The organism is Burkholderia vietnamiensis LMG 10929 (assembly GCF_000959445.1).
Taxonomy (GTDB): domain Bacteria; phylum Pseudomonadota; class Gammaproteobacteria; order Burkholderiales; family Burkholderiaceae; genus Burkholderia; species Burkholderia vietnamiensis.
The window spans coordinates 286,353-401,695 of the sequence record NZ_CP009632.1 but is presented as its reverse complement, the minus strand read 5'-3'; the positions used below and the strand labels follow the sequence as shown (position 1 = coordinate 401,695).

The window sequence follows — 115,343 nt, the reverse complement described above, 5'->3', positions numbered from 1 at the left end:
CGGACCCGGAAGCGACAATCAAGGCGCTCAGTTACGAAAAATAAGTATAATTTCAGGATCACGTCCTACCTCGGTTTAGCCCCCGATAAACATGCTGCGTGAAGGTCAATTTCATTATATTTCGTAAAATCTGCTATCGAACGCCAGCGTCTGGCTCCATTTGGCAATCCAAAATAGAGATCACTCGCCTTCGGTTCGCTATCCGTTGGCGCATCGAATGGAACATCTGTCGCTTTCCAGGCCTCTGCGACCAGAGTTTTTCTTCCGTCAGGCGTCACTCGCAATACGCGAATCCATGCGGGGTGCTCACCCAATACCGAGAGATCAGGAACCCGTTCTTCATCTTCCGTTGAATTTCGAGGTGCCCAGCCGATCAGAATAATTTTGACTACTTTCCCTGAAAAATCAAGTTGCTCCTGGCGCTCTACGCTCTTCCCTAGGAGCCTGAAACGGCAAATTGGAACATGAGAGTTTGCTTTGAAATATTCTGCGATGACCCAATCAAGACTTGAGGACACAATAGGAACATCCCGACGTCGGTCGAATCTGTAGATTCTCTCTAAATTCTTTACCACTGACAGTGGAGTGTCGGCATTCGGGAAATAATAACGAGCCTGTTTGAAATCATTCGCTTCAGATTTTATGGAGTTAACAGGATTCATATCAAGAATTAGCTCTCGCGGCGGAATTGTAAGTGATATTAGCCTGTCTCCATCCACCTTGCCGTAATACATTGGATGAGTCGATTCTACTACTTTCGCGGCAGGAAATGCCGCCTGAGATATTGAAAGCAATATGATTCCTGCAACCATCATTCTGACCGAAAAATAATCGAAAGATAGATTCATGTCATTTTTAATGTGAAGTGAGTTTGCTTTGCGATGTCAATTATTTGACAAAAAATCGCACCACTTCGTGCGCTCGAGCAGGTATTGCGTCCCGTCCGGGGGGGCTATGTGTTTCGCCAAGTGTTAGGGGCTGACTTGGGTTGGTAATTGGTACCGTCGCGCAGCATGGCGAACAGAACGTCGTGGCGGCGCCGTACGAGCGCGATGAGCGCTTGGTTGTGGCGCTTGCACATCGAAACTGCTGCGCCAGTTCAGCCAACGTCCACTCGCCCTTGACCGCTGCCAGCACTACCTTCGCTTTGAACACCGCTGAGTGCGTCCGTCGGGTTCTCTTCGTCATTTCCTCGGTTCCTTTGCCAGCATTATCGCTGGCTTAGGCCCCGGACAAACCACTTATCCGACTGCCCTAATTTGCGCGGCCACCACGTCGCATGGACGCTCCACTCGCTGACCGTCGGTTGCCTCGCAAATCGTTCGGCGCTCGGATTTCCGATTGTCGACGAAGTAGGCTGCCGCGTCGAATGTCTCAAGTTGGCCGAACCCCGACCTGCACGCGGTAAAACATGCAATCGTGAGGGCGTGGGTGTTGGTGAATTCGAACGTCCACGCAGGACTATTCGTCGTCGGGAAGCTCGCTGGCGCGATGCCCACGGAAGGTGGGCAAGCGCCAGCCAAACCGAAGCGAAGCAAGCCGAATGGCAACGCAGAGGATTGTCGCAAACCATGGCGTCCACCACTGCGTCCAGTGCGCGGACGAGAACAGAACTTGTGCGCCCGCACCGGCGAGCGCAGCCGTCGCATAGACCTCGCGGTCCAAAATGACCGGCAGGCGCGAAAGCACGACGTCGCGCATGACACCGCCGCCGACCGCAGTCACGATGCCGAGCAAAATGGCGAGCTCCGCATTGTGTCCGAAACTCAGCGCCTTTTGCGCACCCGCAACGGCGAACAGGCCGAGCCCAATCGCATCAAAGAACAGAACGGGCTGCCGTAGACGGCGTACCGGTGCATACGCGAAAATCGCGACTGCGGTCGCGAGCACGGAAGCCGCCAGATACCTCCAGTTTGAAAGCCCTGCCGGCGGAATCGCGCCAATGCAGACGTCACGCACGATTCCGCCGCCGCATGCCACCATGAACGCGATGGACAAGGTGCCGAACAGGTCCAGCCGCTTTTGGCGAGCGGCAATAGCGCCGCTCATGGCGAATACGAAAGTCCCGACCAGATCGAGGGCGAAGTAGGCCGCGTGCGAATTCACGCCGATGTATCTCGCTGGTCGAGCCACGCCCCGGCCGCGCATAGCATCGCTTCCAGCCCCGTACGCAGCGTCGGGTCGAGTACCGGCGCGAACTTCGGCGAATGGTTGCTGGGAATCTCGTTGAGCTTTTTCTCCGCCAACGCCTTTCTAAACGTATCCGGATCGGTCCCGCCGATGAACCAGAACCCATATGGCACGCCCCATTCGCGCCCGAATACGCTGAAGTCCTCGCTCGCCGCTGCCGGGGGCGTTTCGTAGGCGCGCTCGCCAAAGTGCGCTTCGAATGCCGCCCTCAGACGCTCGCTTGCCTGCGCGTCGTTGATCGTCAGCGGATAACTCGAGAGCGTCGTGAATTCGGGTTCGCGTGGTGCGTTGGAAGCCATGCATTCCGCGCAACAGATGCGACGGATCGCACCCAGCATGTATTCGCGCACGTCTTCGTCGAATGTGCGCATGTTGAGCTTGAGCGTCGCGTCGTCCGGGATGATGTTCTCTTTCGTTCCCGCCTGCAGCGCACCAATCGTCAGCACCGCGCTATCGCGCGGGGAGATTTCCCGCGATACGATCGTCTGCAGACGGAGCGTCGTCGAAGCCGCCATGATGACCGGATCGATCGAGGTTTGTGGCTGCGATCCGTGCGAACCGCGTCCAAACAACCTTACCTTCAAACTGTCGCCCGCCGAAAGGATCGTGCCGCTCCGATAGCCGACCGTGCCCGCCGCGCCAACCATGACGTGCTGACCAAGGATGACGTCCGGCTTCGGGAAGCGTTCGGCCATGCCGTCGTCAATCATGCTGCGGGCGCCGCGCGCCACCTCCTCGCCCGGCTGAAAGACCGCCATCAGCGTTCCGCGCCAGGCGTCCCGGTGCGCCGCCATCAGGTGTGCGACACCCATCAGCCAGGTCACGTGCATGTCGTGGCCGCACGAGTGCGCGACGCCCACTTCGAGGCCATCCTCGTCCTTCGCCCTCGCCGTGCTGGCATACGGCAATCCGGTCGCCTCTGCCATCGGAAGCGCATCCATGTCGGCGCGCAACATTACAGTCGGACCGTCGCCGTTGCGTAACACCGCCACGACGCCGGTCATGCCAATACCCCGCGTAACGTCATAACCGACATGTTCGAGATAATCGGCTGCAATACGTGCGGTGCGCACTTCCTGCATCGACAGTTCGGGATGCTCGTGCAGGTCCTTGTAGATCGCTTCGAGCTCAGGTAGGAGGCTTTCGATGGCGTCCTTGGTCGCTTCCACCAATGCAGGCATGATCGATCCTTTCAAATGGTTCGTTGCGGTTGCCGATGTCGCATCGCACGCGTCGGCCTTCGTTGAAGCGTGGCAGCGCTTGCGCCCCATCTGGCAACACGACGGCAGGAGCGCGGTACGCAATCCGCCAACTAGTCGGATGCATGCGATAGGGCGAAACACGGAACATCCGTGCGAGCCTGCTCTACTCTGGCACTTCGTATTACGTTGCCATCAAGTCGCCTACTGCCCGAAGCAGGACAGGACTAGAAGATAACCATAGTCTCGATAGCGGCAATCCGGAAGTTCCCGTCGATTCATAAGACAAAGCGGTCGCCCGCAGGTCCGGCTCGGCGAGACCGCGTACGACTCCTTCTGGCTGCGGATTCAACCGGTCGATGCAACAGATTGATGGAACCGCTGGGCGGGGGGAATATCCAAGACCGGCTGCCGGCTGACCAGACACATGCTGTTCGAGGCGGCGTCGGCTTTGCTCCTGCGTCATAAGCGCGACTGCGCGCACTCCGACGTTGGGCGCAGGCACTGATTCCCCGGATTGGCCTGCGCAAAGCACTGGTTGCAACCACTCGCAAACTCTCGACGCTGCCGCTTTCAATGTGGAGAAGCAGCAAGGAGTTCATCTCGGGATAGCCACACGCTCGCCGTCGCAAGTCGCTTTACCTGCAACAACTGCGGTACCGGTTCATCCAGGCTGATTACGTCGCCTCAACGATTCCTTGACGCGCTTTGCGGGAAAACCGCGGCAATCACATCGGAACGTTGTAGCGACTCTCTGACGGCATGTTGTGGCGTGAACACGACCACGAAGACGACAAGGAAACGGCTGGTCTGAACCCTTTCCCGGAGGATGATCAATTGACAGCAATTAGACGACAAGCGCATCTATCGCCTGTACCGTGAGGCAGGGCTGGCTGTGCGGCGCCGTCGCAAGCGCCAGGGCGTCATGATTGAGCGCGAGCAACTGGCATTGCCGGGCGCGCCCAACGAGGTGTGGTCAATCGATTTCTTGATGGATGCGCTTTCCAACGGCCCGCGCGTGAAGTGCCTGACCGTCGTCGACGACTTCACGAACGAGGCTGTCGACATCGTCGTCGATCATGGCATCTCAGGTTTGTATGTCGCTCGGGTATTGGACCGTGCAGCTCGCTTCCGTGGCTATCCCAAGGCGGTGCGAACCGACCAGGGGCCCGAATTTACGAGCCGCGCGCTTGACCAGCGGGCATATGCGAACGGCGTCACGCTGAAGTTGATTCAGGCGGGCAAGCCAACGCAGAATGCGTACATCGAATCGTTCAACGGCATGTTCCGCGACGAATGCCTTAACGAGCACTGGTTCACGACGCTCGCGCACGCTCGGGCTGTCATCGCGGCATGGCGTCAGGACTACAACGAGCAAAGGCCGCACAGTGCACTGAACTACCTTGCGCCGTCGGAGTTTGCGGCGAAACATCGGGCAACCGCGGATGCTCCTGCCGCTTTCCAGGAGTTGGTTTAAAGGGACTTTGCTAGAAGCCCATTGGCTCTATTAAAGGGGGCAGGTCAGCGTGCTTCCGCGAAGGTTCGCTTCATACAGTAAGCCTGATACGCTTAACCGACCTCGATACGATTACGGCCCGACTCTTTCGCCGCATAGAGCGCCCGGTCTGCCCGCCGCATCAACGCATCGACATCACGCTCGCCCGCTTCCCGTGTGACGACACCGATACTGACGGTAAATTGGATCGGCTTTACGCGCCACGCGTGCTCGAAATCCTGTTCCTCGAAGCGGCGACGCAGCGTCTCCGCGATCCGACGCACGTCTGCGGCGTCTGCGCCCGGCAATGCCGCGACGAATTCCTCCCCTCCCCAGCGCGCGAACAACCCAGACTCGTGCGGAATCGACATACCGACCTTCGCCAGCACCCGCAGCACTTCGTCGCCGATATCGTGGCCGTAGCCGTCGTTGATCTTCTTGAAGTAGTCGATGTCCAGAATAAACACAGACAGGAGGTCGTCGGTGCCGAGCACCTTTTCGACAAAATTCAGAAACTCGCGGCGGTTCGCCAGGCCGGTCAGCGCGTCGGTCACGGCCTGCTTCTTCAGCAGAGCGATGAGCTCAGCGCGTTCTCTGATATCGCGAACGACTGCCGTGAATTCGATGACGCCGTTCACTTCTATTTTTGAAATGGCGATTTCAACGGGGATGACCGTGCCATCCCGATGCCGTCCATACACGCTGTTGCTTTCGTCCATGCGGGGCGGTGTAATCGACCGCAGGCTCATCTGTACGGAGTCTGCGAACCGCCCGACGTTCCGGGAATGATTCGCGCGAAACTTTTCCGGCATCAGGACTTCGATCCGCTGTCCCAGCACCTCGGCGGACTTGTAGCCGAACAGGTTCTCTGCCGCGCGATTGAAGAACGTGATGTTGTGCTGTTCGTTGATCGTTACAATCGCGTCGTAAGCGGAGTCGACCACCGCCCGAAAACGGGAAGCACTCACTTCGAGTTCATGTGTCAGCCGCGTTTCCGAGGCAGTATCGAAACCTGTCACGAGGACTTCGTGCACGGCCGTTCCACTGCTCGTATGTCTGAGGGGTTTAAGCGAGAGGTGCCACGGGTGTACGCCGTCATGAAGCGCGAAAGACTGCCGCAGTTCCTGCGCCGCTCCGGACGTGAAGCATGCCCGAAGCTTTTCGCACAACTCGAGTCCCACTTGGTTCGGAATCAGAGCGTCGAATGAGATGGGGAACGTGTTCCAATCCGCAGCTATCCCACCCGCCATTTGGATGAACCGGGCGTTGCAGGCATTGATGACGAATTCGCCGTGAGCATCGCGCCCGACGACAGCGAAGCTGACCATCTCGCCGTCCACGTAATCTTGTGATCTGTTACTCAAATCCGACATAGCCTTACCTTGCGACACTTTGATTCGGCACTAACTCAGGTAGTGAATGATTTTGCTGAAACCGCCGCATCGACTATTGATATCGGCAAGGCGCCGGGAGTCTTGTGAACCGCCCCGAGTTTTGTGGAGGCTCCAACTCTTGAGAGAATGGAGCCATGAACAAGAAGCCAAGCAAGTTTTCCCCGGAAGTCCGAGAGCGCGCAGTGCGCCTCGTACGCGAGCAGCGTAGCGAGCACCCGTCGATGTGGGCGGCAGTCGAATCGATTGCGCCGATGATCGGCTGCACGCCGCAGACGTTGTTGGATTGGGTTAAGCGCGACGAGGTCGACCGTGGAGAGCGCGATGGCGTGAGTACGGCCGAGCGTGAACGCATCAAGGCCTTGGAGCGCGAGGTCAAGGAACTGCGCCGGACCAATGAGATTCTCAAACTGGCGAGCGCGTTTTTCGCCCAGGCGGAGCTCGACCGCCGTTTCAAGTCCTGAAGGCCTTCATTGATCAGCATCGCGACACCTTCGGGGTCGAGCCGATCTGCAAGGTCTTGCGGATTGCCCCGTCGGGCTACCGACGCCATGCAGCACAACTTCGCGATCCGTCGAAGCGCTGCGCCCGCGCGAAACGCGATGAGCTTTTGCAACCGGAGATCAAGCGTGTCTGGCAGGCCAACATGCAGGTCTACGGCGTGCCGAAGGTCTGGAAGCAGATGAACCGGGAAGGCATTGCAGTGGCACGCTGCACGGTCGGACGGTTGATGAAACTGCAGGGCTTGCGTGGCGCAGTTCGCGGTAAGCGTGTTCGCACGACGATTCCCGAGGTGACCGCGCCGCGCCCGCTGGACCGAGTCAACCGGCAGTTCAAGGCTGACCGACCGAATCAGCTCTGGGTGTCGGATTTTACGTATGTCTCGACATGGCAAGGCTGGCTGTACGTGGCATTCGTGATCGACGTGTTTGCCCGCCGTATTGTTGGCTGGCGCGTCAGCTCGTCGATGACCACGGACTTCGTTCTGGATGCACTTGAACAAGCGCTGTACGCCCGCCAACCGGGTGAGGACGGGACTTTGATTCATCATTCCGACAGAGGGTCTCAATACGTCAGCATCCGCTACAGCGAACGGCTGGCTGAGGCCGGCATCGAGCCGTCGGTCGGCAGCCGGGGCGACAGCTACGACAATGCGCTGGCCGAGACGATCAACGGCCTGTACAAGACGGAACTGATTCATCGGCGCGCCCCTTGGAAAACGAGGGAATCCGTCGAACTGGCAACGCTGGAATGGGTCGCCTGGTACAACCGTCATCGGCTGATGGAACCGCTCGGCTATATCCCGCCTGCTGAAGCTGAGGCAAACTACTACAGGCAACTCAGAAATGCCGCTGACGTGTCCGCATTAACTTAAACCAACCAGCCTCCACGATTCCCGGTGCGGTTCATTGAGGGTGAAAGGCGATAGGAAAGGATCAGGGTTCTTCCGGTTCAGCGACGAAGGCAATCCGTCCCGGTGCATAACGTGATCGATCTGATCGCTTGCCAGACATCAAGACATGGCTGAATGGACGCCACTCTCACCGCGAGATCGACTTCGTTTCAGATCCACTTTCAGGATTACCTCGTGGGCAAATTTCTCGCTGTGTGCGGCCAGCGCGGCATCATCCGTAGAGATTTCAAGCCCTCATTCAAATAACGAGTTCGCCCGAGTCATAGCGCAGAAAGTAGCGATCGTCGCGACGGAGCATTTCGATACCGAAGTCAAAAAAGATATGCTGCTCGCGCATGGCGCCCCGTTCAAACGTGCGCAGGTGCGTTGAGCGAGTTTGTTGTCGATTTGTGCATCGTTCTCGATGGGCCGAAAATGGCCAAGACTGTGTGAAAACGCACGCTGAACATGGTTTCCTCACAGATCGACCCTTCAGATCGCGCTGTATTGGCTTGGCAGCAACTCGGGAAGGGTAAAGCGACACTCGAAAACCGGGTTCTTTCGCGTTTTAACATAGCCTCGGCCGACTGCCGCCCAACGTAGTCGGCCGCACCCGCCCCCAAGGCGCCCTTCGAATTTTCAGAAACCGGACTTTTCCCACCACGCATCGGCGTGCTGATCAGATGCGCAGCCCCCGCCGGTGGGCAATCACATTCCCCAGCTCAACGCTCTCCACGACTTCAACGAAGGCTGAATCGACGTCGAAGGCGCCGCTAGCATCGAGCACCGAGCGGGCTCGACGACGCTCGCAATGGCACTGAACGAACTCCTCGCGACGCAAACGCGCGGGTCGCTCGTCAACGAGCCTTGCGGGCCGGCGCATGAGCGGCCGGCGCCGCAAGCGAGACGATGAAGTCGAGAAAAGCACGCACCTTCGCCGGCACGTAGCGCCGCGACGGATACAGCGCATACAGCGGGAAACGGTCATCGGGCCAGTCGGGAAACAGGTCGACGAGCCGGCCGTCCGCGAGTGGCGCTTCGACGCCCAGTTCCATCACCTGCGCGATCGCGTGGCCGGCGAGACAGACGCTGTGCATCGTCCCGACGTCGTTCACCGTCAACCGGCCCGCGACATCGACGACGAGCTTCTTGCGCCCGCGATGAAACTCCCAGTCGAACGGATGCCCGGTGGCCGGATCGCGATAGCGGATGCACGCATGCGTGTCGCGCTCCAGACCGGCGGGTTGCAGTGGCCGCCCATGCCGCTTCAGATACGACGGCGCGGCGACCGTGAGAATGCGCGTCTCCAGCAGCTTGCGCGCGACGAGCGTCGACGGCTGCGGATGCCCGAAACGCACCGCCAGCTCGAAGCCGTCCGCGATCATGTCGCCAAGCTGATCGCGCGTCACCAGTTCGACCCTGAGCTCCGGATATTCCTCGATGAACGAACCCAACTGCGGACCGAGCACGAACCGCGAGAAAAACGGATCGACGTTCACGCGCAGGCGGCCGCGCACCGCCGTCGCGCCCTGCGTCGCATGGGTCGTCGCTTCTTCGAGCGCCCCCAGCAGCGGCATCACCTGCTCGTAGAAACGGCGGCCTTCGTCGGTGAGCGTGACGGAGCGCGTCGTGCGCTCCAGCAGGCGCACGCCGAGCCGGCCTTCCAGCCGCGCGATCGCCCGGCTCACGCCCGACTGCGACATGTCGAGTATTTCGCCCGCGCCAGCAAAGCTGCCGGTATCGACGATCGCGGCCAACACGCCCATGCCGTTCAGCATACGTTCGTCAAAGCCGGCCATTGATGCCCTCCCGTCATGGATCAAATGACACCGATGTTATCGCGAAGCGAATTGCCGGCGCCCAGAATGGCACCTGTCGAAACGCAAGACACGTGAAACACATCGAACAGGGGAAACGTCATGTTTGCGATCACGGGAATTACAGGGCAGGTGGGCGGAGTCGTCGCGCGGGTGCTGCTTGCGGCGGAGCGGGACGTTCGGGCGGTGGTCCGCGATCCGGCGAAGGGCGCGCAGTGGGCGCAGCAGGGCTGCGACGTCGCGATTGCGCAGATGGACGACGCCGCCGCGCTGTCGCGCGCGTTCGCCGGTACGGAGGGCGTGTTCGTGCTGCTGCCGCCGAACTTCGATCCGTCGCCCGGCTATCCGGAGTCGCGCGCCGCGATTTCCGCGTTGCGCGATGCGCTGCTCGCGGCGCGGCCGGCGCGGGTCGTCTGTCTGTCGACGATCGGCGCGCAGGCCACGGAGGACAATCTGCTGCAGCAACTCGGCGCCATGGAGCGCGAGTTCGCCGCGCTGCCGATGCCGGTCGCATTCCTGCGCGCGGCCTGGTTCATCGAGAACGCGGCGTGGGACATCGCGCCCGCACGCGACACCGGCACGATCCCGTCGTTCCTGACGCCGCTCGACCGGCCGGTGCCGATGGTCGCGACCGCGGACGTCGGCCGCGTCGCCGCCGACCTGCTGCGCGATACCTGGACCGGCAGCCGCATCGTCGAGTTCGAAGGGCCGCGCCGCGTGTCGCCGAACGACATCGCCGCGACCCTGTCGCACCTGCTCGGCAAGGACGTGCGCGCGCAGGCGGTGCCGCGCGAGACCTGGGAAGACCTGTTCAGGTCGCAGGGAATGCGGCATCCGTTGCCGCGCATCCGGATGCTCGACGGCTTCAACGAAGGCTGGATCGATTTCGCGGCGCCGGAGCAGACGGTCAAGGGGACGGTCACGCTGGAAGCGGTGTTGCGCGGGTTGATCGAGCGCGCGGCGTGAACGAACTCAGGCACGATCGTGGCGACCGCAGAGCAACGCGCTCGCCGCGATCCATGCCGCGAATCACAGGAGAGAAAGGATGAGAGTGTTGATCACAGGATCCGCGGACGGTCTCGGCCAGATGGCGGCGCGGCTCCTCGTCGAGGATGGGCACGAGGTCGTGCTGCATGCCCGTGACGAAGCACGCGCGCAACAGGCGCTCGATGCGGTGCCGGGCGCGCGCGCTGCGCTGTCCGGCGATCTGGCATGCCTGCGCGAAATGGCCGACGTCGCCGCGCAGGCGAACCGGCTGGGACGTTTCGATTCGATCATCCACAACGCGGCGCTCGGGTATCGCGAGCCGCGGCGGATCGAAACGGTCGACGGCTTGCCGCACGTCTTAGCGATCAACACGCTCGCGCCGTACGTACTGACCGCATTGATAGATAAACCGCGGCGGCTGATCTATCTGAGTTCGGGTCTGCATCGCAGCGGCGACGCGAGCCTCGACGATCTCGAATGGCGCACACGCCGATGGGACGGCACGGCCGCGTATTCGGACTCGAAGCTGCATGACGTGCTGCTCGCGTTCGCGATTGCGCGGCGCTGGCCGGACGTGCTGTCGAATGCGCTCGAACCGGGCTGGGTCGCGACGAAGAAGGGCGGCCCCGGCGCGCCCGACGATCTCGATGCGGCGCCGCGCACCCAGGTCTGGCTCGCGGCCAGCGACGATCCCGCGGCGCGCGTCAGCGGGCAGTACTTCTATCATCTGATGCCGCGGCCGACGCATCCGGACGCGCACGATCCCGAAGTGCAGGACCGGCTGATCGACGAATGCCGCCGGCTGTCGGGCGTCGTGCTGCCGGACTAGCGGCCGGGTAGCCACGGTTACGCCGTGCTCACTGGCACCGTCGACCACGTGCCCGCCGGCTCTCGCCGCTGACGCGCCGGATCGTCAATGATCCGGCGCGATGCGGCGAACGTCTCCAACGTGCCGAACTGAGTCAGCCAATCTGACGCGGTCTGTTTGGTCGAGTCCAGCCTATACGCGTCACGACCACGCCGCCGCAACTTCGTCGCCGCCCACCGCTCGCACCGCTTCGGGCACACCCGTTGCTGCGTATGGTCATGGACCTCGCCCTCATCACCTACCCGCCTCGCATGACGCTCCCCGACCCGTCCGATTTTCCGGTGCGCGCGGTGCCGCTCGCACCGTTGACGAAGGAGCGCGCGACGATCGTCTGCCATCGCAACGGCCGCGTCCTGCTGGTCGCGCGCCGGCAAGCGCTGCGCTGGACGTTGCCGGGCGGCATGATCCGGCGCGGCGAGTCGGCGCTCGAGGCCGCGCATCGCGAACTGCAGGAGGAGACGGGCCTCGTCGGTCTCGACCTCGCGTATTTCTTCTACGTGGACGGCAGCGCGAAACGTCACCACGTATTCGTCGCGAAGCTGCCGCCGGCCAAGCACGCGCGCGCGGGTCGCGAGATCGCGCTGTGCCGCTGGGTTCGCCTCGACGCGGTGTCGCACTGGCCGACCAGCGCACCCACGCAACGCATCGCACGTCAGCTCGCGACGCTCTGCGAGCAGCATGTCGGCGCCTGCGTCGCGCTCAGCGCCCTTCGCGGGTCGCGCTGACGCCCGCCGCGGCCGAAGCCGGATCAGGCGGCTCGCGCTCGAGCCCCTGCGCGAACACCTTCAACCCTTCGAGCAGCGGCGTCAGCGCATCCCACAGCGCCTCGTCGTGCAGCAGCCGATACGCGCCGCGCACGCCCGGCGCGACGTGCTCGTGCTCGGCCGATTTCCACGCGCCGACGTGATGCAGCGCGTCGGCAGCCGCGAAGGCGACCTTGCCGAACTGCTCGGGCGGAATCCGCGACAGCGCCATCAGCAGCGTCATCAGGTTCTGTACGCCGGATTGCATGCCGGGCTTGTCGAACGCGTCGACGAGCCGCTGCGCCATCTGCGCGTTCGCGCTGACGACTTCGTTCGCGAAGTTCAGAAAACCGTGCCGGTGCAGGCTGCCCAGCAGGCTCTCCAGCGCGTTGTGCGCGCCGGGTTCGGGTGTCGCAGGCGTCGTGTCGGAGAACGGACGATCGGACATCGGCAAGGCTCCGGTGAAGCGCCGCGCAGCCGCCGTTACGCGCGCCGCGCGTGCGCGGGTTCGGGTCGGCCCGCGCCGGCCGCATGCGGCGACGCGAGCCATGCGGCGTCAGTGCATGGGGCCGGCGGGCGGCGCCTTGTATTCGCTGCGCGCGCCCATCGCGTCCTCGACGGTCTGCACGCCGCGCAGCCCGGCGATGCCGTCGACCAGCGCATGCCGCTCGGTTTCCTCGACCTGCCCGCTCAGGCGCACGTGCCCGTGCTCGACGCCCACGTCGACGTCGCGCGGATGTGCGACCAGATGGCCCAATGCGGCGCGTACGCGCTCGGCGATCTGCACGTCGTCGGCTTCGCCGGCGAACCAGTCGGCATGCAGCCCGGCGATCGCGCCACGCGCATGATCGGCCGCGCGCCGCGCCTGAGCGCTCGCATAGTCGGCGACGCCGTCCCGGCCCGCAGCGGCCTTGTCGCGCACGTACGCGCGCCGCCGCCGGCCCGACGCCGGATCGAGAAAGTACATCGCCGCCGCGCCGCATGCGACGGCCGCGACCAGATTCAACAATGGATGAGTGGAACGTGTTCTGGAGGTCATATCTGCACCGTAGGTCGATACCCGGAACCGCCGGGCTTCGTCGTCACGCGCAGCATCGGCCGTTCCTCGTGCGAGCGCACGGGCCGTCGCGGGCCTGGCGGGCAGCCGATCGGCAGCGCAGCAGCAGGTGCAGCCGCGGCGTACTGGCGCCGCGCGCGGTTGCGACGGGGCCGAGCCGCGGCGGACAACCGGGCAAGGCAGCGCTGCCGAGGCGCCGGCGGTACGCCCCAAATGACAAGCGCTTGAAAATTCCGCGATCACTGCACGGCTTGCGGCCGCGGCGAACGTGCGGGCGGCAGGCGTGGTGCGCTCACCCCGCCACGCGGCCCCGTCAACCGACTCCTCCGAGTGGCGCTTCCATGGGGCCTACTCCGACGGGCTCCTCCAGCGGCTCGTCCATGCCCGCTCCCCCTGGGTCGCTCTATGCGCCCGCCCGCCCCTCCGCCCCATCGATCGTCCCAGCCGGACGCCCCCACCCCAACGCCCAAAACGGCGCTAAGCAACGGGGAACGCCGCGAACCCCGCGCCCCCTGCACGCCCTCCTGCCCCGCGCGTCCCCCTCACCGCGGCGCATGCGTATCCTCATCGGCGGGAAAGAAGCGAATGTCCGTTAGTTGCGCGATGCCGTCGAGGTCCGGAAAGATCGTCCCGATGCTCACGCCCACGCCCGCCAGCTCGCGCCGGATCGCGGCGAAGCATTCGCCGGGCACGACGATCCGCGTGAGGCGCCCGGCAAGCGCCCGATCTTCGTCGAGCGGCGTGCAGCACCGCGCGTCGGCGTCGTAGCGATGGATCGTGAACCAGCCGTCCTGCGCGGTGATGCGCGGCATCACGTGACGCGGCCGGAATACCGTGGTGCGCGTCACCGCCAGCGGCGCGCGCCGCTCGGCGGCCGTCGCGATGTCGTCGGCGTCGTGCGACAGGCACCACACCGCGCCGTCGCCGCCCGTGCCGTTGGCGGTCCTGACCGCGAACCACAGCGCGGCCAGCGCGTTGCCCGACCAGTCGAGCAGTCGCGTGCGCATCCCGTGCTGCTGCGCGAGCGCGAGCCAGTCGCAGGCGTCGAGGTTCGGCGCAGGATCGAGATGCGGCAGCGCGCGCCGCGTGAACTCGTCGAGCATCCGCGCCTCGAGGTCGGGCGACGCGCACTGGCGCGCGATGCTCGGCACGAGCGGCCAGCCGGCGTTGCATTGCCCGCGAAACAGCCGCGACGGCGTCCCGTCCCGCGCCGCGCCGAGCGCGGTGATGTAGCTCGCGATGCTGTCGATCGTCGGCCCCGCCTTGCCCGCATCACGCCCCATCGCGCGCCCCCGGTTCATTACGGTCACATGTGCTCATAGCCGACGTCGCCGCGCACCTTGCCGCGAAACACCCAGTACGACCAGCACACGTACAGCAGCAGCACGGGCAGCATGAACGCGGTGCCGATCATCAGAAATTCCTGCGACACCTGCGCCGACGCGGCCGACCACAACGTCACCGACGGCGGCGCGACGTGCGGCCACAGGCTGATGGTCAGCCCCGAGAAGCCGAGAAAGAACAGCCCGATCGACGCGACGAACGGCAGCACGTCGCGGCCGCGCCGCAACGCGCGCGCGGCGAGCCACGCAAGCCACGCGGTCAGCACCGGCACCGGCGAGAACACCAGCAGGTTCGGCCACGCGAACCAGCGCGCGGCGATGCCGCGATCGGCGAGCGGCGTCCAGACGCTGACCACGACGATGAACACGATCACGCCGACGAGCGCATGGCGCGCGCTGCGCTGCGCGGCCGCCCGCAACGGCCCTTCGCCCTTCATCACGAGCCACGTGGAGCCGAGCAGCAGATAACCGGCCACGAGGCCGGCCGCGGTGAGCAGCGGGAACGGCGCGACCCAGTCCCAGCTGGTGCCGGCGAAGCGCCCGTCGACGACCTTGAAGCCCTGCACGAACATCCCGAGCACCGCGCCCTGCGCGGCGGTCGCCACCAGCGAGCCGTACGCGAACGCGCCGCTCCAGAGCCGCTTGCGCGCGCCCGTCACGCCGCGAAACTCGAACGCGACACCGCGAAACAGCAGCCCGAGCAGCATCAGCAGCACCGGAAAGTAGACGCCCGGCACGACCACCGAAAACGCGCCGGGGAACGCCGCGAGCAGCAGCGTGCCGCCGAGCACCAGCCACGTCTCGTTGAAGTCCCACACCGGCGACACCGACGCGATCATCACGTCGCGCTCGGCTTCGTCGGTGCGCCAGAAGAACAGCATCCCGACGCCGAGATCGAAGCCGTCGAGCAGCACGTACATCAGCACCGACAACGCGAGCACGCCGGCCCACAACGGTACGAGGTCAAGCCCTGTCATGGTTCGCCTCCTGTTGCGCGGCGCCGCCGCATGCGCGCGGACCGGCGCGCTCGGCCCGATGCGCACGAGCCTGCGCAGCAGCACGAAGCCCGAGCCGAAAATCACGATGTAGCTGACCACGTAGAGCGCGAGCGACAGCGCGACGTCAGCGGTCGTCAGCGACGGCGTGACCGAATCGGCGGTGCGCATCAGCCCGTACACCGTCCACGGCTGCCGGCCGGCTTCGGTCGTGGTCCATCCGGCCAGCACCGCGACGAAGCCGATCGGGATCGCCGCCCGGCATGCGCCCAGCCAGCCGCGCCGCTCGTACAGCCGGCCGCCGCGCAGCAGCGTGAGCCCGCGCACGATGATGGCAAGCATCACGACGCCGAGCCCGACCATCAGATGGAACGCGAAGAACACGACCGCCACCGGCGGGCGACGATCGCGCGGCCAGTCCTTGAGCCCGTGCACGAGGCCGTTCCAGTCGTGCGTCAGGTACAGGCTGCCGAGCTTCGGAATCGACACCTCGAAGCGATTGGTTTCGCTCGCTTCGTCCGGCAGCGCGAACAGCGTCGCGGGCACGCCGCGGCCGGTGTCCCACAGCCCTTCCATCGCCGCGAGCTTGGTCGGCTGATGCTCGAGCGTGTTCAAGCCGTGCGCGTCGCCGAGCACGATCTGCACCGGCACCATGATCGCGAGAAACAGCAGCGCCATCTTCACCATCACGCGGCTTTCGTCGGGCGCGCGCCGCTGCAGCAGGTAATGCGCGCCGACGCCGAGCACGACGAACGCGGTCGTCACGAGGAACGCGGTGACGGTATGCGCGAGACGATACGGAAACGACGGGCTCAGCAGCACCGACAACAGGCTGTCCGGATAAAAGCGGCCGTCGACGAGCCGGTAGCCGGTCGGCGTCTGCATCCAGCTGTTCACGGCGAGAATCCAGAACGACGACAGCAACGTGCCGAGCGCGACCATCACCGCGGACAGCGCATGCGCCCACTGCGGCACGCGCGAGCGGCCGAACAGCAGCACGCCGAGAAACGCCGATTCGAGAAAGAACGCGGTCAGCACCTCGTACGCCATGAAGCCGCCGACGACGTTCGACGTCGCCGCGACGAACCGGCTCCAGTTCGTGCCGAACTGGAACGGCATCACGATGCCGGACACGACGCCCATTCCGAACGACACCGCGAAGATCCGCAGCCAGAACGTCGACAGCCGCGCATAGACGTCGCGCCCGGTGGCCCAGCGCAGCACCTCGAGCGTCGCGATGAAGCACGACAGCCCGACGGTGAACGCGGGCAACAGGATATGCAGCGCGATCACCCAGGCGAACTGGAAGCGCGACAACAGCAATGCATCGATTTCCATGCGGTGCTTCCCCCGGTCTCGATGCGCGGCAGCGAGCCAGCGCGATGCCGCGGCGACGGGCGCGCGCGCCGCGCGAGTGCCGCCGCGCCGCCGCGGCGCGGTGGCGATCAGCGCGTCGCGCCGTGTTCCTTCTGCCAGCGTTCCATCAGCGCGATCTCGTCGCGCTGCGCGGCGATGATCCGGCTCGCGAGCTTGCGCAGCGTCGGGTCCTTGCCGTATTTCAGCTCGACCTGCGCCATGTCGATCGCGCCCTGGTGGTGCGGGGCCATGTGCGACACGAAATCGCGATCGGCGTCGCCGGTGTAGGGCGCGCCTTCCATCGCGTCCATCATCTTGCGGTCGGCGCGCTTGTAGGCGGCCGTCGACGAATCGGGCGTCGTCGCCGAAGCGGGCGGACGCAACTGGCCCCATGCCGGCGACGCGACGGCGGACACGGCCAGCAGCGCGCAGGCGGCGCGCTGCCAGATCGGGCGGGTGCTGCGGAGAATGGCTGCATGCATAAGTCGGCTCCTCGACGAAGGGTTGAACGAGCGGCGGCGGCGCTCATCGCCAGCGCGCACGCGCATGCGCGTCGCCGCGCGCCACCAGCGTGCGGATGCGATCGGCGGTGCGGCACGCGATCGCCTGGATCGTCAGCGACGGGTTCACGCCGCCGACGGTCGGAAACACCGAGCCGTCGCAGATCCACAGGTTCGGGATGTCCCAGCTGCGGCAGTCGGCATCGACGACGCTCGTGGCCGGATCGCGGCCCATCCGCGCGGTGCCCGCGAGATGGCAGGTGTCGTCGTCCTCGTGCCAGATGTCGCGCGCGCCGGCGGCTTCCAGCGAGCGGTCCATCTGCGCGAACGCGTGACGGATCATCCTGCGGTCGTTGTCGTCGTATGCATAGGTGACGCGCGCGACCGGCAGCCCGAACGCGTCGCGCTCGTCGGCGAGCGTCACGCGGTTGTCGGCGCGCGGCAGCGTCTCGCCGACGATCTTCAATCCAGCCTGGAAGTTGTAACGCGCCATCTCGCGCTTCAGCGCGTCGCCCCACAGCCCGCGCGCAGCGAGCTTTCTCGCCCATTCGATCGGCAGCGGCCCCTGGCTCATCCAGCAGTAGCCGCCGAAGAAGTCCTTGCCGTCGTCCGCGTAGTTCCAGTGTTCGGTGAGCGCGAGCGACGGCGGGCCCTTGTACCAGCGCACCTCGTCGTCCATCGTCCCCCACGACGCCTGGTTCAGCTGCGCCATCAGATAGCGGCCGACGAGGCCCGAGCTGTTCGCGAGCCCCTGCGGATGACGGCCGTTCGCGGACAGCAACAGCAGCCGCGGCGTCTCGATCGCATAGCCGGCGACGACCACGTTGCGCGCGCGCTGGAAGTGCGTACGGCCGTCGCGCTGGTAATGCACGCCGGTGACCCGATCGCCCGCGGCCTCGATCCGCAGCGCCATCGCGAGATCGCGCACTTCGGCGCCCGCCGCGACCGCGCGCGGTATCCACGTGACGAGCGCGCTCTGTTTCGCATTGGTCGCGCAGCCGGCGATGCAGAAGCCGCGATACACGCACGGATGCGCGCGGCCGCGCGGCGCGGACAGCGTCGCGAGCGGCGTCGGCGTCCAGTCGATGCCCATGGCCTCCGCGCCGCGCGCGAGCACCAGCGCGGCCGCGTTCAGCTCGTGCGCACGGTACGGATAGCGAGGCCGCGCCGGCCCCCACGGGTAGCGGACCGGCCCGCTGATCTTCAGCGCCTGCTCGACCTCGCGGTAGTAACGCCACATCTCGCGCCAGTCGAGCGGCCAGTCGACGCCGTAGCCGAGCGCGCTGCGCGAGCGGAACCACTCGGGCCGGAACCGCAGCGACACCATCGCGAAGTGCACGGTGCTGCCGCCGATCGCGCGGCCGCTGTTGTTGGTGCCGAGCGTCAGCGGGTTCGCGCCGTCGCAGATGCGCTCGTCGGTCCAGAACAGCTTGCGCTGGTGCGACTCGTCGGACGCGAATTCCTCCAGCGGCCGCCACCACGCGCCCGCATCGAGCGCGACGACCGAGTAGCCGTGCTCGGCGAGCCGGCACGCGAGCGTGCCGCCGCCCGCGCCGGTGCCGACGATCACGAAGTCGACCGGCTCGTCGTCGCGGAACATCCGCATCGGCGACCAGCCGCCCACCCGCAACGGGTCGGGCGCGCGGCCGTCGCGGCCGCGCGGTGCGTCGGCGGCGCCGCGCGCGTCAGTGCTCATCGCGTGCGCCCTCCGCGTCCACCTGCGCTTCCCACGGATCGCGCCGGTTGAAATCCATCCGCACGTAGCCGCGCGGGCTCGCGGGGCCGCCGAAGCCGATCTCGTTCCACGCGAACGGATGGCTGTAATACGCGCCGCAGATGTCGACCAGCACGCGCTTCGCGAAGAACGTGCGCGGATCCATGCCGGCCCACGCGGCCTCGCTCTGCGCGTCGATGCGGCCTTGCTGCACGGCGCGCAGCAGCGCATCGGCGGCGTGCGCGTCGAGCGCGTCGAGCGCCGCGAACGGGCGCGCGTGCGCGTGGCGCGCCATCGTGTCGAGCGCGGCGAGGCCGATGCGCCACGCGGCGCGCAACGACGGCAGCCGCGCGTCGCGGAAGCCGTCGCCTTCGTCGCTCGCGAGCCGCGCATCGATCAGCGCGGCGGTCGGCACGCCGCCGGCGTCGCCCTGGCGTTGCGGCACGATGCGCGCGCACACGGCGCCGAGCGTCGCGAACTGCGCGGCATCGAGATGACGCGGCGCCGTGGCGGCGACCTGCAGGCGCGCATCGATCGCGCGACGTGTCGCGTCGTTCCACGACGGCGTGTCGCGCTTCGCGAGCACGTCGTAGCCGCGATAGCTGGGCAGCGCCGCTGCGTCGGTATGTGCGGATGCATTCATCCGCTCGTCGGCCGGCTTCATCGCGCCTCCCGTTCGGCGAGCGCGGTCGCCGCAAGCCCGGCGATCGCCAGCGCCGTGAAGCTCGGCGGCGCCGGCAGCGGCGGCCCCGACAACACGTTCTGCGACCAGTTGCGCCAGCCGCCCATCTGGCGCGCGATGCCGCGCGCATGAAACGCGACGCCGACGCAGCCGAGCACGGCCGTCGCGCGCATCCACCATCGACAGAACGGCCGCTCGCCGCGCGGGCGCGACAGCGCGATCTGCGCGGCCGCGAGCGCGGCCACCGGCGGCACGACGAGCGGCACGAACATCGCGCGATGCTGGAACGCCCCGCGAAAATGCAGCAAGCCGACTTCGCCGAGCGTCCCGACGAGGCCGGCCGCGACCAGCCCGGCGAGCGCGCGCCCGCCCGGCAGGCCGGCCAGGCGCGGCGCGTCGGCCGGACACGCACGCAGCCGCTCGCCCGCGGCGCCGAGCATGCCCGACAGCAGCAGCGCGAACGGCGCACCGAGCGGCGCGCCGTAGAACAGGTTGTGCCAGCTGAAGCCGCCCGGCCGCTTCGTCACGTTGTAGACGTGGAACGCCGAGCCAGCCACGCCGACCGCGGCCGACGCGACATGCACCGCATCGCGCAGCCGGTGGCGCTCGGGCGTGTCGTCGGCATGGCCGTGCACGCTCGCGAGCACCGACAGCGTCGACGCGATCAGCGGCGCGACCATCGCGCGGTTGTGCAACGTGCCGCGATAGTGCTCGACGCCGCTGTCGGCGAGCACCGATCCGGCCAGCAGCAGCGCGCTGCGATTGAGCAGCCGCGCGGCATCGGTCAGCAACCGGTCGGGCTCGGCTTTGCGCTGTCGGCGATGTTGCATTCGTCCTCCTCGCTCGTGGCGGTGGTGGGTCGCGCGGGTTCGTCAGAGCGCGAAGCCGGCGACGTCGGCTTCGCGCAGTTCGAGGCCGAGCCCCGCGCGCGTCGCATCGATTTCGAGTGCGCCGTCGACCAGCTGCGGCGCACCGTCGAACATCATTCGCTCGATCCGCACGTGATCGTGAAACCACTCGACGTGACGCATCCGCGGCGCGACGCAACCGACGTGCCGGTGCAGCGCGGGCGCGCAGTGGGCCGACAGGTCGACGTGGTGCGCCGCGGCCAGCGCGCCGGCCGCCAGAAAACCGCTGACGCCGCCGCAGCGCGTCGCATCGGCTTGCAGCACGTCGACCGCGCGGCCTTCGAGCAGGCGCCGGAAGTCGTCGGGCGTGTACGCGTATTCGCCCGCCGCGACGTCGATCTGCGCGCCGACGTGCTCGCGCACGAAGCGCAGCCCGTCGACGTCGTCGCTGCTGACCGGCTCCTCGAACCAGCGGATCGCGCAGTCGGCCGCCGCGTCCGCGAACGCGAGCGCCGTGCGCGGCGCATACGCGCCGTTCGCGTCGACGAACAGGTCGACGTCGGGGCCGAGCGCGGCGCGCGCGAGCCGCACGCGCGACGGGTCGCGCGCATCGTCCGTGCCGATCTTGACCTTGCATGCATGCACGCCGTCGCTGCGCCAGCCGTCGAGCTGCGCCGCGAGCGTCGCGTCGTCGTAGGTGGTGAAGCCGCCGCTGCCGTACACCGGCACGCGCTCGCGCGCACGGCCGAGCAGCATCGCCAGCGGCACGCCCGCGAGCTTCGCCTTCGCGTCCCACAGCGCCGTGTCGAGCGCGGAAATCGCGGTGGCCGCGATGCCGGCCCGCCCGACGTTGCGCACCGCGCGCCACATCGCGTCGACGGCGGCCGGAATGTCGACGAGCGGCCGGTGGCGCAACACGCCTGCAATGAGTGACGTCGCGAGCGTCGCGGCGCTCGCGTCGCTGTACGTGTAGCCGAGGCCGGTGACGCCCGCGGCGTCGATCTCGACGACGACGATCGTCGTCGCCGTCCACGCATAGGTGCCGTCGGCCTCGGGCCGATCGGTCGGCACGCGGTATGCGCGGGCTCGCACGTCGTCGATCGTCGGTGCCGCGGAAAGTGCCATCGTTGCGCTCCGGAACGCTTGCGGTTTGCTTGCAGTTGATCTGCGGGTTGTCTGTAACGACGGCGTGCAACGCGCGTGCCCGGCGCAAGCGGCCGCGGGCCGCACGGCACGGCGCTTGCGCGCCGCCCTGCAGCGCGGCGTGCGGCGAGGTCGGTTCGCGCGACGCATCGGCTCATCCGGAACGAAGGAGAATCGGCATGGCGACAGTGGCGGATTTCATCGTCGAACGGCTGTACGACTGGGGCGTGCGGCGCGTGTACGGCTACCCCGGCGACGGCATCAACGGCTTTTTCGGCGCGCTCGCGCGAGCCGGCGGCAAGATCGAATTCATCCAGGCGCGTCACGAGGAGATGGCGGCCTTCATGGCATCGGCGCATGCAAAATTTACAGGCGAGCTCGGCGTATGCGTCGCGACCTCCGGCCCCGGCGCCGCGCATCTGGTGACCGGGCTGTACGATGCGCGGCTCGATCACATGCCGGTGCTCGCGATCGTCGGCCAGCAGGCGCGCACCGCGCTCGGCGGCCACTATCAGCAGGAGGTCGATCTGCCGGCGCTGTTCAAGGACGTCGCCGGTGCTTTCGTGCAGCTTGCAGTGGTGCCCGGCCAGGTGCGCCATCTCGTCGACCGCGCGGTGCGCACCGCGCTCGGCGCGCGCACGGTCACGGCGCTGGTGCTACCGAACGATCTGCAGGAGCTCGACTACGCGCCGCCGAAGCGCGCGCACGGCACCGTCCATTCGGGCGTCGGCTATACGCGGCCAAAGGTCGTGCCGTACGCGGACGACCTGCAGCGCGCGGCCGACGTGCTCAACGCCGGCAAGAAGGTCGCGATGCTGGTGGGCGCCGGCGCGCTGCACGCGACCGACGACGTGATCGCGGTGGCCGACCGGCTCGGCGCGGGCGCCGCGAAGGCGTTGCTCGGCAAGGCCGCGTTGCCGGACGACCTGCCGTGGGTGACCGGCTCGATCGGGCTGCTCGGCACCAAGCCGAGCTACGAGCTGATGAACGAATGCGACACGCTGCTGGTGGTCGGCTCCGGCTTCCCCTACTCGGAGTTTCTGCCCAAGGAGGGCCAGGCGCGCGGCGTGCAGATCGACCTGAAGGCCGACATGCTGAGCCTGCGCTATCCGATGGAAGTAAACCTCGTCGGCGACAGCGCCGAGACGCTGCGCGCACTGCTGCCGCTGCTGAAGGAGCGGCAGGACACCGCGTGGCGCGACCGGATCGCCAAATGGAATGCCGACTGGCACGACACGCTCGCCGCGCGCGCGGCCGCGAAGGCGAGCGCGGGCCGCGGCGTGAACCCGCAGCGCGCGTTCACCGAGCTGTCCCCGCGCCTGCCCGCCGACGTGATCCTGACGAGCGATTCGGGCTCCTGCGCGAACTGGTATGCGCGCGACCTGATGATCCGGCGCGGGATGATGGGCTCGCTGTCGGGCGGCCTGGCGTCGATGGGCGCGGCCGTGCCGTATGCGATCGCCGCGAAGTTCGCGTATCCGCTGCGCCCGGTGATCGCGATGGTCGGCGACGGCGCGATGCAGATGAACAACATGGCCGAGCTGATCACCGTCGCGAAATACTGGCGGCAATGGGCCGACCCGTGCTGGATCTGCATGGTGCTGAACAACGAGGACCTGAACCAGGTCACGTGGGAGCAGCGCGTGATGGAAGGCGATCCGAAGTTCGACACGTCGCAGCAGATTCCGAACGTGCCCTACTACCGCTTCGCGACGCTGGTGGGGCTCAAGGGCATCTACGTCGACGATCCGGAACAGCTCGGCGCCGCGTGGGAAGAGGCGCTCGCGTCCGACCGGCCGGTCGTGCTCGAAGTGAAGAGCGACCCGGAAGTGCCGCCGCTGCCGCCGCACGTCACGCTGCAGCAGGCGAAGCACTTCGCGCAGGCGCTCGTGAAGGGCGACCCGCGCGAAGCGAACGTGATCGTCGAAACCGCGCGGCAGGTGTTGTCGGCCGTGCTGCCGGGCAACGGCGAGCGCGGCGGCGACGGGCACAAGGGAGAGTCGTAGGCGTACGCGGCGGCCGACGGCGCGCGACGGCGGATCGACGCGGCAGCGTCAGCGACGATCGCCGCTGCCGCTGCCGTCGTCGCCTTCGTCGCGCTGCAACGCGAGCGCCGCGTTCACGAGCCCGACGTGCGCGAGCGTGAACGGAAAATTGCCGCACATGCGCCGTGCGTCGACGTCGTATTCCTCGGCAAGCAAGCCCACGTCGTTGCGCAGTGCGAGCAGGCGTTCGAACAAGGCGCGCGCGTCGGCGTCGCGGCGCTGCATCCCATACACCTGCGCGAGCCAGAAGCCGGCGGCAACGAACGCGCCCTCGTCGCCCTCGCAACCATCGGCGAAATGCGACGACCGGTAGCGCAGCGGCAGGCCGTCGACCAGCAGCTCGCGCTCGATCGCGGCGACGGTCGCCGCGACCCGCGGATCCGACGCGTCGAGCATGCCGGTTAGCGGAATGAGCAACAGGCTTGCGTCGAGGCCGTCGCCGTCGTAGCGATCGACGAAGCGGCCGAGCCGCGCATGGTAGCCGTGCGCGAGCACGTCGGCGCGTACTTCGTCGGCCCAGCGCCGCCATGCGTCGAGCGGCGCGCGATGGCCGAACGCGCACGCCGAGTTGGATGCGCTTTCGATGGCCGCCCACACCATCACCTTCGACGACGTGAAGCGGTGCCGGCCGCTGCGCACCTCCCAGATCCCTTCGTCGGGCTCGCGCCAGATCGTCGCGAGATGCTCGAGCAGCCGCCGTTCGAGCAGCCACGCGTCGTCGTCGGGCGGCAGTCCGTGCCGGCGCGCATGGTACAGCGCGCCGAGCACCTCGCCGTACACGTCGAGCTGCAACTGCCCGGCCGCCGCGTTGCCGAAGCGCACCGGCTGCGCGCCTTCGTAGCCGGCCAGATGCGCGGCCTGCCACTCGTCCGCGCGCCGGCTGCCGTCCGCCCCGTACAGCACGCGCAATTGCGCCGGGTGATCGGCGATCGCACGCACCAGCCAGTCGCGCCAGCGCGCGGCTTCGGCGCGATAGCCGCAGCGCGCGAACGCGCGCAACGTGAAGCTCGCGTCGCGCAGCCAGCAGAACCGGTAATCCCAGTTGCGCGCGCCGCCCAGGCGCTCGGGCAGCGAGCCGGTCGGCGCCGCGACGATGCCGCCGGTGCGCACGCTCGACAGCAGCTTCACCGTGATCAGCGCGCGCTCGATCGCGTCGCGATACGGGCCCTGCGCCGCGTTGCAGGCCGACCAGTCGCGCCAGAACGCATGCGTGTCGCCCAACGACGCGTACGCGTCGGGCACCGCCGGCGGCCCGTCGTACGAGCGCGCGTAGCTGATGCACAGCTGCGCGCGCTCGCCCGCCGCGATGCGCTGCGTGCCGACCAGCCGGTCGGCCCGCACGTCGAGCCGCACGTCGCTGTCGACCCACATCGCGTCGCCGCCCGTCATCATCCGCCAGCGCCGGCCGACGCGTTGGCACCACGGCAACGCACGGCCGTAGTCGAAGCGCACGCCGAGATCGACGTCGAGCGTTACGGTGCCGCGCTCGCCGCGCACGCTGCGGATCAGGCACGGGTCGCGCGCGGCCCAGCTCATCCAGTCGAGCACGCGCACGCAGCCGGTCGACGTGTCGAAGGTCGTCTCGAGTATCGCGGTGCCGGGCAGATAGCGACGCGTGACACTGGCGGGCGGCTCGTACGGCGCGATGCGCAAGCGGCCGTTCGCCGGCGTGCCGACGAGCGCGGCGAAGCACGGCGGCGAATCGAAGTCGGGCCAGCACAGCCAGTCGATGCTGCCGTCGCGCGCGACGAGCGCGGCGCTGCGGCCGTCGCCGATCAACGCGTAGTCCTCGATGCGCACCGCGCTCACCGTTTGAGCCGGCGCGCGGCGACGAAGCCCGCTGCCAGCAGCGCGCCCACCGCGCCGTACGCGAGCGCGCGCGACGTGCCGAGCCCGGCGTTGGCGCCGCTGCGGCGCGCTTCGGCGCCGAAGGCGCCGCGCGTCCCGTGACGGCCGGGCACCGTATGCCACAGGTTCGATTCGCGCGGGCCGGCCGGCGTATCGCGTTGCTGGCCGCGCACGGCCGTATGGGCCAGATAGCGGTCGAAGCAGCCGGGCGCGAGCGCGTTCGCGACGATCGCGGCCAGCGACGACCAGCCGACCCAGCGCTCGCGGCCCGGATGGCGCGCGGCGCGCACGATCGCGTCGGCCGCAACTTCGGGCGCATAGACGGGTGCCACCGGGCGCGGCTCGTGCGGCAGCGTGGAGGCGGCCCAGTCGAACTGCGGCGTGTCGATCGCCGGCAACTGCACCATCGTCACACGCACGCGGCTGCGCGCATTTAGCAGCTCGCAGCGCAATGCGTCGGTGAAGCCGCGGATCGCGTGTTTCGCGCCGCAGTACGGCGCCTGCAGCGGAATCGACCGGTAGGCAAGCGCGGAGCCGACCTGCACGATCGTGCCGCGGTTGCGCGGCGTCATCCGCGCGAGCGCCGCGCGCGTGCCGTACACGCAGCCGAGATAGGTGACCGCCGTCACGCGCGCATAGTCGTCGGGGGCGATCTCGTCGAATGGCGCGAACACCGTGACCATCGCGTTGTTGACCCACACGTCGAGCGGCCCGAGTTCGTTTTCGATGCGCTCGGCGGCGGCGTCGAGCGCGGCGGCGTCGCTGACGTCGACGGCGATCGGCAGCGCCTCGACGCCATACGCACGCACTTCGCACGCGGTGTCGTGCAGCGCGCGCGGATCGCGCGCCAGCAGCGCGACGTTGGCGCCGCGCCGCGCGAATGCGTGCGCGCACGCGCGGCCCACGCCGGCGCTCGCGCCGGTGATCGCAACCGTCTTCACGATGAGGTCCTCCCGTCGGTTCATGGTGTCCGGGCTGGCGCAGCAAGCGACGTGCCGCGCGCCGCGCCGAACGCGGCGCGCACGCGCGTGGCCGCGAGGTCGACGCCCGTTTTACAAGCGCGCTGTAACGCGGCGGACGTTGCGCACGCAACACGCGGCCCGTCGGCGTGCGCCGGGCGCGCGCACGGGAATTGCTTCGCCGCGACACGCGTGCGGCAAGGGCCGCCGCATCACACCAGGAGCCGCCATTGTTCGTGCCGCCGTTCATGAACGTATGCCGTATCGCCCGCATCGGCTCGACCGCGTGCGCGCTCGCGCCGTCGCTCGCGCATGCCGCCGGCGCGGCAGCCGCGCCGGCCGGCCCGTTGCCGCTCGCGTACGTCGCGCATGCGGCCGGGCCGGCCGCGCGGCCGGTGCTGGTGCTCGGCTGGGCGTTGCTGGCGCTGTGCACGTTGGTGTGCGTGACGATCGCCGTGCTGCTGGCGCTCGCGATCTTCCGACGCCGCCCGCGCGCGGCCGGCCCGCGCAGCGGGCTGACCATCGTGACGGTCGGCACGGCCGTTTCGATCGTGCTGCTGTTCGGCTCGCTCGTCTACATGCTGCGCGTGCTCGCGGTGGTGGCCGCGCCGCCGCGGCCGCCCGCGCTGACGATCGGCGTGACCGCGCACGACTGGTGGTGGGCCGTCCGCTATCTGGCCGACGCGGACGGCGCGGCGTTCGTCACCGCGAACGAGATACACATCCCGGTCGGCGAACCGGTGCTCGTCGAACTGACGAGCGCCGACGTGATCCACGCGTTCTGGGTACCGCAACTCGCCGGCAAGACGCAGACGATCCCCGGCCAGACCAATCGCCAGTGGCTGCAGGCCGACCGGCCGGGCGTCTATCGCGGGCAGTGCTCGCAGTACTGCGGCGCGCAGCATGCGCACATGGCGTTCGAGGTCGTGGCCGAGCCGCCCGCCGCGTTTCGCGCGTGGCTCGCCGCGCAGCGTCAGCCGGCGCCGGCTGACGCCGCCGGCCCAGAATTGCGCGGCCGGCGCCTGTTTACCGAACGCTGCGCCGGCTGCCACGCGGTGCGCGGCACCGATGCGACCGGCGATGCGGGCCCCGACCTGACGCACGTCGGCTCGCGCCGGCTGCTCGCGGCCGGCACGCTGGAGAACACGCCGGCCAACCTGCGCGACTGGATCGCCCATGCGCAGCAGCGCAAGCCGCAAACGCTGATGCCGTCGTTCGCGCTCGCGCCGCGCGACGCCGACGATCTCGCCGCCTATCTCGCAACCCTGCACTGAACGGAGGATGACGATGGCCGCTGCCCGCGACACGCGCTCCGCGCTCAGCCGCGTGCCCGACCTCGGCGACGCGCCGCCGGGCTCCGAGCACGAGCGGGCGCTCGCCGAGCTGTGGGAGTCGGCGCCCGGCTGGCGCGGCTGGCTCGGCACGGTGGACCACAAGCGCATCGGCATCCGCTACATCGTCACCGCGTTCGCGTTCCTGTTGCTCGGCGGCGTCGAGGCGCTCGTGATGCGCATCCAGCTCGCGCGGCCGAACGCGACGGTGCTCACCCCGGCGCAGTACGACTCGCTGTTCACGATGCACGGCGTCACGATGATCTTCCTGTACGCGCTGCCGGTGCTGTCCGGCTTCGCGAACTACCTGTGGCCGCTGATGCTCGGCTCGCGCGACATGGCGTTCCCGCGGCTCAACGCGTTCTCGTACTGGGTGTTCCTGTTCGCCGGGCTGTTCCTGTACGCGAGCTTTCCGCTCGGCGCGGTGCCCGACGGCGGCTGGTTCAACTACGTGCCGCTCACGTCGCTCGACTACAGCGCGGGCGCGAACATCGACATCTACGCGCTCGGGATGATCCTGCTCGGCATCTCGACGACGGGGGGCGCCGCGAACTTCGTCGTCACGCTGTTGCGCATGCGTGCGCACGGCATGTCGATCGACCGGCTGCCGATCATCGTCTGGGGCACGCTGACCGCGTCGGTCGCGAACCTCGTGGCGGTGCCCTCGGTGAGCCTCGCGTTCCTGCTGCTGTGGCTCGACCGCAATGCCGGCACGCATTTCTTCGACGTCGCGCACGGCGGCCGGCCGCTGCTGTGGCAGCACCTGTTCTGGATGTTCGCGCACCCGTGGGTGTACGTCGTCGTGCTGCCGGCGATGGGTATCGTGTCGGACGCGCTGCCGACGTTCTGCCGCCGCCCGCTCGTCGCGTACGAAGCCGTCGCGGTATCAACGGTCGCGACGATGCTGATCGCCTTCGAGGTCTGGGTGCATCACATGTTCGCGACCGGCATCGCGCCGCTCGCGCTCGCGTTCTTCGGCGCGGCCAGCATGCTGATCTCGATCCCGAGCGCGGTCGCCGTGTTCGCGTGGATCGCGACGATCTGGACCGGACGACCGGTGTTCCGCACGCCGTTCCTCTATCTCGCGAGCTTCGTGCTCATGTTCGTGATCGGCGGCGTGTCGGGCGTGATGACGGCCGCGGTGCCGCTCGACTGGCAGCTCACCGACACGTATTTCGTCGTCGCGCACCTGCATTACGTGCTGCTCGGGATCAACGTGTTTCCCGTGCTCGGCGGCGTGACGTACTGGTTCCCGAAGTTCACGGGCCGGATGATGAACGAGCGCTTCGGCCGGCTGACGTTCTGGGTCGTGCTGGTCGGCTTCAATCTCGGCTTCTTCCCGATGCACGTGTCGGGGCTGCTCGGCATGCCGCGGCGCGTCTACACGTACCCGTCCGGGATGGGCTGGGACACGTCGAACCTGCTGACCACGATCGGCTCGTTCGTGTTCGGCATCGGCATCGTGATGTTCGTCGTCAACGCGCTCGTCAGCGCGCGGCGCGGCCAGCGCGCCGGCGCGAACCCGTGGGGCGCGGCCGGGCTCGAATGGTCGGTCGCATCGCCCGCGCCGGCGTACAACTTCGCGGTGCTGCCGCTCGTCGCGTCGCGGCATCCGCTGTGGGAAACGCGCGACGCCGCGCAGCGCAGCAGCATGCGGGTCGGCTATCGGCTCGCGCACGGCCGCGAGGCGCTGGCGGTCACGCCGCTCGCGGCGAAGCCGAGCGCGATCCTCAAGATGCCCGATGACAGCTGCGTGCCGTTCGTGCTCGCGCTGCTGTCCAGCGCCGTCTTCGCGGCGATGCTCGCGCGCTCGCCCGCGCTCGTGTGCGCGGCGACGGCCGGCTGCGCGATCGCGACCGCCGCATGGCTGTGGCCGCGCGACACGCTCGGACAACGCGCACGCGCGGCGGCGCGCGACGCGACGCCGGTGCCGGCCGCAGCGGCCGGGGCGCATCCCGATGATCCGCCTTCGGTGCGGTTGCCGCCCGGCGCGCCCGCCGCCTGCGCCGCACCGCTGCCGGTCGGCAGTTGCGGCACGCGCGCGGGTGGCTGGTGGGGTGTGCTGACGCTGGTCGCGACCGAGGCCGCGCTGTTCGGCTACCTGCTGTTCTGCTACTTCTATCTACAATCGCAATGGGCCGCGCCCTGGCCGCCCGAAGGAATGCCGAAGCTCGGCCTCGCGGCCGGCAACACGGTCGTGCTGCTGTCGAGCAGCGCGTTCGTGTGGCTCGCCGAGCGCGACGTGCGCGCGGGCAAGCGGCCGCGCGCGGTGGCGGCGCTCGCGGTCGCGCTGGCGCTCGGCATCGCGTTCGCGCTCGTGCAGCTGCACGAGTGGCGCACCCATCCTTACGGGCCGACCGCGCATCTGTACGGCAGCCTGTACTTCACGATCACGGGCTTTCACCTCGCGCACGTGGCGGCCGGCCTCGTGATCCTGGCGCTGCTGACCGGCTGGACGGCCGCAGGCTTCTTCGGCCGCGAGCGACGCGTCGCGCTGACGGTCGGCGGCCTCTACTGGCACTTCGTCGACGTCGTGTGGCTGTTCATCTTCACTGCGCTGTACGTATCGCCGTACTGGCTGCGGAGGCCGGGATGAACGGCATGCGACGTGCATGGACACCGCTGCTCGCGATCGCGGCCGGCCTGGTCGGCGCGCCGGCGCTGTGGTTCGCGCAGATGCTCGTGTCCGAGACGCTCGCGTCGACGGCGTGCTATCCGCTCGGCGTCGCGCAGGCCGCGCCGCGCTGGGCGCACGTCGGCGTGTGGCTCGCGCTGATCGCGGCCGCTGCGTTCGCGCTCGCGGCGGCGTGCGCGGCGTGGGCAGCGCGCGCGTGGCGGCGCGCGCACGATCGCGCGGCTCAGCCCGAGACGCGCGACGACAGCACGCGCTTCCTCGCGCGCTGCGCGATGCTCGCCGCGCTCGGGTTCGTGGTGGGCCTCGTGTTCACCGGCATCGTCACCGCTTTCCTGGGGCCGTGCAGTCCATGGCGCTGATCTCGTACGCTTCGTTTCTGCTGCGGCGACGCCGTGCCGCGCTCGCCGCCGCACTGTGCGCGACGCTCGCCGCATGCGACATGCAACAGCACGACCGCGCGCTGTCCGGCGGTGAGGCGGCCGACGCGGCGTCGGCTGTCGAAGCGCCCGAGCCCGCGTCGGGCTGGCGCTTCGTGCGGATCGCGGCGGCGGCGGATGCCGGGGCGTCAATGTCGGCGCGGGTGGAAGAAGATTCGCGGCTTGCGCAGCGACAGCGGGCGGTGGTGGGGGCTTCGGGTGGGGTGGCGTTGTCTGCTGCTTCCTTTGCTTCTTCTGCTTCTTCTGCTTCTTCTGCTTCTTCTGCTTCTTCTGCTTCTTCTACGTCGCGCGCTTCGGCCTCTTTGTCCCCTTCGTCCGCGCCGTCTGCATCGTCCGCCTCAATCGCATCGGCTGCTTCCGCCGCATCCCCCACTTCCTCGTCGCGCCGCCCGATCGTCGCCGCGGCCGCCGCGAGCGCCGACGCCGCGACGATCGCGCGCGGCCGTTACCTCGCGCTCGCCGGCGATTGCTCCGCGTGCCACGACGCGGCCGACCACACGCCGTACGCGGGCGGGCAGCCGGTCAATTCGCCGTTCGGCCCGATCTACGCGCCGAACATCACACCCGACACGACGCACGGCATCGGCAACTACACGCTGCGACAGTTCGACGACGCGCTGCGGCGCGGCGTGCGCGCGGACGGCAGTCGGCTGTATCCGGCGATGCCGTACCCGTCGTTCGCGCACCTGAGCGACGCCGACGTGCGTGCGCTGTACGCGTATTTCATGCGCGGCGTCGCGCCGTCCGCGAATACGGCAAAGCGTACGGAGCTGCCGTTTCCGTTCAACCAGCGCTGGGCGCTGTCGCTATGGAGCCTGGTGTTCGCGAACCGCGACCGCTTCACGCCGCAGCCGTCGAAATCGGCGGAATGGAATCGCGGCGCGTATCTGGTGCAGGGGCTCGGCCACTGCGGCGCGTGCCATACGCCGCGCGGGCCGGCCTACAACGAGCGCGGCTACGACGAGCGCAGCCCGGCGTTCCTGACCGGCGGCATCAACGATCACTGGTTCGCGCCGAACCTGACCGGCGCGGCGCCGGACGGCCTCGGCCGCTGGTCGGCCGACGACGTCGCCGCGTTCCTGCGCAGCGGCCACGCCGCGCGCGGCGCGGTGTTCGGCGCGATGGCGCCGGTCGTCGGCGAGAGCACCACGCTGCTGACCGACGGCGATCGTCATGCGATCGCCGTGTACCTCAAGTCGTTGCCCGCGCAATCGACGGCCGCGACGAACCCGCTCGGCGTCGGCGTGCCGCGGCTGACCGCGGCCGGACCGCGCCCCGAAGGCGGCCAGTTGGCGCCGGGCGCGGGCGTGTACGCGGGCTTCTGCGCCCGGTGCCACGGCGCGGACGGCATGGGCGCCGCCGATCGCGGACCGGCGCTCGCAGGGAACTCCGTCGTGCTGGCGGCAGATCCGACCAGCACGATCCGCATCGTCGTCGAAGGCGCGCAGCCGGCGCCCGGCAAGAACGGCCCCGTCGAGCGGATGCCGACGATGCGCGACGCGCTGACGAGCAGCCAGATCGCCGCGGTCGTCAGCTACGTGCGCGGCGCGTGGGGGAATCGCGCGGCGCCGGTGTCCGAACAGGACGTCCGGCGATTGCGTGCGGCGATTCATCGCTAGGGGCGGCGCGGGGGGTGAATCGGGTGGCGCCAAGGTCGGTGTCGGTGTCGGTGTCGGTGTCGGTGTCGGTGTCGGTGTCGGTGTCGGTGTCGGTGTCGGTGTCGGTGTCGGTGTCGGTGTCGGTGTCGGTGTCGGTGTCGGTGTCGGTGTCGGTGTCGGTGTCGGCTTCGACTTCGGCTTCGCAACAGGACGTCAGGCGTTACGCGCGGCGATCCATCGTCCGCGATGCCGTGCGGGAGAGAAAGGGTCGACACAAGGCCGGCTCACCTTCACTCACGCCCATCTCCGATCGCCTTGCTCGCGGTGACGCAGTCGAACGGACTCATTGCGTCGTCGCGGCCCGACGTGCCAGCTACTTCGGTTCCATCGCGCGACTGGCCAGCGTCGCGTGCAGATTCAACCGGTCGATGCAACAGATTGATGGAACCGCTGGGCGGGTGTGTCAAAGTTTAGCGTCTTACGCGGACGCTCGTTGAGACGCCTCGCTACAGCGTCGAGTTGGGCTTGGGAATAGGCAGAGAGGTCGGTGCCTTTCGGGAAGTACTGCCTCAGCAGTCCGTTCATGTTTTCATTCGAGCCGCGTTGCCACGGATTCTGCGGATCGCAGAAATAGACCTGAATCTTGGTCGCCACGGTAAAGCGTTTGTGATCAGCCATTTCCGTGCCCCTGTCCCAGGTCAGCGATTTATATAGTTCTCGAGGTAACTTGCTGGCGTGTCGTATCAGCGCGTTGACCACAGCCTCGGAATCCTTACCGGCTACTTTTACCAGCATCACGTATCGACTCTGACGTTCGACAAGAGTCGCAATCTGGCTGGTCGCGTTGCCAAACAGCAAGTCACCTTCCCAGTGCCCGGGTATCGCGCGATCCTCCGCCGTCGCGGGGCGTTCACTGATCGATACAGCGTCGCGAATGTTCGTGCGGTCTTCGGTTTTCAATGTGTGATGGCGAGACCGGCGCATCGCTCGAGAGCGTCGCAAGTGTTCAAGCAATTCCTTTTTCAGGGCACCGCGGGCTTGAATATAGAGGCTCCGATAGATCGTCTCGTGTGACACCAGATGGTCCTTGTTGACGGCATACGCATGCTTGAGCCAACCAGAAATCTGCTCAGGGGACCACTGCAGCCTCAGCTTTGCAGCGACAACTCGCGCCAGCGTCTGGTTGCTCACTAATTTGCAAATCTTTGGGCGACGTGCCCGATCCCAGGCGAGCTCATCCGCACGGCTCGCTCGATAACCTTGGCTGCCTCCGTTGCGCTGCAGCTCGCGGCTGATCGTGGAAGGAGCACGTCCCAGCTTGACCGCAATAGACCGAATCGATAATCCGCTCACCAGGCAGCGAGAGATTTCCTCGCGTTCCGCGAGCGTCAATGTCTGCGGTGCGCGACGTCTTTGCGGAGGCTCGATGCCGCCGGCCTCTGACAGAATCCGCTGTATCGAAGAGTGGCCCCGATCGAACAGTTTGGCAATTTGATGAATCGTTTCACCTTTACGCCAGCGGTCCCACATGAGTGCTTTCTGACTCTCAGAATAGTAGATCCTCGGCCTCTGCTTCATTTGCAACACCTCCACTGCTTGCGCAGATTCTAGTGTGTTGCATCGACCGGTTGAATCTGCACGCGCAATCGTACATACAAGCAGCCGACGACCTCCCACGTCGCGACCCTCACGCTCACCGCTCCACCACCGCCACCGCCTTGATCTCCACGATGTAACCCGGCGCGCCGCCAAGCATGTGCGCGCCGACGGCCGTCCACGCCGGCCGCGGATGCGCATGGAAATAACGGTCGCGCACCTGCATGAACAGCGGCAGGTCGCGCATGTCGGTATGGAACGTCGTCAGGTCGACCACGTCGGCGAGCGTCGCGCCGCCCGCCTCGAGCACGCGCTTGAGGTTTTCGAACGCCTGCACGATCTGCGCTTCACGACCTTCGACCAGCTGCATCGCCGCGTCGCGTCCGATCTGCCCCGACACGTAAACGGTATCGCCGACCTTGATCGCCGGCGCGTAGCCGATCCTGTCGTACACGCTTTCCATCCCGGCCGGGATGATCGCTTCGCGGTTGCGCATCGGTGTCTCCGTGGCCGGGCGCACAGCGCCGGCCGCTCCTCCTGTTGAAGTGCAACACGGCGCGCCTGCACGCGCGCCGCGGCCTCGCCTAACCGGGCGCCGCTCAGCCCGTATCGCCGCCGGCGACCGGCAGCACGGTGCCGGTGATGTAACTCGCTTCGTCCGAAGCGAGGAACAGGATCGGCGCGATCTGCTCGTCGAGCGTGCCGTAGCGCTTGAAGAAAGTCGAATCGGTCACCTGCCGCACCGCCTCGGCCATCCACGCCTGTTCCTGCGCGCTGTCGCCGGCCGCATTGCGCGGCACGCGGCGCGGCGGCGCCGTGGTGCCGCCCGGCGCGGTCGCGACCACGCGGATCCCGTGTTCCGCGTATTCCATCGCGAGCGCCGCCGTCAGCGCGTTGACGCCGCCCTTCGCGGCCGAATACGGCACGCGGCGAATCCCGCGCGTCGCGTTCGACGACACGTTGACGATCGTGCCGCCGCCCGCCTCGACCATATGCGGCAGCACCGCATGGCAGCTGTACAGCGTCGGCATCAGCGAGCGGCGAATCTCCGCGTCGATCTGCGCCGGCTCGAACTCGGCGAACGGCCGCATCCGGATCGCGCCGCCGACGCCGTTGATCAACACGTCGATCCGGCCGAACGCCGCGATCGCACACGCGATCGCCGCGCGCGCGCCGTCGTAGGTTTCCAGATCGGCGACGCATGCGGCCGCGCTGCCCTCCGGCGCTTCGGCGGCCACCTCGGCGACGAATTCGGCACGATCGACCAGCAGCACGCTGCCGCCCTCGGCCGCCGCGCGCAATGCGACGCCGCGGCCGATGCCCTGTGCCGCGCCGGTAACGACGACGACCTTGCCCGAGAATCGTTGCATCATCATGCCGCCTTCGCCGTCACGTTCGGCGTGAACTTCTCGTAATGGAAACTGCGCGGCGTCACGCGCTGCTCGTCGAAATACCCGCGCACCGCGTCGACCATCGGCGGCGGCCCGCACAGATAGACGTCCACGTCGCCGTCGTTCAGCGCATCGGCCGGAATGTGCTGCGTGACCCAGCCCTTGCGCGCGTGGTTCGACGCCGCATCCGCAACCACCGTCGCGAACGTGAAGTTCGGCAGCCGCGCCGCGTACGCGTCGAGCGCCTCCACGCACACCAGATCGAGATCGCGCGTCACGCCGTAGACGAGATGCACCTGCTGCTGCGAGCCGCTGCGCGCGAGCACCTCGAGCATCGACAGGAACGGCGCGAGCCCCGTGCCGCCCGCGAGAAACAGCAGCGGGCGCGCGACCTCGCGCAGGTAGAAGCTGCCGAGCGGCCCGTCGAGTTCGAGTGTGTCGCCCGCGCGAGCCGTCTCGAGCCACGTGCTCATCACGCCGCCCGGAATCTTCTTGATCAGGAAGGCGAGCTTCGCGTCGCCCGGCGCGGACGAGAACGAATACGACCGGTGCTGGCCGCTTCCCGGCACGCCGATGTTCACGTACTGCCCCGGCAGAAAGACCGGCGCGGCGGCGCCGACGTCGAGTTCGAGCACGATCGCCGCGTCGTTGTGCGGCTCGACCTTCGCGACCGTCGCGGCGAACGCGCCGTGGCCAGTCTTGCACGCGAGCGACGACGCCGGCACCGCGATCACGCAATCGCTTTGCGGCACCATCTGGCAGGTCAGCACGACGCCGGCCGCCTTCTCGTCGTCGCTCAGTGCATCGTCGAGATAGTCGTCGCCGAGGTCGTAGCGGCCGCTTTCCGCGCGGCACTTGCAGGTGCCGCACACGCCGTCGGAGCAGTCCATCGGCAGGTTGATCTTCGCGCGGAATGCCGCATCGAGCACTTTCTCGCCGGCCTTGCAGTCGATGAAGCGGGTGACCCCGTCCTCGAAGTTCAGTGCGATCTGGTAGGTGGACATCGCTTCGTCTCCGTCTGGTTACTGTCGGTCGATCGGCGTCAGACGTGATACACGTCGAGCACCTGCCGGATGTAGTCGTTCTTCAGCACGATCTTCTTGTTCGAGATCAGCCACGCATCGCCCGCGCGACGCAGCGTGACGAACGCCGTGCCGAAGAAATGATCGGTCACGCGGTAGCGGTGGTTCAGCGTGTGGAAGTTGTAGCGCACGTCCACCTCGCCGTCGCGCTGCGCCAGCACCTCGACGTTCGTCACGTTGTGGCTGGTGCGCGGCTCGGGCGTCGATGCGCCGCTGCGCTCCGTCTTGATCCGGAACACGCGGTCCTCGAGGCCGCCGCGATCGGCGTAGTACATCAGCGAGATCTGGCGTTGCGGATCCTCGGTCGGCCGATCGTCGTCGTCCCACGCGGGCATCCAGTACGTGACGTCCTCGGCGTAGCACGTGAGCCACGCGTCCCACTCGCGATCGTCGAGCAGGCGCGCTTCGCGATACAGCGCCGCGCAAATGGTCTGGTAGTCGATGTTCATGCCTGTGCCTCCCCGCGTTCCTGCTGCAACGCATCGCGCATCACGCGCACCCAGTATTCGTGCTGACACACGAACAGCCCTTCGTCCTCGCTGCGCTCGCCCGACACGCGCGGGTTCAGCCCCATCTTCGCGGCGTTCTCGTCCGGCCCGTCGATCCACAGCGGCGCGCCGCGCGACAGGTCGTTCCACATCGCCGTGCTGCCCGCGTAGCCGGCCTGGCATGCGCGGAATTCCTCGAGATCGTCGGCGGTGCCCATCCCGGACACGTTGAAGAAGTCCTCGTACTGACGGATCCGCGTCGCGCGATCGGCGTCGCTCTCGCCCTTCGGCGCGAAGCAGAAGATGCTGACCTCGGTCTTGTCGACGGCGAGCGGACGCACCACGCGAATCTGCGTGCTGAACTGGTCCATCAGGAACACGTTCGGATACACGCACAGGTTGCGCGTCTGGTTCACGATGAAGTCGGCCTGTACCGCGCCGACGCGCGCGGCGATCTCGTCGCGATGCCGGTACACGGGCCGCACTTCCGGGTTCATCGTCTTGGTCCACAGCAGGATGTGGCCGTGATCGAAGCCGTAGACGCCCGCGACCGACTTGCTCCAGCCGTTCGCATCGACGGCCTTCGTGCCGTCTTCCTTGCGGCGGCCCATCGTCGCCGCGTAGTTCCAGTGCACGGTGCTCACGTGATAGCCGTCGCAGCCGTTCTCCATCTGCATCTTCCAGTTGCCTTCGTAGATGTAGGAGGAGTTGCCGCGCAGCACTTCGAGCCCGTTCGGTGCCTGGTCGACGATCTGGTCGATGATCACGCGCGCGTCACCGAGGTAGTCCTCGAGCGGCAGGACGTCGTCGCTGAGGCTGCCGAACAGGAAGCCGCGATAGCTCTGGAAGCGCGCGATCTTCTTCAGGTCGTGCGAGCCGTTCGTGTTGAACTGCACCGGATACTCGGTGGTCTTCTCGTCCTTCACCTTCAACAGCTTGCCGGTGTTCGAGAAGGTCCAGCCGTGGAACGGGCACGTGAAGCTGCCCTTGTTGCCGTGCCTGCGGCGGCACAGCATCGCGCCCTTGTGCGCGCAGGCGTTGAGCACCGCGTGCAGCTCGCCGGTCTTGTCGCGCGTGATGACGACCGGCTGGCGGCCGATCCACGTCGTGTAGTAATCATTGTTGTCGGGGATCTGGCTCTCGTGCGCGAGATACACCCAGTTGCGCTCGAAGATGTGCTTCATCTCGAGCGCGTACAGCGCCTCGTTAGTGAAGATGTCGCGGCGGCAGCGGAAGATGCCGGCGTCCTTGTCGTCCTGCACCGCGGTGGCGAGCAGGTGGTCCAGTTCGGTGGTGGGGTCGATCGTCGCGGACATGTTGGTTCCTCCTGTGCGCGTGCCGGGTCCTGCAAGCACGCTCGCATCGGTGTCGATTGAATCCTGGGGAGACGGCGGCCGCGTATTTGCGCGGCCGTGCGGTCGGGTGTTCAGGCGGCGACGCTCGCGCGCGGGCGTTCGACGATCTGGTTGTCGGCGCCGCCGACGCGCGGCGTCAGCACGAAGTCGAACGTGATGTCCTGGTACGCGTCGGCCTTCAGCCCTTGCGCCGCGCCGCCGGTCTTCGTCGTGACGGGCGGGATCAGTTCCTCGCGCGTCGCATACGCGAAGTCATCCCAGATCAGCGGATCGCCTTCGATGTTGAACTGCGTCGTCAGCTTGCGATGGCCGTCGCTCGTCACGAAGAAGTGCACGTGCGCCGGACGGTTGCCGTGGCGGCCGAGGCGGTCCAGCAGTTGCTGCGTCGCGCCCTGCGGCGGGCAGCCGTAGCCGACCGGCATCAGCGTGCGGAATGCGTAGGTGCCGTCGGCGCCGGTCCTGACTGCGCCGCGCAGGTTGAAGTCGCGCTGCGCGCCGGTCGGATCGAAATGCGAATAGAAGCCGTGCGAGTTCGCGTGCCAGCATTCGACCAGCGCGCCGGCCACCGGCTTGCCGTCGAGGTCCTTGACCGTGCCGTGGATCACGAGCGGGCCGGCGCCTGCGTCGGCGTCGAGGTCGATCTTCGCGACGCCGTCGCGCACCGGTGCGCCCGCGACGTACAGCGGGCCTTCGATCGTGCGCGGCGTGCCGCCGTCGAGGCCGAGCGCGGCGTCGGCGGCGTCCATGCGGATGTCGAGATACTTCTCGAGCCCGAGGCCGGCCGCGAGCAGCGCAGCTTCGCCGTCCTGACCGAGCTTGTTCAGGTAGTTCACGCCGGCCCAGACTTCATCGGGCGTGATGTCGAGGTCGTCGATCGCCTTGAAAAGGTCGCCGAGCAGCCGCAGCACGATCTGCTGCGTGCGCGCGTCGCCGGTGCTCGCGCCGTTGGCGTTCGCACTCGATGCGGCCTTCAGCAGATCCTGCACTTCCCTGGTTTCGAAAACCTTGATGCTCATGATGGTGTCTCCACGTGTAGTTTTGGAAAAAGCGATCGGCGGGTGCGGCACGCGCAACACGACGGCTGCTCGAATCAAACGTCGCCGTCGGATTGCAACGGCGGGCGGCGACGCGACGGTGTCGCCGAAAACTTCCAGTACGGCAACGCCGGTGGTGCGGTTGCGATGTCGTGCGGCTCGACGTTGCGCGGCAGGTCGCACGTTGCGTGTGGCGAGTTCATGGAACGGATTTATACGCGGCGGGGAAATGCTGCGTCCAATACTTTTGTCCTGGCTATTTAATACCCACCAGGTATCGAAATACATCGTACGAACGGACATTTCGCGGCGCACGATACCTTGAATGGGAAGTCGAGCGTGCCGGGACGCTTGCTGGAGCGCGGTCGGAGGAGGTTTGGGGGCAGCGCGGGTATAGGCGTGCGGCGGCGCAGGCTGCGGTCGTGAAAACTGGGCAGAAGGCAGCGGTCGGCTGGGGGCGGTCAGGGTTTTCCTGACGGCGGAATGGAAGGATTTACCGTGGCGCTAGTGGAAATGCGGCGGCTTATCCGTTCGCCGGGATGACGTCGGCGGGACTGGGGCGCGCGCCGATGGCATCGCGCCGGTATAGGGAGTCGGCGACCCGCGAAGATCTCGGGCCATCGCAGGCTGACCATCGCGCGAGGCGCGTAGGTGCAGCGGCGCACCGGTGCGTCGGTGCGTCGGTGCATAGACGATTGACGTATCGACAAACCGGCACGTCGGCGCATCAGCGTCTCGGCGGATGGGGATGCGGCGGATGGGCCGATTGATGCATTGGTACATCGGTGTGTCGACACACCGGGCGTCGGGCGTCGGCACACCAGCACATCACCAAATCGCCTACTGCGCCCTCACCGGCAGCCGGCACAGCGCCGCCCTACGCTGACGCGCGTCGCTCATGCAGCCGCAACGCGGCCCACGCGATCGCGGCCGACACGATACCGACCACGCCGCCGAACGTGCCGACCCACGCGAGGCCGAAATCCGCGGCGATATGGTTGCCGAGCAGCGCGCCGGCGCCGATGCCCACGTTGTACAGCCCCGAGAAGATCGACACCGCGAGATCGGTCGCGTGCGGCGCGAGCTTGAGCACCCACGCCTGCATCGCGAGCCCGAAGCAGACGATCGCGCCGCCCCACACCAGCGTGTGCACGGACAGCGTGACGATGTTCAGCGCGCTCGGAAACAGCACCAGCAGACACGCGGACAACGCCACGATCGACGCGAGCAGGAAGTCGGCCGGCCGCTCCGGGAACACGCGGTTGAAGCAGATGGCCGCGGGCATCCCCGCGACGCCGAACAGGATCAGCACGTAGGTGATCCGGCTGCTGCTCGCATGATTGACGGTCTGCACGAACGGCTCGACGTACGTGTACGACGTGAAGTGCGCGGACACGACCAGCACCGTGATCGCGTACAGCGACACCAGCGCCGGCTTGCGCAGGAACGTGCCGATGCTGGCGAGCGAGCCGGCGCCCTGGCTCGCGAGCGTCGGCAGCGTCGCGCGCAGCAGCAGCAAGGCGACGGCCGCCGCCGCGCCGATCACGAGGAACGTGACGCGCCAGCCGAGCGCTTCGCCGATCACGCGCCCGAGCGGAATGCCGGCGACCATCGCGATCGCGGTGCCCATCGCGAGCAGGCTCAGCGCGCGGCTCTTGCGGTCGCTCGGCGCGAGGCGCACCGCGAGCGGCACCGAGATCGACCAGAACACCGCATGCGCACACGCGACGCCGAGCCGCCCGATTATCAGCACCGTGAAATTCCACGCGACGCCGGTCACGACGTGACTGGCGACGAACACGAGCAGCGCGCAACTGAGCAGCTTGCGGCGCTCGACGTGACGCGTGACGAAGGTGAGCGGCAGCGACACGACGGCGACGGCCCACGCGTAGATCGTCAGCATCAGGCCGACGGCGGTGGGCTGCATCTGCAGGCTGTCGCCGATGGCGTTCAGCAGTGCGACGGGCACGAACTCGGTGGTGTTGAAGATGAAGGCAGTGAGCGCGAGGGCCAGGACGCCCCACCACGACTGCTCGGAACTGACGGCGTCCGGAGTTGCCATACGGGAATTCGACGAAGGTTGGGCGCGCGTGCGCGGGCCGTAACGGAGCGTGCCGGGCAGTGCCGCCCCGCGCATCGCGCCGATTGTACAGCGGCGCCCGCCATGCCGCCGCGGCGCGAGGGCGACATGGCGCGAGGGCGACATGGCGGCGACACGTCGGCGGGCCGATAATGTGCGCAACCCTTCGCGAACGATTCGCCCGAATGTCACCAGGCCAGGAGATTCACATGCGCATTGAAACGTCATTTCTGTTCGATCTCGACGGCACGCTCGTCGACAGCGTCTACCAGCACGTGCTCGCGTGGAAGGAAGCGCTCGATGCAGAAGGCATCGAGCTGTCGGTATGGCGCATCCACCGCAAGATCGGGATGAGCGGCGGGCTGTTCCTCAACCAGCTGCTGCGCGAAACGTCGGGCGACATCGACGCCGACCGCGTCGAACGGCTCGCCCGGCTGCATGCGGCCGCCTACCAGCGGCTGCGCGCGCAGGTGCGGCCGCTGCCCGGTGCGCGCGAGCTGCTGGCCGCGCTGTCGAACGCCGGCATCCGCTGGGCGATCGCGACCAGCGGACGCATGGAAACCGCGGCCATCAATCTGGAGGCGCTCGGCGTCGATCCGGCGAAGAACGTGGTCGTCACGCGCGATCAGGTCAAGTATGCGAAGCCGGACCCCGATCTGTTCCTGACGGCCGCGGCGAAGTTGAACGTGCAGATCGAGCATAGCGTCGTGGTCGGCGACAGCATCTGGGACATGCTCGCGGCGAGCCGCTGTCGCGCGCTGGGCGTCGGCCTGTTGTCGGGCGGCTACGGCAGCGACGAACTGGAGCGCGCCGGCGCGCTGCGCGTGTATGACGATCCGGCCGATTTGCTGCGGCATCTCGACGAGGTGGCCGCGCGGCCGTGAGGTCGATTCGGATGCGTGCGGGGGTCGTGGGACGGGGCGTCGTATTGCCGCGAACCCGAATCCCGTAACGAGACGGGACAATCCATCACCGGCTTCCCGGCGTTACACGAATCCACGGGCAAAAGCAGCCCGCATTCATCGCAACGAGGTGATGCAGACAAGACCCGGTTCCCCGCGCACGAACTCGGCGCCAAGTTTCAGCGTCTCGACGAAATCGCGACCGTAGTTTCCAGCAAAAATACGGTACGCGCGTCGCGTTCGCCCGGATCGCTGAGCCCCCCGCCCCCTAAACCGTCCTCCTGACCAACATCGTCCGAATCTCCGAAATCGCCTTCGTCGGATTCAACCCCTTCGGGCACACATCCGTGCAATTCATGATCGTCCGGCACCGGAACAGCCGATACGGATCCTCGAGATTATCGAGCCGCTCGGCCGTCGCCATATCGCGTGAATCGGCAATGAACCGATACGCCTGCAGCAACCCCGCCGGCCCGACGAACTTGTCCGGGTTCCACCAATAGCTCGGGCACGACGTCGAACAGCACGCACACAAAATGCACTCATACAGCCCGTCGAGCTGATCGCGCTCCTCCGGCGTCTGCAACCGCTCGCGTTCAGGCGGCGTCGTGTCATTGATCAGGTAAGGCCGTATCGAGTGATACTGGTTGAAGAAGTCCGTCATGTCGACGATCAGATCGCGCACCACCGGCAACCCCGGCAGCGGCCTGAGCACGATCTCGCGCGGCAGCGTCTTCATGTTGGTCAGGCACGCGAGCCCGTTCTTGCCGTTGATGTTCATCGCATCGGAGCCGCAGATCCCCTCGCGGCACGAGCGCCGGTACGACAGCGTCTCGTCGTCGTGCTTCAGGCGGCCGAGCACGTCGAGCAGCATGCGGTCGTCGGCGCTCACGTCGATTTCGTAGCGCTGCATGTACGGCGCGGCGTCGCGGTCGGGATCGTAACGGTAGATGTGTAGCGTACGCGGATCGTTCATGGTTCCTCCCGGCACGGCGCCGGCATCGGCATCGGGTGACAAGGCGCGCGGCCGGCCGGTACGCAAACGCCATACCGACCGACCGCGCATCGACGGGCATCAAGCGGCATCAACGCGACTCAATCGTCGTCGAGCCGCTTGTCGATCAGATAACGTCCACGCTCGACGCCCGCGCGCAGCGCCTCCTCTTCCGACGCCCACTCCGGATTCGCCGGCTCCGGCACGAACAGCTCGATGCGCGCGCCATCGACGTACACCTGCACCTCGTCCGCCCACGCGCCGCGTTCGTTGCGGCGCGCCCACACGCGTATCTCGTGGCCGCGATACGGATCGCGCACCTGTGCATCGGGTTGATGCTCCATGCTGGCCCCCTGTGCTTATCTGCGATGACATGAAAAAAATGCGCGCCGCATGATCGGCGCGCACGCCGCGCTGCCCGCGCGCATACGACATGCCCGCGCCTCCGCGCCCGGCACGCCCCTTGCGTCCCCATTGCACATCGCACCGCTCCGGTACGCCAGATAAAAAGTGAGGCCACGATGATCGGCCATATCGAACTTCTCGGACGCCTGCTGCTCGCCGCGCTGCTCGGCAGCGTGGTCGGGCTCGAGCGCGAGCGACTCAACTGGGCCGCGGGCCTGCGCACGCACATGCTGGTGTGCGTCGGCTCCGCGCTCGTGATGCTCGTCTCGATCTTCGGCTTCGCCGACGTGCACGGGCAGGCAGGCGTCGTGCTCGATCCGTCGCGGGTCGCCGCGCAGGTGGTGTCGGGCATCGGCTTTCTCGGCGCCGGCTCGATCCTGCTGCGCGGCGAAGTGGTGCGCGGGCTGACGACGGCCGCGAGCCTGTGGGCCGTGGCCGGCATCGGCCTCGCGGCCGGCGGCGGCATGTACGTCGCGGCGCTGGGCGCAACCGCGATCGTGCTCGTGATCCTCGCCGGCGTGAAGCCGCTCGAGCGCCGCTTCATCGCGCAACGGCAGCAGCGCACGCTGCGCCTCGTCGTCGAGCGCGGCGGCCTCACGCTCGCGACGCTGCACGACGCGCTCGGCAACGGCCGCGTGCGCGTGAAGCGCTTCATCGTCCAGCAATCCGACGACGACCCCGATACCGACGACATCTCGGTGTCGTTCTCGCGCACGAGCGGAGCGGAATTTGCGGCGATCTGCCGGACGCTGAAAGGCATCACCGGCGTGCGCACCTGTTGCCCCGACAACGACAACTCGTCAAGGAGTTTCGCGTGACCCAGACGGACCTGCTCTCCTACCTCGTGACGAGCCAGCTCGCGGCGCGCATGCGCGGCGGCGAGTGGCTCACCGTCAGCCAGGTCGTCGGCGCGCTGCGCGCGTGGCTCGCGTGCCATCACGCCGAATGCGACTGGCTCGACCGGATCAGGATCGCGCACGCGTCGCTGCTGATTGCGCAGGGCATCTACGAGATCGCATGCGCGTACGGCGACCCGGAAGGCGTCGAGCGGATTCGCATCGACCTCGCGTCGCCCGAGCTGAAGGCGTTGCGCGCACGCTGCGACGTGCTGCTGCAACGTATCGACGGCAACCGCGACGCCGGCGCCCGATGAGCACGCCCGACCAGACGACGCACCGGCCGTTCGCGGTCAACGCGCGCGACGACGCCGTACCGGCCTGGTCGCCCGCGGACGAGCCCACGCGCCACGGCCTGCTCGAACGCGGCCGCAACTGCGACGCGATCCGTCATGCGGACCGCTTCACGACGCTGGTGGACGGCGCCGCGTATTTCCCGACGCTGCGCGCCGCGTTGCGCCGCGCGCGCCACACGGTGTTCATCCTCGGCTGGGACGTCGACAGCCGGATGCAGCTCGCGCCCGACGGCGCGGACGACGGGCTGCCCGACACGCTCGCCCCGTTCCTGCACGCGCTCGCGACCGCCCGGCACAACCTGCGCATCTACGTGCTCGCATGGGACTTCGCGATGATCTACGCGCTCGAGCGCGACTGGCCGCCGGTCTATCGCGCGGCGTGGCGCGCGCATCGCGGCATCCGCTTCCGTCTCGACGATTCGCATCCGCGCGGCGCGTCGCATCATCAGAAGCTGGTCGTGATCGACGACCGGCTCGCCTTCGTCGGCGGCCTCGACCTGACGGTCGCGCGCTGGGACACGTCGGCCCACGCAGCCGACGATCCGCGCCGGCGCGACGCGCGCGGAATGCCGTACGGGCCGTTCCACGACGTGCAGGCGATGTTCGACGGCGACGCGGCCGCCGCGATCGGCGAGCAGGCGCGCACGCGCTGGTTCAATGCGTGCGGGCGCCGCATCGCGATCCGCGCGCATCGCCATCTCGATCACGAGGACGACGTCGATCCCTGGCCGCCCGGCGTACCGGTCGACGTGCGCGACGTGCAACTCGGCATCGCCTATACGGCGCCGCGGCATCGCGACCGCGAACCGGTGTCGCAGGTGCGCGCGCTGGTGGAGGACACGATCCGCGCCGCCCGTCGCCATCTGTACATCGAGAACCAGTACTTCACCGCGGCGGTGGTGCGCGATGCGCTGAGCGCGCGCCTCGCCGACCCGCACGGGCCGGACGTCACGGTGGTCGCGCCGCGCGTGCAGAGCGGCTGGCTGCAGGAAGCGACGATGGGCGTGCTGCGTGCGCGGCTGCACGGCACGCTGAAGGCGGCCGACCGCTTCGACCGCTACCGCTTGCTCTATCCGCACGTCGACGGCCTCGGCGACGGCTGCGTGAACGTCCACAGCAAGCTCGCGATCGTCGACGACGAATGCGTGGTGATCGGCAGCGCGAACCTGAACAACCGCTCGATGGCGCTCGACACCGAATGCTGCGTCGCGCTCGTCGCGGCCGGCGAGCCGCGCATCCGCGCGGCGATCGCCGCGCTGCGCGACCGGCTGCTCGCCGAACATCTCGGCACGACGCCCGCGGTCGTCGCCGACGCGTTCGCGCAGCCGGAACGGCCGAATGTCGCGCTCGACCGGCTGCGCGCGAAGGACGGACGCACGCTGCGCACGCTGGAGCCGGCCGTGACGCCGCAGCTCGATGCGCTGGTGCCGGTCAGCGCGCGCCTCGACCCCGAGCAGCCGATCGAGCCGGACCGCTTCGTACGCGAGTTCGTCCCGCAGGAGCAGCATCGATCGCTGACCGCGCGTTTCTTCGTGCTGGGGGCGGCCGTGCTGCTGATCGCGGCGCTCGCGCTCGCGTGGCGCTTCTCGCCGCTCGGCCACGAGCTGAACGTCGCGTCGCTCGCGCGCGCGGCAATGCGCGCCGCGCAACTGCCGGGCGCGCCCGCGCTGCTGCTCGCCGGCTACGTGCTCGCGGCGACGCTGTCGGTGCCGATCACGCTGCTGATCACCGTAACGGGCCTCGTGTTCGGCGCGTGGCCGGGCCTCGCCTATGCGTCGGTCGGCACGATGGCGGCCGCGGCGGCGACCTACGGGATCGGCCGCTGGCTCGGGCGCGACGCAGTGCGACGGCTGGCCGGCTCGCGCGCGAACCGGCTCAGCGAACGCATCGGCCGGCGCGGCGTGGTCGCGATGGCCGTGCTGCGGCTGCTGCCGATCGCGCCGTTCACGATCGTGAACCTGGTGGCCGGCGCGTCGCACATCGGGCTGCGCGACTACCTGATCGGCACCGCGATCGGGATGCTGCCGGGCATCGTGCTGACGGTCACCTTCGCGCACCAGCTGACCGCCGCGTTGAGCCATCCGGATCCCGGCGCGTTCGCGTGGCTCACGGCGATCGGCATCGCGCTGGTCGGCCTGTCGGTGCTGCTCGTCCGGGCGCTGCGACGATGGCGCTGAGCACGCAAGCGGCGCCGCCGCCGGACATCGTCACGTCGGACGCCGCGCCGGCCGGCGCGCCGCGCGGGCACGACCTGCGGATCGCGACGTACAACATCCACGGCGGCTACGGCGCATGGCCCGCGCGCGCGGTCGAGCGCATCGTCGCGGTGATCCGCGAGCTCGATGCGGACGTGATCGCGTTGCAGGAAGTGCCGCTCGGCGGCACGCGCGCGCCGGACGTGCTCGCGCATCTGCGCGACGCGACCGGCATGCACGCGGCAGCCGGCCCGACCATCGACACGCCGGAGCGCCGCTACGGCAACGCGGTGCTGTCGCGCTGCCCGATCCGCGCGGCGCGCACGCTCGACCTGTCGTTTCATCAGCGCGAGCCGCGCGGCGCGCTCGACGCGGACATCGACTGCAGCGCCGGCCCGATCCGCGTCGTCGCGACCCACCTCGGGCTGTCGGCGAACGAGCGCAGCGCGCAGGTGCAGCGGCTGCTCGCCGCGTTCGACACCGGCGCGATGCCGGTGATCCTGATGGGCGACATCAACGAATGGTTCGTGCGCGGCCGCGCGCTGCAGGCACTGACCACGCGGTTCCGCCGCGCGCCCGCGCCGCGCACGTTCCCGACCGCGTGGCCGGTGTTCTCGCTCGACCGCATCTGGATCCACCCGGGCGAGCTGCTGGTCGACGTGGCCGTGCATCGCAGCATGCTCGCGCGCCACGCATCCGATCACTATCCGCTGGTCGCGCAGATGCGCGTGGAACCGGGCGCGGGCACACCGCTTGCGGGCTGAGCGCATTCCCTTCATGGAGCCTCACGGAGCCTTGCCCATGCGAACCGACGAACTCACCGGAACGGCCCTCGATTACTGGTGCGCACGCGCATTGTGCGCGGACGACGAAGACACGCTGAGCTTCACGGCCGTCGAGCCGCAGGTGATCGTGACCGCCGCATGCGACGCGCTGCGGCGGCTCGACGCGCAGTTCGCGCCGTCGGCGTCGTGGGCCGATGCGGGCGCGGTGCTCGAGCACGCGGTCGAACTGCGCGTGGTGCGGCGCGCGGACGGCGTCGAATGCGATGCGCGCTTCGACGACGGCCCGTCGACCTGCGCGGCCCGCGCGCCGAACCTGCGCGTCGCACTGCTGCGCGCGTTCGTGCGCGCGCGCTTCGGCGACGAAGTCGACACGCCGCCGGCGTTCGCGCACCGGATGGAGCGCGGCATGCCGGTGCGGCACGACGTCGGCGTGCCGATTCCTTCCACCGACCACGATCCGGCCACGGGCGAAAGCTCGGATATCCGCTCGATCCCGCGCATGTGACGCAGCGCGACGCCGGCCCGTCGTCGCCGCTCACGCGATGCAGATGTCGTGCCACCCGCATGTAAAAACGACAGCGTGACGGCCGCAGCGCCGCGAGCGCCCGTTGCGGCGCGCGGCCCCAAGCGCAAAACGGAGCAGGCACGCCGGTTGCGACGCAAACCGCCGTCCGCCCTTCGTCACGATCCTCATCCGCACCTCATGAACGTCACATCGCCCTTCGCCCCGCATGTCTACTTCTGCGACGCGCGCCTCGTCGGCCCGCTCGACGCATGGCCCGCCACGTTCGCGCACATCGCGGGAATGGGCTTCGACCACGTGCTGATCGGCAGCTTCTGGGCCGCCAGCGCCGCGGGCTTTCCGCGTCACGTCGCCGACTTCCACCGGCCGGCCGCGGCGTTCGCGACGCGCGCCGGCGCGCTCGAAACCTTCTCGCGGCTCGCGCAGCTCGCGCACGGTCACGGCTTGCGCGTGATGCTCGAAGTCGTGCCGGACCGCATCGCGCGCGTCAACCCGCTGCGCAGCGAGCATCCTGACTGGTACGTCGAGCGCGCGCACGACGACGCCCTGATCGACCCGCGCAGCGCCGCGCACGAGATGGACGTCGCGCACGCGCAGCTCGGCGACGATGCGCCGCACGACGCGCACGACGGGCTCGGCGCGTGGTGGTGCAAACATCTCGTCACGTACGCGGATGCCGGCGCGGCCGGCTTCCTGATCGACGCGCCGCAGCGTCTGCCGGCCGCATGGTGGCCCGCGTGGCGCGCGGCGCTGCGCCGCGCGCGCCCCGACGTCGCGGTGCTCGCGGGCGTGCCCGGCCATGCGCGCGACGCGCTCGTGCAGTTGGAGGCGGCCGGCTTCGACGGCGTGTTCTCGTCGGCGCGCTGGTGGGATCTGCGCGCGCCGTGGTTCGTCGACGAGCACCGGCTGCTGCGCCGCATCGCGTCGCCGATCGCGTGCCCCGATGCGTTCGACGGCCCGCGCATCGCGGAAGACTGGCATGGCGCGCCGGACGAGGTGCTGGTGCGCGCGTACCACCGCGCCATGTGGACCGCGGCGGCGCTCGGCACCGGCTGGCTCGTGCCGATGGGCTTCGAGCGCGGCGTCGCGTTGCCGCTGATGACGCGCGACGCGGACGCCGCGCGCTATCGCGCCGCGTTCGACGGCGCGCGCTTCGATCTGTCGGGCGCGCTGGCCGATGCGAACGCGTGGCGCCGCGCGACGCCGCTGGCGGCGCAACGCGGCGAGATCGCGCAACTGAGCGCGCCCGGCGCGACCGCGACCGTACTGCTGCGCGGCAGCGGCCCGTCGCTCGAACACGACGACACGGCGCTCGTCGTCGCGCTGAATCCCGATCTGGACGCGCCCGCACGCGTCGACCCGGCGGCGATCCTGCCCGGCGTGCCGGGCGGCTTCACGCATGTCGCCGCGCCCGGCGGCACGCGCAAGCGCGGCTCGGCCGCGCTCGAGGCGTTCACGCTGGAGCCGGGCGGCTATGCGGTGCTCGACGCCCGGCGCGCCCCGCCCGCGACGACGCGCGCCGACGCGGCCCGCGAGCGCACCGCGCTATCGGCGGCGCTCGCGGCCGACCGGATCGCGATCGAGCGCGTCGAGCCGGCCGTCGACGGCGGGCGCTTCGCGATCAAGCGCGTGATCGGCGACACGCTGGTTGTACACGCATCGATCTTCACGGACGGCCATGCGCATCTGTCGGCCGTGCTGCAATGGCGCGCCGACGACGAGGACGACTGGCGCGAGGTGCCGTTCGTCGCCGAGCCGAACGATCGCTGGCACGCGAGCGTCGTGCTCGACCGGCTCGGCCGTCACGCGTTCCGCGTGGTCGCATGGCGCGACGACTGGGCGTCGCTCGTCACCGACGTCGCGAAGAAGCGCGCGGCCGGCCAGGACGTGATGCTGGAGCTGCGCGAAGCGCAACTGCTGCTCGCGACCGCCCTGAAACAGGCCGCGCCGGCCGACCGCCGCGCGATCGCGCAGATGCAGCGGCTCGCCGACGAATTCGGCGACGCGTCGCACGAAGCACGGCTCGCGATGCTCGGCGCGCCGGCGCTCGCCGACGCATACGCGGCACTGCGCTACCGGCCGTTCGTCACGCACGACGAGACGGTGTACGCGGTCGAGGTCGAGCGCCGCGCCGCGCGCTTCTCGAGCTGGTACGAAATGTTTCCGCGCTCGGCGAGCAACGACGCGCATCGGCACGGCACCTTCGACGACGTGATCGCGCAGCTGCCGCGCATCCGCGACATGGGCTTCGACGTGCTGTATTTCCCGCCGATCCATCCGATCGGCACGACCGCGCGCAAGGGCCGCAACAACACGCTGAGCGCCGGCCCCGACGACGTCGGCAGCCCGTATGCGATCGGCTCGCCCGACGGCGACCACACGGCCGTGCATCCGCAGCTCGGCACGCTCGAGTCGTTCCGCACGCTGGTCGACGCGGCGCGCGCGCAGGGGCTCGAGATCGCGCTCGATTTCGCGATCCAGTGCTCGCCCGATCATCCGTGGCTCGCCGCGCATCCCGGCTGGTTCGCGTGGCGCCCGGACGGCACGCTGCGCTATGCGGAGAATCCGCCGAAGCGCTATCAGGACATCGTGAACCCCGACTTCTACGCGCCCGATGCGCTGCCCGGCCTGTGGGTCGCGCTGCGCGACGCCGTGCTGTTCTGGGTCGAAGCCGGCGTGCGGATCTTCCGCGTCGACAACCCGCACACCAAGCCGTTGCCGTTCTGGGCGTGGATGATCGCGGACGTGCGCGGCAGGCATCCGGACGTCGTGTTCCTGTCGGAGGCGTTCACGCGCCCCGGGATGATGTACCGGCTCGCGAAGGTCGGCTTCTCGCAGTCGTACACGTACTTCACGTGGCGCGAGACGAAGCACGAGTTCATCGAGTATCTGACCGAGCTGACGGCCGGCCCGCCGCGCGAATTCTTCCGGCCGAACTTCTTCGTCAATACGCCCGACATCAATCCGCGCCACCTGCAGAACGCGCCGCGCTCCCAGTTCGTGATCCGCGCGGCGCTCGCGGCGACGCTCGCCGGCTCGTGGGGCATGTATTCGGGCTTCGAGATCGGCGAGTCCGCGCCGCTGCCCGACAGCGAGGAATATGCGGACGCCGAGAAATACGAGCTGCGCGCGCGCGACTGGAGCAAGGCCGCGCATATCGGCGGCGAAGTCGCGCGGCTGAACCGCGCGCGGCGCGACCATCCGGCGCTGCAGACCCATCTCGGCCTCACGTTCGTCCCGGCGGACAACGATCAGGTGCTCGTGTTCGTGAAGGCGACGCCCGCCCACGACAGCGTCGTGGTGGTGGCGATCAGCCTCGACCCGTGGCATCCGCAGGCCACCGACTTCACGCTGGACGCGTCGCTGTGGCGCGGCTTCGGGCTGGTCGACGGCGAGCCGCTCGACGCGCTCGAACAGGACGCCGCCCATGCCGAGACCTGGCGCGGCCATCGTCAATACGTATCGCTCGACCCGCACGTGCGGCCGTACGCGATCTGGCGGCTCGCGCCGTCGCCCGGCGCCGCGCGAGCGGCGGCGCCCGAGCCGGGCGAGGCCCGGCGCCTTTCGGGAGCACACGGATGATGAAACGCGAAGATTCCCTCGACGACGTGCGCCGCGCGCAGTTCGCGTCCGTCGCACCGGCCGGCACCGCGCGCGCGCGCCGCGCGCGGCGCCGCGAGCCCGCGCTGAGCACGGACGATCCGCTGTGGTACAAGGACGCGATCATCTATCAGGTGCACGTGAAGTCGTTCTACGACTCGAACAACGACGGGATCGGCGACTTCCCCGGCCTGATCATGAAGCTCGACTACATCGCCGAGCTGGGCGTCGACACGATCTGGCTGCTGCCGTTCTATCCGTCGCCGCGCCGCGACGACGGCTACGACATCGCCGACTATCGCGGCGTGCATCCGGACTACGGCACGCTCGCCGACGTGCGCCGCTTCATCCGCGAGGCGCATGCGCGCGGCATCCGCGTGATCGCCGAGCTGGTGATCAATCACACGTCCGACCAGCACCCGTGGTTCCAGCGCGCGCGGCGCGCCAAGCCCGGCTCGACGCATCGCGACTACTACGTGTGGTCCGACACCGACACGAAGTATGCGGGCACGCGCATCATCTTCCTCGATACGGAAACCTCGAACTGGACCCACGATCCGGTCGCCGGCCAGTACTACTGGCACCGCTTCTACTCGCACCAGCCGGACCTGAACTTCGACAACCCGGCCGTCGTGCGCGAGGTGATCCAGGTGATGCGCTTCTGGCTCGACCTCGGCATCGACGGGCTGCGGCTCGACGCGGTGCCGTATCTGGTCGAGCGCGAAGGCACCAACAACGAGAACCTGCCCGAGACGCACGCGATCCTGAAGCGGATCCGCGCGACGATCGACGCCGAGTATCCGAACCGCATGCTGCTCGCGGAAGCGAACCAGTGGCCGGAAGACGTGCAGGAGTATTTCGGCAACGAGGACGAATGCCACATGGCGTTCCACTTCCCGCTGATGCCGCGCATCTACATGTCGATCGCGAGCGAGGACCGCTTCCCGATCCTCGACATCATGCGGCAGACGCCGGCGCTCGCGCCGAGCAACCAGTGGGCCGTGTTCCTGCGCAATCACGACGAGCTGACGCTCGAGATGGTGACCGACTCCGAGCGCGACCTGCTGTGGCAGACCTACGCGAGCGACCGGCGCGCGCGGCTGAATCTCGGCATTCGCCGCCGCCTCGCGCCGCTGATGGAGCGCGACCGGCGCCGCATCGAGCTGATCAACTCGCTGCTGCTGTCGATGCCCGGCACGCCGGTGATCTACTACGGCGACGAGCTCGGGATGGGCGACAACATCCACCTCGGCGACCGCGACGGCGTGCGCACGCCGATGCAATGGTCGTCGGACCGCAACGGCGGCTTCTCGCGCGCCGATCCGGAATTGCTGGTGCTGCCGCCCGTGATGGGCTCGCTGTACGGCTATGACGCGATCAACGTCGAGGCGCAGACGCGCGACCCGCACTCGCTGCTGAACTGGACCCGCCGCATTCTCGCGACGCGCCGCGCGACCCAGGTGTTCGGCCGCGGCACGATCCGCTTCCTGCGCCCCGAGAACCGCAAGGTGCTCGCCTACCTGCGCGAGCTGGACGGCCACGAGCCGGTGCTGTGCGTCGCGAACCTATCGCGCGCGTCGCAGGCGGTCGAGCTCGATCTGTCCGAATTCGCGGGCCGCGTGCCGATCGAGATGACGTCGGACTCGCCGTTCCCGCCGATCGGGCAGCTCACCTACCTGCTGACGTTTCCGCCGTACGGCTTCCTGTGGTTCGTGCTGTCCGAGCACGGCCGCGAGCCGTCGTGGCGGCAGCCGCAGGCCGAGCCGCTGCCCGAATACGTGACGATCGTGATGCGGCGCGGCGAGCAGCGGCCCGACGTCGGCCAGCTGCATACGCTCGCGCACGACGCGCTGTCGTCGTGGCTCACGCGGCGCCGCTGGTTCGCGTCGAAGGACCGCAAGATCGGCGACGCGCGGCTGAACGTCGTCACGCCGATGCCTGACGAGCCGTTCCAGTACGCGGAGGCATGGGTGACGACCCACGGCGGCGACGTCGAACGCTACGTGGTGCCGCTCGCGGCCGCATGGGGCGGCGAAACGTCGAACCCGCTGTTCGCGCAGCTCGCGCTCGCCCGCGTGCGGCGCGGCCACACGGTCGGCCATCTGACCGACGCGTTCGCGCTGCCGGCCTTCGGGCGCGGGATGTTGCGGATGCTGCGCGACGGCGCGACCGTGCCGACTTCCGACGGCGGCCGCCTCGAGTTCCTGCCCGAGCAGGCGCTCGCCGCGCTCGATCCCGGCGACGATGCCGAAGTGCGCTGGCTCGCCGCCGAGCAGAGCAACAGCTCGCTCGTGATCGGCGATGCGATCGTGCTGAAGCTGGTGCGCAAGGTCGCGCACGGCGTGCATCCGGAAGCGGAGATGAGCCGTTACCTGACGCGGATCGGCTATGCGAACACCGCGACGCTCGCCGGCGAGGTCGTGCACGTCGATCCCGACGGCACGCCGCACACGGTCGCGATCCTGCAACGCTACGTCGACAACCAGGGCGACGCGTGGACGCGCTCGTTCGACTTCCTCAAGCGCGCGATCGACGAGCTGGCGCTGCCGGCCGTCGGCGACGGCGAGCCCGCGGAGCGCGACGGCGAGCCCGATGCGCTGCTCGGCTACGCGGCGTTCGCGGGCGTCGTCGGCACGCGGCTCGGCGAGTTGCACGTCGCGCTCGCGCAGCCGTCGGACGACGCCGCGTTCGCGCCGGAGCGCGCGACGCCCGAGCACGTCGACGGCTGGTGCGTCGACGCGATTGCCTCGTTCGGCCATGCGCTCGACGTGCTCGCCACACGGCTCGACGCGCTCGACCCGAGCGCCCGCGACGCGGCCGAGACGCTGCTCGCGTCGCGCGACGCGGCCGTGCAGGCACTCGGCGCGCTGGTGCCGCGCACGCTCGACGCGGTCTGCACGCGCATCCACGGCGACTTCCATCTCGGCCAGGTGCTCGACGTGCAGGGCGACGCGCTGCTGATCGACTTCGAGGGCGAGCCGGCGCGCGCGCTCGAGCGCCGCCGCGCGAAGTCGCATCCGCTGCGCGACGTCGCCGGCTTGCTGCGTTCGCTGTCGTACGTGAGCGCGACCGCGCAGTTCGCGATCGAGAAGGTGCCGCCGCAGGCGGCCGGCCGCAAGCGCGCGTTGTTCGACCGCTTCGGGCAGGCAGCCGCGGACCGCTTCGTCGAGTGCTATCGCGCGGCGGCCGAGCATGCGCCGGAACGCTTCGTCGATCCGCGCTACGCCGATCGCCTGCTCGCGCTGTTCCTGATCGACAAGGCGTCGTACGAGCTCTGCTATGAAGCCGCGAACCGCCCCGACTGGCTCGGCGTGCCGGTCGGCGGGCTCGCCGCGCTCGTCGAACGCCTGCTGGACGCGCACGCCGCGTCCGACCACGGAGGCACCCGATGACCGACACGCTGTTCGACCGCCGCGATATCGACGCCCTGCTCGGCGGCCACCATCCCGATCCGTTCGCGTGCCTCGGCCCGCACGGCGAGGCCGGGCGCACGGTGGTGCGCGCGCTGCTGCCCGGCGCGCTGCGCGTGCGCGCCGTGACGCCCGGCGGCGACGAGCTCGGCGCGCTCGCGTGCGTCGACGAGGCCGGCTGCTTCGCCGGCACCATCACGCACGACGGCCGCTACCGGCTCGCGATCGACTGGCCCGACGCGCAGCAGGTGACCGACGACGCCTACGCATTCGGCACGCTGCTCGACGACGCCGCGCTCGCCCGCTTCGCGGCCGGCGACCCGGCCGCCGTGCTCGACTGCCTCGGCGCGACGCCCCTCCGCGTGGACGGCGTCGACGGCGTGCGCTTCGCGGTATGGGCGCCGAACGCGCAGCGCGTGTCGGTGGTCGGCAACTTCAACAGCTGGGACGGTCGCCGCCATCCGATGCGGCTGCGGCGTCCGTGGGGCGTATGGGAGCTGTTCGTGCCCGGCATCGGCCCCGGCGAGCACTACAAGTACGAGCTGTGCGCGGCCGATGGCAGCCTGCTGCCGCACAAGGCCGACCCGTGCGCGCGCGCGACCGAGGCGCCGCCGCGCACCGCGTCGGTGGTCGCCGATACGGCCGCGCTCGACGGCTTCGGATGGCACGACGCGGGCTGGATCGACGCGCGGCCCGACGCCGGGCGGCGGTTCCGGGTGCCGTGGTCGATCTACGAGGTGCATGCCGAGTCGTGGCAGCGCGTGCCCGAGGAGATGGACCGCAGCGCGACGTGGGACGAGCTCGCGGAGCGGCTGATTCCGTACGTGAAGGGCATGGGCTTCACGCACGTCGAATTCATGCCGATCTCCGAATACCCGTTCGGCGGCTCGTGGGGCTATCAGCCGCTCGCGCAGTTCGCGCCTTCCGCGCGCTTCGGGCCGGTCGACGGCTTCGCGCGCTTCGTCGACCGCGCGCATGCGGCCGGCATCGGCGTGATCGTCGACTGGGTGCCCGCGCATTTTCCGAACGACGCGCACGGGCTCGCGCAGTTCGACGGCAGCGCGCTGTACGAGCACGCCGATCCGCGCGAAGGCATGCATCCGGACTGGAACACCTGCGTGTTCAACCTCGGGCGCAACGAGGTCAGCGCGTTCCTGATCGCGTCGGCGCTCGCGTGGGCGCGCCGCTATCACGTCGACGGGATCCGCGTCGACGCGGTCGCGTCGATGCTGTACCGCGACTATTCGCGCAAGGAAGGCGAATGGGTGCCGAACGTGTACGGCGGGCGCGAGAACCTCGAATCGGTCGCGTTCCTGCGCACGCTCAACGACGCGCTGCACGGCGCGGCCGCGCCGGCGGGCGTCGTCACGATCGCCGAGGAGTCGACCGCGTGGCCGGGCGTGACCGCGCCGACCGGCGACGGCGGGCTCGGCTTCGACTTCAAATGGAACATGGGCTGGATGCACGACACGCTCGCGTATCTGCACGAAGACCCGATCCATCGCCGCTATCACCACGACCGGATGACGTTCGGGCTCGTCTATGCCTTCTCCGAGCGCTTCGTGCTGCCGCTGTCGCACGACGAGGTCGTGCACGGCAAGGGCTCGCTCGCCGCGAAAATGCCCGGCGACGCGTGGCAGCGGCTCGCGACGCTGCGCGCGTACTTCGGCTTCATGTGGGCGCATCCGGGCAAGAAGCTGCTGTTCATGGGCAGCGAGTTCGCGCAGTGGTCGGAGTTCGCGCACGACGGGACGCCGCACTGGGATCTGCTCGACGCGCCCGCGCACCGCGGCGTGCAGCGGCTCGTGCGCGACCTGAACCGCGCGTACGCGTCCGAGCCGGCGCTGCATGCGCTCGACTGCGATGCGGCCGGCTTCACGTGGCTGATCGGCGACGATCGCGACAACAGCGTGCTCGCGTTCGCGCGCCGCGACGACAGCGGCCGCGTAGTGGTTGCGATCTGCAACTTCACGCCGGTGCCGCGCAGCGGCTATCGCGTCGGCTTGCCCGCGCCCGGACAGTGGCGCGAACTGATGAACACCGACGCGGCCGTGTACGGCGGCACCAACGCCGGCAACGACGGCGCTGCGTGGGCGCAGGACGTGCCCGCGCACGGCCAGCCGTGGTCAGCGACGTTGCGCCTGCCGCCGCTCGCGACGCTGTGGCTGACCCCCGCATGACCCATCACGCTTTCAACACGGAGACGCTCCCCATGCCGTCTGCACTGCCTGCCCGCCTCGAACCCGGCCGCTGCTATCCGCTCGGCGCGACCTGGGACGGGCTCGGCACCAACTTCGCGGTGTTTTCCGCGCATGCGCATCGCATCCAGCTGTGCGTGTTCGATCCGACCGGCCGCAAGGAACTCGCGCGGCTCGACCTGCCCGAATGCACCGACGAGGTGTGGCACGGCTATCTGCCGAACGCGCATCCGGGCACCGTGTACGGCTTTCGCGCGGACGGGCCGTATCAGCCGCAGCAGGGCCATCGCTTCAATCCGACCAAGCTGCTGCTGGACCCGTACGCGCGCAAGCTGGTCGGTCATTTCCGCTGGTCCGACGCGCTGTTCGGCTACCGCGTGCATTCGAACCGCTCCGACCTGTCGATGGACCGCCGCGACTCGGCGCCCGCGATGCCGAAGGCGGTGGTCGTCGACGAGGCGTTCGACTGGAGCACCGACCGGCGCCCGGACGTGCCGTGGCGCAATACCGTGATCTACGAAACCCACGTGCGCGGCGCGTCGATGCGGCGCGCCGGCCTGCGCGCGCCGGAGCGCGGCACGTTCGCCTCGCTCGCGCATCCGGCGTTCATCGATCATCTGCTGTCGATCGGCGTGACGACCGTCGAGCTGCTGCCCGTGCATGCGTTCCTCCAGCAGCGCGCGCTCGTGAACCGCGGGCTGCGCAACTACTGGGGCTACGACACGGCCGCGTTCTTCGCGCCGGAGCCGTCGTACCTGTCGACGCGGCGGCTCGACGAAATGCGCATCGCGATCCGCCAGCTGCATGCGGCCGGCATCGAGGTCGTGCTCGACGTCGTCTACAACCACACCTGCGAAGGCAACGAGCTCGGCCCGACGCTGTCGTGGCGCGGCCTCGACAACGCGAGCTACTACCGGCTGCGGCAGGACGATCCGCGTTATCACGTCGACGAGACCGGCTGCGGCAATACGCTGAACATGTCGCATCCGCGCGTCGTGCAGATGGTGATGGATTCGCTGCGCTACTGGGCGACCGCGTTCAACGTCGACGGCTTCCGCTTCGATCTCGGCGTGACGCTCGGCCGCGAGGATCACGGCTTCGAGCCCGGCTCGGGATTTTTCGACGCGTTGCGGCAGGACCCGATCCTCGCGCAGCGCAAGCTGATCACCGAGCCGTGGGATCTCGGCCCCGGCGGCTATCAGCTCGGCCGCCATCCGCCCGGCTTCGCCGAATGGAACGACCGCTTTCGCGACACGGTGCGGCGCTTCTGGCGCGGCGACGCCGGCCAGCGCCCGGAGCTGGCGGCGCGGCTCGCCGGGTCGGCCGATCTGTTCAATCATCAGCGCCGCCGGACCTGGGCGTCGGTCAACTTCGTCACCGCGCACGACGGCTTCACGCTCGCCGATCTCGTGTCGTACGAGCACAAGCACAACGACGCGAACGGCGAGGACAACCACGACGGCCGCGACGACAACTGCAGCGCGAACTGGGGCGCCGAAGGGCCGACGGACGATCCGGCGATCCGCGACCTGCGCGCGCGCGTCGCGCGCTCGATGCTCGCGACGCTATTCACCGCGCTCGGCACGCCGATGCTCGTGGCCGGCGACGAATTCGGCCGCACCCAGCACGGCAACAACAACGCGTATTGCCAGGACAACGAGCTGTCGTGGCTCGACTGGGAGCTCGCGCACGGCGACGAAGGCACGCAGATGATCCGCTTCGTGTCGCGGCTCGCGGCGATGCGGCGCATGTATCCGGTGATGTCCGCGCCGCACTATCCGTCGGGCGACCGCGACGGCGCGCCCGGCATGCGCGAGATCGAATGGTTCGACGAGCGCGGCGAGGTGCTGAGCGTGCCCGCGTGGGAAGACGGCGAGCGCCGCGCGCTGACGATGCGGCGCGTCGGCACCGGCCGCACCGGCCGCACCGAGGCGCTGCTCGTGATGCTCAATGCGTCGGCCGACACGATCACGTTCCAGCAGCCCGCGCCCGCGCTCGAGTACCGCGTGCTGCTCGATACCGCGACGCCCGACGCCGGCCCGCGCTCGTGGCCCGACAGCGGCGTCGAGGTCGCCGCGCACGCCGCCGTGATCGCGGTGGCGGCCGTGCCGCCCGACCTGTCCACCAAGGAGCCGTCATGACGTCACGTTCCGACCTTCCGCCCGGCACGCACGCGTATGCGTCGTCGTTCGGCGCGACCTGCGTCGACGCCGGACACACGCGCTTCCGGCTATGGGCGCCGGCAAGCCGCAGCGCCGCGCTCGAGCTGCAGGGCGATTTCGAGGGCAAGCGCCCGGGCGAACAACGCATCGACATGCAGCCCGCCGGCGACGGCTGGTTCGAGGTGGTCGCCGCGTGCGGCGCCGGTGCGCTGTACCGCTACGTGCTCGACGACGGCTTCGCGGTGCCGGACCCGGCGTCGCGCTTCCAGCCGTACGACGTGCACGGCCCGAGCCAGGTCGTCGATCCGGCCGCGTACCGCTGGCGCAACGACGCATGGCGCGGCCGGCCGTGGCACGAAACGGTGCTGTACGAGCTGCACGTCGGCGCGTGCGGCGGCTACGCGAGCGTCGAACGGCGGCTGCCGGCGCTGGCCGCACTTGGCGTGACGGCGATCGAGCTGATGCCCATCAACGCGTTCCCCGGCGCGCGCAACTGGGGCTACGACGGCGTGCTGCCGTTCGCGCCCGATGCGTCGTACGGCCGGCCCGAGGAACTGAAGGCGCTGATCGATGCCGCGCACGGGCTCGGCCTGCAGGTATTGCTCGACGTCGTCTACAACCACTTCGGCCCGGACGGGAATTTCCTGCCGCGCTACGCACCGGACTTCTTCCGCGCGGACCGCAAGACCGCGTGGGGGCCGGCCATCGACTTCTCGCGGGCGCAGCCGAGCACGTTCTTCATCGACAACGCGCTGTACTGGCTCGACGAGTATCGCTTCGACGGGCTGCGGATCGACGCCGCGCATGCGATCGACGACGACGCGTGGCTGCGCGAGCTGGCGCGCCGCGTGCGCGCCCATGTCGGCGACGCGCGCCACGTGCATCTGGTGCTGGAGAACGAGCGCAATACCGCGAGCCTGCTCGGGCCGGACGGCTTCGACGCGCAGTGGAACGACGATTTCCACAACAGCGCGCACGTGCTGCTGACCGGCGAGCGCGACGGCTACTACCGCGCGTACGCCGACGCGCCGCTGCGCCGGCTCGCGCGCACGCTCGGCGAAGGCTTTGCGTATCAGGGCGAGCCGTCGCCGCTGCACGACGGCGCGCCGCGCGGCGAATCGAGCGCGCATCTCGCGCCGACGAGCTTCGTCGCGTTTTTGCAGAACCACGATCAGGTGGGCAACCGCGCGTTCGGCGAACGGCTGCGCGCGCTCGCGAACGACGACGCGGTGCGCGCGGCGACCGCGCTGCTGCTGCTCGCGCCGCAGGTGCCGCTGCTGTTCATGGGCGAGGAAGACGGCAGCACGCAGCCGTTCCAGTTCTTCACCGACTATCGCGGCGAGCTCGCCGATGCGGTGCGCGACGGCCGCCGCCGCGAGTTCGCCGCGTTCCCGGCTTTTGCAGACCCCGCGCATCGCGACGCGATTCCCGATCCGAACGACCTCGGGACGTTCGTGCGGTCGTCGCCGGCGCACGCGCACGAGAACGCGCATCAGGATGCCGATACGTGGCGGCGGTTCTACCGCAGCGCGCTGACGGTGCGGGCAGCGCTGGTGACGCCGCATTTGCCGGGAGCGCGGGCGTTGGGGGTCGAGTTGTTGGGGGCGCATGTGGAGGGCGTGGGTAACGGCGGTGCTGGTGGTGCTGGTGCTGGTGCCGGTGCTGGTGCTGCTGGTGCTGCTGGTGCTGCTGGTGCTGCTGGTGCTGCTGCCGGTGCTGCTGGGAGCGGCGCTGGTGAAGCTGGCGGTACCGGCGACGCCGGCGCTGACGGCGCTAGTGCTGCTAGAGACGACAGTGGCGACGCCGGTGACAGCCACGGCAACGGCAACCCCAACGACACCCCCATCGCCCTCGCCGCCCGCTGGCGGCTCGGCGACGGCAGCACGCTGACGATCGCCTTCAATCCCGGCTCGCACGATGCGGTGCTCGACACGCTGCCGGTCGGCAAGGTCGTGTTCGAGACGCCACCGCGCGCGCGCGACCGGCTCGCTGACCGGCGCCTGCCGGCGCGCAGCTGCATCGTCTGGCGCGATGGCGCGGTCAACCACGACGCGCTGATGCATCGCGCGAACGCACCGACGGCTAACACATGACGGCTAACACATGACGACCGACGTATCGATCGCCGAGCTCGCGCGCGCCGCGGGGCTCGAACCGGACTGGACCGACGCGGGCGGTGTCGCGCGTCGGGTGGACGACGACGCGCTCGTCGCGCTGGTCGACGCACTCGGCTGGCCCTGCGGCACGCCGATCGAGCGCGTCGACAGCGCGGCCGCGCTTGCCGATGCGCGCAACGCGCCGCCGCAGCTCGTCACCGGCGACGCCGGTGCGCCGCTCGCGCTGCCACACGCCGTCGCGCCGGCCGGCACGCGCTACCGGATCACGCTCGAATCGGGCGCGCACGTCGACGGGCGCGTCACCGCCGGCGGCGAATCCGGCACGCTGGCGCCGATCGACGAGCCCGGTTATCACACGCTCGACCTCGGCGCACGACGCGTTGCGCTCGCGATCGCGCCGCCGCGCGCGCGCCCGTTCGCCGGCGAGCGCATGCCGCAGATTGACGGCCGCTGGGGAATCGCGGCGCAACTGTACGGGCTGCGCCGCACCAACGACGACGGCGCCGGCGACTACTCGGCGCTCGCCGAACTCGCCGCGCACGCGGCAAGGCATGGCGCGCACGCGGTCGCGATCAGCCCGACGCACGCCGGCTATCCGGCGCTGCCCGAGCACGACAGCCCGTATTCGCCGTCGTCGCGGCGCTGGCACAACGTCGCCTATCTCGACTGCGAGGCGGTGCCGGGCGCGGACTTCGTGCGATGCACGCGCGAGCCGGCCCACGACGACGGCCGCGCGCCCGACACGCCGCTGATCGACTGGCCGCACGTGCTGCCGCTGCGACTGCGGCGCCTGCGTGCGTGCTTCGACGCCTGGCGCGAAAACGGCGAGCCGGCGCGCGACGCATTCGAACGATTCCGCGCGGCCGGCGGCGCGGCGCTCGACGCGCATGCGCGCTTCGACGCGCTGCAGGCGTTCTGCATCGAGAACGGGATCGGCGCGGACTGGCGGCAATGGCCCGCGCAGTGGCGAGACCCGACGTCGCCCGAGGTCGACGCGTTCGCGCAGGCCCACGCGGACACGATCGCCTTCCACACGTTCCTGCAATGGTGCGCGTCCGACGCGCTCGGCCGCGCGCAGGCGACGGCGCGCGATGCAGGGATGGCGCTCGGGTTGATCGCCGATCTGGCGGTCGGCTCCGATTGCGCGGGCAGCGATGCATGGGCGCACGGCACGACGCTGTTGCGCGGCGTGTCGGTCGGCGCGCCGCCGGACCTGTTCAACACCGACGGCCAGGCGTGGGGCGTGACGACCTGGACGCCGGACGCGCTGCGCGCGACCGGCTTCGCGCCGTTCATCGAGCTGCTGCGCGCGGCGTTCGCGCATGCGGGCGGCATCCGCATCGATCACGTGCTCGGCCTGGCGCGGCTGTGGATCGTGCCGCACGGCCGCTCGCCGCGCGACGGCGCGTACCTGCGCTATCCGCTCGACGATCTGCTGCGCATCGTCGCGCTGGAGGCGGCCCGGCATCGCGCGATTGCGATCGGCGAGGATCTCGGCACGGTGCCGGCCGGCTTTCGCGAGCGGATCGCCGCGCAGGGCATCGCCGGCATGCGCGTGCTGTGGTTCGAGCGCGACGCCGACGGCGCATTCCGGCCGCCGTCGGACTGGGATCGCGACACGGTCGCGATGACGTCGACGCACGATCTGCCGACCGTCGCCGGCTGGTGGCGCGGCGTCGATCTCGAATGGCGGCGCGGCGCGCACGCGCAGCGGGACGACGGGCCCGCACACGGCGCGGGCGACGACGTCGGGCTGGCCGCGGCCGCACATGGGGCGGATGGCGCGGATGGCGATGAACGCAACGCGCCGTGCTTGCGCGACGACGCCGATGACGCCGGCCGCGATCCATCGCCGCCCGATCCCGACCTCGCGGCGGCTGCCGCCAGCGCGGAAACCGAGCGCGCGGCCGAACGCACGGCGCTGTGGCGTGCGCTGCAGCGCGCCGGCTGTGCGCCGGCCGATCAGGCCATGCCGCCGCCCGATGCGCCGCCGGTCGACGCAGTCGTCGCCTACGTCGCGCGCAGCCCGTCGCCGCTCGCGATCGTGCCGCTCGAAGACCTGCTCGGCCTCGACGCACAGCCGAACCTTCCCGGCCCGCCGTGCGGCCATCCGAACTGGCTGCGGCGGCTGCCGCGCGCGATCGACGCGCTGTTCGACGCACCGGTGCGCGAGCGCATCGCCGCGATCGAACGCGCACGCACTGCGCGCCGGGAGGACGCATGACGCCGCGCGCGACCCTGCGCGTGCAACTGCACGCGGGCTTCACGTTCGACGATGCGGCCGCGCACGCGGACTATTTCGCGCGGCTCGGCGTGAGCCATCTGTACCTGTCGCCGATCACGACGGCCGAGCCCGGCTCGCTGCACGGCTACGACACCGTCGACCATCGCGCGATCAGCGCGGAGCTCGGCGGCGAAGCCGGCTTCAAGCGACTGGTCGAGGCGCTGCGCGCGCGCGGCCTCGGCGTCATCGTCGACATCGTGCCGAACCACATGGGCGTCGGCGGCGCATCGAACCACTGGTGGCGCGACGTGCTCGAATGGGGGCCGGCAAGCCCCTACGCGCACTACTTCGACATCGACTGGCATCCGCCCGATGCGGCGCTCGACGGCAAGGTGCTGCTGCCCTGCCTCGGCGCGCCGTACGGCGACGCGCTCGCGGCCGGCGACATCACGCTCGACGTCGATCCGCAGACGGGGCGCTTCTTCTTCGCATGCCCGGGCCGCACGCTGCCGGTCGCGGCCGCGACCTATGCGGAGATCCTGCGCATCGCGAACCGCGCGGACCTGAACGCGCTGGCCGAACGCTTCGCCGCCGCGCCGCTGCGCGGCAGCGCGCGGCTCGCGCAGGCGCACGCGGCATTGCGCGACTACGCGGCCGAGCACGGCGCGCACGCGTTCGACGCGGTGCTGCGCGGCGTCGATCCGCGGCGCGCGCGCTCGCGCGCCTGCCTGCACCATCTGCTCGAAGGCCAGCACTATCGGCTCGCGTGGTGGCGCACCGCCGCCGACGAACTGAACTGGCGGCGCTTCTTCGACATCGCGACGCTCGCGGCGGTGCGCGTCGAGGACGAAGCGGTGTTCGATGCAGTGCATGCGCTGCCGCTGGCGCTCCATGCGGCGGGCCTCGTCGACGGCCTGCGCGTCGATCACGTCGACGGCCTCGCCGATCCGCGCGCGTATTGCCGGCGTCTGCATGCGCGGCTCGCCGCGCAGCGCGACGAGCGGCCGTTCCTCGTCGTCGAGAAGATTCTCGCGCCGGGCGAGACGCTGCCCGACGACTGGCACGCCGACGGCACGACCGGCTACGACTTCATGAACGACGTCGCCGCGTTGCTGCACGACCCGGCCGGCGCCGCGCCGCTCGCCGCGCACTGGGCCGCCGTGTCGGGCTCGACGCGCACCTTCGCCGACGAGGCGACCGCCGGCAAGCGGCGCGTGCTCGCGCGCCAGCTCGCGGGCGAGCATGCGCGGCTCGCGCGGGCGCTGCACCGCATCGCGCGCGCCGCGCCGGCGACCCGCGACATCAGCCGCAACGCGCTGCACCGCGTGCTGGGCGAACTCGCCGTGCACCTGCCCGTGTACCGCATGTATCCGGCGCTCGGCGACGAACCGGGCGACGCCGATCGCCGCGTGCTCGAACGCGCGTACGACGCGGCCCGCGCGGCGATCGATCCGTCCGACCGCTATGCGCTCGAGCGCGCCGCCGCCTGGCTCGGGCTGCCCGGCATCCGCGTGCCGCGCGCCGATCCGGCCGCGCTGCTCGCGGTGCGCGTCGCGTTCGCACAGCTGAGCGCGCCGCTTGCCGCGAAGGGCGTCGAGGATACGGCGAACTACCGCTACGGCCGGCTGCTGTCGCGCAACGAGGTCGGCGCCGACGCGGGCGACTTCAGCCTGTCGCGCGGCGCGTTCCACGCGCGCAACCGGCGTCGCGCGCGCAGCGTGCCGCGCACGCTCGTCGCCACCGCGACGCACGATCACAAGCGCGGCGAAGACGCGCGTGCGCGGCTCGCCGTGCTGAGCGAAGTGCCGGACGCGTGGCGCGCGGTGTCGCTCGACTGGTCGGCGCTGAACCAGCCGCATCGCGGCGCCGCGCATCGCGATCTGGCGTGGACGCCGGGGCCGGCGGCCGAGGCCATGCTGTATCAGACGCTGGTGGGCTGCTGGCCGCCGACGCTCGCGCCCGACGACGCGGCGGGCGTCGCCGCGCTGGCCGAGCGTGTGGTGGGCTGGCAGACCAAGGCGTTGCGCGAAGCGAAGCAGCACACCGACTGGCTCGCGCCCGATGCGGACTACGAACGCGCGAGCGAGCAGTTCGTGCGCGCGATCCTCACGCCGCGCGGTGCGGGCGATTTTCTGCATCGGCTGCATGCGTTCGTCGCGCGGATCGCCCCGGCCGGCGTCGTCAACAGTCTCGCGCAGGTGGCGCTGCGCATCGCGTCGCCAGGCGTGCCCGATCTGTATCAAGGTACCGAGTTATGGGATCACTCGCTCGTCGATCCCGACAACCGGCGCGAGGTGCCGTTCGCGCAGCTCGCGGCCGAGCCGGTCGATCGGCCGGTCGCCGCGTATCTACGCGACTGGCCGGACGCGCGCGTGAAACGCGCACTGATCGAGCGGATGCTCGCGCTGCGCGCGCACCGGCGGACGACGTTCGCGGACGGCGCGTACGTGCCGCTGCGCGTGCGCGGTCCGCTCGGGCGGCATGCGGTGGCGTTCGCCCGCCGCGACGACACGGCGACCGTCGTGGTCGTCGTGATGCGGCTCGCGTGCCGCCTGCTCGGCGACATGCCGGGCTTGCCGCGCATCGAGCCTCGGGAATGGGGCGATACGGCGGTCGTGCTGCCGCCGGTGGCGGGCGGGCCGTGGCTCGACTGCCTGAACGGCGGCGGCGCGGTCGAGACGCATGACGGCATGCTGCGGCTCGACCGGTGTTTGTCGGCGCTGCCGGTGGCCGTGGTCGTCGCGACGCGCGGTCGGGGCTGAAGCGGGGGGCGGCCCGCACTCCCCCGGCGACGGCAACCGCCGACCGGTCGACTACCCTCGCGCCCGACCCACCGCTCGCGATCGAACCGCCCCCGCCGTGCGCGATCCCGGGCGCCCGGGGAGCCGCTCGCTCCCGCGCCAGCCCGCGGATCATCCCGTTTCCCGGCATTGACGTGATATCGTGCGCATCGACAGAAGCGTCCACCATTCATTCCGTCATGAGGGGCGACATGCGTCTAGCCGAATTCATCACGCGCAACATGGAACCGATCCTCGTGCAGTGGGAGGCGTTCGCTGCAACGCTGCTCCCGGCCGCGAGAACCATCGACTCCCACGGGCTGCGCGATCATGCTCGCCAGATCCTGGAGGCGATTGCCAAGGACATCGCAACCCCACAAACGCGGGAAGAACAGCGGGAAAAATCGCTCGGCCGCGCACCCAAGCCGACGAATGCCTCGGAAACGGCCGCCCAGACGCATGCCGTGCTGCGCGCGCGGCGCGGCTTCGACATCAACCAGCTGGCGGCCGAGTATCGCGCGCTGCGCGCCAGCGTGCTGGGGATGTGGATCGACGAGTGTCGGCCGAGCCCGCCCGATCTCGACGACATGATCCGCTTCAACGAAGCGATCGATCAGGCGCTCGCCGAATCGGTCGCGTTCTTTACCGAGCAGGTCGAGCAGGCGCGCAACCTGTTGCTCGGCATGCTCGGGCACGACATGCGCACGCCGTTGCAAACGATACGCCTGACGGCAAGCTATCTGTCGGCGCTCAATGCGGGCGAAAAGGTGTCGGAAGCCGCCGCCAGGCTGATCAGAAGCGGCGGTCGCATGCAGTCGCTGCTCGACGACCTGTGTGATTTCAGCCGGACGCAGCTCGGGCTCGGCATCAACGTGATTCGCCGCGACGCGGATCTCGCCCATGTCGTGGCCAATGTGGTCGATGAGTTGCGGGCCGCGCATCCGGACCGCGAAATCAATGTCGACGTGCGCGGCGACCTCCGCGGCAACTGGGACGATCAGCGGATGCAGCAGTTGCTCAGCAATCTGTTGACCAACGCGCTGAAGTACGGAACGGCCAATACGCCGGTTCGCGCCAGCGCGATCGCGAGCGACGACGAAGTGACGATCGAGATCGGCAACAGCGGTCCGCCCGTCGCGCCGGATCTGCTGGAGCGCATCTTCGATCCGCTGCAACGCGGCACCAGTCCATCAGAGAAAAGCGGCGAGGACGTCGGACTGGGCCTCGGCCTGTACATCGCTAGCGAAATCGCCCACGCGCATCGCGGGCGGATCGACGCGCGCTCCGACGCGTCGGAAACGGTATTCGCGGTGCGGCTGCCGCGACGCGCGTGACATGCCGCGGCGTGGCGGTGCCGCACATCGCACCGCGCGCCGCACGTGAATCGTCCTGAAAAACGATTTCAGACCTTCGGCCAAGCCCGCTGACAACGCGTTGCCGTTGTAGCCTGCGCGCGCCATACCACCTAGGCCAACGTCGGATGCCTGCCGCCGCTCACGCGTCGTGACCAGGCTTTCGTGCTGCGAGTCGAGCCCAGTTCCGCGTGTCGCCCCTAACGGGGATCAATCCCTGGCATAGCAGTCAACCCGCTCATCCGCCAGCCTTTCAGCCTCGACCCTGTCCGGTCAACTCGAGGCACGTGCTGCACGTGGCACCCAGGTTCCCGCCCTCGACCCGCGACAGTAGCCGATAGCGCGCGGGCATCAAGGGGCGAGGGACCGTGTTACCCGCCCCCCTCCCTCGCCTTTTTCCTTGACGCCCGCGCGCTATCGGCTCCATCAGTCGCACGGGCGGAAACCCGGGCGCCTCGCGGCAGCGAGGCCGACCCCGAGTTCCACCGGAAGGTGTCCAGCCTCAACGGTACAGCGCATTCCTCCGCCCCATCTCAGCCCTCAACCTTGACTGTGGAGACTGCCATGCAACTCGCTTCCTCATTCCGTTACGGCTCGCCGATACTGCGCGCCGACTCGCCCCTCTCGGACGACCAGATCCGTAGCGTCGCGCCGTCAATCTTCGCGGACGGCAAGCACGCAAGCCGCTCCGCACGCTACACCTACATTCCCACCATCGATGTGCTGCGCGGTCTGCGCAATGAAGGCTTCCAGCCGTTCATGGTCTGCCAGAGCCGCGTGCGTGATCCAGGCAAGCGCGAGTACACGAAACACATGCTCCGGCTTCGTCACGCCACCCAGATCGTCGGGGAAGAAGCCAACGAGGTCGTGCTGCTGAACTCGCACGACGGCACGAGCAGCTACCAGATGCTGGCTGGTGTGCTGCGTTTCGTCTGCCAGAACGGCATGGTCGCTGGCGACAGCGTGCGCGATATCCGCATACCACACAAAGGCAACATCGCACGGAACGTCATCGATGGCGCGTTCGACGTGCTCGACACCTTCGACCTGATCCGCGAGCAGACCGACAGCATGCGCGGCGTCGAACTGGACCGCGCTGAACAGCACGCGTTCGCCCGTTCCGCCCTTGCACTGCGCTACGACCCGACTGACACGGAGGCCCCCTCCCCTGTCACCGAGAGCCAATTGCTTGCCCCGCGCCGTTTCGAGGATCGCCGCGACGATCTCTGGACGGTGTTCAACCGGGTGCAGGAAAACCTCACCAAAGGCGGGCTGCACGGGCGCTCGCGAACCGGCCGGGCAATGTCCACCCGCCCCGTCACAGGCATCGATCAGAACGTGAAGCTCAATCGCGCCCTCTGGATGCTGGCCGACGCCATGCGCCAAATGAAGGCGTAAGCGCTTGGGGCGACGCCATGTCGCCTCAAGCGTCCCAATCTGTCAGACGTCCTATCCGGGCCATGTCCTAACAGGTTCAGGAAGAAGCGCGACCCGGAACGTTTCCTTCCATTTTCTAGAGTCAGCCGCATAAACCGAAACCGAAACCTCCGATCCTGGCGCTGCCCAATCGACCGCCATGCTCGAAACCTACTTCGGCAACGAACAAGCCATCGTGACCGTACCGTATTCCAGCCTCCGACGCTCACCACTCAATACGCGCACGCAGCCGCTGCCGCCTACCAGACTGTGGACGGCCTTGTCCGGCGGGACCTGTTCAGCGACGCTGAAAACACCGGATTCATCGTTGACACAGCACTTGCAACGTCTTCGGGGCGAAAAACTCGAAACGGTAGCAGGGGACATTCGTGCCGAGCGTGGAACTGGACCGAAATGCGCATCGAGCGTGACGTACTCGAACTGAACCACTACGACAGGCTCGCTCCGACTGCGCCCCCGTGTACCGGAGACGAGCAATGCGAAATGAATGTCCTGACCGCCCCGCAGGACAAGCTTGCGGGACCAGTACGACGCGCTGTCGGAGGACGACGAAATGCCCGGGAGGAATGCGAACGGATCGAAACCGAACTGGACATCGTCACCGCTGCGATTCGGGTGGCCGAAATGCACACACCAGCATGGAGCACGCAGCAAATGGGCGAAGCCGGTGCGTTCATCATCGTCGACTCGCAAGCCGACCTCGCTATCGAGTGCGGGCTGGCGCGCCATGACAGGAAGGCCGCGCGCGACACGGGTGCCGCGACGATCGGGCAAACTCCCACCCAAGAGCCGAACCCGATACTGTTCATCGGACATGCTCACCTAGCCAGAATGCGACAGCGAGAAACGTCACAAAAAGGCTGGCCGCGGCGAACAGCAGGCGAGCCAGCGCGCGGGTCAAACGCCGTTCAGTCAACTCGATACCCGTCTGTATCCGTTTCAGGGCATCGGCCATCGCGCTCCCCAACACGCCCACCGCCTCATCCATTCGCGCCCGCTGATCCCGCGCCGCCACAGCGACTGCGCCGACCATTCGGTTGCCTGCGATCTTCGCAGCCCGGTTGGCCAGCCGGTCGGCGAACGCGACTATTGATGCCTCATTGAGCGAGGCGAGCGCAGCCCGATACCCCGCTTCGTGCTCACGCGTCATGTCCTCCGCCAGCTGGATCGTCGCCTTGCAGCGCGCGAGCGCGTCGCGGTGCTGGCGCATCAAGGCCCCGGTCGCCTCATCGACTTCTCGACGCACAGCGTCGAAACCTCCTTCCCCGGCCCTGCGGATACGATCAGGCATCGCCTCGTACAGCCGTGCGTAGTATTCAAGCGCCACGATCATTGACCACAGAGCATCGTTGTCCCGCAGGTTCAACGCACCGGAAACCCGGCGCATCCGCAGCAGACTACCGTCATCGGGCAATTCGCCCGTGGCCTCGAGAAACAGGCGGGCAAGCGCGTCAGGCGACCCAGCCCGCCTCTTACGCATGAGTCGTCACCCTGGCGAACATCGTGCTGCACACTGCGCGCCAGCGCAGCAGTTCCGCCCGCTCGCCAATATGCATCGTTTCCGCCGCCTTGTGTACCGACAGACGCTGGCTGCGCAGTTCGTCCGCGACGCGATCGGCAAGATCGGGAAAATCCAGTGACTGGCCCTGAGCCTCGACCGCCTTTCTCAATTGCGAATCCCGGTACAGAGTGAATTTCTCGGGCGGCCCAAAATAGCCGTTGCGTACGACGTGCGTGAGCGCATTCGGAAACGTCGCACCGAACCTGAGAAGCAATTCAAGGCTGTCGCGCTGCCGGTTGATGACCCACAACACAACGAGACGCCGGGCCAGTTCATCAAGTGTGCTGGCGAGCGTCCCGCCGTACTGCGCAACGCCCGCCTGGCTCCGAGCCGCCGTGTTGACGACAACCGTCGCATCCCGGTGCGCATCGCAAAAATTGACGAAGTCAATCCAGCCGCTAACGTCGTCCAGATCACACGACCCGCATACGATCTCGTCGTGGACCGCCTTCATGACATCGGGGTTGGACGTGTCCGTTTCTACCAGCACGACATTGACCTCCGTGCGTCGAAGATAATCGACCAGCGCCAGCGTCACGAAACTCTTACCAACACCGCCCTTGCTGCCGCCGACCATATAGATAGGGGGATTTTCCGTCGCCATGCGTAACCTCTACAAGTTCTCGGTATCGGAGCTGATCGGGAACCCGAGAAAGCCCTGTACCTGTTGCTCCGGTTTGGTCACCTCCTTGTCTCCCTTTGGGTGTATTCCGGCGCGTAGCGGCTCCTCAAGTGGCGCTTCGGCTTGGGCGGACTTCCTGCCCCTCGGTGGCGGTGTCACCGGCTCCCGCGACGCGTCCCGACTACCCCGCCGCATTCGCCCCCTTCCGTCAGCGCAACGCATCGCATATCTCAAGGAATTGAGACTCACGTCAATGCCCTCCTGCGCGGCCTGCTCGATCAGCTCAGGCATCGTGTATCCCTTCTCCCGCGCCGCAACGATCTGTGTCCATATGGATTTCACGCCATCGCCCACCTTGACCGGCTGGTCGTGTTTCGCCTTTTCCGGCAGCGCATTCAGTCTGCGTCCAAACGCTTCCCACTGCCCTCGCGTGAAGTTCCTGACGTCTGACATGACTCACTCCGATACACAAGCTTCGCTCCATATTGCGCACACACTCACTCGCCGTCAACACCTGCTTCGTGCGTGCTTCGACGACGACGGAATACATCGGAATGCAGATGACATTGACGGAACGAGAAATATTTTTTGCCGATTGCCAAAGCGGTCCTCGATTTTCACGGGCCTTTCACCTGCTCTCCCACTCGTGCACACCAGCGTAATCGCGGTGAACATAATGCGCTCGCGGATTCGCACCGAAGATACGCCACGACGCAACTCATGTCTCAGGTACACGAACGCGACGCTCACCCGTCTCGACCCGCCATTGCCACGCATATGCCATACACGCGAGTGCGCTTCGCGATAATTTTCATCGCGGTGGGACTGCGGATCAAACAAAAGTATCACCCGCACGACATGCGCGATACGCCGAGCGCACCATCCACTCACTGGGCACTGCAGGACGTCCTCGGCACCTCTGCGTCTATCTCGACAGGGATTGATCGGGCGCTCGTGTGCCGATTGCTTCTTCGCATCACTACGTCAAACGCGGCGCGCACTGCAATTACATGGATGCGAATTCGCGTTGTACATGGCTTACACATTGAGCGCCAGAAAGTCACACGCGGTATAGAAAACAACACGGGAATCGAGGCATGGCAGGATAGGCTTGCGCCGGTTTTTGACGCCATTGCGACGCTCCTCGAAAACCAAGGCTGGTCCGATGTTGCGCGTGCCATCTAGATCAACGCCTGCAGCGCGCGCTACCAAGAGCTCCAATGTTCTTCGCATTCGTCCACAGTTTCGCTCATAGCAAGACCTGTTCTCTTCCACATACGGAGATTCGCAGAAATATGACTCGCTGATATTTCAGATGTCCAAACTTTCTGCTCTCGGTCTGTCCGTCTATATTGGAAGGCAGGGCAACCGACTCGTCACATTTCGCTGAGGAGCCGTTCATGTCGCCAAAGGAGGCGCCCCGATCAGGCGCCACACTCTGGAGGAACGTTCCGTGGAATATCTCAAACTCGCGATCATCCTTGGTACCGTCATCGCGATTGCAAAAAGCATTCAGCTTTTTGATCGTCACTCGCGACACCGGTACGGTTACAGTTTCTTCACGGCGCGTGGGTTTTGGCTTGCCGCAGTCGGTATCAATCTCATATGGTGGGGATATGTCGGATGGGGATTCGCACTACTGCATCACGAACCAACAAGGGCGGGTCTCGTGCTCATAGCAATGGGGCTTGCGGCAGTCATCCGATTGATGTACGAAAACATCAGAAACACAGCGCTGATGTACGGTGTTCCCGGATCGGTCCTGCAGCTCGTGCTGTTTTTCCCGGTGGCGATCTACGGCATCCCGCTTCTCGCGATCACATTCCTGTTTCTGCTCGTCGCGACATTCAAGGCCGGGCCAGCATGGCTTTCCGATCGGGAATGAGCCTAGCGGCTCGAAACTGTGGGCTCAAGTCGCAACACAACGGGCAAGACTGGGCACTGTTCGAGATTACCGGCAACCAAGGGCCGACGGATCATCCGCAGGCCAGCGTAGAAGACCGCTTCGCATGTGGGGACAACGGGCCGCGTACCCAACCAGGCACCAAGTTTCCAAACATCCGGGACTCGGCTTGTAAATATGATTGCTGCCGAGTCGCACCATGATAACGACAGCCATCATGCGCTCTGGCCATTAGCGTTCCACATCGTGCCTGGCGCCACCGGAACGCTCGACAGTATCTGGCATCTGTCGATCCGGCATCTCGCGCCTCGCACGCCCTGCCATTGTTCGATCTCGTTGCACCGGCATGGACCCGACGAAGTACGCCATCTCAACGGCCATTGCCCGATCCTCACGGACACCCGACCTCGCCATTGCATAGGCCATTGATCGCCAGGCGGTAAATGCGCCACCTTGCGCGACCCATACTGCATCGCGCTGAGCATCGGTCGGCATCGATCTCCAGTACCTCGGCATTTCTCCACGCTCGACCATATGGACGACGGGCTGCTTCGGGTAGCGCTGCGTCACGCCGCGCACACGTCGAGGCGTCGCATTCGCCTCGACACCGTGCTGACGCAGTTTCTCCGCAAAACGCTCCCGCCATCGCTGAAGATCCTTATGGCGTGGATTCAGACGATGCCCATTCGGACCACGTACCTGTACGCTCAGATGCACGTGCGGATGAGCTTCGTCATTGTGCGCAGCGAAAACGTACGCCCGGCCATCACCGAACTCAAGCGCCGCGAAATCCCGAGCCGCATCGCGAACTGCCTTCCGATCCGTTCCGGGTGGCATCGACAGCAGGATGTTGAAAGTCTCGCGGCGCGTGCTGGCCTCGGGGATACCCCAACCGCCGAATTGCCAGGTCTTCGCGAGATCGCTTAGCGCATCCTTGCCTTCAATACAGGCACCGTTTTGATCCTCCAGTTCGATCCGGCCGTTGCGAGAGATATAGCGCAGATGTCGACGTACAGCTCCCATGCCCTGTGCACTCGCCGCCTGGTTGGTAATCTTGACCATGACTTCCGGAGCGCGTCTGAGCGTGCGGGCGATCTGCGCACGCATGCGAGCGGCAGCGTCGCGAATGCCCACATGTGAGAGTCGCGATGCCTGCGCATGTCGCAGCGGATCATGAAACAGGCGGTCGCCCCAGTTCACGAGCATCGCATCGATGTAGATTTTCGGATATGACATGTCAGCGGCTCCATCGATCGAGGTTCGCGCGCATGATCGCAGCTGCCGTACGCAGGTGTTCGTCAATACGCTTTTGCAATTCTGCCGATTCGGACACCAGATCTCGACGCACAAGTTCGTTTTCGTCGGCACGTGCAAGTTCGCCCAACAAACGGCTGATCTCAGCAAGTCGTTGGTTCGATATGGAGAGCGCATTCAATTCGGACACGCCCAATTGCGGTTCCCGGGTCAATTGCGCCCGAACCAACGACACGATCCAGCGATTACTGCGCAGACCTATTGCTGCGGCGCACCGCTCGACCGCATTCAGCTCCGCATTGGTCAGTCGGATTTCGATGCGATGACGCGGCTCTCCAACCACCGGTCGAGGCAAGCGCCATATGGTCGTGCCGGATCCGTCTGCCGCATTGTCACGTACAGCCGTTGCGATCAACTGACGCACGCCCTCGCCCGCCGTCACACCTCGGCGAGCACACCAGTATTCCCAGCGCACCCTGATTTCCCCGAGTTCGACGCACAAGCGCTCGCGCACGACCACGACTAGCCTCAGCGAGACGGTGCTGATTGCGGCGGCTCGGCTGGTGTGCGCTCGAGCTCGCTGGCAGGCATGCGCTCCGGCACCTGATGCTTACGCCGATCCCGGCCCGACGGCGCGTTCGGATCGAATACTTTCGGCGTAGGCACCGGAATGCCCTCGCGCCGCAATGCCTCGAGCATGCGTTCAGCGTGCTGCCGAACTCGGGTAACGGAGCGCTCGCTAAAACCCTGTTCTCGCATGGCCGCCGTGAGCACGGCTACATGCAATGCCCGTTGCCTGGACCAATAGCGCGCATCGCGGATATTGTGCGGTGCTGTCTCGTCGACTGGAACACCGAGTGAATCTGTAGATCCAGCTTGCTCAACCTGCGGATAGTCCGGCTTGTTCGAGACTGCAACGTCATGGTCCCGCTGCACGCTCTCTACCTGCCAAGTATTTCGATGAACGAGCTTCTCCTCTTCACCTATCACGCTCCCTTCGTCATTCAAAATCGGCAATCGCACGGTGACGAGGCGTTTGCCGAGATTTTCGAGTGTCACCTGCTGCCCGATCTGGGCATTCGCCTCCCGCACCGCACGCTCGAGATCGACACCCCACACGACCTGATCGACGGCCGCCTCGTCGCGAAATACCACGTAGTACGAGCCGCTGCGCGCGGGATTGTGCTGATATGGGGCCGCGCCATGCTCGAGCAGCTCTCCGACGTATTTCCGAGGGATATCGGCCTCGTCGTTTTCAGCGGTACGGCCGCCATCGCGAATAGGCAGTTCAGACATCGACGCAAGGACCGATGTGGATGGAGATTTTCGGTCGCTATTCGTGCCTACGCCGGCTCGGGGTACAGTTGAAATCACAGGCGGATTATCTGTACGAGCCGCCGCGCTCGCGGCCGTCGGCGCGTCGATTTGCTCGACCACCTCGATGCGGTTGTCCAACCGCGCTTGCCGCGCCTCCGTCAGGCGCGCCAGATCTGCCGCTTTGGGCGCGTAGCCGTTCACGTCAATGCCGAGCAGCGTGCCCTGGAACCACGCCTCGCTACGAAACATTTCGTGGCCCGACACACGAATGCGCCGCCACGATTTTGCATGCGCCATGTCAATCATCGACTCGACCACATCCGGCCGGTTGTGCTCAGTTACGAGGTATGACCCTAAATCTTCAAATGCAAGCTGATACGGCGCCTCCTTTAGGAAATACTGGTTGCCCGCGCGCAGGTAACGCTTGCGCACACGTTCGGGCAACTGGTCAAGCGGCGCACTCGTCAAACTCATGTCGGCCTGAGTCCCGCTCGGCGGGCGAGTCTGAGCCCTCGACCGTGTGGTCGCATCGTCGCGGATCGCTTGCTCCCGCAATCTCGCCCGGGCGGCATCAAACTCACGTCTGCGCCGGGCCGATACGGCTGCTAGCGCAGCTGATTCCAGCCTGCCCTGGCGTTCGTCCAACGCAGCCGGTCCTCCACCGCTGGCCGTCAAATCCTGTTCGATCACGTTGATAACTGGATCGGCGTCGTTCGCGAAAGTCCTCAGAGCCATGTGGCACCTCGCATTCTAAAGATCGACGTTGAATGTCGGCTCGATGCTGGTATGCCTTATCGGTCAGGCATTGAACCGGCTTTGCGAGACACATCATGTTCCCGCGACTTCTCGAGTGCGGCCGCACGCGCTTCACGGATGCGCGTCCAGGATCTCGCCTGCAACTGATCGAGCATCGCCTCAAGATTGGGGCTGTAGTTCAACTCACGGACCGACTTCTTCAGTGAACCGACCATACGTTCCAGCAGATCGCGCGCCCGGTCCCACGGATAAACCTTCGCCTGATCGCCGTCATAGCCCACTTGCAACTCGGATCCATTCAAACGGGAGTTTTCATCCATCCATTTCAGACGGTCAGACACAAATGTCATTCGATCTTTGCGGTGGAACACGACACTGCGTGTCGCGACCTGCTGGATTAGATAGCGCTCCGTGTTGAAGACCTCACCCCGATAGGGGCCACCGTTTTCGCGCGGCGTGCCCAGCCTCAGCGGTGAGCCAAACCGATGCTCCGCGAGCGCCTTGACCTCGTTCGGAACGTCAGCAAGGCCAAACAGCGCCTCGCCGATTGGTGGACGCGTCGACGCAAGTCGAGTCGGATCGGTAGCCGATGGCGCCGCAACAGGCAGAGTGTCAGATGGAGCATCCACCGAGGGTGACGCGGAGCCGGATGCACGCTCCGTTGCCGGCACATCCGGCGTAGCCTGCTTCGGTGCACCGCGCTTTGAGGACCGGAGACGCGACGTACCGTCATCTCCTGTCAACAGCGTTTCCTTGACGTTGCTCACTTTTCCGTCCTCCTCATGCTCATTGACATCAACCACGGTCACACCGGATTCGGCGAAGATTTCCGATTGGCCATCTGCCCTGACAACAGTACGGACCACAGCGCGCAGGTATTCGCCGACCGCTTCATATCCGCTCAGCACCACCATGTCACTGAAGTCATTCGGTACCATGTCGCGGATACGCGCATCTGCGGCGAATCGTGGCCAAACCAGATGCGCACTCGCATCTTCCGCCGCACGCCGCGCCCGTGCCTGCGGCTCGCCACGACCCAGTTCACCTAGCACGATCAGCTCCGCGGCGGGATACTGTTCACGCAAACTCTTCGCTACCAGCCCCAGGTTCCCGCTGGACAGCGCCGCCGTCGCGAACCAACCTGTGGCTCTGGAGGCCGCCAGGGCAGTCGCCATACCCTCTGCGACCAAAACCCGCGACGGAGCACTGGCCGGAATCCATCTCGGCTCCGTCGTCCAGTAGCCGCCTCTTTTCGCGCCGCCAGCCAGAGATGATTTGCGCCCGTGTTCGTCGATCAGTTCGAGCGTCGAGATCAACCCATTCCCAACAGGCACGATCAAAACACGTCCATGCAGCGGTACTTCCTCGCTGGCCGGCAGGTAGCCAAGCAGCGCACGCAGTTCAAGTGCATCGAGCTCGCGCAGCGTGTATGGCGGCTCAAGGTGTTTACGTACAAGATAGGGATGCGCTGGGCCGACTGGCCTCGCCCACTGCCAGATCGATGCGGCCTCTTGAGCAACAGCTGCGTGACGTGCTTGAAGTTGCACCTCCTCCCGTGCGCGCTGAGCCAATACCTCGGGTGACGCCGCCAATACGGTGGTCATGCGATTCGGATAATTCGCCCGCTTCAGATCGAAGCCGTGCTGACGCGCCTGCCAGAAAAGCGTAGCGAGCGTCTTGCCACCGGATGCGCTGGCCGAGCGCCATGTAGTCCGAGCTGCACGCTCGTTATAGTTGGGTGCCGTCCGACTCCACGCGTCCCAGATTTCAAAACCTTCGTCGCCGAAGCCCTGCTTGAGCGCGAACGCCATATCGACCCAGGTCCCATAGTCGTCGGCCGGAATGACGGCAAGCGCTGCACGTGCACGATCCACATCGTGTACATAGGGCGTCGTCATTGCCGGACTTCCCCGACTGGCGCACCGCTCACGGCTGCCTGGCGCGCCGGTTCAACAAAATCGAGCTCAGCCACATCAAGATCGCTTGCGCTCAGGCAACGTCTCACCTGCTCAACCTTACCGGCCGGCATACCCAGCAGCACGAAATGCCGCTCGACATAAGCCACAGCCTCCTCCTCGCTGAGGTCTGCGAGGTTCGGCGGCAGATCGCGCGGATTCCATGCCTGCAGTACTTCAAGGTACTCGTGCGGCACATGAACGAGCCCCGCGTCCTGCGGGTCGAGCTCATCGGGATGCAAGTCGCGCAAGCGACGCTGGACCACCGCGGAGAAATGCTCCATGTTCAGGGTGGGCACGGACGGTGCCGGCATGACGCGGGCCGCAAACTCGGGATCGCGCCAATAGCAGATCTTGTCGGCCAAAATCGGCTTGGTGTTTTCGAGCAAGATGATTTCCTTGTCGCGCTCCAGTTCCTTCAATTCCTGCGGCAACAGCAACGGCCGGCGCTGTTCAGATACGCTTTCGCTTGAACCACCCCGGCCGCCAAAAAATGCGTTGGGGCGGCTCACACTGCGCGATTGGTCGGTAAACGTACCGAGCATTTCCGAGTATTCGTTCGCGTCCTTCTGCTCGCGCGGTGCATAGAGGATCTGCATCGCGTGGTTCGTGATGATGGTACGGGCATCGGATCGCCCGTAAACGGATTCGAATTGCGCGATCGACTGCACGATCGACAGCACACGCAGGTTGAAACCCGGCATATAGGCAATCGCGCGCGGAAGAATGTGGATCTTTCCGATTGCCGTCATCTCATCGAACACAAGCAGGCATTGGAACTTGAGTGTAGGATCGGCTTCGGGCAGTTGCTTCGTGTTCAAGTTGATAATCTGCGAAAAGAGCAGGTTCACGATCAAGGCTGCTTCCGCCAGATGATCTGGCGTGACACCGATATAGATGGAAATACGTCGGCGCCGCAGATCGCGCAGATCGAAATCGTCCGCGCTCGTTGCTGCGTCGACAATCGGGTTGGCCCAGATCGTCAGCGGCGCATTGAAGGTCGCCAACACGCTCGCCAGCACCTTGTCGTCATTAGACAGGAAGCGATTCAGTGCATCCACGCATTGTTGCGAGAGCAAGCCACGATGCCGGACCAGCGCTCGCTGCAAATAGGTTTTGACTGGCATGCCATTGCCCGACGACTGCCGCAGCACTTCGCCCATCGTGACGGGAAAATCGGGACTCGACGCGTCCTTGCCAGCCCGGTGCGCATCGCGCCATTCGCACAGCAGGAGCACGATGCCGAGGAACAGATTTCGCGCCTGATCTTTCCAGAAATCGTCGTGACCTCCGGGTGGATACAGTGCATAGCCGATCGTGAGAATGTCGCCCACCCGGAACAAGCCATCTGAGATCGCCGACAGTGGGTTGTAGCGGTGTGTCCGGCCATCTTCGGCAAACGGATTGAACAGATACACATCTTGTCCATGTGCGCGGCGAAAGCCGGATGTGGTCGCATAGTTTTCCTGCTTGATGTCGAGCACCACGACCGAATCGGGAAAGGTGAGCAGATTCGGGATCACTACGCCAACTCCCTTGCCGGAGCGGGCAGGTGCGGCAAGTAGCACGAACTGCTGACCTCCAAATCGCAGGTAGCGGCCGCGCCATATTCCAACGACAATCGCAGGTGGCGTATCAAGGCGGCCATGCGTCGTCATAGCAACCCCGCCTGCCGGATTTCCGATTCATTCGCAAAGCGCGCACTGCCATAGAGACGACGCCGATGCGAGCTCGCCCATAGCGCATGAAAGCCCACTACCGGACCACCCGCGGACACGAGTACAGCAAACAACGCCGCCCCCACGAGCTTACGCCCGACGTTCGGCATCATTCCGTCTCGCCACATCAGTACTGCGTCGAACCAGCCCCACACTCCCGCATGCAGCGGATTCATGCGCAGGCTGGCATAGAAGATGAACGATGCGAGCCAGAGCGATACGGCTAGTCCAGCCATCAGGCAAGCTAGTGCGGCCAACGTCACGACAGCCGTCCGAATATGTTGGCGCAAAGGCAAAGACGGATGATCCACGCGCGCCCCCTATACAAACGCGGTGCGCGCCTTGCGCACCGGATCGAACCAAACTTCGGTCATGCCCCAACGCCTGCCGGTCTGTTTGTCCTCTGCGTCGAACACCGCGCGTGACTCCATGTGCGCGACGAGATCGACTGTCAGGAACAGCAACCGCTTGAGTGCGGCATCATCCCAAGCTGCGGCCTCCGGATGTTCCTTTGCCATCAGCGCGAATCGCTCAATCGCGACGGTCACATTGGGCGCGTGATAGCTCGTGATCGACCCCGCGTGTCCGGTCGTCAGCAGCTTCAGGAAGTCGTAGGCTTCGGCACCACGCAGTTCGGCCAACAGCACGCGATCCGGTCGCATGCGCATCGCGCTTGCAATCAGGTCTGCTGGCGTCACCTGCGCGTGACCATGCCCGCCCTTGCTGTAGAGAAGATGCACGCAGTTCTCGACGTGCCGAATGACTAGCTCCCGCACGTCCTCGATCGTCACGATCCGCTCGGTCGCAGGAATCGAGCGGCACAAGGTCTTCATGAAACTGGTCTTGCCGGACCCCGTATTACCGACCACCGCGATGTTGCGTCGTCCCCTGACAGCATGCTCGAATAAGGTAACCCAATCATGCTCTTCCAGGCATTGGACGAGATCGCGGTCTTCTGCGGACAAGTCCGCCCAAGCTGAGTCGAGCCCGTCTGGCCTGCGCCATACCGTCGCGTCGAACAATCCCTCGTCCCGACACGCGTTGAGCGTCTTCTCGTCCGGGGACGGACGGCGAATCGTGACCGACACCGTGCGCGCCGGTACGACCGGCGGAACCACAATCTGGATCCGTGCGTCGTCCGGCAACAGCGCCGACAGAATCGGATACCGCGACGATACTTCCTGGTTAGTCAGGGTGGCGACCGACACCGCGAATGACATCAGCCGGTCGAAATCGAGATCGGCGTAGTCGTGGCCGTGCCAACCGACCGAGTTCTCGGTCAACACACGCTGCGGCCGATTGATCACCAATTCAGTCACCTCGGGATCGTCGAGCAGCCGCGCAAACGGTCGCATCAGTTCGCGCACGGAGGCGTCGTCGGGTAACCGAGCCAGCACGGCGTTGCGTGTTGCATCCAACGGGGGCGAGTGAGTCATCATCGCGTGCCCTCTGGCTGCAGGGCATACACCGATCCGAAATCCAAATCGCGCGCAATCACGATTGTGAACTCCGCGCCCTGGTTCTGGGTGAGCGTTGGCGGGATACCGATCGTGCTGTCGAGCACGCGCGTGGCCATGTCGTTGCCCTGCTGTTGTGTGCTTTGAAACATCACCGATCCGTTGGCGCTGCCGCCGCGCGTCGACAGATAGCCGATCGCGTCCTGGGTAACGCCAAGCAGCATTGCGGCACCGATGCGTTGACTCCAATGGTTGTCCACGTAGCCGTCAATGCCCATGCGGCCGAGTGCGTCGGCCGCCGGCGAGTCGACCTCGACCGTGACACCGTTGGGTGTCTTGATACGGGCCGACAGCACGAATACCCGCTTCTGTCCCGGCGACATGTTCGCGCGATACTGGCTGTTAATCTGCGAACCCCGTTCAATCAGCACGACGTTGCCATCGTCGGAATACACGTTCTTGGTCACCGTGCAGGTCGACAAGCCGGCCTCGGTCGAATCAAATGCCGTATCGCCGGCACAGTCGATCTTGGCGCCCTGCGCAAGCACCAGGCTCCGATTGCCGAGCATCCCGGCCTGAACACGCGGTGTCACGGTCGGTATCAGCGCCTGGCCGAGCCCGCCCCCCATCTGCCCTGGATCTCGAGCTGACACGCCTGCACCGCCGCTAACGCCCGCGGTAAGCGGGAAAGGTACACTACCCGCCCGCCCAACGCGGGGCGCTACGCCCGCGAGTTCCTGCCCACCGCCCGTTTCCAGCAGCGGCGCATCGTAGTAGCTGCGGGGTGTCGCAGCATGTGCAATACGAGCAGGCGTGGCCACGCCCGCACTCGATGCCAGGCGCACGGCGACTGCGCTTGCTGGTACCGGTTCGGAGGCTGCGCTACCAACCGACGACGCGGGCAGATCGTTGAACATGCGCCCCTGGGAAGACGTACCTGTCATCGAATCGCGCCGCGCCTTCGCCGCGGCATCGTGCCGCGCGAGAAATCCGTGCACGGTCCAAACGGCGCCGACACCGACGATCAGTACGATTGCGACAGGTGTGAGCCACCAGGCGCGTGGACGCGCGCCTCGGTATTGCCCCAACGCTGGCATACCTCGATCAGCGGAAACATTTGATGCTCCCGCGTTCAGGCTGCCTTCATGCCTATGCTCCGAACTATCGTCGGGTCCGATCACGTTGCGCGGGCTATCGTCATTCATCGCGATGGCTCCGCAGAATGCGCTTCACCCCGTTGACCGTCGTGCCGTCATGCGCCGGCACGCCGTCGATGTCGTAAGCGTCATTCCAAATTCCAACGACCTCTCGTGCGAGCCGCAACACAAATCGCTTCGCCACCTCGTGCACGACGATCGTGTCACCGTGGATGTGCTTGTCGACCACGCTTTCCGTACCGTCGTCGGCCACGCGGAAAATCGCCGGCATGCGCCGGTTGTTCGGAACACGCAGATACGTAAAACGTCCGTCGTCCCATGCCGCAGTCGGCGCGATGTCGTCGGAGTTCGGCATCACCTGCATCGAATAGTGTGCATTACGCACGGCCGCCGGCCGCGCCAGGCGCTTCGCAACCAACTCGCCGTCCGATTCCCCCGACGCCCGCTTCGCCAACTCGTCCGGATAAACGAAAGTCACGCGATACATCACGCGGTCATTGCCGAACTTCGACTTCAGCGGAAGCACCACGAGATCAAAACTGTAGCTATGCCGGTCGGTGCGAATTTCAAGATTCGAATCGTGGGCGGCAAGCTGCGGCTTCAGGTACACATCGTGATCGCCCTTGTTCGCTACCACCTGCCAGCCGTCTCGATCTCCTGGCGCGACTACCTGAATGTGCTCGTGGGAACCCAGCGCGATGTGCGTCGCGAAGCCGCGTTGCGCCTGCACGCGCACCACCTCGTCGGCTCGATAGATTACCTGGCGAACGCGCGAGTCGCCGTTCCAGCCGGGCAGGTCAACCGCTCGCGCCCCCCCTGCGAATAGCAGGCTTGCCAGCGCGATGCCGATCGGAAGCACTCTCATGGTGTGCCTCCGGCTGCCGACGCCGACGGCGTATATTCCGTATCCCGGCTATAGGCGGTGACCTTGAAGCCGAATGGATTGGCGATCGCCACGCTCTCACGTGTGAATACGGGCGGCCGGTAGGTATAAGCCAGCGTGATCACGAAGCGCTGGGTTGGCTCGGCATGCGCTTCGCCATTCTTGAACGACGTCCGTTCGACGTGCACAACCGCATGGCCGGGTTCGTCAGGCGGCAGCGTGACCGAGAGAATCCGGATCCGCCGCTCAACACCCGCACCCAGCTGCCGATCCAGTGGCTCGGGACCGCTGTAGAGGCCACGGTAATCGCGAGCGACCACGTCGTCACTCATCGAAAGTACGCTGTCGTAGTCCATCTGCAGCAGTCCCCAGTCGTAGCGCTCGCGTGCGCGCACATATGTCTCGACCCAGTGCTTGTCCTGGATTTCCTTCGTGTGCACGTGGCGGGCGTCGAGCACGTCGATCACCTGGGATTCCCCTGTCAGGCGATCGACCTCGATGGGCAGAGGCACGACGCGATAGAACGGCACCATCACAGCGAGCGCTCCCGTGCTCAGCACGGCAATGCCAACTGCCGCGTAAGCAACGTGCCACGCGCGCCGTTCCGAGCGCTCCTGCAGGTGAGTCAACGACGCCTCGATGTCAAGTACGCGGCCATAACCGTGCGAGCTCATGAGTGGTCTCCAGCATCCTGCAACGCGGGCTGGTCGGGAGCAGCCGGCACTGTCGTTGGCACGTCAGGCACTGGCGGGACACGATTGACCGGCACGCGGTGCAGGCCGTCCGGCAGTACGGGCTTGGGTGGTCCACTGCTGCAGGCAGCAAGACTCCACGCGAGGCACCCGGCGAACGTCAACGAACTCAGGATGGACATGGTGTCGCCTCAGTTGCCGAATGACGCGGGCACCATCTGGTCCTGGAGCCGGTTGGTCTTAGCCGCTCGGCTCAGCACCAGTTCACTTTGCTGCTCGGCGACGAGCTTGTCCTCCGTCTCGGCCAGCATGCGAAAGAGCTGCAGTTTGGTCATCTCGTTGCCGACCGCGGTAGATTCGGTCTGAATACGCGCTTGCAACTCCGCGACGCCCTTCGGGTCCTGCGTCGCGTTGATTTGTTGTCCGAGACTTTGTATCTGGTCCAATTCCTGCAGCTCGGTCTGATATGCCTGCAGCCCGAACGCCTTATCCTGGTACGGCTTGTTGAGCGTGCGCCTGCACACCTGCTGGTCCACCCCAGTCTGGTCCTCGCAGTCGTAGATGCGGCTGGCCAGGCGCAATGCCTGCGCACTGCCCGTCAGGCCCGCGTAGCCGCCATTCTGAATCGCGGTATAGACGCTCTGCCAGTTCGACGGCAACGAGTTGGCGACGACCCGATTGTTCAGAAGCGCGCCGAAACCGCGTGTGCCGATCGTCGACTGATAGATCTGCATTTCTTGCTGCACTTGCTGCTTGAGCTGGCCCACGGTGGCAATGGCCTGCGCAACGCTCTGCGCGTCGTAAACCGGGATCCCTTGCGCGTGAGTGCCGGTGGAATGCGCCGCACACACGAACGCGACAGTGATCCATTTGCTTCGTCCGATCATGGTCATTGCCTCCTGGTCAGCCGTCGTGCTGGCCCAAATTCGCGCGTGCAGCGCGCTGGTAAGCGGGGGGCCCGCCACCGCCCGACCGAGATCGCCCGGCCGAACCCGTCCGGTCACGAATTTCGCCACCGGAGGTCGGGCCTCGCCCGTTACGGTTGAATGCCCGCCCGATCGCCGCGACGAGGCTTCGCGACGCGATGCCGGCCACAAACGCGCCGAACCCTGACAGCGTGGCGCCGCCAGACAGGCCCGCTGCAACCGCAGGCAGTTGCCAACCGATCATCGCGAGGAACACCCCGGTCGCAAAGAGCCCAAGCGCGGCAGCCGCTGCGGCGGCGTCGTCGAGTGCGGCGGAAACGGCTTGCATCAGGGCTGACGAATCGGCACCGGGGGCGCGGCCCGTCGCGTGGAACGCAGTGAGATCGGTCGAGAACGCCGTGAGCGCCATGCCAAGGAAGGCAGCCACCAGCACCTGTAGCAACGCGTAATTGGCAACCTTCGCGGTCCACGCTTCGAAAAATCGCGCCGTCGGCGCAAACGCGGCGCACGCGATGAAGATCGGGCCCAGTCCGAGCACGAGATCGAGCAGCGTCCTCGCCATCACGACCTCGAAGACCAGCACGATCAAAAAGATGGACCCGCCGAGCGCCGCGACGAGGCCGCAGAGGAAATCTCCAATCGCGGCGGCCAGACCGCTCGGACTGATTCCCTCATGCGTCGCCTTGTTGAAGTAGGCGTCCATCACGAGGTCGACCTGCTGGTCGTAGCAGTCGAGCGTCTGATAAATGCTGCTCGCAGCGCTCTGTCCCGTCACGCTGCCACCGTTGGCAGAGCCGCATCCCGGATTGCCCCCGCCCGTCGTGTTCGCCGCGTTCTGGATGGTCTGGGCCAGCCCGGCCGTCGCGCCGTTGACGGCGGTGACGACCTGCTGCTGGTAGATCCCGGCGCTCAGCGCAAACGCCAGCGTGATCGACACTTTCAGCCCGCGCCAGGCAAACGCCGGCACCGCCTCGTGGGCTTCGCCGCGTACCACCGCGAGACCAAAGGCCAGCACCCAGATCGTGATGCCCGTAGTCACGACCGGCACGAGTGCTCCGGAAAGCGCCGACGATACGGTCGTCACGTAGGTCGACATGCCGTCGTCGAGGGTGCCCCCCAAGGCAGCAAAGAGACCGCTCATCGAGCACCTCCCGACGCGGGAGCTGGCGACAAGCGCGAGCTCGCCTGAGCCGCTCGGCGCTTCGCTAGTCGCTCATGAAAAACAGGCAACCAGTCTTTAGGCATATCCCCGACTTCGGCACGAATCGCATCGAGCAACTCGACGTTATCGGTCGTACCGGACAGGACATCGAGCACATCGCCAAGCCCGGCGAGATCGAGTCGGCCGATCGCGGAGCGATGGCCCTGCTTGACGAGGAACAAGCGGCTGCTCTCGCCCAGGTTGCGCACGATATTGAATTCGGCTTCGGTCAGCTTGAAACCATGCACGTAATCGTCGTAGTCGGCACGCGGATTCGGCAGGAAGAAAAACGTCGCACACTGCTCGATCAGCGCACTGGCTATTTCGCTTCGCAATACATCGGCCGGTGACTGGGTATCAAAAATCCCCAGCCCGTTCTGCTTGCGGATTGTTTTCTGCTTGTTCCTCGCAAAATCCGTGAAGACCTGGTCCCCGAGCCGCTTCCAGAACTCGGTCATCACATAGATGAAGCGTCGCCCATCGATCAGGTTTTCGGTCCGATGCAGCAGGTACATCGTCACGGGCGTCGACACCTCGGGATCGTCCAGCAGTTCTGTGTCATCGAAGCCGAACAGTTTCGCGTGCGCCAGGTCGATCCGATCTGTCGGATTATCGAGTACCCACCCCAGACGTCCACCCACACACCATTTGGCCAGTCGCGCATGCAAGCTGTTTTCGCCAACGTTCGGGAGAAGTTGCCACACCATCGACAAACGCCGCAGGGGCTTATCCATACGTGCCACCTCTCGCACGGCACGTGAAAGGTCAAGTTCGTCCTTTGCGGACAACGGCTCGCCGACGTTGACGAGCTTGCGCACGAGGCGCTCCCAAAAATCGATCATCGGCTCATCCGGCGCCATCTGGAACGGGTTCAGGCCGGTGGGCTCTCCGTGGCGGAACACGGTATAGGTGCCGCCCATCGCACGAATCGCGATTTCCGTGCCGCGATCCTTGTCGAACAGCACCGCCGTCAGGTCATACTTGGTCGCCATCGCGAGCAAGAACAGCTCGAGCACCGTCTTGCCCGCTCCCGCCCGGCCGATGATCTGCGTATTGGCCAGTGCCTTCTCGTCGAGTGAGTCGTGCTTATCCGGTGTCGCGTGGAAGTTCAGATAAAGCGGCTGACCACTGGGTGTCTTGACGATCGTGATCGCCTCGCCCCACGGATTGCCGTCGCGCTTGCCGGCCGCGAAGTTGTGCAGGCTTGCCAGACCGCAAAAATTGCGCGATGTGAGCTTCGCTTCGCGGGGTCGGTAGCGCCAGTTGGCCGGTAGTTGCGCAAACCAGGCTGCATCAGCCACGAGATCGATCAATGCCGTCTGGAATCCGGCATCGGCCAGCTGCGTTCGTGCCTTCGCGACGCTGGACGACACTTCATTGAGTGAATCGCCGAGCACCGCCAGCGAGTAGTGATACTCACCAAGAACGAAATTCCCGTTGATCAGGTCGTCGAGCGCATGGTCGATTGCGTCGACCTGGGACAGGGAGACGTCCTCTCCGGCGATAAGCTGATTGCGCTGCCGCTCCAATGTCTCCTTCGCCGTGGGTTTATCCAGAATCGTGAAGCTTTGCGTCTCGATATATTCACAGTCGCCGTACAGCAGACCATTGAGCATGCCCGGTTCGGTGTCTTCCGGATAATCCTTGATGTCGAGCATCGCCGCGAACCGCGTTGCCGTCGGCATGCGAATCTCGATTTTCTCGGCACCCACAAAGAGTCTCGAAACTGGCAGCGCCTCGCGGATCGCGCCAGCTGGCACGGGCACAGGTTCCCAGACGCCATTGACCAGATAGCCGAGCAGTTCCAACGCTGACGAATAGCGGAACGAAGCGGCCACGGCGGGACTCGGCCGGCGATAGACACCGAGCGCGACCGGCTCATAGGGTTTCAGGCTCGATTCGAGCTGGGCAGCAAGCTCCGACATCATCTTCAGTGCGTCAAGCTGATCGCGCCGGATATCGTCGCGCGTACGGCGCGCCGCACGGCTGAAGACACCGCCGAGGCGGGTGCGGTTTGGCCGGTAGACCACCGTCAGATACAACTCGTTGGCCATCATCCGGTAGCCCGAGAAACTCGCGTAGTAGCGCGTCGCCAGTTCCTCGCAGAAGCGGTCGTCGTACTGCGTCGAGAATCGGTCCGATACCCGTCGGCGCAGACGATGCGACCACAGCGCCACATGGCCTCCCGCCAGTCCGCGCACAAATTGGCTGAATCCCTCGTGTCGCACGAGGATGTCGGTGGGATCGGCTGCCTCAAACGCGATGCCGGCGATCTTCCAGATTTGCAGGTAGTCGCCTTCGCGGGTCTTGATGACGTGGTCGGTCACATGCGTCGAGTACGGGATACAGCTGGCAAGCGGCACTTCCCGGCTCGCGACGGCTCCGACGTACGATAGGCGCGCCATCTCATGCCCTCCTCTTCAGGCGCACCGGCACATAGGCGTGTGCGCCCCAGAAGCGGCGGTTGCCCTGACGCAACGCCATGCGAGCGCGCCGCGCATGCTGCGCAAGCCGTTGATCGTCGTGGCGCGTCGTCATCCGCATCGCGACGAACACCGGAATCATCAAAAGGAGGATCCCGACACCCAGCGCAGGGCTGGCCAGCAATGCCCAGATCGCGGGAATCAGCATGCTGCCGCCGATCATCAGCAAGGGCACCAGCGGCACACCCCAGAGCATCGCGGGCCGCGTGCAGCCTTTGAAGACAGGATCCTTGAGCGAATGCATGGTTCGGCGCCCCGGATCAGCTCGAAGGAATCAGCATGCCAGCGATAACGGTCGCGCAACCGACGAACAAGCCGCCGATAAACACGTTCGCGATATCACCGAACCGGGCATGCTGGAACATCATCCGAAAACCCGCCCAAATGATGGAAATTGAACAAATCACGCCCCCGACGCTCAACAACGTCGCCTGGATCGTATCGAGCAGCGTATTGACCTGCGATAGCTGCGCGCGCGCCGGTGCAGTGAACATCAAGGACGAAGCGCCAAGAATGATTTCCAGCGCCGTCTTTCGATCGGATAGAAATCGCATCATCCGCTTGGCGCGCATCGACGATTTATATCGCATTCCTAAATGCATGATCGACTCCTTTCCGATATATCTATATCTGATTCGTCAATGTGGACTTAGAACACCACTGCACTACCGTCCGGTTTGAAACGCTGCTCGGTAACAGGTGAAGCCGTGTTCATCCCATCGCGATCGCTGCGCGATAGCTGCCGAACCGCAGGTTCAGAGCGGGCGGCACGAACCGGCACTGCAGAACCAATCGGTACCACCGCAATGGGCGCAATGGCCGGAACGTGCGAATCTGAGGAAGCTTGTGCCGCTGCGCTCTCCTCGACTCGCTGGACGTAGCCCGTTCGGTAGCCGGTCGAGAAATTGCCGCTCGCATAGCAAGACAGACTCGCGCGTAGTGCGGCCTGTACATCCGCCTGATAATCGGTCCTCGCTTGGGACTTTTGGATCGTCACCGCCGCTGTATAACAGCGATGGAGAATGGCAGCACCGACAGCTAGGTTGCGACAAGGCTCAAGCGCGTTCTCGGCGGACAGGCCATAGGCCAGCCAGTTCGCTCGATTCACCTGCGCGAGCCCGACACTGAAATTCCAGCCGCCGGCCTCCAGCGCGCGTACCGTCGCGACCGCTTCGGCCATATTCGACGGCTGTCGACGCAGCCGCCCGCGAACGACGCCGATCGCGTAGGGATTGAATCCTGATTCGGTACGCACGATCGCCGCCATCGTGGCCGGGGCGATCTGCGGCGCGCAGTCGTGCACGAGCGACAAGAAATCGAGCGGCATTAGCGATTCCCCTCTCCTAGGCGAACGATCTGCTGCAGGGGGTACCCTACCGACGTCGCGGGATATTGGGCGGACCGTGCATTGTTGTGCGCTGCTCGGTTCAGCGTGCCAACCGTAGCGAGATCACAGGTTGGAAAGGGATCGCCGTCTCGCAGCGCGGCCCATAGCCTTTCGATGGGCGACACGCATTCGGCATACTGCTCCGGGCCACCGAGGTTAGACAGACACAACATCACCTGACAGCCCCAATCGTCCGCTCGTGCAACATCGGGCCACGCCATCGACGTTCCAAACACGACCGCAAGCGACACCACACCGCGCCACACGTTTTGCCGCACATCAGGAGTAGACGCTGAATTATGCATGGCATGCCTCGACCGTTTCAGAAGGCAAAGCCACCTCTTTTGCAGAGTCGAGTCGCCGCGCGAGCACGTCGAAACACGCGCTCATGGCCTGCCATTCGCGATTGGCCGCCCGATCGGCTGGAGTGAGATCCATGACCGAGGTCCCAATCGCCTGCGCCTGCGAGATGGCGTCAATCCGGGGAAGCAATAAATAGCCGCTTGGGCTTTGATCATCCGGAACCAGCCAGGTGGCCATGCACACCTCGAACGGCTTGAATCGGGCCTGCTGCCGCGGAGTCATCTCGACGCAGTTGGGGACGATACCGATAAAGCACAGCGACGGATTGAGCCGAGCTCGGACATTGCGCACCCCATTGCCGCCATTGACGAAATCGGCGACCTGCTCAAGCATGTCCGGCGACAACAGAACGGGGCTGATCAGCGCGTCGGCGAGCGCCGCCGCACAAATCGCACGCGAGTCAGGCCACGGCGGGCTATCGATCAAACAAACGTCAAACAAGGGAGCGACCTGGGTCAACAGGTGTCGCACGTTGGCGTAGCAACGCACGCCAGCCGGATCGGATCGATATGCACTGCCGGCAGTGGTGTTCGCCGCAAGCACGCAAATGCATGGTCCAGTCACATCAGGTCGCTGGTCGCACCGAATATCGAGCGTCGTGTGCGTCACCGAGCGTGCACGGACACCACGTGTAAGCGAAATGGCACTACACGCCGGCTCGGCCAGATCAAGCACCAACACCCGATATCCACGTACGCGACGAAGATAATGGGCGAACTGACACACCAATGTCGTTCTGCCTGTTCCACCACGGGCCGAAGCCATCAGCAGCGATTTCATGGTCGTCATTCCTCGGCTGGGGCTCCGAGCAGTGACGTCTTTTCATGGAAGTGAGACAGTCTCGGTGCGAGGGAAAGGCGCGACGAGTTCAACGTGCATTCTCGAGAGCACGTCACAAAACAGAAAAGCCTGCGATTGCAGGCTTTCTCACGCGCGTTAAGGCCCACTACGCCATCACACAGACGTCAATGCTGCGGGGCCGCTAACGCGTACTCGGTCGTGCTACGCACGTTGACCGGATCAGATTGTTGGCTTCACTGTAGGTCAGCCGCCACGCCGATTCAAGAGCCGACATGCGTCGACGAAATGAGACGAGCGCCTTATCGCGCCGTGAAGCTCCTCGTTATTCCTATATTTATTTTGTGCTCGGAGTGAACGGGATACTTCCACAACACACCAACGCCAAGCAACTGCGATTGCCGCCGCGCGAGCAGCGCATTATTGACGTCGTCCAACATTCATCCCGCGAATGTCACTGCTGGTTCTCGCCTTCTACAAGCGCGCGGACAAGGGCGGATCGTGCCGCATGGAGTTCCAGATCGAAATGTTGACGTGGATGGCGAGCAATCTTCAGCCGTCGACACACGACTTCTCGACTCGCATGCCAAAGATAGACCATGCGCAGAAGCTCCCGATTTCGGGGCGGTAGTGTTCGCCATGCTCGGGTCACATATTCGGCATCCACGGGATCGTGGGCACCACGATTCGACTGCCCCCAGTTGCGAAGACGCTCCTCGAGCGAGGGCAGCGACTTATCGTTTTTCACCGCGACCACCCTGCTCTTCTCGCGCGCGCGCCAGCGACGCTCGATATCGCGCGGGATCTGCCAAGAACTGTTCGATATCGGCCGCCCGCCACCCTACCATTCGGCCACCAAGCGCAATGGCGGGGGGAAACGTCCCCTCTTGCATGCGCTTGTAGATCGTCGACCTCGATAGACCGGTGCACTGCTCGACCTGTCGTCGGCGCAAGATTGTCCGCGCTCCGTCATCATTCCAAGACATGATTCGCCCTCCGCACCCGGCACGAACGTGGCCGGAACTGAAAGGCATTCAAGCAGCGAACACGACGAACAGCCAAACCCGTCTGATCGACGGGACATTCCGTCAGTTCAAAACGGCACCTCCTCGGAAGTCACATATGGCGTGGCCGCAGCCCGGCTGCACGAGGCGCGGTAGCAGGCCATCCCGCGTTGATGCAACGTTCCCGCAGCAGCTGACGTCGCACCTTCCCCGACAAACCCGGACGATGGTCGCACGGTGCTTTTATGGGAGCCTTGCCGGTTTCACGACACCACGCTCAGCCTCTCAATGGGTGACGCGAGCCGTCCGGTCATCAATTGTTGGAGGTTTTCCCAGGCTGCGCAGTACCGGTGCATCGGCACGACCGCCAACTGATCGTCATGAACGACCAGTATCTGCTCGATCATGCACGGCTCGCAATTGAGCAACAGCCCCGCCGCGCCCTGCTCCGCGCATGCAACGCACGCGTCCAGCGCAGCTTCGGCTTGCCGATACATACTCAAATCCGCACCTGCGCCGGTCTCGTTGCGCATATAAGACGTGAGGCAGACCACTCGTAGCAGAGCACTGATTTGCTCTTCTCGCCCATGACCAGCCCGCACAGTGCCCAGCGCCATATAATGTTCAACGGACAGCGCACGGACCTTCGCGCTCGGCAATGTCACGAACTCGCCTTTCGTAAGCGGCTTGCGACCCGAGCGTCGGACTTTGGGCGAAACTATGAGACATGAAGTCGTGATGATGTTGGGACATAATACCGCGCGCCGCATATCCAGCCGAATGCATCCTGGTCTCGAGCCCAAGCAAGCGCGGCACTAAAGGCCGGACACCCGATCCGGCCGTGTTCTAGCCTACCGAGGTCTGGCTGCTCAGAATCTGACCCGCATCCCGGCACCCACGCTATTGCCCGTCGACACACCTGTGATCGTGTCATAACGCCAAGCTGCATACACATCGGTTCGCTTCGACAACGGGTAGTCGTAACCCAATGCGACCGTCGACCAACGGATATGATCGCCCACCGACGGTCGCCGCCGCGTTCCCGCCCACGACATCAGTACGTTTCCTAACCCTATCCGAACGCTTGCTCCGAGTTGCACCGTGTCGTCCGTGACATGATTGTTGTTGTCCACGCGTTCGTATTGTGCGAACAGCTTCGCCCCACGCAACCGATACGCGCCACCTGCCATCCAGGCGGTCTGTACGGTTGCGCCGTTAAGAAACAGCGATGCCGTGTGCAGACTCTGCACCGCGGCCGTTGCGGAAAACGGGCCGGCGAAGTACAACACGTTCGCGCTATAGTTAGCTTGCCCGGCATGGCCGGCAACGCCTGCGTTGCTGTAAAGAACGCTTCCCGACAGACCGGCCACCTCGGGCGTCTGATAAAGGAGCGAATTGTCGATCGCCGTATCGCTCTGGAGTGACGCAGCCCCCATTGCCGAGCCAAGGAAACTGTGCACGACGATCGGCGAGAAGACGAACGAATTGCCGAACGGATTGAACAGCAGCGTCGACACGAACAGCGGCGCCGTATTGCGCCCCAGCGTCAACTCCCCGAAATGGCCGCTCAGGCCAACGAAGGCGTTTCGCCCGAAAAATGACTGTCCAGGAAACGAGCCGACCTGGCCGCCGTTGATGCGATAAAAACTCTCCAGCGTGAAGACAGCTTTCATACCCCCGCCCAGCTCCTCTGTACCGGACATCCCCCAGTACGAAGTCGTCATCCCGCCAGAACCGACTTGCCACGCATTGCCGGCAGCACCGGCGGGATGCACTTCGCCAACGAACGCGTCCGCTAGCCCATACAACGAGACCGATGACTGCGCATGCGCGATCCCGGTACAGGTGCACACGCCCAACACGACAGCCAACTTACCCACGCTTCCCCGAAATCTTCTTGTCTGCATGACGTCTCCTTCCTCTTTGTGATTGTTTGTTCGTGTCGTGCCGTCTTGGCATCGGCACGGTTCAGTCCGGTCGCACACGCGCGAGCGGTCTACCGCTATCGGCCAGCGCGACCGCCACCACGATCTCGTTCGGCGCCGGCGCATCGGCGAGCGTCAGCGAGACCGTGTCGAAGTGGTCGAAGCTCCACATGTCGGTGCTGCCGTGCAATGGAATGTCCATGCACGTCCCCGGCGCGCCGCGCTTGGTCACTGACGGGATCAGCGACGTGGCGCCGGGCAAGCTCTCGCGCATGGCCTTGCCCATGCGGGGATGCAAGATCGCCGCCGCGCATTCGAGCGGTACCTCGCTGCCCACGAGCGCGGCCTTGCCGTAGGCCTGAATTGCCGACGGCGGAAGATCCAGCGCCCATCGCGCACGGCCTGTGAGCAACGTGCCAAGCTCAGCGCCCAGTTCATAGAGCGGCTCAAGCGCCGCAAGCGACTCATCCGCTCGCCAGCCCTCTAGTCGCAGCACCGCCGCCACGATGACTTGTCGATGAGGCGGGTCAACCGGTACATCTAGTTCTGCCAGTCGCTCGACCAGTTGAACCAGGATCTTCGCGATAGGCGGACTCATCTGCACACCTCCGAGTCCTCAGTCCGATCCCGGAGCGCCTCAGGTGGAGCCGGAAACGGACCACGTGCGCACTCGTACGCCCGTGCCGCGCGCAGCACCAGCGCATCGCTGCCTGACGGGCCGATGATCTGTAGGCCCGTCGGCAACCCACCCGGCAATCCACAGGGCACACTCGCCGCCGGCAAGCCAGTCTGGTTGCACCACGACGTCAACGGCGGCGCCATGCGCGAGTGCTCGGGCCGCCCCTGCGCGAGCGGCGGCGCACAATGGAATGTCGGTGTGAGCAGTAGGTCGTAGTCTTCAAAGAACGCGGCCATCGCCACCGTAAGCGTGTGGCGCGCCTGAAGCGCGTCGACGAAGGTCGAAGTGGGGACGCTATCGCCCGCCTCGGCCAGCGCACACACATCCGGATCGAGCTGGCGCCGCGCGGAAGGAGAAAGCTGCCGTGCTCGTTGCGCAAAGAAGACGGCCCACTGGATGGCGTGCATGCCGCTCTCCAGATAGCCGTCGAGCGGCTTCACGGCGGTTTCCTCGACCTGTGCCCCAAGCGCCTCGAACAGGCTCACCGCCTGACGGACGCTCAAGGTGATGTCGGGCTCGACCTGTACCCCCGCAGGTGCCGGGCAATAGGCAATGCGCAACCCGGCGATGCCATCATCCAGACCGATACGCAGATCGGGACAAACAAAGGCCTGACTTCGCGCATCGCTCTGGCGAGCCATCACGGTAAGCATCAGCGCCGCGTCGCTAACGCAGCGAGCGATCGGACCAAGCGTCGACAGGTGGGTCCAACTCACCGCCGCGCCGGCAGGCACTCGGTTGAACGACGGTTTCATTCCGACCACCCCGCTCCAGCAAGCTGGAACGCGGATCGAACCGCCGCCGTCGGTGGCCAGTGACAACGGTCCCATGCCGAGCGCAACCGCTACGGCTGATCCACCGCTGCTCCCGCCGGACGTCAGACGCCGATCCCATGGGTTACGGGTAATGCCGGTGAGCAGGCTGTCCGTGACGATCTTGTTGCCAAACTCCGAGGTCGTAGTCTTGCCGAACAGCAGCGCGCCGGCCTGTCGCAGTCGCGCGACCGCGGGTGCGTCATCGGCCTCCGGCGCGCTAGGTGACGTAAGCGATCCGTATCGTGTCGGCAGCCCACGCACGGCGACGAGGTCTTTGACCGAGACCGGCACGCCATCCAGTAATCCACATGGCTCCCCGCGCATCCAGCGCCGCTCGGACTCGCGAGCGGCGGCCAGCGCGCTGTCCTCGTCGAGACTGCACACGCCGTTGACAAGGGGATTGAAGAGCGCGACCCGGTCCAACACAGCGCAAATAACCTCCACCGGCGAGAACGAGCGGCGTCGGTAGCCAGCCATGAGCTGCTCGGCATTCACTCCCAATACATCATTCATATGCACACCTTAATAATTTAAAGAAATTTGGACGTGTTTGAAGACCTCAGGCCTATCCCTCGCACTGCGGCGCAATCGGTCCGGCCGAGTCCAACACGGCGAAGCTGTTGTCCGACAGTGCGCGGCCGATACGGGTTTGACACAACACATGGTCGCCATCCGAGCTCACGCCCGCCTTGCCACGCGGTAGATTCAATGAAACACGCGGCAGCGCGGCTTTCACGCGGGCGACGTCGACGCTGCCGACCGCCCGGACAGCCGCTGCAAACAGGCGAAGCCCGGCATACGTGCACTCGCCGTGCGGGAGCACCACGGCCGTCTGCCCTAAGCGAGGGTCGTGCGAACCTGCTTCATGCGCCGTATAGCGGGCGAGAAAATCTCGGTTCTCCGGGTTGTCGACGCTCATGAAATACGAGGACACGCCGATGACCCCGGTCGACGCGCCGGTGGTCGCGATCGACAGCGACTCATGTGCGATGTCGGTCACGAGCTGCGGCTTCATGCCGAACGAGCGGTACTGCTTGACGAAGGTCACCGGATCGTCGCCGATGCTGTGCCAGACGATCTGAGGGTGCGCGCTGGCGATCTGCTGCAACACCGCCCCATAGTCGCGCGTGCCGAACGGCAGCCAATACACGTTGAGAAACTGTCCACCGTGGCGCTTCACCGCCGCCTGCAGTGCAGGCACCAGCACCTTGCGGTTGCTGCCGATGTCCGAGATCACCGCACACATGGTGCGCCCCCCCTTGCGCATCAGCCAATCGATCAGCGGGTCGACGCGCTGGTTGACAGTCAGACCCGTAGTGAACAGATTCGGATCGCAGCGCCCTTCGTCGAAGTTCGGGTAGATCACGAGCCGCCCAGCGGACTTGGCGGCCTGCAACGCGGCTTCGCGCTCGGACGGTAGCACCATGCCGGTCAGGACCGAGACTTCATCGCGCATCAGCAGTTGCCGGGCCTTCTGCAGCGTCACGGCGGTGGACATCTGGGTATCCTCGACGCTCAGTTGCAACGGGCGTCCCAGCAATCCGCCGGCGGCGTTGATTTCGTCGACGACCAACTGCGCGCAGTTGCGATTGGTCTCGCCCACGCGGGTGAGCGGACCACTCAGCGGTGCAAGCAAGCCAATCTTGAGCGGCGTGGTGGCCCGTACCAACGATGGCATAGCGGACGTGGTGAGTGCGCCGAGGGCACTGAATAAGGTGGTTCGGGTAAAGGCACGGCGGTTCATCATGTTCTTCATTGGGTGGAAGTCCGGTTGGAATGCGTTGAATGTGGTGACGAGACTGAAGACGTGGCAGACTCGGCGGCCGGCGACAGGTATTGCGCCAACGGATGAGCCCCCGCGGCACCGCTTCGCGGCTCGACGTGGCCGGTATGGGCAAGTCGCCCGTTCTTGAGCACGATGCAGCGCTGTGCGCTGCGCAGCACGAGATCGAGGTTCTGCTCGACCAGGAGCACGGCGAGCTGCGAGCGGCGGCACAGGGTGGGAATAACCTCGCCGATCAGTTCGACCATATTCGGCTGCACACCGTCGGACGGTTCGTCCAGCAACAGCAGCTTCGGCCGGCCGCACAGCGCACGGGCGATCGCCAACACCTGCTGTTCGCCACCCGAAAGCGTGCCGCCGTTCTGCGAGAGTCTGGACTTGAGAATAGGGAAATACTCGAACACCTCATCAAGGATCGCCCCCCCGCCCGCGGCCTGCGTGCCCATGATGAGGTTCTCGCGCACAGTCAGTTTCGGAAAAATCCAGCGCCCCTGCGGTACCAGTCCAATGCCGCGCCGGGCAATCGCATGGGTACGCAGGCCGGTGATGGACTGCCCCTGAAACACGACGTTGCCACTTACGCACGGCAGCAGTCCCATGATCGCCTTGACCAGCGTCGTCTTGCCCGCGCCATTGCAGCCAAGCACGCCGACCACTTCGTTGGGTCCAACCTCGAGGTCGATCCGGTGCAGCACCGCGGAGTCGCCGTAGCCCGCAGATAGCTTTTCAATGTGCAACATGCCCCGCCCCCTGACCGAGATAGATGCGTCGGATTTCGTCATCACGTGCGATGTCGGCATAGCTGCCCTGGCGGACGATCTGCCCGCGATGCATGACCCATGTCTCACACCGCAGCGCCTCGACAAAGCTCAAATCGTGCTCGATCGCGAGCACCGCGCAGCGCTCGCGCAAACGGTGGATCAGGCGTACGAGCCGCTGCGCATCTGGAGCTGACAGGCCGGCGGCGGGTTCGTCGAGCAGCAGCAGTGCTGGTTGGCACATCATCGCCATACCGATCTCCAACCACTGGCGTTCCCCATGCGGCAGGATCATCGCCCGCAAGTTGGCCTGCTCCGACAGCCCTATCTCGTCCAGAACAGCGTCTGGGTCCGGCATCGGCGTGTTCCGGTACGCCGCAACGCCGAGGCCCGCGACGACGAGGTTCTCGCGCACGCTCATCGAGAGAAACGTGTTGGTACCCTGAAACTTGCGCACCACGCCCCGTCGGCAAAACTGGTGCATCGGCCGGCCCGTCACGCGCTCGCCAGCGAGATACAACTCTCCGGCGCCGGGGGGGATTGCTCCGGACAACAGCCCGACCAGCGTGCTCTTGCCCGCACCATTCGGGCCAATTACGCACAGAAGATCGCGTGGGCCAATCGTCACGTTGACGTTCTCGACGGCGTGAATGCCACCGAATGCCCGCTGCAGCCCCTCGCCCTTCATCAACGGAGCGCTCATCACCGCCCTCCTTCGACGCGTTCGGTGCCGCGCACGGCGGTTCTCCAAAGGCGGATCCGGCCGATTCGACGCACCCCGGTGATCAAACCGCTCGGCTGGACCCCGTTCGGCAGGAACAGCACGCAACCGAGGAACAACCCCCCGAGCAGCAGCGGCCATCCGTCGGTACTGACGCTCGACACGGCCTGTTTGAGCAGCGTGAGCGCGACCGCCGCGAGCACCGGACCGCCGAGCGTGCCGCGGCCACCAATCGCGACCCAGAGAATGACTTCGGTGGCCAGCACCGGTGAGAACACGTCCGGCGCCACGACACCCGAGCAGGCGGCCATCAGCACACCAGCGACCGCGGCAAGCCCCGCGGACGCGGTAAACACGAGCAGCAGATGCGCCGACGTGTGATAACCGCACGCTTTCGCGCGCCATTCGTTGGTCGCAATCGCCGACAGAACCTTGCCGTATCGGCTGCGGCACACGAGCCAGGTCGTCAGGAGCAACATGGCAAGCACGGCCGCTACCATGTACCAGGCCCCACTCGCTCCGCTCAAATCGACCGTGTGCCCGATCAGTGAAAAGGACAGTCCCGGTATGCCCAGAAGGCCCGTGTCGCCACCCGTGACCGATTGCCAACTCGTCGCCAGTTGCTGAACGACGATCAGCACGGCCATGCTGATAATGGCGAAGAAGTGCAGCCGGACCCCTGCGAACAGCAAGAAGTAACCCAGTACGACCGCCACCGCCATCGCACCGAACAGTCCAACGATGAATCCGATGACAGGCGTCTGCCCGAACTGCACGGTGGCGACCGCAAAGCCGTACGCGCCCAGTCCGAAAAACGTGGTGTGCCCAAGCGTGAGCACACCCGCTCTGCCCCACAGCAGGTCATAACTCAGTGCGAGCAATCCCATGATCAGCGCGTCGCGCACGGTCGAGAGCAGGTATGGTCCCAGGCAAAACGGCAGGATCAACGCAGCAGCAACGATAGCGACGCCGACTGCCATCGGGGAAATGTCTTCGATGTTCATTGCCGGCTGCCACAACCAGCGGCGCACGTGTGCAATAGGTGGTTGGAGCATGACTTAACCTTTACCGTGAAGCTGATGCGCGGCGCTAAAGCCGGGCAACAGACCTTGTGGGCGGAAACGAATCAGAACGATGGAAAGGACCAGCACAATCGCCGAGGCGAGCGACGGATCCACCCGATAGCTGAGCAGCGTCTCGGCAGTGCCGACAAAGGCGCTACCGAACAGGCTCCCGGCGATCGAGCCAATCCCGCCCAGCACGATCACAAAAAACGCCTTGGCGAGATAGGCGACACCGAGATGGGACTCCACCGAGACCATCGGTGCCACGAGCACACCGGCGAGCGATGCGAGCGCAGCGCCGCCGCAGAAAGCGAGCCGGTTCAGGCGCCGCGTATCGATACCCACCGCCTCGGCCATCGCCGGATGCTGGATCACCGCGCGCAGCTGTGTGCCAAAGCGCGTGCGAGCAAACACCAGCCAGCATCCTCCCGTCACTGCGAGCGCTACGCCGATCACCACGAGCCGGTACGCTGGATAACTACCGCCCGGCACGGGAATCGCGCCGTCTACAGGCGCATACACCAGCATCGGATGTGTGCCGAAAACGAGTTCGAGGGCTTTCTGGACGATCAGGCTGACCGCGTAGGTCGCGAGCAGCGTATCAAGCGGCCGTTCATACAGGAGCCGGATCACAAGTCGCTCTAGGCACCAACCGAGCACCGCTCCCACTGCAGGCGCCGCGAACAATGCGAACCAGAACGCATGCGCCCCGCCCAATGATTGCGCTACGGCCAGCGTGTAGGCGCCGATCGTGACCCACTCGGCATGCGCGAGGTTCACGATGTCCATCAGCCCGAAGATGATCGCGAGGCCTAACGCGACTAGCGTCAGAATGCTGACGTAACTCACGATATTGAGGAATACCATCATTATTCGCAGTCCTGCCTTATTGAGAAGTTGAAAATACCCGCCTATTTTTCCGGCGAAGCTAGCCTTTCTTCGTCGATTTCAAACCCATCGCGTCGCGCCCAATGCCTACTGCTTCGTGCCTTTAAAGGCACGCCCTAAGACAACGATTGAAGTCTTCTCCGTCGCCTGAGCGCTCAAGCGACGCGCGCAGTGATAAGGGTCAGCGCGCGTGCGCTAACCTCTGTCGGGGTGCCGCCTACGGATCTGGCCCGAATGAGCATCCGTGATAATATGACGTATTACACATATTATAAGGTATAAAGTCCTTCTGCAAGTATTCGTGAAAAAGCACACTCGCGTCTCTACTTCGTGTGGGGATGTCGGTGGCAGCTGACGATTTTGAAGACGGGGAACTCGCCAGGACCGTCGGAAAAGCAATTGCAAACAGACGCAAGCGCATGGAGCTCACGCAAGAGCAGCTGTCTGAAGCAGCCGGAATTGCTCAGGCGTCGCTGTCCCATATCGAACGCGGACAGGTTCTACCGAGCCTTGATCGGCTCGCTCAACTCGCGGCGCTACTACACTGCCGACTCGCTGATCTGCTCGCCGAAGCAGGCACTACGCCTGGGGACCGGGCGACGCGCATTCACGAAAAACTGTCTGCACTCGCGCCGGCCCAGCAGGAAGCGCTTGAGCGCCTGCTGGACGAAGCGATCAAGTTGGCGACCAATTCACGCACTGAACCCCGCCGCAAAGCAAGATAATGTAAGCACGCGTCGGTTCGACGCCTTCCATCTTCCTCGGATAACGCTCGCGTGCGCGGCATAAAACAGTCGTGTGGCGCTGACCTTCACACGCCGCCTCTCCCGAGAAAAGAGATCGACTCCGCGGCATGCTTGGCAACGCCGCCACGCTTACGCACAAACCCGCTCCCGTCGGACTTGCCACTGACAACACGGTCGCCACGGATATGATCTACGCGCACAGAGCTCCCCACGCTTTCGTGGGACCGATGCGTCGCCCATCACGCTGCAAGCACCGTGACAGCGTGAAATGCACAACGCACGGCGAATACTGCGCTTCGGCCCGGGATCAGCCTCGGCGCGCCCAGCACCTATTTATCATCATTAAATGTACGCTGACCGAGGTACGGCGTCAATGTGTCGCTATCGAGTGTTAACCCGCAATCTTCTTTTTACGCCAGTGCCACGCTAAGCTTGACAGGCACATCGATCGCGTCTACCGCTAATTAATAATGATTAATGGGGAGGCACCATGAGCAGCGATCTTTTGATCTGACGGCGCGCGAACTGAACGCAATCTATGCGACTGGGCATGCGTCGCCAGTAGACTTGATGCATGCGAGCCTCGCGCGTCCAGTCGCTCGGTCCGTCGGTGAATGCGTTCTGCCGGATCGCCGATGACGCACTCGACTTCGCGGGCGCGTCCGAATTACGATGGCGGCGCGATGCGCCGCTTGTCACGTCGGTCCGATGACGCGTCGCGTGGAAGATGCCGCGCAGACGCTGACAATCATCAGCCAGCCAGACAGCCGCGACTGGTACACGTTGCGATTCGATGGCGCCGACTACGTGCGCGGACTGCCGTGCCCACCCGTACCGGGTGGCGTCCGTTTTGCCAGCAGTCCTACGCTCGGATTGTCGGTCACCGTCGACGCAGCGATCCACGATCGCCGACACCCGGGCTGCCGCGATGTTTCGCGAATGGGGGGGCGCTCGTTCAGGTCACCGATCCCCCGGGCGTCGCGCAATGCAATGCGGTCTACACAATCCTCTGGCATGCCTGCTGCCATCAACTTTCGGACGGCATGACCGACCGTTGGGCCGAGCTCGATCCGTCGCTGCAGGCATATGCACAAGCCGGTAACGGCATCTCGCGGGAAGCATTGCTCGGCGCACTAATCGAACGAGGCGAGCTGGGGGCTGCCGTGAACGCGTTCTTCGAACAACACGACCTCCTCATCTGTCCCGTGTATCCGCACGTGGCACCGTCACTTGCCGAGGTGAATTCGAGCAACGCGCTGTTTCCGCATTTCACCGCATGGTGCCATCAGTTGAGCCTGCCGGCGGCGAGCCTCTATGCCGGGCTGACTGCCTCACGCCTGCCCATCGGGATTCAAATTGCAGGCGGCCGTCATGCCGATGCACTGGTACTGTGGGCGAGCCATATGCTTGAACGCGCGTTTGGGTCCGCCCCGTTTGCCGAACTCGCACGTGTGCTCTCTATGCCCACCACGGCCGCCGACATGACATCTGCCCGATGTGCGTCCTGATCGTGCCCACGCGCAAGCGAGCCGCCATCGAGTCATTCTGAGCGTACGCGGTACGCGCGCAGGTCCAGTTCAGAATCGAGCACCAGCTTCTGCTGCAGCGCTGCGTGAACCTTACGCAGTTGCGCCTCGGCTTCGTCCATGTGCGCCGTCATCAGTTGCGCGACCGCCTCGGCATCCCGGCGCCTCGCGGCGTCCACTATCGCGCGGTGCGCGTCAACCGTGTGCTGCCCGAATGCCTGATAGTCCTTCTGCGTCACGTTCCCCGCCACGATCACCAACGTGTGCAACATCTGATTGATAATCTGGCACAGGCTGCGCAGGAACGCATTCGGGTGCGCGGCAGCGAGCACGTCATGGAAATGAATGTCTTCGTGGCGCTGATCGAGCACCTCGTCGTGACACGCTTCGAACGGCTCGCAAACCGATACGCTGCGCTCGAGCGCCTCGAAGTCCGCGTCGCTGAGATAGGGAACCGCACCGGCCGCTACCATGGGTTCCAGCGTCCGGCGCACCGCATAGATATCCTCGAGCGTGATGCTTTCGAAGAACAGATAGTTCTGCAGTGACTGGAACGCGCGGGCAAGCGGCACACGTGTGATCGTCGCTCCGCCGTCCGGACCGGTGCTCAAGCTTACGAGCCCTTGCACTTCCAAGGCCTTGAGCGCCTCGCGAATTGAGCCTCGGCTGACATTGAACTGCTGCTGAAGCTCCGCTTCCTTGTCAAGTCGTTTCCCCGGTCGTGCCTGCCCATCATTGATCCGGCGCTTGATCTGCTCGGCCACCTGGTCGCCGCGCTTGATTGCGCGCGAACCTCGGTTATCCCGCAGCATCCGCGGCAACTTCTTTTCGGTTGTCGGTTTTCGCCCTGCCATATCGGTCACGTCCGTCGTTGGCCATTCACTGCTGTATCCCGGCGCCATTATCAGGCATCCGCAACCGACACGGTCAGATTTCCGACTCGATGCAGGCGTCCCTCCCAACGTTAGGAGTAGCCGGGATCGCGACCAGGACCTACGCTGCAATCCGAACGCCATGCGCCACGTAACCGTCACTTGCTTGCATGTCGGTCACTCGATGTCGATTGCCATCAGGAGGGAATCCCTCATGTCACAGTGGGTGAAGTCGTCTCAGGCGCAATCCACGCTTGCGACCATCCGGGCCAACCTCTTGGCCGACGGGCTGGAACTGGATCAGCTTGCTGCACGCATGCGGTTGCACGGCCCCGAAGCCGACCGGACACGGCAGATTCCAGAGGCAGTTTGTGCCCCCTCTGACGTAACTGCGCTGAACTTGAATCTCGTTCCGGCCGCATACGGCGGTAGCACGGACGTGCAATCACTGATGTCGCGCACCACACTGATGGAATATCTCGGGTACGCCGACGCGGCGCTCGCGCTCGCGCTGCCCGGCCCTGGCCTTGCCATGCCACCCGTCCTCGCACTCGCCAGCGGCGAGCAACAGACCCGCTTTTTCCAACGATTTCGCAGTGACACACCACGCTGGGGCGCGTTTGCAATTACCGAACCCGACTGCGGCTCGGATGCGACCGCGATGCGGACCACCGCTCGCAAGACAGCACGCGGCTGGGTGCTGAACGGTACCAAGTGCTTCATCACCAACGGCGCACGCGCGGATGACGTGATCACGTTCGCCACCATCAATCGGCACGCTGGTCGTTTCGGCGTTCGAGCGTTCCACGTCGATCGCAATATCCCGGGGTTCTCTGTCGTTCGCATCGAAAACATGGTCGGCCTGCGCGCCAGTCAGCTTGCGGTTCTCTCTTACACCGATTGCGAAGTACCTGACGACGCGCTTCTCAGACGCGGTGACGAAAAATCCCTCAACGACGCGTTTTCGGGCGCACAACACGCATGGAACTACTTCCGCCCCCTGCTTTCCGCAGTCATGGTCGGCGCATGTCGACGAGTACGCGACGATCTCGCGACCTACTTCGAAGCAGGCAGACATCCGGTGAATCAACGCCAGTGCACTGCCGATGTGAACGCAGCTCTGCTCGATATCGATCGGCAAATCACTACGGCCCAGCTGCTCTGCAGACACGCGGCGTGGAAAACCGATCAAGGCATTGCGACGCCGATGGATTCGTCAATGGCCAAGGCATATGCATCACAAATAGCCGCCCGCGTCACCCGAACTGCAATCGATTTCGCCGGCCTTGATGGCGTCACTGCCTTTCCATCGCTTGAGCAAAGCTATCGCGATGCAAAGGCCTTCGACATCATGGAAGGCACCGGGGACCTGCAGCGGCTCATGATTGCTCGCTTCGCACTCCGCTCGGTATCACTCCCCTGGGAGGCCACCTCTTCCGGGTCGCACCGCTCCTGAGAAGCCCACCCATCCTGAATCCATTCGACATTCGCACTGGAGATCGTTCATGGCAACCCATCCCGTTTCCCCCAACTCCGCCAGCGTGTCCGAGACAGTAAAAACCTGTTTGCTATCGGTACTCGGCAGCACCCTGAGCGCCGATCTCATCGTAGACGACACCAACCTCTTCGACATCGGTGTGGATTCGATGAATATGACGGACTTGCTGCTGCAACTCGAACAGCGCTTCGGCTTCACCCTGGCCCCCGAGGATCTATCCGCCAATCTGTTCCTGCGTTTCGGCAATCTCGTCTCGTTCGTCGAATCCCATGCGTCCTTCGGCTAACTTCACGGTCGTCGAGCCGCACATTGTCGCCACGGCAAGATATATCCCACAGCGCGATGTCCCGGCCGATGCACATCTCGAACCATTCATGGATTCGGGTGGGTCCGCACGAGAGGCTGTAATGCAAGCCGTGTATGCCGACACGCTGCGGTGGCGCGACAGCGGAGCCCCATTCGGCGTGGCCGGTATTCCATTGCCGCACACATCACGAGCGACGAATCACCGGGTCGCTGTGGAGTCTGACCTGACATTATCCGACATGGCACTTGCCACGGCGCGAATGCTACTCGATTCATCGCATCAGAACGCTGCGTACCCGCTCGATCAGTTCATCGTATGCACAACGAGCTTCGAGCATGATCTAGCATTATCGTGTGCCTGCCGTCTCCACAGCGAACTCGGATCAAGCCGAGCCCCGCTCGCGGTCGGTCAGCTTCAGGGCGTATCGTTCCTGATGGCATTGGACATTGCCGTGGCAATGATGGCAACTGATATCCGACTGAATACCGTCGTGATTGTCGCTGCTGAACGCTGGCGTCAGCCGTTCTCACGTCGGATCGGTGCATTGGTCGACATGGGTGACGGGGCAGCTGCCGTACTGATCGCGCGACACCCCGGCCCGGGATGGCGCGTGAGGGGGCTCACCGTCCGGACGCCCGGAATCCCACCTCTCGCAAGTGAACGCGAACCCGTCTACATATCGACGCTCACGGAGGTCATCGGCGAGACGTGCGCAAGCGCAGGTGTGCAACCTGCCAATGTCGACTGGATCCTTCCGGCGCCAATCGACGCTCATGTGGCTCGCGCAATCCACAGGCGATGTGGATTGCGGCACGAACGTGCCTGCCACCTACGCATGGACGCGCCCGGCCAATTTTGCGCCGCCGACACGCCGGCACGGCTCGACGCGCTGCTGCGGTCGATCCACCCTAACGAGGGACAACATGCCCTTGCTTGGTCCGCCGGCTTCCAAGGGCAGGCCGGTTGCGCTCTCCTTGAATTTCGTGGAGGTCGATCATGATTGCGTCGCAACAGGCTAGCTCGCTTGCACTCGCTGGCATCGCATTCAGTCTGCCAGATCGAACTGTGGACGCACATCGCTGGGCGCAGCGCTGTGGTCAGCCGTCGACTCGCGCGCGCGCACTGATCGAAAACGGCGTAACGCAGTTCCACGACGCGGCTGGTGAATCACCCGTGGCGCTCGCCGTTGACGCTATCTTGTCCCTGCTACGCGACACCGGAACAGCGCCTGAAACGATCGATGCATTGGTGTACACGCACACAATTCAGACCAGCGTGATCGCACCGCCCGCGAGTACTGCGCAACAGATCCAGTCCCAACTGAATCTGAACCGCGCGCTCGCATTTTCAGTCACGCAGCAGCACTGCGTCTCGCCCATAGCCGCGATCCGCGTGTTGCAGGCGCTCGCTTTGCGACGGCCCGCATTCCGGCGTGCAATTGTGGTCTGCGCCGATGTGATCGGCTCCCACTGCGACCGACTGCGAGCCATCCAGGATCTTGCGCTCCATAGCGACGGTGCCTGTGCGCTATTGCTCGAACGAGACGGTCATCGAAACGCCATTGCGGGCCTGCACATGTATACAGACGGACGATCTTACCGTGGCACCGACGAGGATCTGCAGCCGGTTCCAGACGATCGGTACTACTGGTCTGCATTCACGACCATGCGGGCCGCCATTCAACAAGCAGGCATCACGACACGCGAGATTACACACGTACTGCCTCATCACGCCAATCTGCCGGGCTGGTTCAGACTGATGACAATGCTTGCCATTCCTCACGAGCGACTTTTCACGGCGAACTTCGCACCAATCGGTCACGTCTTTGGCGCGGATCCCTTCATTAACTTCCAGACATGTTCGACCCGGGAACCGGGCGGCTGGTCGCTGCTGTTCTCCTGCGGCCTCGCTGGCTGCTTCGGTGCCATGGTGGTCCGTCACTGATCGCCTGAACGACCTCCTTTCAACGCTCGACATTCGATCCGGATACTGCCATGAGAAACGTCCTCGACCTCGTACAAGCTGCAGCAAACCGCACGCCCGACGCGGAAGCGCTCATCTGCGGCGCCGCCCGCGTAACCTATCAGAACTTGGTTCACCGCGCGCGCGGCATGGGCAATGCACTCGACGCACTTGGATTCACGGCCGGCGCGCGCATTGCGATCTATTTGGACAAACGTGTCGAAACCGTCGTGTCGATACTGGGTGCCGCTGCCGCGCAATACGTGTTCGTTCCCATCAATCCGCTCCTCAAACCCAAGCAGGTCGCTCACATCCTGCTCGACTGCGGGGCCGACTGCCTGATTACCAGCGCGCTGCGCGCGCGGGTCCTTGACGAACACGGCCTTACCAGTGTTTCCAACACCATCATCGTGGACGATGCCGGCTCCGCAAGCCGCCAACTCCGAACAACAGCGCGCGTCCAAAGCTGGCCCGAGTCCGCAAACGGAAATCGCTCGGAACGCGATAGTGAGAATCCACCACAATCGCCGGGGTCGGCCAATGTCGACACCGATCTGGCCGCCATCCTCTATACATCAGGCTCGACCGGATTGCCGAAAGGCGTGATGCTGAGCCACCGCAACCTGCTCGAAGGTGCCTGGAGCGTTGCTCACTATCTGAACTACGTCTCATCCGATCGAATCCTCGCTGCCCTGCCGCTCAGCTTCGATGCCGGCCTGAGTCAGCTTACATCGGCCTGGGCGGCGGGAGCCACCGCCATGCTCATCAACTATCTGGTACCGCGAGACATCATTGATGCCTGCGCGAGCGAACGCATTACGGCGATCACGGGCGTCCCCCCCTTGTGGATGCAACTGGCCCGTGCGAATTGGCCCGAAACGGCACGCTCGACGCTGCGCTACTTCGCCAACACCGGCGGCAAGCTGCCGGCGCCGGTCTTGCAGCAACTCCGGGCATTATTTCCGCAGGCCAAACCCTATCTCATGTATGGCCTGACCGAGGCATTTCGCTCCACGTTTCTCGACCCTTCAGAGGTCGATCGTCGCCCCGACTCCATCGGGAAAGCCGTACCTAACGCCCGAATTCTGGTCGTTCGCGATGATGGCTCGCCGTGTGGAGCTGACGAAACCGGTGAACTGGTCCATGTTGGAGCTTGCGTCACGCTCGGTTATTGGAATGACGCGACGCGCACGGCCCAGCGCTATCGACCTTCGCCCGAGCCGAAGCCCGGCGGCGCGCCGCGAGAGCGCGCTGTGTGGTCAGGCGATCTGGTACGGCGCGATCCAGAAGGATTCCTGTACTTCGTCGCACGCAACGACGCGCAGATCAAGAGCTCCGGTTATCGCATCAGCCCTGAAGAGGTCGAAGAAGTCGTTCATTGCAGTGGCCTTGTCACAGAAGCGGTTGCCTTCGGCGTGGCTGACGATGAACTCGGCGAAGCGATCGCCCTGGTGGTCGTGCCGATCGCCAATGGCTTCGATGCTCAAGTGCTTCAAGGCTGGTGCGTCGAGCATTTGCCGCGCTACATGGTGCCGCATCGCATCGTGGTCCGTGAGACCGTTCCGCGCAACCCCAACGGGAAATTCGATCGAGCCGGATTGCGCGCTGCCTTCGCCGCTCCTGACGCCGGCCACGAAGTGAGACCATCATGAACGCGCAGTTTAGCGAGCGTGAAGGCATCCTCACCGTCGGGGGCGTCGCGATCAATCGCCTGGCCGATCGCGCCGGGCGCACACCCTTCTTCGTCTACGATCGGGCAACGCTCGATGCGCGTGTATGCATGTTGCGCGAGACGCTGCCAACCGGTATCGACCTGCATTACTCGGTCAAGGCCAACCCATTGCCTGCGGTCGTCCATCACCTCGCGCCTCAGATGGACGGGTTCGACGTCGCATCGGCCAACGAGATGGCAGTTGCGCTGAATGCGGGCATGCCCGCAGAACTGATTGGCTTTGCCGGCCCAGGCAAGAGCCGCGACGACTTGCGTCGCGCCGTCGCAAGCGGTGTCAACATTCACCTCGAATCGGTCACCCAGCTGCGCCTCGTCACAGCACTCGGCTGGGAGCTCGGTGTGCAGCCGAAGGTCGCCATTCGAGTCAACCCGGACTTTCACGTCGATCACAGCGGCATGCGCATGGGTGGCGGAGCCAGCCCTTTTGGGCTCGATGCGGAGCAGGTGCCTGAGCTACTGCGCGAGCTCGATGCTAGAGACGTGACGTTGGCCGGTTTCCACATTTTTTGGGGATCCCAGTGTCTGCACGCCCCGACCGTCATCCACGCGCAACGGAAAAGCGCGGATCTCGTCGTGCGATTGGCCGGCGGCCTGCCAGTCGCGCCGCAATACGTGAACTTCGGAGGCGGTTTCGGTATCCCCTATTTCGCGGGGGAAACACCGCTGGACCTCGCTGCGGTCGCCGACGCCATGCACGATTGGCTCGGCGTATTGCGCGGTCGTTTACCGGGCACACGCACGGTCCTGGAATTTGGACGATATTTGGTCGGGGAAGCCGGCATCTATGTGTGCCGCATTATCGATCGCAAGATATCCCGAGACAGAACGTTCCTGATCACGGATGGCGGCCTGCACCACCATCTGGCGGCATCGGGGAACTTCGGGCAGATTCTGCGCCGCAATTTTCCAGTCACGATCGGGAATCGCCAGACTCAAGCCCCCACGGAGCGTTGCCACATCGTCGGATGTCTGTGCACGCCGCTCGACCGGATCGCCGACGACGTGCTGCTTCCCGAAGCTCAGATCGGAGACTTTGTGGTTGTCTTCCAATCGGGTGCGTATGGACGCTCGGCCAGCCCCAGGAACTTTCTTGGCCACCCTGATGCGATCGAGATGCTCGTCTGATCAAGCTCTTTCTTTGTGGAGGATGGTGATGTTCTCCCCTGATTCCTTCCCGCCGGGACTGGCGCTAGCGCCGTGGATACTGACCGACGATCAACGCAACCTCTATATCGCGAGCCAACGCTTCGCGCGCGACCGACTGGAGCCCTTGCTTGCGGGTTCACCCAGTGCAGCAGCATGGCGAGAAACCGTCAGACTCGCAGCCGCAACACTTGATCTTGGAACAATGGTTTTACCCGAAGAACACGGCGGATTGGGAATCGATCGTCACGGTCTGGCGGTGGTTATCGAAGCGCTCGCCGCCGGGCCGCTTGAGCGTGCGGTGGAGCTAACGCTGACAGCGCCCGCGCTCATGGTGCTCCGGACGCACAACGCGCTCGGTTCGGTTCTGGCTCGGCCTGTTCAAGCGTACTTCGACGGCACAACAGCGATCGCGCTGTCCGTGCCCGGTATCGACAGCGGGGCAATATGGCAACTTGGTCCACTGGGCAGCGAGGTGAGCCTTGCCATGCGCATAGATGACCAGCAGCGCCTCGTCCTCACCGAGCGCCCACGCGATCGGCGATCTTCAAGATCGACAGGCATCGCCACGCTCGGCGCGCTCGTGTTGGAGCAATTGCATTCAGATGAGGTCGCGGCCGAAACGCCGCTCGCCGTGATTGCACGGGCCGACAGCGATAGCGTTCCTCCCGCGCAGACGTACATGACGGAAATCGGCCTCTATCTCGCTGCGCTCTTGATGGGTGCCATGCAACATAGTATCCGGTTCGCGTTCGATTACGCGACGACTCGGCAAGCGTTCCGAAAGCCGTTGGCAAGCCATCAACTCGTCGCGACGCGATTGTCCGACATGATGATCGCCACCATTGGTACCCATCTCTTTCTGCAGGCAGTAGGTACGGCTTGCCCGTCGGCACCGGTCTCGCTGGTCCGTCAGCTGCTGCGACACGTCGCGGCCGAGTCGGTCAACGTCAGTCGCGAATTCGTGCAGCTTTGCGGCGGCCATGGTTATGTTGAAGGTCTCCCGCCCGCAGCCCGCTTCCAGACGGGCCACTGGGTTGCCTTCCTACTGCAGCACATCGACACAGCGCTCGGCTGGCTCGCGCCGCCACGGGTGGCAAAAGAGGAGGTCGACAGATGAATGGCTGCGCCCCTACGGATGGCACCCCTCAGCCCTCGATGGACAACGCAGCATCGCCTGCAACGTCCTCCACTGTCTGGCTACGCGAACCAGGGCTGAATGACATCGACGACATCGTCGCCTGGCTCGCACAGCCGACTATTAGCCGGTGGTTCGACTTCGGGCTTGGCCGCCAAACCCTGCCCGCATTGGCGGTACAAGCGATGGTCCATAGCAGACAGCATCGAATACGCGTATTCGGTTCGGCTGGCTATACAGTGCCGAGCGGTGTGGTCGCCGTCAGTGATGTCGCACATCGCTTCGCGACGGGCTCATTCTGGATCCTTCGCGACCGGTTGCGACCAACCTGCATCAATATGGCTTGCAACGCAGCGACAGCCCTCCTTCATGAAGCGTTCGTTCGTGATCGGCTGCAGTGCATCGCCGCATGGGCTGTCGACTGCAATGTTCCGTCGCAACGTCTGCTCGCGCGCCTGGGTTTTCGTCTGATCGGACAGCAACGCGCCTGTCATCTCGTCGATGGCAGGCGCGTCGGGCGACTCCTTTACGACCTGCTGCCCGAGAACCTCCCACTACTACGCGCACCATGAATACAGCCGTGATCACGGCACTGGCCAGCTATGTGCCGCGTACAGTCGCTGTACATCGTGAGCCCGGAATCGAGCCGACGCTCGGTGCTCCGATGCGCTCCGGTTGGCACGCGTGGGTCGCGTCGTGGCAAGCGGACTACGTCCGCTACTCCACGAAGAAGGCGGCTTCGGCCGGAAGCGCTGCAATCGGCGCAGCGCCAGACGAATTTCGTTGTGTCCCTGTTGAGGGCGATACCGATCTATCCGGGCTCGCCGCCAAAGTGGCGCAGACAATATGTGCCGCGCGGCCAGCCAATGCAGCGCCGATCGATATTGCAATGTTCTGCCACAGTAGTCTCAACGAGCACATGTCCACAACGACCGCTGGACGCCTGCGTACGGTAGTCGGCACTCCATGCTTTCCATTCTCGGTCTCGCAACAGCAGGGGGCTTCCACGTTCACAGCACTCCAGTTGGCGGATAATCTGCTGATTGCAGAGCCCGAAATCCACACTATCTTGATCGTCGCTGCAGAAAAGTGGTGCCCACCATTCTCACGATGGACGGATCAGGGAATCGTGCAGGGCGACGCAGCCGGTGCCATCTTGGTGGAGCGCGCCGGACCCGCATCTTACGGAATGCTTGTGATCGACGCATGCGCCAGCCGCCTCGACAGGTTCCGAACACACACCCCGCTGTCAAGCCAAGATATCCCGACAGATTGGGTTCCGGCGCTGCGATTGACGATCGACGCGATGCTGCTCCGACACGCGCTTCAACCGAACGACCTCGGTACCGTCGTGGGAGCGGGAATCGATCCGCAACTTGAAGAAGCTGTTTGCCGACATCTCAGTCGCCGTGTCGTTGAATTTCCCGAGCGCTGCCGCGCCCATCTAGGCGCAGCCGAACCTATCGTGCAGCTCGCCGATGCCCTGGAATCTCACGACCTGCCAGTGCGCGAACGAATCCTGACGTGGGGCATCGGCCTGGGCGGTTTCGTCGGTTGCACACTGTTCGAATCGTATGGCAGGCCGCTCTTATATCGCAATCCTCCATGAGCGCTTCTATCGGGATCGTCCATACCGCTTACTATCTGCCCGAGCCGGCCGAGGACGTCCGCGGCTGGGCCCAACGAACGAAGCAGTCCGTCGAGACCGTCAAACGCCTCGAAAAAGCCGGGGTGCGACTGTTCTATAACGCTCGGGGACAGACTGCACTTTCGCTCGCCGCAAACGCCATCCAGTCCCTCGTTTGTGCGACCCGGCTTGGGCCGGACACGATCGACTTTCTCGTCTATGTTCATACGCTTCAGGGCAGCGTCGCCCCTCCGCCACTATCCTTGCCACGTCTGCTATGCGAACACTTTGGCTTCGAGCGGGCAGAGGCATTCTCGTTTGCGCAACAGCATTGCGCCTCATCACTGGGGGCGCTGCGGATCATTCGCGCGATGTTTGCGGCCCGTCCAGCGATCAATCGCGGCCTGCTGGTCGGGGCAGACGTCATGCCCCTTGCAAGCGAACGGTCAATAGCCGGGGCCGGATTGCTCAGCGACGGCGCGTGTGCCGTGCTGGTCGAACGCGACGCCTCGATCAATCGCTTGGTTTCGCTGGCGTTTCACGCGAGCGGAGAAGGCTGGCGCGGCACACTGGAACAAGATGAATCGCGTTTCGCGGCGCAGTACTTCTTTGCGGCGCGTCGACTCGCGATGCAAGCGAGCGCCGAGGCGAATGTGCCCCTCGCCGAGATTCAGCGAATCTTGCCGTGCCATCTTGATCTACCCACCTGGCGCCGAACGGTCGCATCGCTCGGCCTTCCGGCACGACACCTGTTTGCTGATAACTTTGTCCGCATCGCGCATGTGACGGTCTGCGATCCATTCATCAATCTCGCCGACTGCGGTGACCTGGTTCCCGGTAAGCCTT

At 65.9% G+C, this 115,343-nt stretch carries 97 protein-coding genes, 3 pseudogenes and 1 other annotated feature (1 of these 101 only partly in view); of the genes and pseudogenes, 39 read left to right on the top strand and 61 right to left on the bottom strand.

Annotated features, from left to right (window positions below; translation table 11 throughout):
• Positions 1 to 65 precede the first annotated feature (65 nt).
• The 4 genes and pseudogenes from AK36_RS33425 to AK36_RS26630 form a co-directional block, all read right to left on the bottom strand.
• Positions 66 to 848 carry a hypothetical protein gene (locus AK36_RS33425; RefSeq protein ID WP_011879994.1) on the bottom strand — a complete coding sequence of 261 codons (783 nt, stop codon included), beginning with the start codon at positions 846 to 848 and terminating at the stop codon, positions 66 to 68.
• 235 nt (positions 849 to 1,083) lie between these two features.
• Positions 1,084 to 1,188, bottom strand: a pseudogene (locus AK36_RS34830) (transposase); the annotation flags it as partial.
• Between the two features lie 273 nt (positions 1,189 to 1,461).
• Positions 1,462 to 2,106 carry a trimeric intracellular cation channel family protein gene (locus tag AK36_RS26635; protein WP_011879993.1) on the bottom strand — a complete coding sequence of 215 codons (645 nt, stop codon included), beginning with the start codon at positions 2,104 to 2,106 and terminating at the stop codon, positions 1,462 to 1,464.
• On the bottom strand, positions 2,103 to 3,371 hold the full coding sequence (locus tag AK36_RS26630; protein WP_011879992.1) for a M20 family metallopeptidase: 1,269 nt from the start codon (positions 3,369 to 3,371) through the stop codon (positions 2,103 to 2,105). Before AK36_RS26630 ends, AK36_RS26635 begins: the two co-directional genes overlap by 4 nt.
• An 865-nt stretch (positions 3,372 to 4,236) precedes the next feature.
• Between AK36_RS26630 and AK36_RS26625 the strand changes: the two are divergent.
• A pseudogene (locus tag AK36_RS26625) lies at positions 4,237 to 4,866 on the top strand (IS3 family transposase); the annotation flags it as partial.
• Positions 4,867 to 4,958: 92 nt separating this feature from the next.
• On the opposite strand, the gene AK36_RS26620 reads toward AK36_RS26625, so the two are convergent.
• Positions 4,959 to 6,257: a sensor domain-containing diguanylate cyclase gene (locus tag AK36_RS26620; protein ID WP_011879989.1), complete on the bottom strand. Its 1,299-nt coding sequence runs from the start codon at positions 6,255 to 6,257 to the stop codon at positions 4,959 to 4,961.
• Between the two features lie 155 nt (positions 6,258 to 6,412).
• On the opposite strand from AK36_RS26620, the gene AK36_RS26610 reads away from it, so the two are divergent.
• Positions 6,413 to 7,650, top strand: a protein-coding gene (locus AK36_RS26610) for an IS3 family transposase (RefSeq protein WP_106919311.1) whose coding sequence is annotated in 2 segments (ribosomal slippage) — positions 6,413 to 6,704 and positions 6,704 to 7,650 — 1,239 coding nt in all. Because the reading frame shifts where the segments join, the coding sequence is not laid out codon by codon here.
• Positions 6,694 to 6,810 (top strand) — a sequence feature (AL1L pseudoknot). Its footprint overlaps the gene before it by 117 nt.
• A gap of 875 nt (positions 7,651 to 8,525) precedes the next feature.
• On the opposite strand, the gene AK36_RS26600 is transcribed toward AK36_RS26610, so the two are convergent.
• Positions 8,526 to 9,467, bottom strand: coding sequence for a LysR family transcriptional regulator (locus AK36_RS26600; RefSeq protein ID WP_011879987.1), 942 nt, complete (start codon positions 9,465 to 9,467; stop codon positions 8,526 to 8,528).
• Between the two features lie 120 nt (positions 9,468 to 9,587).
• On the opposite strand from AK36_RS26600, the gene AK36_RS26595 reads away from it, so the two are divergent.
• The 3 genes from AK36_RS26595 (at position 9,588) to AK36_RS26585 (ending at position 12,065) form a co-directional block, all read left to right on the top strand.
• The gene (locus AK36_RS26595) at positions 9,588 to 10,451 is read left to right on the top strand and encodes an NmrA family NAD(P)-binding protein (protein WP_045579621.1); all 864 of its coding nucleotides are present in this window, start codon (positions 9,588 to 9,590) and stop codon (positions 10,449 to 10,451) included.
• A 79-nt stretch (positions 10,452 to 10,530) separates the two neighbouring features.
• Positions 10,531 to 11,301: an SDR family NAD(P)-dependent oxidoreductase gene (locus tag AK36_RS26590; protein WP_045579620.1), complete on the top strand. Its 771-nt coding sequence runs from the start codon at positions 10,531 to 10,533 to the stop codon at positions 11,299 to 11,301.
• Positions 11,302 to 11,591: 290 nt separating this feature from the next.
• Positions 11,592 to 12,065, top strand: coding sequence for an NUDIX hydrolase (locus tag AK36_RS26585; protein WP_045579619.1), 474 nt, complete (start codon positions 11,592 to 11,594; stop codon positions 12,063 to 12,065).
• Here AK36_RS26585 and AK36_RS26580 read toward each other — a convergent pair.
• The 10 genes and pseudogenes from AK36_RS26580 to AK36_RS26535 form a co-directional block, all read right to left on the bottom strand.
• Entirely contained in the window at positions 12,040 to 12,531 is a 492-nt protein-coding gene (locus AK36_RS26580; protein WP_011879983.1) for a helical membrane plugin domain-containing protein, read from the bottom strand. The two genes, AK36_RS26585 and AK36_RS26580, sit on opposite strands and share 26 nt — an antisense overlap.
• 108 nt (positions 12,532 to 12,639) lie before the next feature.
• On the bottom strand, positions 12,640 to 13,122 hold the full coding sequence (locus tag AK36_RS26575) for a BON domain-containing protein (RefSeq protein WP_045579618.1): 483 nt from the start codon (positions 13,120 to 13,122) through the stop codon (positions 12,640 to 12,642).
• 560 nt (positions 13,123 to 13,682) lie between these two features.
• Positions 13,683 to 14,423 (bottom strand): FRG domain-containing protein, encoded by a 741-nt coding sequence (locus tag AK36_RS26570; protein ID WP_011879981.1) that lies wholly within the window; start codon positions 14,421 to 14,423, stop codon positions 13,683 to 13,685.
• A gap of 23 nt (positions 14,424 to 14,446) precedes the next feature.
• On the bottom strand, positions 14,447 to 15,460 hold the full coding sequence (locus tag AK36_RS33415; RefSeq protein WP_011879980.1) for a cytochrome d ubiquinol oxidase subunit II: 1,014 nt from the start codon (positions 15,458 to 15,460) through the stop codon (positions 14,447 to 14,449).
• Between the two features lie 21 nt (positions 15,461 to 15,481).
• Positions 15,482 to 16,816 (bottom strand): annotated as a pseudogene (locus AK36_RS33410) (cytochrome ubiquinol oxidase subunit I); the annotation flags it as partial.
• Positions 16,817 to 16,923: 107 nt separating this feature from the next.
• Complete coding sequence (gene copM, locus AK36_RS26555; protein ID WP_011879978.1) at positions 16,924 to 17,316, bottom strand: CopM family metallochaperone; 393 nt, start codon at positions 17,314 to 17,316, stop codon at positions 16,924 to 16,926.
• A gap of 43 nt (positions 17,317 to 17,359) precedes the next feature.
• Positions 17,360 to 19,030, bottom strand: coding sequence for a GMC family oxidoreductase (locus AK36_RS26550; RefSeq protein ID WP_045579616.1), 1,671 nt, complete (start codon positions 19,028 to 19,030; stop codon positions 17,360 to 17,362).
• On the bottom strand, positions 19,020 to 19,691 hold the full coding sequence (locus AK36_RS26545) for a gluconate 2-dehydrogenase subunit 3 family protein (RefSeq protein ID WP_106919384.1): 672 nt from the start codon (positions 19,689 to 19,691) through the stop codon (positions 19,020 to 19,022). The genes AK36_RS26550 and AK36_RS26545 overlap by 11 nt, the downstream gene beginning before the upstream one ends.
• A 17-nt stretch (positions 19,692 to 19,708) precedes the next feature.
• Positions 19,709 to 20,560 (bottom strand): hypothetical protein, encoded by an 852-nt coding sequence (locus AK36_RS26540; protein ID WP_011879975.1) that lies wholly within the window; start codon positions 20,558 to 20,560, stop codon positions 19,709 to 19,711.
• Positions 20,561 to 20,602: 42 nt separating this feature from the next.
• Positions 20,603 to 21,703 (bottom strand): enolase C-terminal domain-like protein, encoded by a 1,101-nt coding sequence (locus AK36_RS26535; protein WP_045579614.1) that lies wholly within the window; start codon positions 21,701 to 21,703, stop codon positions 20,603 to 20,605.
• Positions 21,704 to 21,900: 197 nt separating this feature from the next.
• Here AK36_RS26535 and AK36_RS26530 point away from each other — a divergent pair, with 197 nt between their 5' ends.
• Positions 21,901 to 23,727, top strand: a complete 1,827-nt coding sequence (locus AK36_RS26530) for a thiamine pyrophosphate-requiring protein (protein WP_045579613.1) — start codon at positions 21,901 to 21,903, stop codon at positions 23,725 to 23,727.
• Between the two features lie 48 nt (positions 23,728 to 23,775).
• Here AK36_RS26530 and AK36_RS26525 read toward each other — a convergent pair whose 3' ends face one another.
• Together AK36_RS26525 and AK36_RS26520 are read right to left on the bottom strand one after the other, a co-directional pair.
• Positions 23,776 to 25,575, bottom strand: coding sequence for a glycoside hydrolase family 15 protein (locus AK36_RS26525; RefSeq protein WP_045579612.1), 1,800 nt, complete (start codon positions 25,573 to 25,575; stop codon positions 23,776 to 23,778).
• The gene (locus tag AK36_RS26520; RefSeq protein WP_043292755.1) at positions 25,572 to 26,555 is read right to left on the bottom strand and encodes an SDR family oxidoreductase; all 984 of its coding nucleotides are present in this window, start codon (positions 26,553 to 26,555) and stop codon (positions 25,572 to 25,574) included. The genes AK36_RS26525 and AK36_RS26520 overlap by 4 nt, the downstream gene beginning before the upstream one ends.
• A 266-nt stretch (positions 26,556 to 26,821) precedes the next feature.
• On the opposite strand from AK36_RS26520, the gene coxB reads away from it, so the two are divergent.
• From coxB to AK36_RS26500, 4 genes are read left to right on the top strand one after another with little or no spacing between them, the layout of a single operon-like run.
• Positions 26,822 to 27,847 (top strand): cytochrome c oxidase subunit II, encoded by a 1,026-nt coding sequence (coxB, locus tag AK36_RS26515; protein ID WP_043292754.1) that lies wholly within the window; start codon positions 26,822 to 26,824, stop codon positions 27,845 to 27,847.
• 13 nt (positions 27,848 to 27,860) lie between these two features.
• Positions 27,861 to 30,500 carry a cytochrome c oxidase subunit I gene (ctaD, locus tag AK36_RS26510; RefSeq protein WP_045579939.1) on the top strand — a complete coding sequence of 880 codons (2,640 nt, stop codon included), beginning with the start codon at positions 27,861 to 27,863 and terminating at the stop codon, positions 30,498 to 30,500.
• A complete protein-coding gene (locus tag AK36_RS26505; protein WP_043292611.1) occupies positions 30,497 to 30,898 on the top strand; it encodes a hypothetical protein in 402 nt (133 codons plus the stop codon). The genes ctaD and AK36_RS26505 overlap by 4 nt, the downstream gene beginning before the upstream one ends.
• Entirely contained in the window at positions 30,889 to 32,595 is a 1,707-nt protein-coding gene (locus AK36_RS26500; protein WP_045579611.1) for a c-type cytochrome, read from the top strand. Before AK36_RS26505 ends, AK36_RS26500 begins: the two co-directional genes overlap by 10 nt.
• 396 nt (positions 32,596 to 32,991) lie before the next feature.
• Here AK36_RS26500 and AK36_RS26495 read toward each other — a convergent pair whose 3' ends face one another.
• The 8 genes from AK36_RS26495 to AK36_RS26460 all read right to left on the bottom strand — a co-directional run bounded on the left by AK36_RS26495 (position 32,992) and on the right by AK36_RS26460 (position 41,582).
• Entirely contained in the window at positions 32,992 to 34,152 is a 1,161-nt protein-coding gene (locus AK36_RS26495; RefSeq protein ID WP_034193953.1) for an IS30 family transposase, read from the bottom strand.
• Between the two features lie 115 nt (positions 34,153 to 34,267).
• Positions 34,268 to 34,666, bottom strand: coding sequence for a RidA family protein (locus AK36_RS26490; protein ID WP_011879966.1), 399 nt, complete (start codon positions 34,664 to 34,666; stop codon positions 34,268 to 34,270).
• Positions 34,667 to 34,769: 103 nt separating this feature from the next.
• Positions 34,770 to 35,546 (bottom strand): benzoate diol dehydrogenase BenD, encoded by a 777-nt coding sequence (gene benD, locus AK36_RS26485; RefSeq protein WP_011879965.1) that lies wholly within the window; start codon positions 35,544 to 35,546, stop codon positions 34,770 to 34,772.
• On the bottom strand, positions 35,543 to 36,565 hold the full coding sequence (gene benC / locus AK36_RS26480) for a benzoate 1,2-dioxygenase electron transfer component BenC (protein WP_011879964.1): 1,023 nt from the start codon (positions 36,563 to 36,565) through the stop codon (positions 35,543 to 35,545). The genes benD and benC overlap by 4 nt, the downstream gene beginning before the upstream one ends.
• Before the next feature lie 38 nt (positions 36,566 to 36,603).
• A complete protein-coding gene (benB, locus tag AK36_RS26475; RefSeq protein WP_011879963.1) occupies positions 36,604 to 37,092 on the bottom strand; it encodes a benzoate 1,2-dioxygenase small subunit in 489 nt (162 codons plus the stop codon).
• Complete coding sequence (locus AK36_RS26470; RefSeq protein WP_011879962.1) at positions 37,089 to 38,447, bottom strand: Rieske 2Fe-2S domain-containing protein; 1,359 nt, start codon at positions 38,445 to 38,447, stop codon at positions 37,089 to 37,091. The genes benB and AK36_RS26470 overlap by 4 nt, the downstream gene beginning before the upstream one ends.
• Before the next feature lie 110 nt (positions 38,448 to 38,557).
• Entirely contained in the window at positions 38,558 to 39,502 is a 945-nt protein-coding gene (gene catA, locus AK36_RS26465; RefSeq protein WP_045579610.1) for a catechol 1,2-dioxygenase, read from the bottom strand.
• 895 nt (positions 39,503 to 40,397) lie between these two features.
• Positions 40,398 to 41,582, bottom strand: coding sequence for a sugar transporter (locus tag AK36_RS26460; RefSeq protein ID WP_045579609.1), 1,185 nt, complete (start codon positions 41,580 to 41,582; stop codon positions 40,398 to 40,400).
• Positions 41,583 to 41,809: 227 nt separating this feature from the next.
• Here AK36_RS26460 and AK36_RS26455 point away from each other — a divergent pair, with 227 nt between their 5' ends.
• Positions 41,810 to 42,484, top strand: a complete 675-nt coding sequence (locus AK36_RS26455; protein WP_011879959.1) for an HAD family hydrolase — start codon at positions 41,810 to 41,812, stop codon at positions 42,482 to 42,484.
• Between the two features lie 286 nt (positions 42,485 to 42,770).
• Here the strand turns inward: AK36_RS26455 and AK36_RS26450 are convergent, their stop codons facing one another.
• Both AK36_RS26450 and AK36_RS26445 read right to left on the bottom strand, forming a co-directional pair.
• Complete coding sequence (locus AK36_RS26450) at positions 42,771 to 43,478, bottom strand: succinate dehydrogenase/fumarate reductase iron-sulfur subunit (RefSeq protein WP_045579608.1); 708 nt, start codon at positions 43,476 to 43,478, stop codon at positions 42,771 to 42,773.
• Positions 43,479 to 43,597: 119 nt separating this feature from the next.
• Entirely contained in the window at positions 43,598 to 43,840 is a 243-nt protein-coding gene (locus tag AK36_RS26445) for a DUF6566 family protein (protein ID WP_011879957.1), read from the bottom strand.
• A 177-nt stretch (positions 43,841 to 44,017) separates the two neighbouring features.
• On the opposite strand from AK36_RS26445, the gene AK36_RS26440 reads away from it, so the two are divergent.
• The 14 genes from AK36_RS26440 to AK36_RS26375 all read left to right on the top strand — a co-directional run bounded on the left by AK36_RS26440 (position 44,018) and on the right by AK36_RS26375 (position 69,837).
• Positions 44,018 to 44,719: an MgtC/SapB family protein gene (locus AK36_RS26440; RefSeq protein WP_011879956.1), complete on the top strand. Its 702-nt coding sequence runs from the start codon at positions 44,018 to 44,020 to the stop codon at positions 44,717 to 44,719.
• Complete coding sequence (locus tag AK36_RS26435) at positions 44,716 to 45,054, top strand: hypothetical protein (protein WP_045579607.1); 339 nt, start codon at positions 44,716 to 44,718, stop codon at positions 45,052 to 45,054. The genes AK36_RS26440 and AK36_RS26435 overlap by 4 nt, the downstream gene beginning before the upstream one ends.
• Positions 45,051 to 47,270, top strand: a complete 2,220-nt coding sequence (locus AK36_RS26430) for a VTT domain-containing protein (protein ID WP_045579606.1) — start codon at positions 45,051 to 45,053, stop codon at positions 47,268 to 47,270. Before AK36_RS26435 ends, AK36_RS26430 begins: the two co-directional genes overlap by 4 nt.
• Entirely contained in the window at positions 47,261 to 48,052 is a 792-nt protein-coding gene (locus AK36_RS26425; protein WP_045579605.1) for an endonuclease/exonuclease/phosphatase family protein, read from the top strand. Before AK36_RS26430 ends, AK36_RS26425 begins: the two co-directional genes overlap by 10 nt.
• 37 nt (positions 48,053 to 48,089) lie before the next feature.
• The gene (locus tag AK36_RS26420) at positions 48,090 to 48,578 is read left to right on the top strand and encodes a phage protein NinX family protein (RefSeq protein ID WP_045579604.1); all 489 of its coding nucleotides are present in this window, start codon (positions 48,090 to 48,092) and stop codon (positions 48,576 to 48,578) included.
• 198 nt (positions 48,579 to 48,776) lie between these two features.
• On the top strand, positions 48,777 to 52,178 hold the full coding sequence (locus AK36_RS26415; RefSeq protein WP_045579603.1) for an alpha-1,4-glucan--maltose-1-phosphate maltosyltransferase: 3,402 nt from the start codon (positions 48,777 to 48,779) through the stop codon (positions 52,176 to 52,178).
• Positions 52,178 to 55,588 carry a maltose alpha-D-glucosyltransferase gene (gene treS / locus AK36_RS26410; RefSeq protein ID WP_045579602.1) on the top strand — a complete coding sequence of 1,137 codons (3,411 nt, stop codon included), beginning with the start codon at positions 52,178 to 52,180 and terminating at the stop codon, positions 55,586 to 55,588. Before AK36_RS26415 ends, treS begins: the two co-directional genes overlap by 1 nt.
• Positions 55,585 to 57,786, top strand: coding sequence for a 1,4-alpha-glucan branching protein GlgB (gene glgB, locus AK36_RS26405; RefSeq protein WP_045579601.1), 2,202 nt, complete (start codon positions 55,585 to 55,587; stop codon positions 57,784 to 57,786). The genes treS and glgB overlap by 4 nt, the downstream gene beginning before the upstream one ends.
• 32 nt (positions 57,787 to 57,818) lie before the next feature.
• Positions 57,819 to 59,945: a glycogen debranching protein GlgX gene (gene glgX / locus AK36_RS26400; protein ID WP_045579600.1), complete on the top strand. Its 2,127-nt coding sequence runs from the start codon at positions 57,819 to 57,821 to the stop codon at positions 59,943 to 59,945.
• The gene (treZ, locus tag AK36_RS26395) at positions 59,942 to 62,059 is read left to right on the top strand and encodes a malto-oligosyltrehalose trehalohydrolase (protein WP_045579599.1); all 2,118 of its coding nucleotides are present in this window, start codon (positions 59,942 to 59,944) and stop codon (positions 62,057 to 62,059) included. Before glgX ends, treZ begins: the two co-directional genes overlap by 4 nt.
• Before the next feature lie 10 nt (positions 62,060 to 62,069).
• Entirely contained in the window at positions 62,070 to 64,307 is a 2,238-nt protein-coding gene (gene malQ, locus AK36_RS26390; protein WP_045579598.1) for a 4-alpha-glucanotransferase, read from the top strand.
• Positions 64,304 to 67,069 carry a malto-oligosyltrehalose synthase gene (gene treY / locus AK36_RS26385; RefSeq protein ID WP_045579597.1) on the top strand — a complete coding sequence of 922 codons (2,766 nt, stop codon included), beginning with the start codon at positions 64,304 to 64,306 and terminating at the stop codon, positions 67,067 to 67,069. The genes malQ and treY overlap by 4 nt, the downstream gene beginning before the upstream one ends.
• Positions 67,070 to 67,299: 230 nt before the next feature.
• Positions 67,300 to 68,421 carry a sensor histidine kinase gene (locus AK36_RS26380; RefSeq protein WP_045579596.1) on the top strand — a complete coding sequence of 374 codons (1,122 nt, stop codon included), beginning with the start codon at positions 67,300 to 67,302 and terminating at the stop codon, positions 68,419 to 68,421.
• Between the two features lie 582 nt (positions 68,422 to 69,003).
• Positions 69,004 to 69,837 carry a DUF932 domain-containing protein gene (locus AK36_RS26375; RefSeq protein ID WP_045579938.1) on the top strand — a complete coding sequence of 278 codons (834 nt, stop codon included), beginning with the start codon at positions 69,004 to 69,006 and terminating at the stop codon, positions 69,835 to 69,837.
• 189 nt (positions 69,838 to 70,026) lie between these two features.
• On the opposite strand, the gene AK36_RS33405 is transcribed toward AK36_RS26375, so the two are convergent.
• From AK36_RS33405 to AK36_RS26360, 4 genes are read right to left on the bottom strand one after another with little or no spacing between them, the layout of a single operon-like run.
• On the bottom strand, positions 70,027 to 70,692 hold the full coding sequence (locus AK36_RS33405) for a hypothetical protein (protein ID WP_126221078.1): 666 nt from the start codon (positions 70,690 to 70,692) through the stop codon (positions 70,027 to 70,029).
• Complete coding sequence (locus AK36_RS26370) at positions 70,682 to 71,356, bottom strand: hypothetical protein (RefSeq protein ID WP_011879942.1); 675 nt, start codon at positions 71,354 to 71,356, stop codon at positions 70,682 to 70,684. The genes AK36_RS33405 and AK36_RS26370 overlap by 11 nt, the downstream gene beginning before the upstream one ends.
• The gene (locus AK36_RS26365) at positions 71,349 to 72,041 is read right to left on the bottom strand and encodes a nucleotide-binding protein (protein WP_045579595.1); all 693 of its coding nucleotides are present in this window, start codon (positions 72,039 to 72,041) and stop codon (positions 71,349 to 71,351) included. Before AK36_RS26365 ends, AK36_RS26370 begins: the two co-directional genes overlap by 8 nt.
• 9 nt (positions 72,042 to 72,050) lie before the next feature.
• On the bottom strand, positions 72,051 to 72,512 hold the full coding sequence (locus tag AK36_RS26360) for a hypothetical protein (RefSeq protein WP_011879940.1): 462 nt from the start codon (positions 72,510 to 72,512) through the stop codon (positions 72,051 to 72,053).
• 267 nt (positions 72,513 to 72,779) lie between these two features.
• On the opposite strand from AK36_RS26360, the gene AK36_RS33400 reads away from it, so the two are divergent.
• Both AK36_RS33400 and AK36_RS26355 read left to right on the top strand, forming a co-directional pair.
• A complete protein-coding gene (locus AK36_RS33400; protein ID WP_144410679.1) occupies positions 72,780 to 73,244 on the top strand; it encodes a hypothetical protein in 465 nt (154 codons plus the stop codon).
• Between the two features lie 268 nt (positions 73,245 to 73,512).
• On the top strand, positions 73,513 to 73,944 hold the full coding sequence (locus AK36_RS26355; RefSeq protein WP_011879938.1) for a hypothetical protein: 432 nt from the start codon (positions 73,513 to 73,515) through the stop codon (positions 73,942 to 73,944).
• 249 nt (positions 73,945 to 74,193) lie between these two features.
• Here the strand turns inward: AK36_RS26355 and AK36_RS32030 are convergent, their stop codons facing one another.
• From AK36_RS32030 to AK36_RS26220, 28 genes are all read right to left on the bottom strand, one after another.
• Positions 74,194 to 75,198: a relaxase/mobilization nuclease domain-containing protein gene (locus tag AK36_RS32030; RefSeq protein ID WP_059475157.1), complete on the bottom strand. Its 1,005-nt coding sequence runs from the start codon at positions 75,196 to 75,198 to the stop codon at positions 74,194 to 74,196.
• 1 nt (position 75,199) lies between these two features.
• Positions 75,200 to 75,736, bottom strand: a complete 537-nt coding sequence (locus AK36_RS32025; protein WP_080484367.1) for a plasmid stabilization protein — start codon at positions 75,734 to 75,736, stop codon at positions 75,200 to 75,202.
• 8 nt (positions 75,737 to 75,744) lie between these two features.
• Positions 75,745 to 77,268 (bottom strand): LPD7 domain-containing protein, encoded by a 1,524-nt coding sequence (locus tag AK36_RS32020; RefSeq protein ID WP_080938764.1) that lies wholly within the window; start codon positions 77,266 to 77,268, stop codon positions 75,745 to 75,747.
• Positions 77,269 to 77,324: 56 nt separating this feature from the next.
• Positions 77,325 to 79,187 carry a PriCT-2 domain-containing protein gene (locus tag AK36_RS26335; protein ID WP_045579591.1) on the bottom strand — a complete coding sequence of 621 codons (1,863 nt, stop codon included), beginning with the start codon at positions 79,185 to 79,187 and terminating at the stop codon, positions 77,325 to 77,327.
• Positions 79,184 to 80,902, bottom strand: a complete 1,719-nt coding sequence (locus AK36_RS26330; RefSeq protein ID WP_045579590.1) for a type IV secretory system conjugative DNA transfer family protein — start codon at positions 80,900 to 80,902, stop codon at positions 79,184 to 79,186. Before AK36_RS26330 ends, AK36_RS26335 begins: the two co-directional genes overlap by 4 nt.
• A complete protein-coding gene (locus tag AK36_RS32015) occupies positions 80,899 to 81,273 on the bottom strand; it encodes a hypothetical protein (RefSeq protein WP_011879931.1) in 375 nt (124 codons plus the stop codon). The genes AK36_RS26330 and AK36_RS32015 overlap by 4 nt, the downstream gene beginning before the upstream one ends.
• A gap of 9 nt (positions 81,274 to 81,282) precedes the next feature.
• The gene (gene virB11 / locus AK36_RS26325; RefSeq protein WP_011879930.1) at positions 81,283 to 82,401 is read right to left on the bottom strand and encodes a P-type DNA transfer ATPase VirB11; all 1,119 of its coding nucleotides are present in this window, start codon (positions 82,399 to 82,401) and stop codon (positions 81,283 to 81,285) included.
• Positions 82,398 to 83,624 (bottom strand): type IV secretion system protein VirB10, encoded by a 1,227-nt coding sequence (gene virB10 / locus AK36_RS26320; protein ID WP_045579589.1) that lies wholly within the window; start codon positions 83,622 to 83,624, stop codon positions 82,398 to 82,400. Before virB10 ends, virB11 begins: the two co-directional genes overlap by 4 nt.
• Positions 83,617 to 84,441 (bottom strand): TrbG/VirB9 family P-type conjugative transfer protein, encoded by an 825-nt coding sequence (locus AK36_RS26315; RefSeq protein WP_045579588.1) that lies wholly within the window; start codon positions 84,439 to 84,441, stop codon positions 83,617 to 83,619. Before AK36_RS26315 ends, virB10 begins: the two co-directional genes overlap by 8 nt.
• Positions 84,438 to 85,133, bottom strand: coding sequence for a VirB8 family type IV secretion system protein (locus AK36_RS26310; RefSeq protein ID WP_045579587.1), 696 nt, complete (start codon positions 85,131 to 85,133; stop codon positions 84,438 to 84,440). The genes AK36_RS26315 and AK36_RS26310 overlap by 4 nt, the downstream gene beginning before the upstream one ends.
• A 209-nt stretch (positions 85,134 to 85,342) precedes the next feature.
• A complete protein-coding gene (virB5, locus tag AK36_RS26305) occupies positions 85,343 to 86,038 on the bottom strand; it encodes a P-type DNA transfer protein VirB5 (protein WP_011879926.1) in 696 nt (231 codons plus the stop codon).
• A gap of 16 nt (positions 86,039 to 86,054) precedes the next feature.
• The gene (locus AK36_RS26300; protein ID WP_045579586.1) at positions 86,055 to 87,218 is read right to left on the bottom strand and encodes a TrbL/VirB6 family protein; all 1,164 of its coding nucleotides are present in this window, start codon (positions 87,216 to 87,218) and stop codon (positions 86,055 to 86,057) included.
• The gene (locus AK36_RS26295) at positions 87,215 to 89,683 is read right to left on the bottom strand and encodes a VirB4 family type IV secretion/conjugal transfer ATPase (protein ID WP_045579585.1); all 2,469 of its coding nucleotides are present in this window, start codon (positions 89,681 to 89,683) and stop codon (positions 87,215 to 87,217) included. The genes AK36_RS26300 and AK36_RS26295 overlap by 4 nt, the downstream gene beginning before the upstream one ends.
• A 1-nt stretch (position 89,684) precedes the next feature.
• Complete coding sequence (locus AK36_RS26290) at positions 89,685 to 90,005, bottom strand: VirB3 family type IV secretion system protein (RefSeq protein WP_011879923.1); 321 nt, start codon at positions 90,003 to 90,005, stop codon at positions 89,685 to 89,687.
• Positions 90,006 to 90,021: 16 nt separating this feature from the next.
• Positions 90,022 to 90,363 (bottom strand): TrbC/VirB2 family protein, encoded by a 342-nt coding sequence (locus AK36_RS26285; RefSeq protein WP_045579584.1) that lies wholly within the window; start codon positions 90,361 to 90,363, stop codon positions 90,022 to 90,024.
• A gap of 47 nt (positions 90,364 to 90,410) precedes the next feature.
• A complete protein-coding gene (locus tag AK36_RS26280) occupies positions 90,411 to 91,088 on the bottom strand; it encodes a lytic transglycosylase domain-containing protein (protein WP_045579583.1) in 678 nt (225 codons plus the stop codon).
• Positions 91,089 to 91,445: 357 nt separating this feature from the next.
• The gene (locus tag AK36_RS32000) at positions 91,446 to 92,291 is read right to left on the bottom strand and encodes a ParA family protein (RefSeq protein WP_045579937.1); all 846 of its coding nucleotides are present in this window, start codon (positions 92,289 to 92,291) and stop codon (positions 91,446 to 91,448) included.
• A 472-nt stretch (positions 92,292 to 92,763) separates the two neighbouring features.
• Positions 92,764 to 93,057, bottom strand: coding sequence for a hypothetical protein (locus AK36_RS31995; RefSeq protein WP_011879918.1), 294 nt, complete (start codon positions 93,055 to 93,057; stop codon positions 92,764 to 92,766).
• Positions 93,044 to 93,295, bottom strand: coding sequence for a helix-turn-helix transcriptional regulator (locus AK36_RS31990; protein WP_011879917.1), 252 nt, complete (start codon positions 93,293 to 93,295; stop codon positions 93,044 to 93,046). The genes AK36_RS31995 and AK36_RS31990 overlap by 14 nt, the downstream gene beginning before the upstream one ends.
• Positions 93,296 to 93,576: 281 nt before the next feature.
• A complete protein-coding gene (locus AK36_RS26260) occupies positions 93,577 to 93,978 on the bottom strand; it encodes a hypothetical protein (RefSeq protein WP_224020417.1) in 402 nt (133 codons plus the stop codon).
• A 204-nt stretch (positions 93,979 to 94,182) separates the two neighbouring features.
• Positions 94,183 to 95,220: a porin gene (locus AK36_RS26255; protein ID WP_011879915.1), complete on the bottom strand. Its 1,038-nt coding sequence runs from the start codon at positions 95,218 to 95,220 to the stop codon at positions 94,183 to 94,185.
• Positions 95,221 to 95,281: 61 nt separating this feature from the next.
• Positions 95,282 to 95,836 (bottom strand): amino acid synthesis family protein, encoded by a 555-nt coding sequence (locus tag AK36_RS26250; RefSeq protein WP_045579582.1) that lies wholly within the window; start codon positions 95,834 to 95,836, stop codon positions 95,282 to 95,284.
• A complete protein-coding gene (locus tag AK36_RS26245) occupies positions 95,833 to 97,245 on the bottom strand; it encodes an amidase family protein (protein ID WP_045579581.1) in 1,413 nt (470 codons plus the stop codon). Before AK36_RS26245 ends, AK36_RS26250 begins: the two co-directional genes overlap by 4 nt.
• 52 nt (positions 97,246 to 97,297) lie before the next feature.
• A complete protein-coding gene (locus tag AK36_RS26240; protein ID WP_045579935.1) occupies positions 97,298 to 98,476 on the bottom strand; it encodes an ABC transporter substrate-binding protein in 1,179 nt (392 codons plus the stop codon).
• 8 nt (positions 98,477 to 98,484) lie between these two features.
• The gene (locus AK36_RS26235) at positions 98,485 to 99,255 is read right to left on the bottom strand and encodes an ABC transporter ATP-binding protein (protein WP_011879911.1); all 771 of its coding nucleotides are present in this window, start codon (positions 99,253 to 99,255) and stop codon (positions 98,485 to 98,487) included.
• Positions 99,242 to 99,976 (bottom strand): ABC transporter ATP-binding protein, encoded by a 735-nt coding sequence (locus tag AK36_RS26230; RefSeq protein WP_045579580.1) that lies wholly within the window; start codon positions 99,974 to 99,976, stop codon positions 99,242 to 99,244. Before AK36_RS26230 ends, AK36_RS26235 begins: the two co-directional genes overlap by 14 nt.
• Entirely contained in the window at positions 99,976 to 101,049 is a 1,074-nt protein-coding gene (locus tag AK36_RS26225; protein ID WP_045579579.1) for a branched-chain amino acid ABC transporter permease, read from the bottom strand. Before AK36_RS26225 ends, AK36_RS26230 begins: the two co-directional genes overlap by 1 nt.
• Before the next feature lie 3 nt (positions 101,050 to 101,052).
• Positions 101,053 to 101,928: a branched-chain amino acid ABC transporter permease gene (locus AK36_RS26220; RefSeq protein ID WP_045579578.1), complete on the bottom strand. Its 876-nt coding sequence runs from the start codon at positions 101,926 to 101,928 to the stop codon at positions 101,053 to 101,055.
• Between the two features lie 362 nt (positions 101,929 to 102,290).
• Between AK36_RS26220 and AK36_RS31985 the strand changes: the two genes are divergently transcribed.
• Both AK36_RS31985 and AK36_RS34445 read left to right on the top strand, forming a co-directional pair.
• Positions 102,291 to 102,671: a helix-turn-helix domain-containing protein gene (locus AK36_RS31985; RefSeq protein WP_059862328.1), complete on the top strand. Its 381-nt coding sequence runs from the start codon at positions 102,291 to 102,293 to the stop codon at positions 102,669 to 102,671.
• Between the two features lie 1,064 nt (positions 102,672 to 103,735).
• Positions 103,736 to 104,200 (top strand): amidase family protein, encoded by a 465-nt coding sequence (locus AK36_RS34445; protein WP_045579577.1) that lies wholly within the window; start codon positions 103,736 to 103,738, stop codon positions 104,198 to 104,200.
• Positions 104,201 to 104,232: 32 nt separating this feature from the next.
• Here the strand turns inward: AK36_RS34445 and AK36_RS26210 are convergent, their stop codons facing one another.
• On the bottom strand, positions 104,233 to 105,072 hold the full coding sequence (locus AK36_RS26210; protein WP_011879905.1) for a FadR/GntR family transcriptional regulator: 840 nt from the start codon (positions 105,070 to 105,072) through the stop codon (positions 104,233 to 104,235).
• Between the two features lie 232 nt (positions 105,073 to 105,304).
• Between AK36_RS26210 and AK36_RS26205 the strand changes: the two genes are divergently transcribed.
• The 10 genes from AK36_RS26205 to AK36_RS26165 form a co-directional block, all read left to right on the top strand.
• A complete protein-coding gene (locus AK36_RS26205) occupies positions 105,305 to 106,546 on the top strand; it encodes an acyl-CoA dehydrogenase family protein (RefSeq protein WP_045579934.1) in 1,242 nt (413 codons plus the stop codon).
• A 49-nt stretch (positions 106,547 to 106,595) separates the two neighbouring features.
• Positions 106,596 to 106,874 (top strand): acyl carrier protein, encoded by a 279-nt coding sequence (locus tag AK36_RS26200; RefSeq protein WP_011879903.1) that lies wholly within the window; start codon positions 106,596 to 106,598, stop codon positions 106,872 to 106,874.
• A 121-nt stretch (positions 106,875 to 106,995) separates the two neighbouring features.
• Positions 106,996 to 107,895: a 3-oxoacyl-[acyl-carrier-protein] synthase III C-terminal domain-containing protein gene (locus AK36_RS31975; protein ID WP_224020415.1), complete on the top strand. Its 900-nt coding sequence runs from the start codon at positions 106,996 to 106,998 to the stop codon at positions 107,893 to 107,895.
• Complete coding sequence (locus AK36_RS26195; protein ID WP_011879901.1) at positions 107,892 to 108,839, top strand: 3-oxoacyl-[acyl-carrier-protein] synthase III C-terminal domain-containing protein; 948 nt, start codon at positions 107,892 to 107,894, stop codon at positions 108,837 to 108,839. The genes AK36_RS31975 and AK36_RS26195 overlap by 4 nt, the downstream gene beginning before the upstream one ends.
• A gap of 50 nt (positions 108,840 to 108,889) precedes the next feature.
• Complete coding sequence (locus AK36_RS31970) at positions 108,890 to 110,509, top strand: acyl-CoA ligase (AMP-forming), exosortase A system-associated (RefSeq protein ID WP_011879900.1); 1,620 nt, start codon at positions 108,890 to 108,892, stop codon at positions 110,507 to 110,509.
• Positions 110,506 to 111,714, top strand: a complete 1,209-nt coding sequence (locus AK36_RS26180; protein WP_011879899.1) for a pyridoxal-dependent decarboxylase, exosortase A system-associated — start codon at positions 110,506 to 110,508, stop codon at positions 111,712 to 111,714. The genes AK36_RS31970 and AK36_RS26180 overlap by 4 nt, the downstream gene beginning before the upstream one ends.
• Positions 111,715 to 111,742: 28 nt before the next feature.
• The gene (locus tag AK36_RS26175) at positions 111,743 to 112,852 is read left to right on the top strand and encodes an acyl-CoA dehydrogenase family protein (protein ID WP_011879898.1); all 1,110 of its coding nucleotides are present in this window, start codon (positions 111,743 to 111,745) and stop codon (positions 112,850 to 112,852) included.
• A gap of 38 nt (positions 112,853 to 112,890) precedes the next feature.
• Positions 112,891 to 113,442, top strand: a complete 552-nt coding sequence (locus tag AK36_RS31965; RefSeq protein WP_224383408.1) for a GNAT family N-acetyltransferase — start codon at positions 112,891 to 112,893, stop codon at positions 113,440 to 113,442.
• Positions 113,439 to 114,479, top strand: coding sequence for a beta-ketoacyl-[acyl-carrier-protein] synthase family protein (locus tag AK36_RS31960; RefSeq protein ID WP_106919372.1), 1,041 nt, complete (start codon positions 113,439 to 113,441; stop codon positions 114,477 to 114,479). The genes AK36_RS31965 and AK36_RS31960 overlap by 4 nt, the downstream gene beginning before the upstream one ends.
• On the top strand, positions 114,476 to 115,343 hold the 5' portion of the coding sequence (locus tag AK36_RS26165; protein WP_011879895.1) for a beta-ketoacyl-[acyl-carrier-protein] synthase family protein. Its footprint extends 59 nt past the window's final position; the window shows 868 of its 927 coding nt (coding positions 1-868); it begins with the start codon at positions 114,476 to 114,478; the stop codon falls past the right edge of the window. The genes AK36_RS31960 and AK36_RS26165 overlap by 4 nt, the downstream gene beginning before the upstream one ends.

Coding starts and splice junctions, on each gene's coding strand:
- AK36_RS26530 (WP_045579613.1), top strand. CDS start 21,901: ATGGCGACAGTGGCGGATTTCATCGTCGAACGGCTGTACGACTGGGGC.
- AK36_RS26250 (WP_045579582.1), bottom strand. CDS start 95,836: ATGAGTCCGCCTATCGCGAAGATCCTGGTTCAACTGGTCGAGCGACTG.
- copM (WP_011879978.1), bottom strand. CDS start 17,316: ATGCATGCAGCCATTCTCCGCAGCACCCGCCCGATCTGGCAGCGCGCC.
- AK36_RS26450 (WP_045579608.1), bottom strand. CDS start 43,478: ATGAACGATCCGCGTACGCTACACATCTACCGTTACGATCCCGACCGC.
- AK36_RS26595 (WP_045579621.1), top strand. CDS start 9,588: ATGTTTGCGATCACGGGAATTACAGGGCAGGTGGGCGGAGTCGTCGCG.
- AK36_RS26370 (WP_011879942.1), bottom strand. CDS start 71,356: ATGCGTAAGAGGCGGGCTGGGTCGCCTGACGCGCTTGCCCGCCTGTTT.
- AK36_RS26540 (WP_011879975.1), bottom strand. CDS start 20,560: ATGCAACATCGCCGACAGCGCAAAGCCGAGCCCGACCGGTTGCTGACC.
- treZ (WP_045579599.1), top strand. CDS start 59,942: ATGACGTCACGTTCCGACCTTCCGCCCGGCACGCACGCGTATGCGTCG.
- AK36_RS26445 (WP_011879957.1), bottom strand. CDS start 43,840: ATGGAGCATCAACCCGATGCACAGGTGCGCGATCCGTATCGCGGCCAC.
- AK36_RS26200 (WP_011879903.1), top strand. CDS start 106,596: ATGGCAACCCATCCCGTTTCCCCCAACTCCGCCAGCGTGTCCGAGACA.
- AK36_RS26240 (WP_045579935.1), bottom strand. CDS start 98,476: ATGAACCGCCGTGCCTTTACCCGAACCACCTTATTCAGTGCCCTCGGC.
- AK36_RS26225 (WP_045579579.1), bottom strand. CDS start 101,049: ATGCTCCAACCACCTATTGCACACGTGCGCCGCTGGTTGTGGCAGCCG.
- AK36_RS26360 (WP_011879940.1), bottom strand. CDS start 72,512: ATGTCAGACGTCAGGAACTTCACGCGAGGGCAGTGGGAAGCGTTTGGA.
- AK36_RS32030 (WP_059475157.1), bottom strand. CDS start 75,198: ATGTCATATCCGAAAATCTACATCGATGCGATGCTCGTGAACTGGGGC.
- AK36_RS26600 (WP_011879987.1), bottom strand. CDS start 9,467: ATGGCCGGCTTTGACGAACGTATGCTGAACGGCATGGGCGTGTTGGCC.
- AK36_RS26230 (WP_045579580.1), bottom strand. CDS start 99,976: ATGAGCGCTCCGTTGATGAAGGGCGAGGGGCTGCAGCGGGCATTCGGT.
- AK36_RS26490 (WP_011879966.1), bottom strand. CDS start 34,666: ATGCGCAACCGCGAAGCGATCATCCCGGCCGGGATGGAAAGCGTGTAC.
- AK36_RS26195 (WP_011879901.1), top strand. CDS start 107,892: ATGATTGCGTCGCAACAGGCTAGCTCGCTTGCACTCGCTGGCATCGCA.
- catA (WP_045579610.1), bottom strand. CDS start 39,502: ATGAGCATCAAGGTTTTCGAAACCAGGGAAGTGCAGGATCTGCTGAAG.
- AK36_RS26545 (WP_106919384.1), bottom strand. CDS start 19,691: ATGAATGCATCCGCACATACCGACGCAGCGGCGCTGCCCAGCTATCGC.
- AK36_RS26315 (WP_045579588.1), bottom strand. CDS start 84,441: ATGAGAGTGCTTCCGATCGGCATCGCGCTGGCAAGCCTGCTATTCGCA.
- AK36_RS26440 (WP_011879956.1), top strand. CDS start 44,018: ATGATCGGCCATATCGAACTTCTCGGACGCCTGCTGCTCGCCGCGCTG.
- virB11 (WP_011879930.1), bottom strand. CDS start 82,401: ATGATGACTCACTCGCCCCCGTTGGATGCAACACGCAACGCCGTGCTG.
- AK36_RS26590 (WP_045579620.1), top strand. CDS start 10,531: ATGAGAGTGTTGATCACAGGATCCGCGGACGGTCTCGGCCAGATGGCG.
- AK36_RS26335 (WP_045579591.1), bottom strand. CDS start 79,187: ATGACGACGCCCTATGTACACGATGTGGATCGTGCACGTGCAGCGCTT.
- AK36_RS26430 (WP_045579606.1), top strand. CDS start 45,051: ATGAGCACGCCCGACCAGACGACGCACCGGCCGTTCGCGGTCAACGCG.
- benB (WP_011879963.1), bottom strand. CDS start 37,092: ATGAACATCGACTACCAGACCATTTGCGCGGCGCTGTATCGCGAAGCG.
- coxB (WP_043292754.1), top strand. CDS start 26,822: ATGAACGTATGCCGTATCGCCCGCATCGGCTCGACCGCGTGCGCGCTC.
- AK36_RS26620 (WP_011879989.1), bottom strand. CDS start 6,257: ATGTCGGATTTGAGTAACAGATCACAAGATTACGTGGACGGCGAGATG.
- malQ (WP_045579598.1), top strand. CDS start 62,070: ATGACGACCGACGTATCGATCGCCGAGCTCGCGCGCGCCGCGGGGCTC.
- AK36_RS26205 (WP_045579934.1), top strand. CDS start 105,305: ATGTCACAGTGGGTGAAGTCGTCTCAGGCGCAATCCACGCTTGCGACC.
- AK36_RS26175 (WP_011879898.1), top strand. CDS start 111,743: ATGTTCTCCCCTGATTCCTTCCCGCCGGGACTGGCGCTAGCGCCGTGG.
- AK36_RS26470 (WP_011879962.1), bottom strand. CDS start 38,447: ATGTCCGCGACGATCGACCCCACCACCGAACTGGACCACCTGCTCGCC.
- AK36_RS26630 (WP_011879992.1), bottom strand. CDS start 3,371: ATGCCTGCATTGGTGGAAGCGACCAAGGACGCCATCGAAAGCCTCCTA.
- AK36_RS26330 (WP_045579590.1), bottom strand. CDS start 80,902: ATGACGACGCATGGCCGCCTTGATACGCCACCTGCGATTGTCGTTGGA.
- AK36_RS33400 (WP_144410679.1), top strand. CDS start 72,780: ATGTCTCAGGTACACGAACGCGACGCTCACCCGTCTCGACCCGCCATT.
- virB5 (WP_011879926.1), bottom strand. CDS start 86,038: ATGATCGGACGAAGCAAATGGATCACTGTCGCGTTCGTGTGTGCGGCG.
- AK36_RS26425 (WP_045579605.1), top strand. CDS start 47,261: ATGGCGCTGAGCACGCAAGCGGCGCCGCCGCCGGACATCGTCACGTCG.
- glgB (WP_045579601.1), top strand. CDS start 55,585: ATGACCGACACGCTGTTCGACCGCCGCGATATCGACGCCCTGCTCGGC.
- AK36_RS26550 (WP_045579616.1), bottom strand. CDS start 19,030: ATGAGCACTGACGCGCGCGGCGCCGCCGACGCACCGCGCGGCCGCGAC.
- AK36_RS26375 (WP_045579938.1), top strand. CDS start 69,004: ATGCAACTCGCTTCCTCATTCCGTTACGGCTCGCCGATACTGCGCGCC.
- AK36_RS26255 (WP_011879915.1), bottom strand. CDS start 95,220: ATGCAGACAAGAAGATTTCGGGGAAGCGTGGGTAAGTTGGCTGTCGTG.
- AK36_RS31960 (WP_106919372.1), top strand. CDS start 113,439: ATGAATACAGCCGTGATCACGGCACTGGCCAGCTATGTGCCGCGTACA.
- glgX (WP_045579600.1), top strand. CDS start 57,819: ATGCCGTCTGCACTGCCTGCCCGCCTCGAACCCGGCCGCTGCTATCCG.
- treS (WP_045579602.1), top strand. CDS start 52,178: ATGAAACGCGAAGATTCCCTCGACGACGTGCGCCGCGCGCAGTTCGCG.
- AK36_RS26575 (WP_045579618.1), bottom strand. CDS start 13,122: ATGACCTCCAGAACACGTTCCACTCATCCATTGTTGAATCTGGTCGCG.
- AK36_RS26235 (WP_011879911.1), bottom strand. CDS start 99,255: ATGTTGCACATTGAAAAGCTATCTGCGGGCTACGGCGACTCCGCGGTG.
- AK36_RS26245 (WP_045579581.1), bottom strand. CDS start 97,245: ATGAATGATGTATTGGGAGTGAATGCCGAGCAGCTCATGGCTGGCTAC.
- AK36_RS31970 (WP_011879900.1), top strand. CDS start 108,890: ATGAGAAACGTCCTCGACCTCGTACAAGCTGCAGCAAACCGCACGCCC.
- AK36_RS26420 (WP_045579604.1), top strand. CDS start 48,090: ATGCGAACCGACGAACTCACCGGAACGGCCCTCGATTACTGGTGCGCA.
- AK36_RS32020 (WP_080938764.1), bottom strand. CDS start 77,268: ATGGCTCTGAGGACTTTCGCGAACGACGCCGATCCAGTTATCAACGTG.
- AK36_RS26505 (WP_043292611.1), top strand. CDS start 30,497: ATGAACGGCATGCGACGTGCATGGACACCGCTGCTCGCGATCGCGGCC.
- AK36_RS31990 (WP_011879917.1), bottom strand. CDS start 93,295: ATGTCTTGGAATGATGACGGAGCGCGGACAATCTTGCGCCGACGACAG.
- AK36_RS26365 (WP_045579595.1), bottom strand. CDS start 72,041: ATGGCGACGGAAAATCCCCCTATCTATATGGTCGGCGGCAGCAAGGGC.
- AK36_RS26500 (WP_045579611.1), top strand. CDS start 30,889: ATGGCGCTGATCTCGTACGCTTCGTTTCTGCTGCGGCGACGCCGTGCC.
- AK36_RS26585 (WP_045579619.1), top strand. CDS start 11,592: ATGACGCTCCCCGACCCGTCCGATTTTCCGGTGCGCGCGGTGCCGCTC.
- AK36_RS26460 (WP_045579609.1), bottom strand. CDS start 41,582: ATGGCAACTCCGGACGCCGTCAGTTCCGAGCAGTCGTGGTGGGGCGTC.
- AK36_RS34445 (WP_045579577.1), top strand. CDS start 103,736: ATGACCGACCGTTGGGCCGAGCTCGATCCGTCGCTGCAGGCATATGCA.
- AK36_RS33425 (WP_011879994.1), bottom strand. CDS start 848: ATGAATCTATCTTTCGATTATTTTTCGGTCAGAATGATGGTTGCAGGA.
- benD (WP_011879965.1), bottom strand. CDS start 35,546: ATGATGATGCAACGATTCTCGGGCAAGGTCGTCGTCGTTACCGGCGCG.
- AK36_RS26495 (WP_034193953.1), bottom strand. CDS start 34,152: ATGAAGCAGAGGCCGAGGATCTACTATTCTGAGAGTCAGAAAGCACTC.
- AK36_RS26285 (WP_045579584.1), bottom strand. CDS start 90,363: ATGCATTTAGGAATGCGATATAAATCGTCGATGCGCGCCAAGCGGATG.
- treY (WP_045579597.1), top strand. CDS start 64,304: ATGACGCCGCGCGCGACCCTGCGCGTGCAACTGCACGCGGGCTTCACG.
- AK36_RS26210 (WP_011879905.1), bottom strand. CDS start 105,072: ATGGCAGGGCGAAAACCGACAACCGAAAAGAAGTTGCCGCGGATGCTG.
- AK36_RS26300 (WP_045579586.1), bottom strand. CDS start 87,218: ATGAGCGGTCTCTTTGCTGCCTTGGGGGGCACCCTCGACGACGGCATG.
- AK36_RS26290 (WP_011879923.1), bottom strand. CDS start 90,005: ATGCATTCGCTCAAGGATCCTGTCTTCAAAGGCTGCACGCGGCCCGCG.
- AK36_RS33405 (WP_126221078.1), bottom strand. CDS start 70,692: ATGTCCGATGAACAGTATCGGGTTCGGCTCTTGGGTGGGAGTTTGCCC.
- AK36_RS26180 (WP_011879899.1), top strand. CDS start 110,506: ATGAACGCGCAGTTTAGCGAGCGTGAAGGCATCCTCACCGTCGGGGGC.
- AK36_RS26535 (WP_045579614.1), bottom strand. CDS start 21,703: ATGGCACTTTCCGCGGCACCGACGATCGACGACGTGCGAGCCCGCGCA.
- AK36_RS31975 (WP_224020415.1), top strand. CDS start 106,996: ATGCAAGCCGTGTATGCCGACACGCTGCGGTGGCGCGACAGCGGAGCC.
- AK36_RS26580 (WP_011879983.1), bottom strand. CDS start 12,531: ATGTCCGATCGTCCGTTCTCCGACACGACGCCTGCGACACCCGAACCC.
- virB10 (WP_045579589.1), bottom strand. CDS start 83,624: ATGAATGACGATAGCCCGCGCAACGTGATCGGACCCGACGATAGTTCG.
- AK36_RS26310 (WP_045579587.1), bottom strand. CDS start 85,133: ATGAGCTCGCACGGTTATGGCCGCGTACTTGACATCGAGGCGTCGTTG.
- AK36_RS26415 (WP_045579603.1), top strand. CDS start 48,777: ATGAACGTCACATCGCCCTTCGCCCCGCATGTCTACTTCTGCGACGCG.
- AK36_RS32000 (WP_045579937.1), bottom strand. CDS start 92,291: ATGAAATCGCTGCTGATGGCTTCGGCCCGTGGTGGAACAGGCAGAACG.
- AK36_RS26380 (WP_045579596.1), top strand. CDS start 67,300: ATGCGTCTAGCCGAATTCATCACGCGCAACATGGAACCGATCCTCGTG.
- AK36_RS26455 (WP_011879959.1), top strand. CDS start 41,810: ATGCGCATTGAAACGTCATTTCTGTTCGATCTCGACGGCACGCTCGTC.
- AK36_RS26220 (WP_045579578.1), bottom strand. CDS start 101,928: ATGATGGTATTCCTCAATATCGTGAGTTACGTCAGCATTCTGACGCTA.
- benC (WP_011879964.1), bottom strand. CDS start 36,565: ATGTCCACCTACCAGATCGCACTGAACTTCGAGGACGGGGTCACCCGC.
- AK36_RS31965 (WP_224383408.1), top strand. CDS start 112,891: ATGGACAACGCAGCATCGCCTGCAACGTCCTCCACTGTCTGGCTACGC.
- AK36_RS26570 (WP_011879981.1), bottom strand. CDS start 14,423: ATGGGGCGTGATGCGGGCAAGGCGGGGCCGACGATCGACAGCATCGCG.
- ctaD (WP_045579939.1), top strand. CDS start 27,861: ATGGCCGCTGCCCGCGACACGCGCTCCGCGCTCAGCCGCGTGCCCGAC.
- AK36_RS33415 (WP_011879980.1), bottom strand. CDS start 15,460: ATGACAGGGCTTGACCTCGTACCGTTGTGGGCCGGCGTGCTCGCGTTG.
- AK36_RS26295 (WP_045579585.1), bottom strand. CDS start 89,683: ATGGCGCGCCTATCGTACGTCGGAGCCGTCGCGAGCCGGGAAGTGCCG.
- AK36_RS26280 (WP_045579583.1), bottom strand. CDS start 91,088: ATGCCGCTCGATTTCTTGTCGCTCGTGCACGACTGCGCGCCGCAGATC.